A 115,343-nucleotide genomic window follows, 5' to 3' on the forward strand; every position below is an offset into this window, starting at 1 on the left:
GTTTTTCTCTTCAACCGAACCGGCTGTTTGTGTGAAGTGATTCACATCCGCCGTGTCGATGGAGGCGCATTATAGGGAGTCGACTCAGGAAGACAAGCGGAAAAATGCATTTTTGTTTCAACCGCTCACCTTTTATCCACAACGCTTACTTTTGCTGCTTTTTGATCGCCATTGGCAGGTCTGCCAGACTATTTATGACCAAATCTGCCGCATTTTCTGCTTCCGGCGTGACGGGTTTGCCTGTGCGCACCAATACCTTCGTGCCAACATTCGCAGCTGTCGCCGCCTGCATATCTTCAATTTTGTCGCCAACCATATAAGAAGCGGCCATATCGATGTGCAAGAAGTCTCGGGCGGAGATAAACATGCCAGGATGCGGTTTACGGCAGTCGCAGACCTGACGATACTCTTCTACAGTACCCTGCGGGTGATGCGGGCAGTAGTAGATACCATCCAGCTCAACGTCGCGATCGGCCAGCGACCAGTCCATCCATTCGGTCAACGTTTCAAACTGCGCCTCAGTAAATTTACCACGCGCGATACCAGACTGGTTCGTCACGATAATAAGCGCGTAACCCATCTTTTTAAGTTCACGCATGGCATCAATAACGCCGTCGATAAACTCAAACTCGTCGATCTCATGTACATAACCGTGGTCCACATTAATGGTACCGTCACGGTCGAGAAAAATTGCGGGTACAGACTTTGCCACCTTTTATAGCTCCTGAATAAGGCATGTGACTCTAGTATCGCATGTTTCAGCGGGCAAGAAAGTGCTCATCGTGCAAAGCCCGATTGATTTAGACGTCTGGATGCCTTAACATCCATCTTGTTGACGGCTTCGACCGTACCTGACAGACGAAAATGCCACGGCTAACTTAATTACGATAATAAATAACCAATGATTAAACTTTCGAATATCACCAAAGTGTTCCAGCAGGGGACTCGCACCATTCAGGCGCTAAATAATGTCAGCCTGCATGTTCCTGCCGGGCAGATTTATGGCGTTATTGGCGCCTCCGGCGCCGGTAAAAGTACGCTCATCCGCTGCGTTAACCTACTCGAACGCCCTACCGAAGGCAGCGTTCAGGTTGGCGGTCAGGAGCTGACCACGCTTTCTGAGTCGGAGTTGACTAAAGCTCGCCGTCAAATCGGCATGATTTTTCAGCACTTTAACCTGCTCTCTTCCCGTACGGTGTTCGGTAACGTCGCACTACAGCTGGAATTGGATAACACGCCAAAAGAAGAGATCAAACGCCGCGTAACAGAACTGTTGGATTTGGTTGGTCTTGGCGACAAGCACGATAGCTACCCGGCCAACCTTTCCGGTGGACAAAAACAGCGTGTGGCGATCGCCCGTGCGCTGGCAAGTAACCCCAAAGTGTTGCTGTGCGATGAAGCCACCAGCGCACTCGATCCGGCAACGACACGCTCGATTCTGGAATTATTGAAAGATATTAATCGTCGTCTGGGACTCACCATTCTGCTGATTACTCACGAGATGGACGTTGTAAAACGTATTTGTGACTGCGTGGCGGTCATCAGTAATGGTGAACTGATTGAGCAGGACACCGTTAGTGAAGTGTTCTCACACCCGAAAACGCCGCTGGCACAGAAATTTATCCAGTCCACGCTGCACCTGGATATTCCGGAAGATTATCTGGAACGTTTAAAAGCGGAGCCGGAAGCCGACAGCGTGCCGATGCTGCGTATGGAATTCACCGGCCATTCGGTCGATGCACCGCTACTTTCTGAGACGGCCCGTCGCTTTAATGTGAATAACAACATTATTAGCGCGCAGATGGATTACGCCGGCGGCGTGAAGTTCGGCATCATGCTGACTGAAATGCACGGCACACAGGAAGATACACAAGCAGCCATTAGCTGGTTGCAGGAACACCATGTAAAAGTAGAGGTACTGGGTTATGTCTGAGCCGATGATGTGGCTGCTGGTTCGCGGCGTATGGGAAACGCTGGCAATGACCTTTGTGTCCGGTTTTTTTGGCTTTGTGATTGGTCTGCCGGTCGGCGTGTTGCTGTACGTAACGCGTCCGGGGCAAATTATTGAGAACGCGAAGCTCTACCGTACGCTCTCTGCGCTGGTGAACATTTTCCGTTCCATCCCGTTCATCATCTTACTGGTGTGGATGATTCCGTTCACCCGCATGATCGTAGGCACCTCAATCGGACTGCAGGCCGCTATCGTTCCGCTGACCGTCGGTGCCGCACCGTTTATCGCCCGTATGGTGGAAAACGCGCTGCTCGAAATCCCGACCGGGCTGATAGAAGCCTCTCGTGCGATGGGCGCCACGCCGCTGCAAATTGTACGTAAGGTATTACTGCCAGAAGCGCTGCCAGGACTGGTCAATGCGGCCACCATCACCCTTATCACGCTGGTTGGTTACTCCGCGATGGGCGGTGCCGTCGGTGCCGGTGGTCTTGGACAGATTGGCTATCAGTACGGCTATATTGGTTACAACGCTACCGTAATGAATACAGTACTGGTATTGCTCGTCGTTCTGGTTTATTTAATTCAGTTATCCGGCGATCGCATCGTCCGGGCTGTCACGCACAAATAACGTTGCACACAACACTAAAAACTCATTAAGAAAAGGAAATAAGCATGGCGTTCAAATTCAAAACCTTTGCGGCAGTTGGAGCCCTGATCGGTTCTCTGGCACTTGTGGGTTGCGGTCAGGATGAAAAAGATCCTAATCACATCAAAGTGGGCGTTATTGTTGGCGCAGAGCAGCAGGTTGCAGAAGTCGCGCAGAAAGTGGCAAAAGAAAAATACGGTCTGGACGTTGAGCTGGTCACGTTTAACGATTACGTTCTGCCTAACGAAGCGCTGAGCAAAGGCGATATCGATGCTAACGCCTTCCAGCACAAACCATACCTGGACCAGCAGATCAAAGATCGTGGTTACAAGCTGGTTGCTGTAGGCAATACTTTTGTTTACCCGATTGCGGGCTACTCCAAAAAAATCAAATCACTGGATGAGCTGCAGGACGGTTCCCAGGTCGCGATTCCAAACGACCCGACTAACCTTGGCCGTTCCTTGCTGCTGCTGCAAAAAGTGGGCTTAATCAAACTGAAAGACGGTGTTGGCCTGCTGCCAACCGCGCTGGACGTGATTGAAAACCCGAAAAACCTGAAGCTGGTTGAACTGGAAGCACCGCAGCTGCCGCGTTCCCTGGACGATGCACAAATCGCACTGGCGGTCATCAACACCACCTACGCCAGCCAGATCGGCCTGACTCCGGCAAAAGACGGTATCTTTGTTGAAGATAAAGATTCCCCGTACGTAAACCTGATTGTAACTCGTGAAGACAATAAAGATGCTGAGAACGTGAAGAAATTCGTTGAAGCATACCAGTCTGACGAAGTGTACGAAGCAGCAAACAAAGTCTTCAACGGCGGTGCTGTTAAGGGCTGGTAATTTTAGGCTGTTTACAGAATCTGTAATATCATCAGGACGGGCGCTTGCCCGTCTTGTCATTTATGCAAGCACCTGATTCAATATCTGACGTTTAGATCATTCATTGAGGAAATATTATGCGTGCTTTACCGATCTGTTTAGTAGCACTCTTGCTGAGCGGCTGTTCTATGTTAAGCAGATCCCCTGTTGAACCCGTTCAAAGCACCGCAACCCCGCCGAAAGCGGAGCCGGAAAAACCGAAAGCACCGCGCGCTACGCCGGTAAGAATCATTACTAACGCTGAAGATTTAGTAGGCAAACCGTTCCGCGATCTTGGCGAAGTTAGCGGTGAATCCTGCCAGGCTTCAAACCAGGATTCCCCTCCGAGCATTCCAACCGCACGCAAACGCATGCAGATTAACGCATCAAAAATGAAAGCTAATGCGGTATTGCTGCACAGTTGCGAAGTGACCAGCGGAACGCCGGGTTGCTATCGTCAGGCGGTTTGCATCGGTTCTGCACTGAACATTTCGGCGAAATGAGCCATTTTCAGTTCGAGCAAATAGGCGTTATCCGCTCACCTTATAAAGAAAAGTTCGCCGTTCCACGTCAGCCCGGTCTGGTGAAAAGCGCCAGCGGTGAACTGCATTTGCTCGCACCTTATAACCAGGCCGATGCCGTTCGCGGCCTGGAAGCCTTCAGTCATTTGTGGGTGATTTTTGTTTTTCACCAGACAATGGAAGGTGGATGGCGTCCGACCGTGCGCCCTCCCCGCCTTGGCGGCAACGCCAGAATGGGTGTCTTTGCCACGCGTTCAACGTTTCGTCCTAACCCTGTTGGCATGTCGTTGGTTGAGCTACGGGGCATCCGCTGCCATAAAGAGCACGTGATCCTCGAACTCGGTGGGCTGGATCTTGTTGATGGCACGCCAGTCGTAGATATAAAACCGTATCTGCCGTTTGCCGAATCGTTACCCGATGCTCGCGCCAGCTATGCTCAGGATGCCCCCAAGGCCAGCATAGACGTGACGTTCAGTGAAGATCTCGCGGAGCAGCTACCGAAGCTCGAACAACGTTACCCGCATCTTCGTCAGTTTATTGCCGAAGTGCTGGCGCAGGATCCGCGTCCTGCCTATCGTAAAAACGAGGAAGAAGGCAAAACCTACGCCGTCTGGCTGCTGGACTTTAACGTCCGCTGGCGCGTCACGCCGTCAGGATTTGAGGTCTTTGCTCTGGAAGCCCGCTAATTTGCGTCGCGTACTCTTTTGACATCCCTTTCTCGCTGGTAAACTAAACCACTTTTGTTTTGTGCCAGGCTCGTTTTGAGCCTGTTCGATCGTTCAACTGGAACCGTAACAACATGCGTACTAGCCAATATCTGCTCTCCACTCTGAAGGAGACACCTGCCGACGCCGAAGTCATCAGCCACCAGCTGATGCTGCGCGCCGGGATGATCCGCAAGCTGGCCTCCGGGTTATATACCTGGCTGCCGACCGGCGTGCGCGTCCTGAAAAAAGTCGAAAACATCGTGCGTGAAGAGATGAACAACGCCGGTGCGATCGAGGTGTTGATGCCGGTCGTTCAGCCTTCTGAACTGTGGGAAGAGAGCGGCCGTTGGGAACAATACGGCCCGGAACTGCTGCGAATTGCTGACCGTGGCGATCGTTCGTTCGTCCTCGGCCCAACGCATGAAGAAGTGATCACCGACCTGATCCGTAACGAGCTGAGCTCTTACAAACAGCTGCCGCTGAACTTCTATCAGATCCAGACCAAATTCCGTGACGAAGTCCGTCCGCGCTTCGGCGTGATGCGCTCCCGCGAATTCCTGATGAAAGATGCATACTCTTTCCACACCTCTCAGGAATCCCTGCAGGAAACCTACGACGCGATGTACGCTGCGTATAGCAAAATCTTCAGCCGTATGGGGCTGGATTTCCGTGCAGTACAAGCGGATACCGGTTCTATCGGCGGCAGCGCCTCTCACGAATTCCAGGTGCTGGCGCAGAGCGGCGAAGACGATGTGATCTTCTCCGACTCCTCTGACTATGCGGCGAACATCGAATTTGCCGAAGCCGTTGCGCCGAAAGAGCCGCGCGCGGCAGCAACCCAGGAAATGACGCTGGTAGATACGCCGAACGCTAAAACCATCGCCGAACTGGTTGAGCAGTTCAACCTGCCTATCGAAAAAACCGTGAAAACCCTGCTGGTGAAAGCGGTTGAAGGCAGCAGCTACCCGCTGGTCGCCCTGCTGGTTCGTGGCGATCACGAGCTGAACGAAGTCAAAGCGGAAAAACTGCCGCAGGTTGCCAGCCCGCTGACCTTTGCCACCGAAGAAGAAATTCGTGCGCTGGTAAAAGCAGGTCCTGGCTCGCTCGGTCCGGTGAATATGCCAATTCCGGTGGTTATCGACCGTACCGTTGCAGTAATGAGCGATTTCGCTGCCGGTGCCAACATCGACGGTAAACACTATTTCGGTATCAACTGGGATCGCGACGTGGCCCCCCCGGAAGTTGCTGACATCCGTAACGTGGTCGCCGGCGACCCTAGCCCGGACGGCAAAGGTACGCTGATGATCAAACGCGGTATCGAAGTCGGCCACATCTTCCAGTTGGGTACCAAGTACTCTGAAGCGATGAAAGCCGCTGTTCAGGGCGAAGATGGCCGTAACCAGACGCTGACTATGGGCTGCTACGGTATCGGGGTCACTCGCGTAGTCGCTGCTGCTATTGAACAGAACTTTGACGATCGTGGCATCGTATGGCCAGATGCCATTGCCCCGTTCCAGGTCGCCATTCTGCCGATGAACATGCACAAATCCTACCGTGTGCAGGAGTTGGCTGAAAAGCTGTACGCTGAGCTGCGCGCGCAGGGTATCGAAGTGCTGATGGACGATCGTAAAGAGCGTCCGGGCGTGATGTTTGCCGATATGGAACTGATCGGTATCCCACACACCATCGTGCTGGGCGACCGTAACCTCGACAACGACGATATCGAATACAAATACCGTCGTAACGGCGAGAAAGAGCTGATTAAAACCGGCGACATCGTCGACTTCCTGGTCAAAGCCATTAAAGGCTAATACCAACAAAAAGGCCCTGATTATCAGGGCCTTTTTTCTATCGATTAATTACACGCTTTACCAGGGATAAATTTCGCGTCTTTATCCGCCATCAACGTTTTCACTTTCTCACCCGTATCCGGGTTTGACTCCAGCGTGAAATGCGCCTCAAGCGTCAGCAGTACGGACTGTCCGTTTTCCGCACGAGCGGCTAAATAGTCGCGTTCAAGCTGAGCGTTATTCGCCACCGGCATCCGTTTACCCGTTGCGCAGTCGGTAAAGATTGCCGCGTCAGCCATATAGAAATACATGCCTCGCATCGGCATTGGCGTCACCGGTAAGCTGGCGGAAACCGGCTGGAGCGTGTAGTTAAACTGTGACTCAATCGGGTTACCTTCACGATCGAGCATTTCCAGCGCCTCGCCTTTAGCCCGGTAGTACGATTTTTCACCTTTACTGTCGGTCAGCACCAGTTTGTCGGCTGTACGCGCCCATGTGCCATAAGAGGCAAACGAAGACGGTTCATCCCGCACGCCCTGATAGCGTTCGTTCATCACCCATGTGCCGTCTTTTTCCAGAAACAGAGAGGTTTCAATCCCTTCGCAGTCCGCGCAAGGTAAGATGCCACGCCAGCTTTGCTGCATCGGTTTTAATTCTGCCGCCCGCGTCGGCTGTAGTACTTCAACTTCAGTACGGTTATTACAGCCGATCAAGGAAAAAAGCGTGCATGCAGCGACCACGGACAATATTGCTGTTTTCACTATCAATTCCTTATTAATTTTTATTCCCGCTCGTCAGTCTTGCGTTCGACGAACTCTCCCACGCAGTGCTTTCACTGTGGATTTTTGCGCCTTCGATGACAACCTGCGCTCTTTCGAGGCGCGCGTAGGGCGAGTTGCCTGTCGGCTTTTTTGCACCGCGGTTAATTCTTTTATCACCGCCACCAGTCGGGAGATTGCCGCTTCCCGATTGAGCTCCTGGCTACGGTATTCCTGCGCCTTAATGATAATAATGCCATCGCCGCTAATCAGATGATGGCTGGCGGCCAGCAGGCGTTCCTTGTAATACTCTGGCAGGCTCGAGGCCCGAATGTCAAAGCGCAAATGGATAGCCGTCGAGGTCTTGTTAACGTGCTGACCACCCGCGCCTTGTGCCCGAATCGCCGTGATTTCCAGCTCATTATCAGGGATAGAGACGTTTCGGGAGAGAACAATCATGAACGCGGCTGCCACGCGGTCAGATGAATTTCCAGATTGTTCTGAGAGTCGGACAGCCAAATAGCGCCGTCCTGAATAGTCGCCTGCAGCGCCATTGTACGACCAGCAAAATCACTCAGTTGCGCCAGCTGTTCATCATCCAGATACCACACGGTGAGATTTTTAAACTGCGCACATTTGTTCTGGTTTTGCTGCCACCAGATCTGAGCCGCACGGCTGTTGTAGGCAAACAGAGCAACCTCACCAGACTGGGTACAGGCTTTCTTGATACGGCGCTCATCCGGCAGACCCAGCTCAATCCAAAGATCGATGCCCAGATGGTCGTTACGCAGCCATGCTTCAGGCTCGTCTTCCGCGCTCAGGCCACGCGTGAACTGCAGCCGTTCATCGGCATATTTAATCCAGGCCAGCAGGCGCAGCATCATGCGCTCCTGGGTTTCAGAGGGGTGACGCGCCAGCGTCAAGGCCGCGTCAAGAAACTGGTTGCGGTCAAGATCCGCTACGTTGACGACGGCTTTATAAATTGTCGCTTTAAGCGCCATGGGAGAACTCCTTTCGAATCAGGCGCACATTGTAGCGAAAACTGCGGCAAAAGGCTGCTAACTGCTCATCTATCAAGGCGCTGATATTGCTTGAATGAGTATGGTATAGTCACCTTGCTAAACAGAGTTTATCTTCGTAGGCTTAGACTTGCATCCACGGTTAAGTCAGAGTGCTGACAGGAGGGCATGTGGAAAAATATTGTGAGTTAATACGCAAGCGGTACGCGGAAATCGCCAGCGGAGACTTAGGGTATATCCCGGATGCGCTGGGTTGCGTATTGAAGGTGCTTAATGAAGTGGCGGCAGACAGCGCCCTTCCAGAGTCGGTCAGGGAAAAAGCGGCCTATGCTGCCGCGAACTTACTGGTGAGCGATTATGTCAATGAATGAAACGTATCAACCCATCAACTGCGATGATTACGACAATCTTGAACTCGCCTGCCAGCACCATTTGTTACTGACGCTGGCGTTAAAAGATGGCGAAGTTTTGCAGGCGAAAGCGAACGACCTGGTTTCACGCAAAAACGTGGAGTATCTGGTCGCAGATGTCGCAGGTGAAACCCGGGAGCTTCGCCTCGACAAAATTGCCAGCTTCAGCCACCCGCAGATCGGTACCGTGGTGGTCAGCGAATCCTGATTATTTTGGTGCCGGATGACGGTGCAAAGCACCTTATCCGGCCTACTTTCCACGCCAAACCAGACTCACGCCTTCTTCATCTTCCGCCGCTCCCTCACGCGTCACGAAAACACCCGCAGCCGCAATCAACGTTTCGCCGTAAAACAGCAGCGGTGTGGTATCTCGTCGCCAGGGCGGGATCCCCTGCTCCTGCCAGATTTTCTTTAATTTCCGTCCACCGTTACGCCCGACAATATGCAATAACCCTGGTGCTTTGAAACGAATGCTGACAGCTTCATCCGCTTGCGGCATGCGCAATTCACCCGCAGAAATTAACTGAACCGAACCCAATCCGGCAGGCAGCGCCAACGGTGTTTTCCACTCTAACCATGGGATAACGGTTTCGCTTTGCCCATCGACTGACTTCACCCACCACAGCTGTGACTGATAACGACGGACCTCGTACTCCCCGAGGCGAAAACAGGGTGAGGCATCTTCCCGCGCCAGCGCCACTTCCTGCCAGATACGTTCCAGTCCATCACGAGAAGGCATCGGCGCATTTAACCCCGCCAGCCAGCGACGAAGCAGCGCGGCACGACGCACGTCGCTCATCATCATTAACGGTACCAGTAGCAGTGTGCCGTGGGCTGTGATGCAATCGGCTAAATCGCTGGCCAGCAGTTCATCCAGTAAACTCTCCTGCTCAGCACACAGCGCGGCGCTGCGGGCTACGGCTTGCGCGAAGTGCGGCCAGCGCTGTTGCAGCAATGGGGTAACGCGCAATCTGAGAAAATTGCGATCGTAGGTATCATCCTGATTGCTTTCATCTTCAATCCAGCATAATTCATGCTGCCGCGCCCATGCTTCAAGCGCCTCTCGCGTTTGCGCCAGCAGCGGTCGAATCAGCTGGGTTCCGGCGAACGGTGAGTTTTCGCCCATGGCGGAAAGTCCGGCAGGGCCGCTGCCGCGCTTAAGCGCCAGCAGAAAGGTTTCACACTGGTCATCGAGATGCTGGGCGGTCATTAGCACCTCGCCCGGTAGTAAGGTCTGCGCAAATGCCTGATAGCGCGCGCGTCGTGCCTGAGCTTCGATGCCCAGACCATCATCCTCAAGGTGTACCCGCTCAACCACCAGCGGCACCTGCCACTGCATACATACTGACTCACAGTGCTGCACCCAACTGTCTGCATGTGGGCTTAATCCGTGATGAATATGGATTGCGCGTAAAGCGACCTCAGGATGCTGCGCTCGCCACTGCACCAGCTGATGCAGGAGTACGGTTGAGTCCAGCCCGCCGCTAAAGGCGACCAAAATCGATTGAGAATTCAGCAGTGAAGTGTTCAGCGTGAGTGTCGTCATGATGGTTACTTACAATGGCATTGCCCGGCACGTTACCGGGCTAACGCCACAATGACAAGCCTTACAGCTCGTACAGTTCGAGGGGCAATCCGTCCGGATCGTTGAAAAACGTAAAGCGTTTACCGGTAAATGGATCGATACGTATGGATTCACACTTCACGTGGTGTGCTTCCAGATGCGCGATCGACTTTTCCACATCCTCCACGCTGAACGCCAGATGACGCAAACCGCAGGCTTCCGGTCGGCTCGGACGGCAAGGTGGAAACGGGAAAGAAAAAAGCTCAATCACATACTGGCCGTTCAATGCCAGATCGCCTTTCCACGAGTCTCTCTCTTCCCGATAGGCTTCGCTCATCAGTGTAAAGCCAAGCACATCGCAGTAAAATGCCTTACTCGCCGCGTAGTCCGTCGCAATAATGGCAATATGGTGAACCTGTTTTAATCCCAGCATAGCGTCATCGCCTCTTTCATTTTTCTGTCAGCACGTTACTCGTACGTCTTAGGGTCAGGCAAGTCGTTATGCCATTTTTAAGACTCTCACGCGATACACGCCATCCTCGCCCAGTTTAGCGCCATGGATATCGGTTTCAAATCCCGGGTAGCGCTGCCCCACTGAACACAGCATCAGAAGAAAATCGAGGACAGCCCGGCTTTTGGCAGTGATCATTTCCCCGGGCATCAAGAGCGGCACGCCAGGAGGATAAGGCAGGATCATATTGGCGGACACGCGTCCTACCAGTTGATCAAGCGCCACGGTTTCCACCTCACCTTTGATCTGCCGCTGCCAGGCCTGGTGCGGTGTCATTTTCATTTCCGGCAAAGTATCAAATGCCCGCAGCATCAGTCCGGAGAGATCGTGCTGGCGGATCAGCTTATGGATCCCCTGTGCCAGATCCTGAATACGCATATTGCGATAGAAATCGGGATCTTCAGCATACAGATCCGGCAGCATATTTTTCACGCGTAAATTCAGATCGTACGAGCGCTTAAATTCCGTCAGGCCACGTAGTAGCCCCATCGCCCGGGTTTTATCAATGCCAATACTGAACAGGAATAACAGGTTATACGGTCCCGTTTTTTCGACGACGACGCCGCGTTCATCAAGGAATTTCGCCACCAGCGCCGCGGGGATCCCCTCTTCGCTCATATTTCCCTGTTCATCCATTCCCGGCGTCAGAATCGTGACCTTCACCGGGTCGAGGAACATGTGGTCGGCATCAGCATCAACAAATCCGTGCCAGTCTTCACCTGGCGCTACCGGCCAACATTCTGCTTCATCGACCTTTTCCGGCTGCCAGATATCAAAGAACCAGCCATCCGACTCTTCGCGCAGACGCTGCACTTCTTTACGGAAATGCAGCGCCCGTTCCACCGAACGATTGATTAACCGCTTGCCGGAATTGCCACGCAGCATTGCCGCCGCCGTTTCTATCGACGCCACAATCGGATAGCTCGGAGACGTGGAGGTGTGCATCATAAAGGCTTCGTTGAACGTGTCTTCATCATAGTCACCCTTAATGTGGATCAGCGAAGCCTGTGACAACGCCGCCAGCATCTTGTGGGTGGACTGGGTTTCAAATATCACCTTTCCCGGTACCCGTTCGCCGCTCATCCCGCTTTTCCCCTGATAGATCGGATGAAAATGGGTATACGGCACCCAGGCTGAATCAAAATGGATGGAGGACACATCCAGGGTTTGCTTGATCCAGTTGGTGTTATAAAGCAGCCCGTCATAGGTGGAGTTGGTGATCACCGCGTGTACCGGCCATTGCGCCTGAGTCGTCTCTTCTACCTTACGTTCAATACTTGCATGGGTAAATTCCCGACGGGGTATACCGCCGAGGATCCCCAACGCGTTACGCGTAGGCTTCAACCAGATAGGCACCACATCGCTCATCATCAGCAAATGCGCTAGCGACTTATGGCAGTTGCGGTCAATCAGTAGCGTACTGCCTGCAGGCGCAGCATACATGCCGACAATTTTGTTCGACGTCGAGGTGCCGTTGGTCACCATATAGCTCTGTTCGGCACCAAAAGTACGCGCGATATACTCCTCCGCTTCGAGGTGCGGACCGGTATGATCAAGCAATGAACCCAGTTCGGTTACGGAAATGGACACGTCGGCTTTCAGCGTATTGCCGCCAAAGAAATCATAGAACAGGCAGCCGACCGGGCTTTTCTGGTACGCCGTCCCCGCCATGTGCCCGGGCGTACAGAAGGTATACTTTCCTTCCTTCACATAGGTAAACAGCGCCTTGGTGAACGGAGGCGTGATGTTATCGAGGTATTCGCTGGTGTACTGGCGAATGCGGGTGGCAATGTCTTCAGACTGACCCAGCGCATACTCAAAAAACCACAGCGCCATGCGCAGGTCGTGCGCACTGACATCCATCGTCGAATGGGTATTAATAAAGGCGTAGAGCGGGAGATACTCGTTGAGCTGGTTGATGTCACTGCACAGCTCCAGGCTATATTCATCCCAGTCAAAAATGACGCCGCAAATTCGCGGGTTGTGTTCGATAAACTTCAGCAAGTCAACGCTATTCTGCGGCCAGATAATCTGAAATCCCTGCTGTTGCAGCGCACGTTCAAGTTCCTTGATGGGCTCATCTTTATAAAAGACGCCATGCGGTCCCATGATGGCAATGATATTCATGCGTTCCTCCTGGAAAAACCTTAGTTAATCATAGCCAGGCCAAACCACAGGTAAAAAAAAGGGCCACACGTTGTGGCCCTTTTCGGAATTAATGCAGTTTACGCGTAACCGTAGCTCATCAGACGCTGGTAACGACGGTTTTTCAGATCGTCTTTGCTTAACACGTCGAGATCGGCGAGATCGGCCAGCAGCTGTGCTTTCAGGGACGCAGCCATCACTTCCGGATTGCGGTGTGCGCCGCCTAACGGTTCCGGAATGATAGAGTCGATAAGCTTCAGCTCTTTCAGACGCGGGGCAACAATTCCCATCGCTTCTGCGGCCAGCGGTGCTTTGTCGGCGCTTTTCCACAGAATTGAAGCACAACCTTCCGGGGAGATAACGGAATAGGTGCTGTATTGCAGCATATTCACTTTATCGCCTACACCGATCGCCAGCGCGCCACCGGAACCACCTTCACCGATAACGGTACAGATTACCGGTACGCTCAGACGCGACATTTCACGCAGGTTGCGCGCGATCGCTTCTGACTGACCACGCTCTTCCGCGCCCACGCCCGGGTAAGCCCCTGGGGTGTCGATGAAGGTAATGATCGGCATGTTGAAACGCTCGGCCATTTCCATCAGACGCAGCGCTTTGCGATAGCCTTCCGGCGCTGGCATGCCGAAATTACGGCGAATCTTTTCTTTGGTCTCACGGCCTTTCTGATGACCAATGATCATCACCGGACGGCCATCCAGACGCGCGATACCGCCGACAATAGCTTTATCATCCGCATAGGCACGATCGCCCGCCAGCTCATCAAATTCATCAAACGCCAGGCGGACATAATCCAGGGTGTACGGACGCTGTGGATGGCGCGCCAGTTGGGCTACCTGCCATGCGCCAAGATCGGCGAAGATTTTACGCGTCAGTTCTACGCTTTTTTCACGCAGGCGATGCACTTCTTCATCGATGTTAATATCCAGTTTCTCATCCTGACGGCTAACCGCAGTCAAAGAATCGATTTTTGCTTCCAGCTCTGCAATCGGCTGTTCAAAATCAAGGAAATTCAGACTCATAGTATTCCTGTATTAGTCAAACTCCAGTTCCACCTGCTCCGAACCAATAAGGCCACGGAGATCGTTTAGCAAACGATCGCTCGGAGAAACACGCCACGTCGCGCCAAAACGCAACCGCGCACGTGCATCCGCCCTCTGATAGTAGAGATGTACTGGAATTGTCCCCGAGCGGTGGGGTTCCAGAGACTGACGGAGTCGGTTTAAAAGCTGGTCATCAATTTGCCTGTCCGTCAGCGAGATAGCAAGCCCGCGAGCATATTTTTCCCGGGCTTCGTCAATATCCATGACTTCACGGGCCATCATTTTAAGCCCGCCGCTGAAGTCATCAAAGCTGACCTGTCCGCTGACGATAAGTATGCGGTCTTTTTCCAGCAATTGCTGGTATTTATCCAGAGCATCGGTAAACAACATAACTTCCAGACGTCCGGAACGGTCATCCAGTGTACAGATGCCGATACGATTGCCGCGCTTGGTGACCATTACCCGCGCAGCAATGACGAGCCCCGCAGCCGTGGTGACTTTACCACGTTCTGTCGGATGCATGTCTTTCAGCCTGTAGCCTCCGACATAGCGCTCAATTTCTTTTAAATACTGGTTGATGGGGTGTCCCGTCAGGTAAAGCCCCAACGTTTCACGCTCACCATCTAATACCACCTGCTCCGGCCACGGTTGGCAACTGGCATAGGATTGTTCAATTTGCTCCGGTTCTTCCGCCAGCACGCCAAACATATCGGCCTGACCGATGGCTTCGGCTTTTGCATGCTGATCGGCGGCTTTTAGCGCATCGTTGAGCGAATTCATCAACGCCGCCCGATGCGGGCCAAGGCGATCAAACGCCCCGGACATGATTAGCTTTTCCAGCACCCGGCGGTTAAGTTTTTTGATATCCGTGCGCGCACAGAGATCAAACAGCTCACGGAAGTAACCGCCTTCGTTACGCGCCTCAATAATAGCTTCAATTGGTCCTTCACCCACGCCTTTTATCGCGCCGATGCCATAAACAATCTCGCCATCATCATTCACGTGAAAATGGTAAAGCCCGGAGTTGATATCCGGCGGCAGGATTTTGAGTCCCATACGCCAGCATTCATCTACCAGCCCGACCACTTTTTCAGTGTTATCCATATCGGCGGTCATTACCGCCGCCATAAACTCAGCAGGATAATGCGCCTTCAGCCACAGCGTCTGGTAAGAGACAAGCGCATAGGCTGCGGAGTGCGATTTGTTAAATCCGTAACCGGCGAATTTCTCCACCAGGTCAAAGATTTTCATCGCCAGTTCACCGTCTACGCCGCGCTTTTTCGCCCCTTCTTCAAAGGTGCCGCGCTGCTTAGCCATCTCTTCCGGCTTTTTCTTACCCATCGCACGACGCAGCATATCCGCGCCGCCAAGGGTGTACCCGGACAACTCCTGGGCAATCTGCATAACCTGTTCCTGATACAGGATAATGCCGTAGGTCGGCTCCAGTACCGGTTTCAGACACTCATGCTGCCATTGTACGTCCGGGTAGGAAATCTCTTCGCGACCATGCTTACGGTCGATAAAGTTATCTACCATCCCCGACTGTAGCGGACCTGGGCGGAACAGAGCCACCAGTGCGATCATGTCTTCGAAGCAGTCAGGCTGCAGACGTTTGATCAGGTCTTTCATACCGCGGGATTCAAGCTGGAAGACCGCCGTGGTCTCCGAGCGTTGCAGCATATCGAAGCTTTTCTTGTCATCCAGCGGGATAGCCGCAATATCCAGCGGTGGCTCACCGTTCTTTTCACGGCGCGCGTTGATCATTTCCAGCGCCCAGTTGATGATGGTGAGCGTACGCAGGCCGAGGAAGTCGAACTTCACAAGACCGGCATATTCCACGTCGTTCTTATCAAACTGAGTAACCGGGTGCAGCCCCTGCTCATCGCAGTACAGAGGCGCAAAATCAGTAATTTTTGTCGGTGCGATAACCACACCACCGGCGTGCTTACCAGCGTTACGCGTGACGCCTTCCAGCTTACGCGCCATATCGATCAGCGCTTTAACCTCTTCATCTGCCTCATAGATTTCCGGCAGTTGGGGTTCGGCTTCAAAGGCTTTTGCCAGCGTCATGCCCGGGTCGGGCGGCACCAGTTTCGAAATACGGTCAACGAAACCGTACGGATGCCCCAGCACGCGGCCCACGTCGCGGATAACCGCTTTTGCAGCCATCGTACCAAAGGTAATAATCTGCGAAACCGCATCACGACCGTACATTTCCGCCACGTGCTCGATAACCTGGTCGCGTTTCTCCATACAAAAGTCAACGTCGAAGTCGGGCATTGAGACACGTTCCGGGTTAAGGAAACGTTCGAACAGCAGGTCAAACTCCAGCGGGTCGAGATCGGTAATTTTCAGCGCATAGGCGACAAGTGAGCCAGCGCCGGAACCACGTCCCGGGCCTACCGGTACGCCGTTATCTTTCGACCACTGGATAAATTCCATAACGATCAGGAAGTAGCCTGGGAATCCCATCTGGTTGATAACTTTAAGTTCAACTTCCAGACGTTCATCGTAAGGCGGGCGCTTCTGCGCACGAACTTCAGGGTCAGGGAACAAAAATTCGAGACGTTCTTCCAGCCCTTCGCGTGATTTCGCCACGAGGAAATCCTCGGTGGTCATATCGCCGGTCGGGAACTGCGGCAGGAAGTATTCGCCCAGACGCACCGTCACGTTGCAGCGTTTGGCTATCTCGACGGTGTTTTGCAGTGCTTCCGGAATATCGGAGAACAGCTCGCACATCTCATCTTCGCTGCGCATGTACTGCTGCGGCGAATAGTTACGCGGGCGTTTCGGGTCATCAAGGGTGAACCCGTCGTGGATTGCTACGCGGATTTCATGCGCGTCGAAATCTCCGGTTTCCAGGAAGCGGACATCGTTAGTCGCCACCACCGGTAGACCACGCGTTTCGGCTAGCGCTACAGCTGCGTGCAGATAATTTTCTTCATCTTGCCTGCCGGTGCGAATCAGTTCGAGGAAATAGCAATTGGGAAAATGTTCTTCGTAAAACGCCACGCACTCGTCAACCAGTGCGCTATTGCCGCGCAGCAGGCTGCGTCCGACATCGCCCATGCGACCGCCGGAGAGCAAAATCAAACCTTCTTTTAGCTCAACCAACCAGTCCCGGTCGATAACCGGTCCTTCTGCGCCATAGCCGCGCTGATAGGCTTTCGAAATCAACAACGTCAGGTTCTGATAGCCGGTATTATTTGCGGCCAGCACGGTGAGCTGCGTGAGTTCATCGCCCAACAGCTCACTGCGGACATGAAAATCTGCGCCAACTATCGGCTTGATACCCGCGCCGTGGCCCGCTCCGTAAAACTTCACCAGACCACACAGGTTGGTAAAATCGGTGATCGCCAGCGCAGGCATGCCTAACGCGGCCGCCTTTTTCACCAGCGGCCCGGTTTTCGCCAGCCCATCGATCATGGAGTAGTCGCTGTGCACCCGTAGGTGGACGAAACGTGGTTCAGACATCTTCAGATTCCTTCGACACAAGAATCAGGACGAGAGTCCCAGTGCGCGTTTGACGGGGCCAAAGCTGCGGCGATGGTGCTCAGTCGCACCATGCAGTGCCAATTTTTCCAGATGAAATGCGGTTGGATAGCCTTTGTGCTGTGCAAAACCATACTGTGGAAAAACCGTATCCAGCGCCGCCATTTCAGCGTCACGGGTCACTTTTGCCAGAATCGATGCGGCGCTAATCTCCGCCACGCGGCTATCACCTTTGACCACCGCCATCGACGGTACCGGTAATGCCGGGCAACGATTGCCGTCAATCAGCACGTATTCAGGCGCAATATGCAGACCCGCAACCGCACGCTGCATGGCCAGCATGGTGGCCTGCAAAATGTTCAGCTCGTCGATTTCATGCGGTTCCGCCCGACCCAGGCTCCAGCTTAACGCTTTTTCTTTAATTTCATCAAACAGCGCCAGGCGACGTTTTTCTGACAGTTTTTTTGAGTCGTTAAGACCGATAATAGGGCGAGCCGGATCCAGAATGACGGCAGCAGTGACGACTGCGCCAACCAAAGGGCCGCGCCCGACTTCATCCACACCCGCCACTAAATGCGTATGCGGATACACAAATTCAATCATTGCGCTAACTCCAGGACCGCATCCGCCGCCTGCTCATCAGCATTACAACGGATCTGCTGGTGCAGTTCACGGAATGTGTCGTGCATCGCATGGCTGGTTTTACCATTTGCCAGCAATGGCAACAGCGCTTGCGACAGCGCCTGCGGTTCACACTCTTCCTGCAACAGCTCTTTAACCAGTTCTCTTCCCGCCAGCAGGTTAGGTAGCGAAACGTAATCCGTTTTCACCAGGCGCTTCGCCAGCCAAAAGGTGAAGGGTTTCATACGGTAGCCAACCACCATCGGGCATTTTGCCAGCATACATTCCAGCGCGGCGGTACCTGAAGCCAGCAGTGCGGCATCGCTGGCCACCATTGCTTCACGTCCCATCCCATTGAGCAGATGTACAGAAAGCTCCGGTGCAACTTCCGCTTTAATGCGTTCAAACTGCTCGCGACGTTTGGCATTCACCAACGGCACCACCACTTCGAGATCCGGATAATGCTGGCGTAATAGCTGCGCCGTTTTCAGAAAATCGGCGCTGAGCATCTCCACTTCTGCACCACGGCTTCCTGGCAGTAGCGCCAGGCAGTGAGCGTCATGAGGAATCCCCAGAACATCACGGGCCGCATTTTTATCCGGGTCCAACGGCATGGCATCCGCCATGGTATGACCGATAAAGCGGCACGGGACGTTAAATTTGTCATAAAACGCCTTTTCGAAAGGCAGAAAGGCCAGCACCATGTTGGTGGATCTGCCTATTTTGAAAACGCGTTTCTGTCGCCACGCCCAGACGGACGGACTGACATAATGAATGGTTTTAATGCCCTGTTTTTTCAAGTTCCCTTCGAGGGTAATATTGAAATCAGGCGCATCAATGCCGACGAAAACATCCGGCTTTAAGTCGGTGAATCGGCGAGTGAGGTCGGCACGAATATGCAGTAAACGGCGCAGGCGTCCGAGCACTTCAACAATGCCCATGACCGCCAGCTCTTCCATTTCGTACCAGGCTTCACAGCCTTCGGCCTGCATCAGCGGACCCGCCACGCCAACAAAGCGCGCATTGGGAACGCGAGCCTTGAGTGCACGGATTAACCCTGCACCAAGAATATCGCCGGAGGTTTCTCCGGCGACGAGGGCAATCGTTAAAGGACGCTGTTCAGTCATTAACGAATCAGGCCACGCGTTGAGCGCTCAAAGAAGTCGCTGAAAGCCTGAACTTCGGGGTACTGTTTCGCCAGTTCCGCGATTTCTGGTTTCACTTCTTCCAGCGTTTTACCGCTACGGTACAACGCTTTGTAGGCGTTACGAATCGCGGTAATCGCTTCGCGGGTGAATCCACGACGCTTCAGACCTTCGATATTGACGCCAAACGGCGTCGCGTGGTTGCCCTGGGCGATAACGTACGGAGGCACGTCCTGGGCTACACCAGAACAGCCGCCAACCATCACATGAGCACCGATGATGCAGAACTGATGCACCGCAGTCATGCCGCCGATGATAACAAAATCATCAAGCGAAACATGTCCGGCAAGCGTGGCGTTATTCGCCAGAATACAGCGGTTGCCTACCGTACAATCATGCGCGACGTGCGCATTAATCATCAGTAAGTTATCGCTGCCCACCTTCGTCACTCCACCGCCCTGCACTGTGCCACGATGAATGGTGACGCTTTCGCGGATGCGGTTGCGATCGCCAATTTCCACACGGGTCGGTTCGCCAGCATATTTAAGATCCTGGTTAACTTCACCGATGGAGGCAAACTGATAGATCTCGTTATCGCGACCAATTTTTGTATGGCCATTCACGACAACGTGAGACTTCAGTACGGTACCCTCACCAATTTCAACATGGGGTCCAACAATACAAAATGGGCCAATGTGAGCATTGGCACCAATGCTGGCGCCCTCTTCTACAATGGCGGTCGGGTGAATAAAGGCGGATTTATCAATCACGTATCAGGCCTCCCGGCTACGGGCACACATCATCGTTGCTTCGCACACAACTTTACCGTCGACCAGCGCAACCCCTTTAAAACGGGTCAGGCCACGGCGCGTTTTCTCGAAAGTCACTTCCATGATCATCTGATCGCCAGGCACGACAGGACGCTTAAAGCGTGCTTCATCAATACCAGCGAAATAATACAGTTCGCCTGGTTCCAGTTTTCCTACGCTTTTAAACGCGAGGATACCGGTAGCCTGTGCCATCGCTTCCAGAATCAATACGCCAGGGAAAATAGGTTTACCCGGGAAGTGGCCCTGAAAGAAAGGCTCGTTAACGGATACATTTTTCACTGCGCGCAGAAAACGACCTTCTTCAAAATCCAGCACGCGGTCAACCAGCAGAAACGGAAAACGGTGCGGCAGAAGTTCTAAAATCTCTTCAATATGCAGAGTATGAGTGTTAGTAGTCAAAATACTCTTCCTGTCAAAATATACTAAAAGGCAATAATAACACGGCCTGTCGCAATCGTATGAATGGGACAGGCCGAAAAGTCAGACATGCAAAAACGGTGCTTTAGTCTTGTTGATTAACCTTGCGCTCAATCGCTTTGAGGCGCTTGCTCATATCATCAATATTCATCACCAGTGCAGCTGTTTTACGCCATACCTTGTTGGGTTGTAGCGGAATGCCTGAGGAGTAGACGCCAGGTTCAGTGATAGGACGCATCACCATACCCATGCCAGTTACCGTAACTTTGTCGCATATTTCCATATGCCCATTGATCACGCTGGCACCGCCAATCATGCAATAACGGCCAATCTTCAGGCTACCCGCCATAATGACGCCACCGGCTACCGCCGTATTGTCGCCAATCACAACGTTATGCGCAATCTGGCACTGGTTATCAATGATAACACCATTACCGATCACAGTATCGTCCAGAGCACCACGGTCAATGGTGGTACAAGCGCCGATCTCGACGCGATCGCCGATAATCACGCGACCAAGCTGGGGGATCTTCACCCAGTTACCACGATCGTTCGCGTAACCAAATCCATCAGATCCAACGACAGTGCTGGACTGGATCAGGCAATTTTCACCGATCTGGATGTCGTGGTAAATCGTCACATTCGCCCACAAGCGTGAACCTGCACCGATTTTGGTATTTTTTCCGACGAAGCAACCTGCACCGATAACCACGTTATCGCCCAGTTCTACGCCAGACTCAATGACCGCATTTGCGCCCACAGAGACATTATTACCCAGCTTCGCCGTTGCATCGATCACTGCACTGGGTGCAATGTTCTGTGCAGGCTGAGGCGTGGTATCTAAAATTTGCGCCATACGTGCATAGGTCAGGTAGGGATTCTTCACTACCAGCGCCGCACTCTTAGCAAAAGGAAGATCGTCCTGCGTCATCACAACGGCAGACGCCTGGCATACGCCTAAATGTTCACGGTATTTAGGATTCACCATGAACGTGATATTGCCAGTTTGCGCAGATTGCATGGACGCTACGCCGGTGATGACGATATCGCCATCACCGTGTAATTCTGCATCCAACTGCTCTGCTAAATCAGCCAGTCGAATTGAAGGCATTACTTATTTAACCTGTTTCAGTACGTCAGCGGTGATGTCTTTTACATCGCTGCTGTTGTATGCAACGGTGTTTGCGTCAACGACCAGATCAATGCTCTGGCTGTTAGCAACAGATTTCACCGCTGTCTGGATACGAGTAACCAGTTTGCCACGTTCTTCGTTGGAACGACGTGCACGATCCTGCTCGAAAGCCTGAGCTTTCTGAGAGAAAGTCTGGCGCTGAGCCATAACGTCTTTTTCCAGCTTGGTACGATCGCTACCCGCTTTCATTGATTGCAGACGCTGCATTTTAGATTGCAGATCGGATTCCATACGCTGCAGTTCGCTGGCACGGCCTTTGAACTCGTTTTCCAGAGTAGCAGAAACACCCGTCTTCTGTGCAACCTGTTGGAACAGGCTACCCATATTGACGATTGCAATTTTGTCAGCAGCCTGTGCGGACGTTGCCATCGCTAAACCGAGACCTGCAGCTAATAACCACTTTTTCACAATTAACTCCTTACCATCCCATTTGCACCCGAAGGTGCAGTTCTTTGCGTGGCCAGGCGATCCCATGCAAGATCGCCTAAAGTCATCGCTACACTACCACTACATTCCTTTGCGAAGAACAGTTACCAGGTTTTACCAATGTTAAACTGGAACTGTTCCGCTTTGTCTCCATCGTACTTCTTGAACGGCTGGGCGTAGGAGAAAACCAACGGCCCCAATGGGGACATCCATTGTAACGCGATACCCGCTGACATACGGATATTGCTCGGATCACTATAGTCCGGCACATCCGACGGCGCAGATGACGGATCCCAGTTCGTATCCCAAACGGTACCCATATCCCAGAAGAAGGAGGTACGGACCGAGTTAGCATACTTATCGCTGATGAACGGCGTCGGGGTAATAAATTCCAGGCTGGCGACAGCCATGGCGTTACCACCTACCGCATCATCTGATTTACAGCCTGAAGCCTGAGTACATTCTTCGTTATCACCGTCGTCCCAGTCAGTTCTGGCACCATTTTTATAAACCGCTTTCGGACCAATGGTGTTGGACTGGAAGCCACGCACGGTACTGGAACCACCGGCGTAGAAGTTCTCGTAGAACGGCATCTCTTTGCTGCCAATGCCATCCCCATAACCTACCTTGGTACGCCCCAGAACAACCCACTTGTGATCGTCATCGATCGGCACATAGGTCGCGGTATCCATCGACAGTTTGTAGTATTCGTTGTCTGAACCCGGAATGGTGACTTTACCGTTCAGGTTGACACGCGAACCGTCTGTCGGGAAATAACCACGGTCTAACTTGTTGTATGTCCAACCGTAGTTAAAGGTGAAATCATCAGCGGCAAAACTGCTGGTATCAGCGGATTGTCCCATCGACTCAAGATAACGATCCATTGCGATCTGCGGCTGCATATTGGACAGTTTGTTATGTACATAACCCAGGCCCGCACGCAACGTGTTGTATTCGTTGACCGGGAAGCCCAGCGTCACGTCTGTACCATAACTTTTGTTGGTATAGTCGGACAGGTCTGCATCATCCGCTTCAAAGTCGTTATAGAAGACGCGGCCACCAAGGCTCACACCATCAACGGTGAAGTACGGGTTAGTGACAGACAACTCAGTATAGGTCTGGTAGTCGTTTTTGGTGCCGTTAATCCCGACAGAATAACCGGTACCTAACCAGTTATCTTGCTGAACGCCAGCCTGGAAACTCACGCCGCTCTCGGTACCGTAACCGACGCCGAAGTTAAAGCTACCGGTGTTACGCTCTTTGACCTTGTAGACTACATCAACCTGATCCGGACGGCCTGGAACACGCTGAGTATCGGTATCAACGGTTTCAAAGTAACCCAGACGGTTCAGACGCTCTTTACCCTGATCGACCAGATCGCTGCCCAACCATGCACCTTCCATCTGACGCATTTCGCGACGCAGAACGGAATCTTTAGAAGTGTCGTTACCTTCAAAACGGATCTTACGCACATAGAAACGGTTACCCGCATCCACGTTTACACGTAATTTAACGGTTTTGTCGGCGTCATTGATTTCAGGCTGCGACTGTACGCGCGGATAGGCATAGCCATAGCGACCCAGAAGCTTCTTGATATCATCTTCCATTTTGGTCACTTTGGTGCCGTTATAGAGTTCACCTGGCTCGATCTTCGTCAGGGTCTCAATTTCGGCGGAGTGCCCGGCCAGGTTACCGCTCACCTGAACCCCAGAAAGCTTGTACTGCTCGCCTTCAGTGATGTTAACGGTGATGTAGATGCCTTTTTTATCCGGCGTCAGGCTGACCTGAGTGGAATCAATGTTGAAACGAGCATAACCGCGATCCAGATAGTAGCTACGCAGGGTTTCAAGGTCGCCCGCCAGCTTCTGTTTCTGGTATTTACGATCGCCCACCACGTTCCACCACGGTACTTCGTCACGCAACTGGAAGTGAGAGATAAGTTCGTCAGTCGAGAAGGCATGGTTGCCGACGATATTGATCTGTTGGATCTTCGCCGAAACACCTTCCTGGAAGACCAGCTTGAGGTCAACGCGGTTACGCGGCAACGGCGTCACCACCGCTTTCACACTGGCGCTGTACTTACCGACGCTATAGTAGAAATCTTCCAGGCCCTTTTCGATATCGGCAAGCGTTGTGCGATCCAGAGACTCGCCAACACGCACGCCAGACGCCTCGAGGTTTTGCTTCAGCATGTCATCTTTCACCGATTTGTTACCGGAGAAAGTGATGCTGGCAATCGTCGGACGTTCTTTTACCTGAACCAGAAGGGTATCACCATCGCGCAGGACGCGGACATCCTCAAAGTTTCCGGTGGCGAACAGAGCACGAATGGTATTACTGATGTCTTCATCATTAACCGTGTCGCCTGTGCGCACCGGCATACTGAGGAGAGCCGCACCAACGGCGACTCGCTGTAGGCCTTCGAAATGAATGTCCTTCACTACGAACCCTTCAGCACCGTATACGGTGGCGCTGCTAAACAGCAGCGACGCTATGAGCAACTTTTTCATCGCCATCGTTATTATGCGTTCTTCCTAACACTCTCTTACAACCGAGAGAAATCATTGAAAAGTGCAAGCCCCATTAACAACACCAGCAAGATAGAGCCAATGCGATAACTAAAGTCTTGAACCCGCTCGGATACCGGACCGCCCTTCAGCTTTTCTATCGCCAGGAACAGCAGATGCCCCCCGTCAAGAACGGGCAACGGAAACAGGTTGATTATCCCTAAGTTCACGCTGATAAGCGCAAGGAACATCAGGTAATAAATAATCCCGAACTCCGCTGACATCCCAGCCCCCTGGGCGATAGAAATCGGCCCACTGAGGTTGTTCAGTTTTACATCACCGGTAATCAATTTTCCCAGCATACTGACCGTCAGCTTCATCAACTGCCACGTTTTATCCGAGGCTTCGAGGATGGCGCTGAATGGCCCATACTGGCGTACAGTCTTATACTCATCAGGCAGAGGAATAACTTTAGGCACCACGCCCGCAAACCCTTCTGCCTTACCGTTAACCTGTTTTGAATCTGGGGTTAACGTTAAAGACAAGGAACTTCCTTGTCTTTCAATATCTAGCGCTAACGGCGTATCCGGATTATCGCGCACCAGCGTCACGAACGTCATCCATTGCGTCAGCGACTGACCATTGACTTTAACGATCCTGTCGCCAGCTTGCAAACCTGCCTTACTTGCAGCGGAGTTAACCTGCACTTCTGACAGTACCGGTTCAATCTGCGGACCGCGCGGACGCATGCCCAAACTAGAGACAGGATCCTCTTTGTCTGGCTCAAATGCCCAATGGCGTAAATCCAGCGTTTTGTCCTGTCGCTGGTTACTGCCAAACTGCGCCACGCTGAGGGTCGTATGCTCATCGCCAATTTTGGATACCAGTTGCAATCGCACGGCATCCCAATCAGGGGTTTCGATGCCATCAACCGCTTTTAGTTCCGTACCCGGCTGAATTTGCGCCTGTGCAGCAATCGAGTTGGGTGTTATTTCACCAACAACCGGACGAACGCCAGGGACACCAATGATAAACACCAGCCAATAAGCAAAAATAGCAAAAAGGAAGTTTGCAATCGGACCCGCGGCGATAATAGCAGCACGTTGTCCAACCGTTTTATTGTTGAAGGCGTAATGGCGCAATTCCGGTGCGACCGGTTCAGCGCGCTCATCCAGCATTTTGACGTAACCGCCGAGGGGAATCATGGCGATGACGTATTCCGTACCTGATTTATCGGTACGCCGCCAAAGCGCTTTTCCAAAGCCAATGGAAAAGCGTTCGACGCGGACTCCGCAGCGCCGCGCAACCCAGAAATGACCAAATTCATGCACGGTGATAAGCACACCAAGTGCGATGATGAATGCAGCCAAATTCCAGAGAATACTCAGCATAAGACCATCCGTTAGAGCGTCCTGAACACCAGTAACAACAGGCAGGCAAAGACCGGTACCGCAGCCGTCAGGCTATCAATACGATCCAGAATACCGCCGTGTCCTGGAATTAAGTGACCACTGTCCTTAATACCTGCTTCACGCTTAAACATACTCTCGGTCAGGTCACCCAGCACGGAGGCCAGGGCTGCAACGATGGAGCAAATGAGCAAGGTGACAGGCGCAACTTCAAGATTCGCCCACATGCCATAACCCCATGAGATCACGGCCGCAGTGGCGAGTCCGCCAAAAAAACCCTGCCAGGTTTTACCAGGAGAAACCTTCGGTGCCAGCTTATGTTTGCCAAATAGCTTACCAAACATATACGCACCAGAGTCCGCTCCCCAGACGAGGATCATGACATACAGCAGCCATAGCGCGCCACTATAATGATTCTCATCATAGTGCCATGCACGCAGCGCCAGCATTCCCCAAAAGAACGGGACAATGGTTAACACGCCGAAAATTATGCGTAATGTTTTGGAATTACGCCAGACCGACGCAGACCCTGGGTAAAACAATACCAGTAACAGCGCTACGACCCACCAGCCCAGCGACGCCCACAGCGATACTTCAACCAGCGGTTGATGGATATCGCGATGGTATTCTGGCAGCAAAAATAGCATCAGTGCCAGCAATAGCCCGCACAAAACCGCCAGCCAGACTCGCTGCGTACGCGTGGTAAAACCGCTTAACTGTCCCCATTCCCAGGCGGCCAACATACAGACGACCAACGTAACAATGGCGAACCCCACCGGCGGCAGCAAAAACAGCGCCGCGATGACAACGGGTATTAAAACAAAAGCAGAAATCAGGCGATACTTCAGCAAAAGCGACCCCCATCAGGCTTTTTCATCACCGGGTTCGGTGCCGCCGAAACGACGCTCACGATTAGCAAAGGCATGCAGCGCACCTTCAAAGTCTTGTTCATCGAAATCGGGCCAGAGAACATCGGTAAAGTAAAGTTCGGCGTAGGCAATTTGCCACAACAGAAAATTACTAATTCGGTGCTCTCCCCCAGTCCTTATCACTAAATCCACAGGAGCCAGCTCATGCATACAAATTTGCTGCCCAAGCATCTCTTCATCGATTTGCTCAGGATGCAGCACACCGTCCTGCACCTGTTGTGCCAGTTGCCTGACTCCCTGGACAATATCCCACCGTCCACCGTAATTCGCTGCAATATTCAGCGTCAACCCGGTATTCTGGGCGGTAATCGCTTCTGATTTGCGAATCCGTTCTTGCAAACGTGAGTTAAATCGACTGATATCCCCGATAATACGCAGGCGTACGTTATGGCGATGCAGGTTTTTCACTTCGCTATCAAGTGCCCACACAAACAGTTCCATTAACGCGCTCACTTCCTGCGCAGGTCGGTTCCAGTTCTCACTGCTAAAGGCATACAGCGTTAACGCATCAATACCGTTATTTGCAGCAAAAGAGACAGCCCGGCGGACGGATTTTGCTCCAGCCTTATGCCCAAAGGCGCGAATCTTCCCTTGCTTTTTCGCCCAGCGGCCATTGCCATCCATGATAATTGCGACATGGCGACAACCATGTGCTGGCAAATTTTCGCTTAATGGTTTAGTTGCAGACAACATAACGCGTTATTAGTCCCTGAAAGGATTTACGGTACTCAGGAATACTGAAGCCTATCCACAAAAAAGCCGTGTCAAACCACGGCTTACCCGACCGAAAAAAAGCAAATACCCGCGATCGGGTGGCGCAGACTATATCACTGAAGCCCAACGCTAACAAATAGCACGATTCTCCGTAGAGGGATTATCATCAGCTTGAGAGTCGCATCACTTCTTTTCTGGCGACTTCCCGCGCGATGGCATCGACCTTCAACACGTCGTCAACGCTCTGCGGTTCCTGCAAATCCATCTTATCCAGTACAGATAAATTGAGATCGGCAATATCGGTAAATCGGATCTGCTGCGCCAGGAATGCGGCAACGGTAATTTCATTCGCGGCATTGAGTGCGGTCGTCGCCGCCTGACCTTGCTCAAACGCGTCCATCGCCAGTTTCAGGCACGGATAACGCTGGTAATCAGGTGCGGAAAACGTCAACGCACTGAGTTTGCAAAAGTCGACAGGCTTAACACCGGACGTCACACGTTCTGGCCATGCCATCGTATGGGCAATAGGTGTACGCATATCAGGTTCACCCAACTGCGCCAGAACACTACCATCCTGATAACGGACCATCGAATGAATAACCGACTGCGGGTGAATCAGCACTTCCATCTGGCTTGCACTGGCATTAAATAACCAACGCGCTTCAATGTATTCCAGACCTTTGTTCATCATGGTGGCGGAATCGACAGAGATTTTTCGTCCCATCGACCAATTCGGATGACGGCATGCCTGATCGGGGGTCATAGAGACCAGATCGCGCAATGGCGTTTCACGGAATGGGCCACCAGACCCGGTAAGCAGAACTGACATGACGCCGTTTTGCTCAAGGTCAGCGTATCCCAGATTGTGTTGGATAGGTTGCGGTAAACTCTGAAAAATCGCGTTATGCTCGCTATCTACCGGCAAAAGCTGCGCTTTGTGGCGTTTCACGTCGTCCATAAACAGACGACCGCAGGTCACCAGAGATTCTTTATTCGCCAGCAAAATGCTTTTGCTCGCACGAATTGCCGCCAGCGTCGGCAGCAAACCCGCTGCGCCGACAATCGCCGCCATGACCTGATCAACATCATCCAGCGCAGCCATATCACAGGCAGCCTGCTGCCCGCTCATCACCTCGGTACGGCTACCCTGTGCCAAAAGAGCAGCTTTTACCTGTGCCGCGCTTTTTTCATCATCCATTACCGCATAGCGAGGCGCAAACTCCAGGCATTGCTCTACCATACGGGCAACATTTTTACCCGCCACCAACGCAGCAACACGAAATTTTTCCGGGTTATGGCGTACTACATCCAGCGTACTGCAACCAATGGAACCGGTTGATCCCAGGATGGTTAATTGCTTCATCGGACATCCAGAAGAATTTTACTCGTCATACTTCAAGTTGCATGTACGTTGGCTTTACTCGACCTTTGGCGTCACCGCCTTCCTGCAACTTGAATTATTTAGAGTATGTAGACAGAAAAAAGCAAAACGCCGCCATCCAGCCTTATCAGGCCTTCTAAGCGGCGTTTTTAGCGTACAGGCGAATCAGAACTGCATCAGTTCTGCTTCTTTCTCTGCCAGCGCCGCATCAACTTTCTTGATTGCTGCGTCAGTCAGTTTCTGTACGTCGTCCTGAGAACGGCGATCGTCATCTTCGCTGATCTCTTTTTCTTTCAACAACGCTTTCACTTTGTCGTTTGCATCGCGGCGTACGTTACGTACCGCAACACGCGCGCCTTCAGCTTCACCACGTACGATCTTGGTCAGATCTTTACGACGTTCTTCAGTCAGCGGCGGCAGCGGAACGCGGATGTCAGAGCCCGCAGAGCTTGGATTCAGACCGAGGTCGGAAGCCATGATTGCTTTCTCAACGGCTGGACCCATAGAACGGTCAAATACGTTGATTTTCAGGGTACGGGAATCTTCAACCGTTACGCTTGCCAGCTGGCGCAGCGGAGTCGGCGTGCCGTAATATTCCACGACAATACCATCCAGCAGGCTAGGAGAAGCACGACCCGTGCGAATTTTGCTGATTTGGTTTTTGAACGCTTCGACGCATTTGTCCATGCGTACTTCAGCATCTTTTCTGATATCGTTGATCACGTTACGAATCCTTGAAAGCTTGTTTCAGTCAGACCATACCCGCCACGCAAGATGTGACAAGTATAGTCTTGATTAATTTTGAGGGACGTATCCCGCGACATTAAAGCGGAATATTACCTGCATTTAGCCGCAACGGGAATTATTCCGTGATTAACGTGCCTTCTTTTTCACCCATAACAACACGGCGCAGTGCACCTGGTTTGTTCATGTTAAAGACACGAATCGGTAATTTGTGGTCACGAGCCAGCGTGAACGCGGCAAGATCCATTACTTTCAGCTCTTTATCCAGTACTTCAGTGTAGGTCAACTGTTCGTACATAGTCGCCGTTGGATCTTTAGCCGGGTCGGCAGTAAATACGCCATCGACTTTGGTGGCTTTCAGAACCACATCCGCTTCAATTTCAATACCGCGCAGGCAGGCTGCAGAATCGGTGGTGAAGAACGGATTGCCGGTACCCGCAGACAAAATAACAACGCGGTTGTTACGCAGCAGGCTGATAGCTTCGGCCCAGCTGTAGTTATCACACACGCCGTTCAGAGGAATTGCGGACATCAAGCGAGCGTTCACATAGGCGCGGTGAAGCGCATCGCGCATCGCCAGACCGTTCATTACGGTGGCTAACATGCCCATGTGGTCGCCCACAACGCGGTTCATCCCCGCTTTCGCCAGACCAGCGCCACGGAACAGGTTACCACCACCAATCACTACGCCAACCTGAATACCCAGCTCAACCAGCTCTTTGATTTCCTGAGCCATGCGGTCGAGGATGCTTGCATCAATACCGAAGCCTTCTGAACCTTGCAGAGCTTCGCCACTTAACTTAAGCAGAATACGTTTGTAGACGGGTTTTGCATTGGTAGCCATGTTTCTTTCCTGAGACTGTCAACGAATGAGATGAGTTAATTCCGGCGACATTGTATGTCGCTTTTCAGCATGACCACTATAGCGGTTCGCTGAATTTACAAGCCAGACACAAAAAGAAGCCGCCCTCAGGCGGCTCCTTTAAAAATTAAGACTGCTTGGACATCGCAGCAACTTCTGCTGCAAAGTCAGTCTCAACTTTCTCGATGCCTTCACCCACTTCAAAGCGGATGAAACCAGTTACGTCAGCGTTATGCTCTTTCAGCAGCTGACCAACAGATTTGCTCGGTTCCATGACGAAAGGCTGACCGGTCAGAGAAACTTCGCCGGTGAATTTCTTCATGCGGCCTTCAACCATTTTCTCTGCGATTTCTTTCGGCTTGCCAGACTGCATAGCGATGTCCAGCTGAACCTGGTATTCTTTTTCTACCACTTCAGCGGAAACGTCTTCCGGTTTAACGAATTCTGGTTTGCTTGCAGCAACGTGCATTGCCAGCTGTTTAACCAGTTCTTCGTCAGCGCCAGTTGCAGCAACCAGAACACCGATACGAGCACCGTGCTGGTAGTTACCCAGAACTTCGCCTTCCAGGGAAGCAACGCGACGGATGTTGATGTTCTCACCGATTTTAGCAACCAGAGCAACACGTTCTTCTTCGAACTGTGCTTTCAGAACTTCAACGTCAGTGATTTTGCCAGCAACGGCAGCGTCCAGTACTTTGTCAGCAAATGCCTGGAAACCAGCATCTTTAGCAACGAAGTCAGTCTGGCAGTTAACTTCCAGAATGAAAGCGATGTTGCCGTCGATTTTGGTTTTGATTACGCCGTCAGCAGCAACGTTGCCTGCTTTTTTCGCCGCTTTGATTGCACCGGACTTACGCATGTTTTCGATTGCCAGCTCGATGTCGCCATTAGCTTCAGTCAGTGCTTTTTTGCAATCCATCATGCCTGCGCCAGTACGCTCACGCAGCTCTTTTACCAGGGATGCGGTAATTTCAGCCATTCTAAAATCCTCGGAAGATTTGATCTGCCCGGCATGAAACCGCACAGATTTAAAAGTGAAAAAGGGGGCCATATACAGGCCCCCTAACCAAACGTGATACTACCTGGCCTATATCCGTCATTCTTCCAGCTGCAGGTGCGTTGTTTTCCTTACTCACCCCAGTCACTTACTTATGTAAGCTCCGGGGGATTCGTTGCGTCAACGCCTTCCTGCAACTCGAATTATCTTGGATATATAAGGGGTCGCTCTAACGAGCGTGCCTTATTATTCAGCTTCTACGAAGCTTTCTTCCGCCTGGGAAGCCAGATCCTGAGAACGGCCTTCACGAACGGTAGTAGCTACAGCGCCCAGGTACAGGGTCACAGCACGGATTGCGTCGTCGTTACCCGGGATAACGAAGTCAACACCGTCCGGATCAGAGTTGGTATCAACGATAGCAAATACTGGGATACCCAGGTTGTTTGCTTCTTTGATAGCAATGTGCTCGTGGTCAGCATCGATTACGAACAGAGCGTCCGGCAGACCGCCCATGTCTTTGATACCGCCCAGGCTGTTTTCCAGTTTCTCAAGCTCACGAGTACGCATCAGCGCTTCTTTCTTGGTCAGCTTTTCGAAAGTACCGTCCTGAGACTGAGTTTCCAGATCTTTCAGACGTTTGATGGACTGACGAACGGTTTTCCAGTTAGTCAGCATACCGCCCAGCCAGCGATGGTTCACGAAGAACTGGTCGCAGCTGTTAGCAGCTTCTTTCACCGCTTCGCTTGCAGCGCGTTTAGTACCAACGAAAAGGATTTTACCTTTACGAGCAGAGATCTTGTTCAGTTCAGCCAGAGCTTCGTTGAACATCGGTACAGTTTTCTCAAGGTTGATGATGTGAACTTTGTTACGCGCACCGAAGATGAACGGCTTCATTTTCGGGTTCCAGTAACGGGTCTGGTGACCGAAGTGAACACCAGCCTTGAGCATGTCGCGCATGGAAACAGTTGCCATGATTAAAACCTCTATATATAAAAGTTGGGGTTAAGCCTCCACGCATCCCATATTACCGACCCCAAAGGGCACCCCGGAATATGTGCCGATACGTGTGTGTTGTTACACAAAGTGAGATTTGTCGCTCCCGTCCATCGTGTGTAGTCTTCGAATGGATCGGAAGTCCGGCGCGCTTTATACCACAAATACGCCACCGACACCAATAATTGTTGGCGGTCTGTGCTGAATGAACGATGAATTTCGTGTTACAGGAAGGCGGCAAATTTTTGAATCCCCGGGAGCTTACAACCAGTAAGTGACTGGGGTGAAAAAATGTAGCCAACGCATCTGTGGCACGAAAGGCGAAGTTCAGAATGATTCTCAATTTGGCAGGGTACACCCCAGACTGATACCATTGACAGCACTTACACAATTATTGTCGAAATAATCGACACTGATGGACAGAATTCATGGCTATCTCAATCAAGACCCCTGAAGAAATCGAAAAAATGCGCGTCGCTGGCCGCCTGGCCGCTGATGTACTGGAAATGATCGAACCGTTTGTTAAACCGGGCGTCAGCACCGGCGAGCTGGATCGCATCTGTAATGACTATATCGTGAATGAGCAACAGGCTATTTCCGCCTGCCTGGGCTATCACGGCTATCCGAAATCCGTATGTATCTCTATTAATGAAGTCGTGTGCCACGGGATCCCGGACGACGCTAAACTTCTGAAAGACGGCGACATCGTCAACATCGACGTAACCGTGATTAAAGACGAGTACCACGGCGATACCTCCAAGATGTTTATCGTCGGCAAACCTACTATTCTGGGCGAGCGTCTGTGCCGCGTCACACAGGAAAGCCTGTATCTGGCGCTGCGAATGGTAAAACCGGGAATTCGCCTGCGCACGCTGGGCGCTGCAATTCAGAAATATGCGGAAGGCGAAGGTTTCTCTGTTGTTCGTGAATACTGCGGTCACGGTATCGGTCGCGGCTTCCATGAAGAGCCACAGGTTCTGCACTACGATGCAGACGACGGTGGTGTGGTACTGCAGCCGGGCATGACGTTCACCATAGAACCGATGCTGAATGCCGGTGATTACCGCATCCGCACCATGAAAGACGGCTGGACGGTGAAAACCAAAGACCGGAGCTTGTCTGCACAGTACGAGCATACTATTGTAGTGACGGAAAACGGCTGTGAAATTCTGACGTTACGCAAGGATGACACCATCCCGGCGATCATCACACACGGCGAATAATGTTTTGCCTGATGGCGATGCATTCGCATCTTATCAGGCCTACAAATTGTACTACTTAGTAGGCCGGATAAGGCGTTCACGCCATCATCCGGCTTTTTAATGGGTGGCGCATAATGAATACTCTTCCTGAACAGCACGCAAATACTGCCCTCCCCACCCTGCCTGGCCAACCGCAAAACCCAGGGACATGGCCACAGCAAGATCTCAACTGCTCTGGCATTAAAGCGCATATCGACACCTTCCAGAACTGGTTAGGCGAAGCGTTTGACAGTGGAATTTCCGCAGAACAGCTCATTGAAGCCCGCACCGAATTTATTGACCAACTGCTACAGCGTTTGTGGATAGAAGCTGGGTTCGGGCAAATAGCCGATCTGGCGCTGGTTGCCGTTGGCGGCTACGGGCGAGGCGAACTGCACCCGCTTTCCGATATTGACCTGCTGATCCTGAGTCGTAAAAAGCTGCCTGATGCGCAGGCCGAGAAAGTCGGTGAGCTGTTAACGCTGCTATGGGACGTGAGGCTGGAGGTTGGGCATAGCGTGCGTACGCTGGAAGAGTGTCTGCTGGAAGGATTGTCAGATTTAACCGTCGCCACCAACCTGATTGAAACTCGCCTGCTGATCGGCGATGTGGCGCTGTTTCTGGAGCTGCAAAAGCATATTTTTAGCGAAGGTTTCTGGCCTTCCGACAAGTTTTACGCAGCCAAAGTGGAAGAGCAGAATCAGCGCCACCAGCGCTATCACGGCACCAGCTACAACCTGGAGCCGGACATCAAAAGCAGTCCCGGCGGCCTGCGCGATATCCATACCCTGCAATGGGTGGCCCGCCGCCATTTTGGTGCCACCTCACTGGACGAAATGGTCGGCTTCGGCTTTTTGACACTGGCAGAACGCGCCGAGCTGAATGAATGTTTGCATATCCTGTGGCGGATTCGCTTCGCCCTGCATCTGGTCGTTAGTCGTTACGACAACCGCCTGCTGTTTGACCGCCAGCTCAGCGTGGCGCAACGGCTAAACTACGGCGGCGAAGGCAACGAGCCTATCGAGCGGATGATGAAAGACTATTTCCGCGTCACCCGACGGGTCAGCGAACTGAATCACATGCTGTTGCAACTGTTCGACGAGGCGATCCTCGCCATGCCCGCCGATGAAAAACCGCGCCCGATTGATGACGACTTCCAACTGCGCGGCACGTTGATCGATCTGCGCAACGACGACCTGTTTATCCGCAAACCCGAAGCGATACTGCGGATGTTTTACATCATGGTGCGTAACAGCGCGATCAGCGGGATTTACTCCACCACGCTGCGCCATTTGCGTCATGCCCGCCGTCATTTAACGCAGCCGCTGTGCTACATCCCGGAAGCGCGATCGCTGTTTCTCAGTATGTTACGCCATCCGGGCGCGGTGAGCCGCGGTCTGCTGCCGATGCATCGCCACAGCGTGTTGTGGGCCTATATGCCGCAATGGTCGCATATTGTCGGCCAAATGCAGTTTGACCTGTTTCATGCCTATACGGTGGATGAACACACCATCCGCGTAATGCTCAAGCTGGAAAGTTTTGCTAACGAAGAGACCCGTCAGCGCCATCCGCTGTGTGTGGATCTATGGCCGCGTCTGCGACAGCCGGAGTTGATTCTGATTGCCGCGCTGTTCCACGATATCGCCAAAGGTCGCGGCGGCGATCACTCGGTACTCGGCGCTCAGGATGTGCTCAAGTTCGCCGAACTGCACGGCCTGAATTCCCGCGAAACGCAGCTGATCGTGTGGCTGGTGCGCCAGCATTTGCTGATGTCGGTGACCGCTCAGCGCCGCGATATTCAGGATCCCGAAGTAATTAAGCAATTCGCCGAAGAGGTACAAACGGAACACCGTCTGCGCTTTTTGGTGTGTCTGACCGTCGCGGATATTTGCGCCACCAACGAAACGCTGTGGAATAGCTGGAAGCAAAGCCTGCTACGCGAGCTGTACTTCGCAACGGAAAAACAACTCCGTCGTGGCATGCAAAATACGCCGGATATGCGTGAGCGTGTACGCCATCATCAGCTTCAGGCGCTGGCGCTACTGCGAATGGACAACATTGATGAAGAAGCGTTGCACCACATCTGGTCACGCTGTCGCGCCAACTACTTCGTGCGTCACAGCCCAAATCAGCTGGCCTGGCATGCGCGCCATCTGCTGCAACACGATCTCAGCAAGCCGCTGATCCTGCTCAGCCCACAGGCCACGCGCGGCGGGACAGAAATTTTCATCTGGAGCCCTGACCGCCCTTACCTGTTTGCCGCCGTCTGCGCCGAACTGGACAGGCGTAATCTTAGCGTCCACGATGCGCAGATTTTCACTACCCGCGATGGGATGGCGATGGATACGTTCATCGTACTGGAACCGGACGGCAGCCCGCTGTCTTCAGATCGACACGAAGCGATCCGTTTTGGACTGGAACAGGCCATCACGCAGCGCAGTTGGCAGCCACCGCAACCGCGTCGCCAGCCGGCAAAATTACGCCACTTTACCGTCGATACTGAGGTCACCTTTTTGCCGACCCATACCGACCGAAAATCATTCCTGGAGCTTATCGCTCTCGACCAGCCCGGCCTGCTGGCGCGGGTCGGGCAGATTTTTGCCGATCTGGGAATTTCGCTGCATGGCGCCCGAATTACAACCATTGGCGAGCGAGTAGAAGATTTATTCATAATCGCCACCGCCGACCGGCGCGCCCTTAATAATGAGCTGCAGCAGGAAGTGCATCAACGGTTGACAGAGGCCCTCAATCCAAACGATAAAGGGTGATGTTTTTATTTATTATGGAAAGAGTTTAACAATGCAGCAGTTACAGAACGTTATTGAGTCCGCTTTCGAGCGCCGTGCCGACATTACTCCGGCAAATGTAGATACCGTAACCCGCGAAGCGGTGAATCAGGTTATTTCTTTACTGGATTCCGGTGCACTGCGCGTCGCAGAGAAGATTGAGGGTCAGTGGGTCACACATCAGTGGCTGAAAAAGGCGGTCCTGCTCTCTTTCCGTATTAACGATAATCAGGTCATCGAAGGTGCGGAAAGCCGTTACTTCGATAAAGTACCGATGAAATTCGCCAACTACGACGAAGCGCGCTTCCAGAAGGAAGGTTTCCGCGTGGTTCCGCCTGCGGCCGTGCGTCAGGGTGCGTTTATCGCCCGTAACACCGTGCTGATGCCATCTTACGTAAACATCGGCGCTTATGTTGATGAAGGTACGATGGTTGATACCTGGGCGACAGTCGGTTCCTGTGCGCAAATCGGTAAAAACGTACACCTGTCCGGCGGCGTTGGCATCGGCGGCGTACTGGAGCCGTTGCAGGCTAACCCAACCATCATCGAAGACAACTGCTTCATCGGCGCACGCTCTGAAGTGGTTGAAGGCGTGATCGTCGAAGAAGGTTCTGTTATCTCCATGGGCGTGTACATCGGTCAGAGCACCCGTATTTACGATCGCGAAACTGGCGAAGTGCATTACGGTCGCGTTCCGGCAGGCTCCGTGGTCGTCTCCGGCAACCTGCCGTCGAAAGATGGTAAATACAGCCTGTACTGCGCGGTGATTGTGAAGAAAGTCGATGCCAAAACGCGTGGCAAAGTGGGAATCAACGAACTGTTGCGCACTATCGACTAACAGCGATTTGAAAAAGCGGGCTTAGCCCGCTTTTTTTACATCTGCGAGTGGCATAAACAAGGCTTTTCGTTAATTATTCAATGGTTATAGTGAGCTTAAGGGTACCGCTATGTATGACAATCTGAAAAGTCTGGGCATTACTAATCCTGAAGAGATCGATCGTTACAGCCTGCGGCAAGAAGCCAACAACGATATCCTGAAAATCTATTTCCAAAAGGATAAAGGCGAGTTTTTTGCCAAGAGCGTGAAGTTCAAATATCCCCGTCAGCGCAAAACGGTGGTAGCTGATGGCATCGGCCAGGGTTACAAAGAAGTGCAGGAGATCAGTCCCAACCTGCGCTATGTGATCGATGAACTGGATCAGATCTGCCAGCGCGATCGCAGCGAAGTCGATCTTAAACGCAAGATCCTTGATGATTTACGTCATCTCGAAAGCGTCGTGACCAACAAGATCAGCGAAATTGAAGCCGATCTGGAAAAACTAACGCGTAAATAACCGCACGTGAATGTATTCGTAGGCCGGGTAAGGCGAAGCCGCCACCCGGCATTTTGCCTGATAAGCGTAGCGCCATCAGGCAATTAATCAATGCTGTTCATCCAGTTGTAACGCCACATACAGCAGCAGTCGGTCGTCAAAATTCCCCAGATCCAGCCCGGTCAGTTCTGAAATACGATTCAGGCGATATTCCAGCGTATTGCGGTGAATAAACAGTGCCTTTGAGGTGGCCAGCGGCTGGACGTTATGACGAAACCATGCCGCCAATGTCCGACGCAGCAATCCGTTGTTATCCATCGCTTTCAGCCTCACCAACGGACGCGCCAGCTCATTGGCCTGCCAGCCACCGCGCAGGCTGTCCAGCAGCACTGGCAACATCAAATCCTGATAGAAATAGCTACGGCTTTCCGGCATCCGCTGTTTACCGACCATCATGGTGGTGCGCGCCGTACGATACGAACGGGCAATGCTACCAGGCCCGGTAAAATAGTTGCCCAGCGACACGCGAAAACGCAGCTGTCCGTTCTCTTTCATGCGGGCAATAAGCTGCTCAACCCGCTTACGATGATCTTCAGCGTCCCAGCGGCCAAACTGATTGAGCGCCGGTTTCAGCACCACCATCTCGGTCAGAGAGACAATCGCAATCAGATTATTACGTTCGGGCGTGGTCAACGCATTCTGCAATTGCTGTAACTCCGCCATCGCACTGTCAACGCCAAGCTGGCCACTATCGACCTCCAACACCGCCACCACGCGTGGCTGGTTCAAATCAATGCCTAAACGCTGGGCCCATTCCATCAGCGCTGGCGTATTCTCTTCCGCCTGAATCAGGTTCATCACCAGCTCTTCACGCAGACGGCTATCCTGCGCTAACAGATGCATCAAGCGCGACTGTTCCAGCATCATTTCGGCGGTCATACACACTAACTCGCCGTATTTGCGCAGATGCTCCGGCTCGCCGGTAAGGCCGATAACGCCAACGATTTCGCCTTCCAGACGCAGAGGCAGGTTTATCCCCTGTCGTACACCGTGCAAGTGACGTGCCACCGCATCGTCGATATCGACCACCCGACCCTGCGAAAGCACCAGCAGCGCGCCTTCGTGCAATTCACCAATACGTTCGCGATCGCCGCTGCCGATTATCCGCCCACGGGCATCCATTACGTTGATATTGGTATCAATGATGCGCATGGTACGCGCCACGATATCCTGCGCCATTTTGGTATCAAGATGCCAACCAGCCATAAACCCCTCCTGTGAGCAGAGCTCAAGCATAGGGAAGATAATAAGCGGCGACATTGTGCAAATGCACAAAGCGAAAGGGAGAAGTATGGAGTTGTGGGAAGTATCACAAAAAGAAACCCCTTCCTGTGCAGGAAGGGGCTGAGGGAGATTACTGCATCAACAGATAGATGGAGCTGTCACCGCGCTGAATGTTCAGCGCCAGTACAGCCGGTTTGCTGTCGAGGATTTTGCGCAGTTCAGCGATGTTTTTCACCGGCTGCTGGTTCGCGCCGATAATCACATCCCCTTTCTTCAGGCCAATCTGTGCAGCCGGAGAATTCGGTTTCACGTCGCTTACCACGACACCTTTGTCCTGGCCTTTGTTGCTCATATCGGCACCTTCGATGCCTTTAAAGATAGAGCTGGAGTCAACCTGAGTCTGGCTGCTCTGCTGCAATTCCAGGTTCACGGTGACCGGCTTACCGTCACGCAGCAGACCCAGGGTGATTTTGCTGCCAACCGGCATCGTACCGACCTGCGCACGCAGGGCGGCGAAGCTGCTGATAGGTTTGCCGTTCAGGGAGGTAATCACATCCCCGGCTTTAATCCCCGCTTTCGCTGCGGAAGAGTTCGGCATCACCTGGCTGACGAATGCGCCACGCTGGGCGTCAACTTTCATCGCTTTCGCCAGCTCAGAGCTCAGCTCGGTACCCATAATGCCCAGCTCACCGCGTTTAACCTGGCCAAACTCAACCATCTGCGAGGTCAGGTTTTTCACCATGTTGCTTGGGATCGCAAAACCGATACCGATGTTACCGCCGTCCGGCGCGAGGATCGCGGTGTTAATACCGATCAGCTCACCGTTCAGGTTGACCAGCGCACCACCGGAGTTACCCCGGTTGATCGCAGCATCCGTCTGGATAAAGTTCTCGTAGTTTTCCGCATTCAGGCCGCTACGGCCCAGTGCAGAAACGATACCGGAAGTCACCGTTTCACCGAGGCCAAACGGGTTACCAATTGCCACGGTGTAATCACCCACGCGCAGCGCATCGGAATCTGCCAGCTTAATCGCCGTCAGGTTTTTCGGATCCTGAATTTGGATCAGCGCGATATCGGAGCGCGGATCTTTACCCACGATCTTCGCGTCAAATTTACGACCATCGCTCAACTGAACTTTAATCACCGTGGCGTTATCTACCACGTGGTTATTGGTCACGACATACCCTTTCGCGGCATCAATAATTACGCCGGAACCGAGTGCCATAAATTTCTGCTGCTGGCCGCCGCCATTGTCAGCGCCCGGTGCGCCGCCCTGGCAGAACGGAGAACTCTGGAACGGAGAACCGTCCTGGCAGAACGGTGAATTATCACCGAAGAACTGCTGGAAATTACGCGGCATGCGCGGCGTATTTACCGTCGTGCTCCCCTCGACGTTAATACTTACCACCGATGGCATCACTTTTTCGAGCATTGGGGCCAGGCTTGGCATCTGTTGGGCGGTCATTGCTGAAGACGACGTCTCAGCCGCTGTAGCAGACAGGGGGGACAACGCCAAACCTAAACTCAGAGCCAGTGCACTCATTGCTAATGTGGTTTTTTTCATGTGTTTCGTTCTCGATTAACAGGTAACGCAAAATTGCTGTATACGTCAGAGTCGTTTTATAGCGCTAAGTTCCAGAATTAAGTTTAAGGAAAAAGTAAAATTTTATTGTCCGTCTTTACAAATGAGTATTTATTGTTCTACGGCCATCAAGCGACGATATTCATCCCAGGCATACAAATCTGTCATTCCGCTGATATAATCCTGAATCAGCCGGCAGCGATAATAATATTCCAGAACCGAATACTCGGCGCACCCCGTCGATATTTTACTAACCGCCTCAACATACGCAAGACGATGGCGGGTAGACAACTTCTGAAATAAACGGGACTCGATAGGAAAACGTTTTACTCTTTCATTGTCGACCAGTTCAGAAAAATCTGACTGAGACATTTTTAATAACGGCTGATAGATCTCCAGCAACCCGCTGATCACCCGATAGCCCTGTAGTTCCAGTTGTTCAACATCCGGATGGCTAAACACATGTTTTACCGCCACATTTTTATAAACACCCAGTAACTGGCTGAAGCTACTTGCATCTTCTAGCAGCGCATGATTAAAGCTGCCTTCATAAATCTGCGGCAAATTATCAATAAACCGCTGGGCCGCATATGGCACCAGTTTATTCAGCGTATTGACGCGTAAATACATAAAGAACTGATCTTCGGTACTCCGGCTTAATGTATTTGAACGTGACTTCTCCCAGGCGTTCTCAACAACCTGGCTAAACAGGGAACCTTTTTCAGGCTGCCCCCACGCCTCATACAGGTGGTGATAAAGTTGCTCGACGCTAAAGATTCTTTTCTCAACGGCATCTTCCAGATCCGCCACGCAATAAGAGATATCATCGGCAGCTTCCATAATCCAGGTTAATGGAAAGCGACTGTAAGGCGCTAATGATAATTCTTTACGCAACCGCTCAATATACGGTTCTTCAGAAAGGTAATAACCCGGCTTCTTCATTAAATAGTTGTGTGTCTCGGGCGCACTGCCGCGCCACCACGCCGGACGGGTATATTTTAAAATACCGCCAACCTGCGCCCAGGTAAGGTTCATACGCATCAACGTATGCACAAGGCGAATACCCTGCGCATTGCCTTCAAAATGGCACAGGTCCTGGCGTACCTTACGGCGAATATCATTCAGCGACTCTTCGCCTTCACGCAACCGTAATGCCGTCACCTGGCAACGGTCATCACTTAGGGGCTGACTTTCTGCGTCTGCGGGATACAGTCGCTGGCGAAACCAGTCATTAATTGCCGCCTCCCCAAAATGGCCAAACGGCGGATTACCAATGTCATGCATCAGGCAGGACATTTCGACAATACTCTCAAATGGCCCTGTCAGTTCATCCAGGCCATACTGCTCCAGCAGCTTTAGTTCTTTCAGTCGGCTGAGGATCTCTTTCGCGATATAGCGCCCAACCTGCTGAACTTCCATCGAGTGCGTCAAGCGCGTGCGTACTGCCGCATTACGCTCCAGCGGAAAGACCTGCGTTTTTTGTTGCAGTCGGCGAATGGCCGGTGAATTGATAATACGTCCGCGATCGCTTTCGAAAATACGCAGGATCTCATGCTCAGTCTTCACGCCCTGCGGCGAACGGTAACGACGATGCCAGTTTATTTTTTTTCGGAAATCGATCTGTGCCATGTCCTCTCCCGCCTGAGAAATGCGCTACCCCTTAAGCGCATGATAGACTATGCCCTCAAATCTGGCTTATCGCGAGTAAATCTATGAAAATCGGCATCATTGGTGCAATGGAAGAAGAAGTTACGCTGCTGCGTGACAAAATCGAAAACCGTCAGACCATCGCGCTCGGCGGTTGTGAAATTTACACCGGCCAACTGAACGGTACAGAGGTTGCGCTGCTGAAATCGGGTATCGGTAAAGTGGCTGCGGCACTGGGCGCTACGCTGCTGCTTGAACGCTGCAAGCCGGACGCCATCATTAATACCGGTTCTGCGGGTGGCCTGGCCTCTACGCTGAAAGTCGGAGATATCGTAGTTTCTGACGAAGCGCGCTATCACGACGCCGACGTCACTGCCTTTGGCTATGAATTTGGTCAGCTACCGGGATGCCCGGCTGGTTTTAAAGCCGATCCTGCGTTGATTGCTGCCGCAGAGTCTTGCATCGCCGAACTCAATCTGAACGCCGTTCGCGGACTTATCGTCAGCGGCGACGCATTCATTAACGGTTCCGTGGGGCTGGCTAAAATTAAGCATAACTTCCCACAGGCGATTGCCGTTGAGATGGAAGCGACCGCAATTGCGCACGTTTGCCACAACTTTAACGTGCCATTTGTCGTGGTTCGCGCTATCTCTGACGTTGCCGATCAGCAGTCCCATCTCAGCTTTGACGAATTCCTGGTGGTTGCCGCGAAGCAGTCAAGCCTGATGGTTGAAACGCTGGTACAGAAACTGGCGCATGGCTAAATTACTCTCCAGGGCGCTGGTCGCCCTGCTTTTCACTCTCCCGGCGTTCCTTTACGCCGCGCCGCGTGTTGTGACGCTTTCTCCTGCCAATACTGAACTCGCTTTTGCCGCTGGCATTACCCCCGTTGGCGTCAGCAGCTATTCAAACTACCCGCCAGAAGCCAAAAATATTGAGGAAGTCTCAACCTGGCAAGGGATGAATCTTGAACGTATTGTGGCGCTGAAACCTGATTTGGTCGTCGCCTGGCGCGGGGGAAATGCTGAGCGGCAGGTGAATCAACTGACCTCTCTGGGAATTAAGGTCATCTGGGTGGATGCCGTTACCATTGAGCAGGTTGCCGATGCGCTACGCCAATTAGCAGCATGGAGCCCCAAGCCTGAACAAGCTAAACAGGCGGCGCAAACCATGCTTGATGACTATGCTTTACTTAAATCTCAGTATGCCAACAAACCGAAAAAACGCGTGTTTCTCCAGTTTGGTGCCAATCCTCTGTTTACCAGTGGAAAAGGTTCTATTCAGCACGAAGTTCTTGAGGTATGTGGCGGAGAAAACATCTTTGCCGGTAGTCGGGTTCCCTGGCCGCAGGTTAGCCGTGAGCAGGTCCTGGCACGAGCCCCCCAGGCTATTGTTGCAACCGGCGGTCCAGGCGAAACTCTGAAAATTGAGCAATACTGGGGAAACCAGCTAAAAATACCCATTATTACACTTAATAGTGACTGGTTCGAACGCGCGAGCCCGCGTATTATCCTCGCCGCAAAACAACTCTGTAATGCGCTTTCACAGATAAATTAGCGCCTGCCCCCACCAGGTCTGTTGTGAGGATTTAAAAATGCTCGTCTATTGGCTTGATATTGTCGGCACCGCGGTATTTGCAATCTCTGGCGTATTACTGGCCGGAAAATTACGTATGGATCCGTTTGGCGTCCTGGTACTCGGCGTGGTTACCGCCGTTGGTGGTGGTACGATCCGCGATATGGCGCTGGATAATGGACCGGTTTTTTGGGTTAAGGATCCGACCGATCTGGTGGTGGCGATGATCACCAGCATGCTGACGATCCTGTTGGTACGTCAACCAAGACGCATACCGAAATGGATCCTTCCGGTGCTGGATGCCGTTGGTCTGGCTGTGTTCGTGGGTATTGGGGTCAACAAGGCATTTCTCGCAGGAACAGGGCCGCTGGTGGCGATTTGTATGGGGGTGATTACCGGCGTTGGTGGTGGGATCATTCGCGATGTGTTAGCTCGTGAAGTCCCGATGATTTTGCGCACCGAGATCTACGCCACAGCCTGTATTATCGGCGGGATCGTGCATGCGACAGCGTTTTATACCTTTGATGTTTCACTGGAAAACGCCAGTATGATGGGGATGATTGTCACGCTGCTGATTCGGCTTGCCGCCATTCGCTGGCATCTGAAATTGCCGACGTTTGCGCTGGATGATAACGGGCGTTGATATGACGATACAGAACATGTAGGCCGGATAAGGCGTTTACGCCGCCATCCGGCACATTGCCCGGTGGCGTTGCGCTTACCGGGCCTACAACATCAGACCATCAGTATTACAGACAGCAATCAGATGCTGAAAGAAGAACCACACCCGCAGGTGCTTTTCGCATTCGGGTTAGTCACAACGAAGCGGGAACCTTCCAGACCTTCGGTATAGTCAACCGCGCCGCCCACCAGATATTGCAGACTCATCGGATCAACGACCAGACCAACACCTTGTTTCTCGATGGTCATATCACCTTCATTGACCTGATCATCAAAGGTGAAACCGTACTGGAAACCGCTGCAACCACCGCCAGTGATATACACGCGTAATTTCAGATTCGGGTTATCTTCGTCAGCGATCAGGCTTTTAACTTTATTGGCTGCTGCTTCAGTAAATTGCAGTGGCAGCGCTACGTCATCACTCATATTTTGCTCCAAACGACATCGGCAATTGGGTAAATTTCAACCCAATATTTTGGGCCATTATCTAATACCCTGGTATTTCGTTCAAGTATTCTCGCCAGCGGCAGTGCCCTGGCTTTTTGCCGCCTGCTCCGCTTCCTGTTTTGCCAGCGTACGGGCCAGGATAGTCGAGTATAGCGGCTTTCCGCCCATAAATTGGGCTAATAGTGTTGCGCCAAGACAGGTAATAATCATTGGCAAAATGAGCTGATAGTTATCGGTCATCTCCAGCACCAGTACAATACCCGTTAGCGGCGCACGCACCGAAGCAGCCAACAAAGCCCCCATTCCGGCAATGGCAAAGGTTCCGGCCTCCAGGTGATACTGCGGAAAAGAGGCTGCCGCAGCCATACCGAACGCCGTACCAAGCAACGTCCCCAACGCCAGCATCGGGGCGAAGATCCCACCGGGCGCGCCGGATGAGAAGCACAGCAGCGTGGTGACGACCCGGGTGATAAATATAAACAGCAGTAGACCGACGCTAAAATTGCCTGCTGCGGCAATCGGGATCAGGTTAAAGCCACCGCCTGCCGCTTCAGGTTGAATTAATCCCAGGATACCGCACAGACCGCCGATCGCGCCGCCCATCAGCACCCATTTTTTAATTTCACCGCCGTGAAAGCGCTGGAACATATCCTGGGTGCGCAACACCATGGTGTTGAACAATGGCCCGACACAGCCAAAAATAAGCCCGAGCACGAGATACAGCCACAGCGTATTCACCGGCGCATTAGACAGTTTCCCGACTTCAATTATCGGGGCTTCACCGTTGAAAACACGAAACACAATGCTCGACATAATAACGCCGGTAAACACGGCTTTGATCGACACAAGGTTATAGCGAAACTGCGGGCGCATCTCTTCAATGATGAACAGGATCCCCGCCAGCGGAGCGTTAAACGCCGCCGAAAGGCCCGCTGCGGCACCGGTAGCCAATAAGGTATGCCGCGCTTCGGCGCTACGCATGCGGAAAATATCCAGCACCATGCGCCCGAGGTTACCGCCAATCTGCACGGTCGGACCTTCACGCCCAAGCACCATGCCAGCACCCAGCGTGCCCATGCCGCCGATAAATTTCACCGGCAGGACACGCCACCAACGCACAGGTCGCAGCTCTTCCAGCGCACCTTCAATCTCTGGGATCCCCGAACCACCGGCTTCCGGCGCAAATTTACGCACCAGGAAATAGCCGACCATCGCCAGCAACGCCGAGAGAATAAACGCCAGCGGCCACAGCAGAATGTCATGGTCCGCAACCTGAGCCAGCGTGCCAATGCGCTGATTCTGCACCCAGGTCACCGCTTTCTCAAATGCCACGCCAACAAGCCCTGTCACAGTACCCACTACTGCAGCCATCAACAGGATCGCCAACGGCGTTTTGTCTCGTTCCAGGAGACGACGAATTTGATCCCTGCGGCGTAAACGCACAATTTGCTGTGCTTCAAAAGAGGGAGTGTCTGTCTTCATCAGATGATCATTAATTGGTAATACAAATACGGAATCGGCATTCTACTCGCACATTTCGCGAAAATCCCCTGCAAATCGCATTGTTTCAAATGCGTAAAACTTTCATAACCTTCTCTGAATAACTAGAATAGCGGGCATTTACTTTTTCTACGAACCAGGACCCCATCCATGAGTAAGTCTGAAAATCTCTACAGCGCAGCACGCGAACTTATCCCAGGCGGCGTTAACTCCCCCGTTCGCGCCTTTACTGGCGTGGGTGGTACTCCGCTGTTTATCGAAAAAGCGGACGGCGCGTATCTGTACGATGTCGATGGTAAAGCCTATGTCGATTACGTCGGTTCCTGGGGACCGATGGTACTGGGTCACAACCACCCGGCAATCCGTAATGCGGTGATTGAAGCTGCGGAGCGCGGTTTAAGCTTCGGAGCACCGACCGAGATGGAAGTGAAAATGGCGGCGCTGGTCACCGAATTAGTGCCGACCATGGACATGGTGCGCATGGTGAACTCCGGTACGGAAGCGACAATGAGCGCAATCCGTCTGGCGCGCGGTTTCACCGGTCGCGATAAAATCATCAAATTTGAAGGCTGCTATCACGGCCATGCCGACTGCCTGCTGGTTAAGGCTGGTTCAGGCGCATTAACGCTGGGCCAGCCGAACTCCCCAGGCGTTCCGGCAGATTTCGCGAAACACACCCTGACCTGCGCCTACAACGATCTCGCTTCAGTACGTGCGGCATTTGAACAGTACCCGCAGGAGATCGCTTGCATCATCGTTGAGCCGGTCGCCGGCAACATGAACTGCATCCCGCCGCTGCCGGAATTCCTGCCGGGCCTGCGTGCGCTGTGCGATGAGTTTGGCGCACTGTTGATCATAGATGAAGTGATGACCGGTTTCCGCGTAGCGCTGGCCGGTGCGCAGGATTATTACGGCGTCGTGCCGGATCTGACCTGCCTCGGTAAAATCATCGGTGGCGGAATGCCCGTTGGCGCATTCGGCGGTCGCCGCGATGTGATGGACGCACTGGCGCCGACCGGTCCGGTTTACCAGGCGGGGACGCTTTCCGGTAACCCGATCGCGATGGCGGCAGGTTATGCCTGTCTGACCGAAGTCGCCCAACCGGGTATTCATGAAACGCTGAACGAACTGACGACGCGTCTGGCGGAAGGTCTGTTGGAAGCTGCCGAAGAAGCGAATATTCCGCTGGTGGTTAACCATGTGGGCGGAATGTTCGGGATTTTCTTCACCGATGCAGAAACCGTAACCTGCTATCAGGATGTGATGGCATGCGACGTCGAACGCTTCAAGCGCTTCTTCCACATGATGCTGGATGAAGGAATTTATCTGGCGCCGTCTGCTTTCGAAGCGGGCTTTATGTCCGTGGCGCACAGTGAAGACGATATCAATAACACCATCGACGCCGCGCGCCGGGTGTTTGCGAAATTGTAAACAAGAGAACGTGCAGAAATGTAGGCCGGGTAAGGCGAAGCCGCCACCCGGCTTTTTTATTGCCGGATGTCGACTAAAAGTGTCTTATCCGGCCTACATGAAAGGGTTCAGCCTCAGCGACTCTGCTTTCTCAGCAGATAGATAAAGTACGGCGCACCAATAAACGTCGACAATAATCCCGCCGGGATCTGATACGGAAACAGCACCATCCTGCCGCACCAGTCAGCAAAGACCAGCAACACGCCACCCGCCAGCGCCGAAATCAGCATATGCGGCATCGCCCGACGAAAACCCATCATACGGGCAATATGCGGAGCCATCAGCCCGACAAAGCTCAACGGTCCAATAGTCATGGTGGCTGTCGCCGTCAGCCCTGCCGCCAGCAGCAGTAACCCCACGCGTGATGGCGTGATAGCCATACCTACAGCCCGCGCCGTATCGCCGCCGAGCGGTAAAATTGTTAGCCAACGGCGGCACAGAGGCGTCATCGCCAGCAGAATCACCATCACAATCCCGGTACGCAGTACTTGCTCTCCGCTCGCGTTATAGGTTGAACCGGAAATCCAGGTCAACACGCCCGCCATGCGCGGATCGCCGCTGGCCTGCAGCATCATCAGCAGCATAGTAAAGGCCGTACTGAGCGCCATACCGGCCAACAGCATACGGTGCGGTGAAAAACCACCGCGCCCGGCAGCTATCATAATGATAAGCAGAGTAGCCGCGGCCCCGAGGCTTCCGGCGGGCAGCAGCCAGCCAAAAGCATTTCCGTGGACCAAAAACAGCATGAGTACCACGCCAAATGCTGCACCGGAGCTAATACCCAGCACTTCCGGGCTGGCCATCGGGTTGCCCGTCAGACGTTGAATAATACAGCCCGCTACCGCCAGCATCACCCCGGCAATCAGTGCCGCCAGAATGCGAGGCCAGCGCCAGGGCATCAGCTCATCCAGCATCGCGCCGCTGGCCCATGTCCAGCCATGTGCGTCGCGGCCAAACGACAGCGCCACCACGAGGGTTAGCAGCAAGATAACGCCACCTGCCAGCGCAAACATCAGCACATTCTGACGCTCAGCGGCGATGCGATTACTGGCGTTCATATCCGGGGCGCTCATACTCCTCAAGCGCGGCAACAACCACAGTAGCAACGGTGCGCCAATCAACGCCGTCACTGAACCGGTGGAGACTTCCATCCATACGCGGGTCAGCCACAGAATGATTTGGTCGGAGAGCCAGAGGATCAACGCACCAATCAGCGGGGCAAGCACCAGACGTGCCAGCAAACGACGCGCACCGAGCATTTTCGCCAGCAGCGGTGCAAACAGGCCAATAAAGCCGATAATCCCAACCGCGTTAACCAGTAAGGCGCTGATGACAATGGCCAGCGATAACGCCGCCAGACGTGCCAGCGACAGCGCCAGACCGAGGTTGCGCGCCACGCCGTCATCCAGTCCCATCAGCGTCATTGGGCGTAATAACAACAGAGTCAGCATCACACCGCCCAACAGCTGCGGCCACAGACGCTGTACGCCGCTCCAGTCGGTTTGCGTTAACGTGCCGCTGCTCCATAAAAACATGCTTTGCAGCTGATCGTGATGGAAGATAACCATCAACTGGTTAATCGCCCCGCAGTACAGGCTGACCACCAGCCCGGCAAGGATTAACGTCACCGGAGAAAGACGCTTGCCCCAGGCAACGCCAAACACCAGCGCCCCAACGACACATGCTCCCGCCAGCGCCGCAAATTGCGTGGTCAGCGCACCAGGAATAGCCCACAGCGTGGTAACCGTAATGCCCAACTGCGCACCAGTCGCAACGCCCAGCGTGGTTGGCTCCGCCAGAGGGTTACGCAACACCTGCTGAAACAACACGCCGACCAGACCCAGCCCGGCGCCGACCAGTAGCGATATCGCCAGCCTCGGCAGCAGGCTATAGTGAAAAACCATCTGCTCAATGATGTCGATATCCGGTGACCAGATAGCCTGTTGCCACTGACTGCGCGGTAGCGCAACGGAGAAGTTAACCCATGTCAGCCAGCAGGCAGCAACAAACAGCACCAACAACAGCAACGCCGGATGGCGGCTTCGCCTTATCCGGCCTACAAAGCGCCCAAACCGTAGGTCGGATAAAGCGCTTTTCGCGCCGCCATCCGGCATTTCAAGTTTCCTGCTCACGCTTTGCCTCCCAACGCATTATCCAGAATACGGGCAAAATGCATGGCCGATAGCGTTGCGCCATAGAACCAAACGGCAGGCACACGTTGAAAACGTCCGCCACGGACAAACGGCATCGCCTGCCATAATGGCGTAGACATCAGCGCAGCCATCTCTTTATCGTTGCCGTGATCAAAGCACAGCACATCGACATCCTTATAAGCAGCCAGACGGTCAATACTCACGGCAGTGCTGCCCCAGAAGTTTGTTTCTCCCTGCCAGGCGTTAGGGATCCCATATTCGTCCAGTACGTCCTGGAACAGGCTGTTTGAACCAAACACCAGCATATGCCGCGAATCAAGCAGGGATGTCAGGAGCACGGGACGCGCGCCGCGTTGCATAAAGCGCGGTTTCAGGCTGGCGATAAAATGATCGTACTCAGTCAAATGGCGTTCAGCAGAGGCTTGCAGATTGAACAATTGCGCCATTTCCTGCAGCGACTGTCGCGCAACGACCAGCGGCTTTTTGCCATCGCTAAAGTTAAATCCCCGGCCTGGTGCAATCCGCGCCAGCTTTTCAGGAGAAGGACCGTAACCTGCCGACCAGAGCAGAAACGAGGGCTTCATTTCGGTCAGCAGTTCGAGATTGGGTTCCGTACGTAGCCCGACGTCAATTACCGAGTCCGGCAGAGGAGGCTCACTGACCCACAGCTTGTAGTTAGGGATATCTGCGATGCCATACGGCGTAATACCCAGCGCCAGCAGCAGCTCTACAGGCAGCCATTCCAGCGCTACAATGCGCTGGGGATCAACCGCCGCGGCGTGCGCCGTATTCATCCGCCACAGCAGAGGCGACAGCGCCATCGCCGTAAGCAGCCGCCGACGAGTAATATGATGTAATCCGATCATTAATAGACAAAACTCACGGGTGCGGCACCGGCCGGATGCGGCAAAATGCCCATCGGGATACCGTAAATTTGTTCCAGAGTTTCACTGCGCATCAGTTCAGCAGGCGTTCCTTGAGAAATCATCTCACCACCGCGCAGCGCAACGAGGTAATCGCAGTAACGGGCCGCCATATTGATATCATGCAGCACCGCAACCACCGTCAGCCCGCGCTGCTGGCTTAAGCGGTGCACCAGCGCCAGCACGTCAACCTGATGGGCGATATCCAGCGCGGAAGTCGGTTCATCAAGCAGCAGACAGCGGCTGTCCTGTGCCACCAGCATGGCAATCCACGCGCGTTGGCGTTCCCCACCGGACAGGCTATCGACCAGACGGTGCGCCAGCGGCTTTAAACCTACCAGCGAAATTGCTTCTTCTACTTTCTCTCTGTCGGCAACGCCAAAACGCCCCAGCGCCCCGTGCCACGGATAACGACCAATCGCCACCAGTTCGCGTACCGTCATCCCTTCTGCCTGCGGCAGCTGTTGCGGCAGATAGGCGACCTTGCGGGCAAACGCTTTACTACTCCAGCTCTCCAGCGGCTGTTCGTCGAGCAGGATTTCACCTTCTGACGGCGGCTGATGACGTCCCAGCATTTTCAATAATGTCGATTTACCGGAACCGTTGTGGCCGATAAGACCAGTCACTTTCCCTACAGGAAAAGTTAATGAGAGAGGATGCAAAAGCGTGCGGCCAGGCACACGAAAGGAGACATTACGCAACGCAAAAGTGGTGTCGGGATGGGATCTGTTTTCCTGCATAGCAGCCAACTTGTAAAACGGGCACGCAAAGCGTGCCCAAAGAGAAATTAGAAACGGAAGGTTGCAGTTGCAACGACCTGACGTTCTGCGCCCCAGAAGCAGCCATAAGTATTGAAGCAGCTGGCGACGTATTCACGGTCAAACAGGTTGTTCACATGCAGCGCCACGTTGGAGCCAGCCATACCTACACGCGCCAGATCGTAACGTACTAACGCATCTACCAGCGTGTAGCTTCCCACTTTGAAGGAGTTTGCCGGATCGCCATAGCTGGAACTAGTATAACGAACACCCGTACCCAACGTCAGCCCGGAAAGCGCGCCATCATAGAGGGTGTAATCCCCCCACAGTGATGCCATATGTTTTGGCACCTGAGCAGGCGTATTGCCTTTGTAGTTGGTGTCGGTGGTGTATTCCGCATCGGTGTAGGTATAAGAACCCACCACGTTAACGCTGGCAGACAGTGCCGCTTTCGCTTCGATTTCCACACCGCGTGAACGAATTTCACCGCCTTCAACTGACCAGATCGATCCATTCGGATCGGCCATCAGGTTGTTGGTTTTGGTCAACTGGTAAACGGCACCGGTTAATACAATCGGACGGTCGCTCGGCACGTACTTCACGCCCGCTTCGTACTGCTTACCTTTAGATGGCGCAAAGATATTGCCGCTTTCCCCAACCTGAGAATTAGGTTCAAACGATTCGCTGTAGCTGAAATACGGGGTTACACCGTTATCGAACAGGTAGTTAACTCCGCCACGCCAGGTGAACTGTCGGTCATCACGGGAGTCCAGCACACCAGAAACGCGGTTCAGAGAGTCCTGCTTAGCCCAGTCGTAACGACCGCCCAGAGTGACCAGAACCTTATCCCACTGCATCTGATCCTGAGCGTACAGGCCCGTTTGTTCCTGTTTATTCAGAACGCGATAAGCTGCGCCAGGTCCAGGGTGCGAGCCAAAGTCAAAATCGCTACGGTCAAGATTATAGATATCAGACGGCGCTACCGAACCAGCCCAACCGAACCAGGAGTTGATATCGTTACGCATACGCATATAGTCAACGCCGGTCAGCAATGTGTGATCCAGGGAACCGGTGGCGAATGTGCTCTGCAACTGGGTATCAACAGAGAAATTCTGCAATTTTTCATTGTCGTCAACGTACTGACGAGTCAGCGTGTGATCCCAATCTGACTGAGGGATGCTGGCGCAAGGACTGTTAGCCGGATCCTTGGTATACAGCGGATCGGAGCACATGCCGTAGCCGTACACGCTTTTCTGCGACACTTTGTTTTGCGCATAACGCAGGTTCTGACGTACGGTAAAGGTGTCGTTAAATTCGTGGTCGAAGCTGTAGCCCACCATCTTCTCGTTACGAGAGTAGGTATTGTTGTCCGCACCTTCGTTGAAATCGGTCGGCAGACGTGAACCATTTGGCAGCTTAGACACGGTCCCCTCTTTCGGCAACCAGCCGTAATAACCGGTTTCCGGCTCGTTCTGGAAGTAGGAGAGGAAGGTGAAATTCGTCTTATCATCCGGACGCCATGTGAAAGATGGCGCTATAGCATAACGCTGTTCTTCTGCGCCCTGCTGCTGCGCATTCGCGGAACGCGCCAGGCCGGTCAGGCGGTATGAGTACACACCATCGTCATCCAGCGCATCGCTGAAGTCAAAACCGGTCTGGAACAGGCTGTCAGTGCCCATTTTGAACTGAACTTCTTTCAGCGGCTCCGTTGTCGGGCGCTTGCTGACCATGTTCAACAACCCACCCGGGTTGCTCTTTCCGTACAGAACGGAAACCGGACCGCGCATCACTTCGGCGCGCTCCAGCATATAAGGGTCGATGACCGCATCATTGTAGAAGTTGCCCTGCATCTTCAGGCCATTCAGATAGTTATTCTGACTTTGGCCGTCGGCGGCAAATCCGCGAATAATCAGGTAGTCATAGGTATTGGACGCGCCACGCGTACCCACGGCAACGCCCGGGGTGTAGCTGAGCGCCTCTTTGACCGATTTTGGCTGATGCAACGCCATCTCTTCGGCGGTGACCACTGAAATAGACTGAGGAACTTTTTGAATCGGAGTGTCGGTTTTGGTCGCCGTAGCAGACTGTCGTGCAGCGATGGTTGCCGCAGGCCCCCATGCGCTTTCCTGCGGAGCAGGTGCAGCAGTTACGGTGATGGTTTCTTCTTTCGGGTCAACCGCCGCCTGTGCATAGACAGACATGCCGCTAACCGCTGTGGCTACCACTACTGCGATTTTACGCAGTGATGAACTTGGCTGAGCAGTTTTAAGACGCGCCATTGGTATTTCTCTGATTAAAGTGAATGATAACGTAAACGAGAATTATTATTATAACGGCAGCATAATATTCGAAACTCTGGCGAGATAGCAAGCAATACGCGTCCCTACTAAAACTGAGGGGTTAAGAAATAACCAGATGAAAAGAAAGGGTTAATAAATTAGGCTGGAATGTTTAAAAGAAAAGCCTGCAAATACACAGGCTATTTTTGGCTAGCGGTAAAAAACGCTAAATGTCGCAACAGAGTCAACCTTTCCCGCTTTTACAGTGCCTGTTTGTACATATCTCGCTTTCAAAGGGATAGTGACAGACTGCCTATCGGTTGTTTGCGCTACCGCGTTGTAATCTTGATCAAATTTCAGCACATTATTGTTGCTGTCGAGGATTTGTAATCCGACCCCTTCGGCCGCGTCATTACCACTGGCGATCTCCAGGATGTCGCTATTGCCACTCACGCCAGTTGAACCGGCAGTGGTGAATTTATAATCAAGTTTGATGCCAGCAACACACTGTTCCAGCTGAATCTTGAAACTATCATCAGATACAACATCGGAATAACCGTCCACAATATCGCTAGTCATGATTCTCTTAAGCGGCACTGTGATATTTTTTTCAACCAAATTGCAGGTGTTAGCAGTAACGTTAATCGCTATTGGGGCAAAGCGAATTTGAGCAATAACCTGCGAATCATAAATCCAGTCCGCATTGAGCATGTTGACGTCAATAACCCCTGACTGCACAACACCAGTGACGACAAATTCAGCCCTCGCACGTGATTGAATACTATAGTCACTTAAATTGGATGTTTTTGCCGTCCCTAGATGCATAGGGGTAACCAGCGATCCTTCTGTTAGGTCGGAAGAGCTATCTTTAGCCCAGGCGACCCGAAAACCTATTCCTGGAACATTTGTTTGATAAACGCGGCTAAGGGGATTATCCGTGCGGGCATCGCTACTCGTGAATACGGTATAGCCTGTATAGATATCGCCATTATCTGTACAGTCCACGACTTTAATAAGATCGCCAGTCACTTCCTGGGTTGCAATGATCGTACCTGGAGCGGCGTCCGCATTTACCGTAAACGACGGCATATTGAACGTAGAGGTTGACGGCGACGCATCATTCTCAATTTTGCAGGATGCCTGAACTGATTGCTGTGCGAACAATAGACCGCAACATAGAATCAATCTAAAAATCATATAATTATTCATATTCCCACAGTCCATTTTATGTTTTCCCTTTACACTATCGACACTCAACCGCAGCCTGGTAAATAGAGGACTCGATATCGTCTGGGATCTGCGCATTTCCTTCACAGCGCTGTTCTGGAGCACTACCCCACTGTACTTTAAACGGTACATTACCTTTCAAACCGGTCAGATAAACTTCGCCACCATCTCCGACTATTGAGGAGCCCCCCTCAATTGACAGTACCGCGCCGAAAGGCACAAAACTCGATCCATGGTGAAGTGTTAATAAGGCGCGAATACCCTGGCGGGCAGAGAAATTAGCTGCGACAACTGCCCCTTTCGTAGGTACGACATCTTTGGCCGGTTTTTCGATATCCAGATCGTCGCGTTCCCCGCTGTTCACCGTGACGGTATTACGACGATAATTAGTTAGATATGGTACGACCGCATTTCCCCAGTAGTCAGTGTAAATACCTTGCATATTCTGGACTTTAACATCTGCTCCCTCGTCAATATGGACAATAGCAAAAGCATCCTGGACAGATTGCCCCAGCGTAATACCATAAGGATGTGCGACGACGGATCCTTGCGCGCTGTAGTTCCACTGTTTGCTATCTTTGGCATAGCTATAGTTCGCCCCAATTTCACCGTATGAGCCACGATAACGCCCCGTCATGCTCGCACCATATCCAGTATCGTGATCGGTATAGCTTTGCTGCAGGTTATAACTTAAGTTGTTATCTTCCAGCGCAGTCCCGCCAATCCCAACCTGATGCACGGTATTGCCATTTTTAGCGCTGTTTAGGTTGTAGGTCGCCCAACTGTTTGACAGCCAACGTGACAAAGGAATATTGACGGAAAATGCAACCTGCTGATCATTATCGCTGTTTGGTGTTTTTGTCAGGCTATAGTTCACAGACCAGGTGATGTCCTGCCAACTGGAACTGAATCCCATACTGGCACTGCGCTCATGCCCACTCATATCCCAGTAATCTTGTTGATAACCATTGATATACACAGACCCTATAGAGCCCAATGATTGCGACATACTCAACTGTAATCGGCTACGACGGTTGTTTGTTTTACGGTAATTGTAGATTCCATCATCTTCACCTCTATCGCGCTGATCGAGTGCTTCCTGGAAGGTATAAAAACCAGAAGTGGAATAACGGTAACTGGCCAGCGTCACCGTGGTATCTGTTGCAGAAAAGTCTTTGGAATATTGTGCACGCCAGGATAAACCATTGGCATTACCACGCCCATCGTCAAACTGAGTTCTGGCCGCAGTAACATCTACAGACACAGAACCAAGCTCACCGAGATCGGCCCCCGCCCCGACCAGACCGGCACGATAAATTGATGCTTCGAGCGCTCCGCCATACAGCGTAATGCCATGAGGCATGCCGTAGATTACCGTCGCCTGACCAAACCCAGGTTCCTCGCCGTTATCGCTATCGCGGTATTTTCCACCAGCAAGGCTATATTTCAGCGCACCTTCACGCTGTAAGATGGGTACCGAAGCGCTTGCCTGAATAAACGAATGCTCGCTTCCATCAGCCTCTTTAACGGTAACTTGTAAATCTGACCCTGCTGTTACCTGACTGAGATCTCTGATTTCAAAGGGGCCGCTGGAGACATAAGTCTGATATATCGTGTAGCCATTTTGCTTAATCGTTACTTTTGCATCGCTATTGGCAATTCCGCGCACAACAGGCGCAAACCCTTGTAAGCTATTGGGTAACATGCTGGTATCGGTTTCCAGCTTCACCCCTGTCATCTGTACGCTGTCAAACAGTTCGCCGTTGGTATATGTCTGGCCAATTTCAAGCTGGCTTTGCAGAAATTTAATATCCCGCTCCAGCGTGGTGCTGATCGCATCCCAGCCATCCGAATTGCTGTAGGTACTTGAATTACGAAGCCGCCAGGCGCCAAGATTTAGACCGGAATTAAGGCTTGCCCAGTTCGAGTTATCGTTCTCGCCATTTACTTGCTGGCGGTTGCCGCTAATGTAATAGCTGCTCCATGCCGCAGGAATGCCATCGTCCCAGTCTTTAATAGGGATAGCGCCAGCGACTTGCTGGTCGCGATAAATTTGCGGGATCCGCATGAAAAGAGTTTGGCTATCGAGTTGAAAATCAAACTTTGCTCCCGATATGTACTGGGCGATGTCGCCAACTGGAGCCGTATCAGCCAATGATTTCAAGCCGGGAAGGCTATCGACCTTCACCCCCAGCTCTCTGAGATCCCCTTTGCTGAACTGCGGGAGTAATTGCGTCTTATCCTGTGATAGTACGTAAGTAATATTTCGCTTATCAATGCGATCATAATCCCACATCACTTCAGTCAAATAAGTCCCTGGCTGTAACCCATTATTTTGCAAAAAGGTTTCCAGTGTTGACGTATTCTCTAACGGTGTACCGAGTTCCAGAATATGCAAATTGAATTCATCTTCAGCACTCGCTGGGTGCAAAAATGAGCATAATGCCAGCGTAATGCTGTTGAGCAAAAAGAGTCGACAAGATCGCAAAGGATAAGGCCGCATATAATAAAGTCCCTTTAATTATTACCCATACGGTCATTGCGTATTATAGTTGTTGGCGCTTTTTCACCGTTGCAGCGCCATAGTCATTCACTGCAGCCCATGACACATCACCTACTGCAGCTGCAGGTATTGAAAATATCTGTTCCCCAAAGGGAGGAACCGTCATTGACAATGACTCAGGTACAGAACTGTCTGCGAGAGGTTTTACCTGCTTTCCGCCAACAGAGAGTTCTAATAACGAAATATGAAATGGCGTTGGATTTTTTGCGGTTAATTGAGAACCCTGACGGCTAAACCGTAATTTTTCCCACGCACCGGCAGCGGCCGATTCTTTAAGACCCACTGGCCGCCAAAAAAGTTTCAGCTGTGTTTTCATCGCAAACTGCAGCGTATTTTTATCTTTTAATTCATCAGGCATAGCCGAAACAGATTTAAAGTTGGCAACAAACATCGATTCACGGTCTTGTGGTAGCGATCCTTTATCGCCAATAAAGACGATATGCAGCAGAGCCTGGCCATTAGCGTCCATTTTATAAATCGGCGGAGTGATAATAAAAGGCGCTTTTGTGTTATCTGTCTTTGTTACCCAGCTTTGTATCAGATATTTATTGGCATCTTCTTTATTCTTAATAGATATCTGTACTTCTTTTTTATTCTCCGGGTAAATGATTCTAGTTCCCCCCAGGACAATGCTGGCCTGTGCATTTATGGCAATAAGCCCAATGATGGCAAAACAAATTCGCGCATATAATTTCACCCGCAATACTCCCTGGTCAGGCAGCCCTGAAGGGCTGCCTGTCATACTTAACGATAGAATACGGTAAAATTCGCGGAGGCGTGATATTTACCTGCAGTCGGTTTTTCATCACCAATCTGAATCACTTTCGCGGTATAGTTGAAAATAGAAGGCGTTGCTTCATCGCCAGTATTCGCCACATCCGTGGTTGATACCGGAACGGAGTCATCAAACACAACGTCAGTGTTACCACCATTATTATTGGTAACGGTAATACCCACATTTGTTGCAGCACTCGCATCACTAAGGTCGTTCTTCAGGCGTAATTTCTCGCCGTCAGTAGTGTCACCACTGAACCTCAGGTTTAAACTTGCTATAGCAGGGTCACATTTAGCCAGAGAAATCTGGAAATCTTTTGTCGGGCCAATTGCCCCATCAGAACCAAAATTATCCGGGTAAGCATCAGCAAAAGTAACCACGGTATTTGCTCCTGCGCCATCGACATCAATAACGCAAGTGTCGGCAACAATACGGCCAGAAAACTCTACCTTACCCGTATCTTCTGCAAATGCAGAAGTATTTACAGCGGCAATCAGGCTTCCGGCCATCAGCACAGTAAGAAGCTTTTTATTCATTAGAATCCCTTAATCAGAACGATTGAATGACAAAGTCCCATTGCCAATAATAAATTACTGGCGAGAAATATTGAGGGTGAGCACGGAGAGAAAAGAATAAAGATATGCAAAAAACATGATCTTCTGAAATCCCTTCATCAAATCAATACAATGAATCGTGTATAGTGTTCACTCGCGGATTAAATCAAACCACCGGAGAGACTGTCTATAGCCTGCGATTTTTCACACACCATAAAAGAAGTTAACTATTTAATTTCCAATGTCTTTTGCAAACATTTGTTTTACTTAATTTGTTCTTAATTAAAATTAAATCAATACAATTGCATCATGAAAAAATAAAAATCATTTTACCCAGAAATAAAAACACCCGCTAATAGCGGGTGTTTAGGTCTAATTTATTACTGAATTAATTACTACCAAACATCTCTTTAATCCAACCGGCTACGCCATCGCCGTCCTTCTTCTCTTGCTGCGGCGGTTGCTGCTGTTGAGGCTGCTGTTGCTGCGGCTGCTGAGAAGATTGATCGAACGGATTACCCGACTGCTGCAGCATCTCACCTTGCTGACACAGTGAATCCGGATCGGTGGTCCATACAGGAAGCGTGCGCATCCCGCCGCTACAAACGAAGTTACCGTCGTAGTCTACGCCCATATCCACCACATCCTCCGGCGGCGTCAACACCAGCGGTGTTGGCGTCTGGTTGGCCAGATAACGCTGATAAATCGACATCGCGCCGCTGGCACCGTACAGCTTGGTTGGCTGGTTATTATCGCGGCCCACCCAGGTAATGGTCACCTGGCTGCCGTCGATCCCGGCAAACCAGGTATCCACGTTGTTGTTGGTGGTCCCGGTTTTCCCTGCCAGATGCAGACCCGGATACTTCGCGCCAAGCTGGCGACCTGTACCACGCTGAACCACCTGCTGCATAGTCCACAGCGTCATATACGCTGCTTGCGCCGGAACGGCACGCTCGGCCTGTGGGAAACTCTGGTACAGTACGGTTCCATCTTCGGCAATCACCGAACGCAGCGCCGACAGCGGCGCGCGGTTCCCGCCGCTGGCGATAGTCTGGAATGCCTGCGCCACTTCAATTGGCGTCAGGTTCAACGCCCCCAGCAGCATGGCCGGAACCGGGTTAAGCTGATCTTTCGGCGCCCCCAGCTTCAACCAGGTATCGGTTACAGCAGGCAGGCCCAGCGCCATCCCCAGATTTACCGTTGGCACGTTCATTGAACGCGTTAACGCATCCACCAGCATCACTCTACCGCTTTCGCTATAGCGACGGTCATCGTTCTGCGGTGACCACACCTGGCCGTTCGGCTGACGCAGTGCAATCGGCGCGTCGGCAATCCAGGTATTCAGGCGGTACAACTTCGGCTGGCTGAGCGCGGTCAGATAGGTCGCAGGCTTGGCCAGAGAACCAATCGAACGACGCGCCTGCATCGCACGGTTATAGCCCGCAAACTGCGGTTCTGCTCCGCCGACCATGGCGCGAACTTCGCCGCTAAAGCGGTCAACAACCACAATCGCGGTTTCCAGATCGCTCAGCTTACGCTGTTTCTTCAGTACCGGAATGCCTTCCACCGCCGCTTTTTCTGCGGCGTCCTGCGCCACGGAATCAAAGGTGGTGAAAATCTTCACGCCGGAGAGATCTTTAACTTTATCGCCCAGCTTCGCCTGGAGCTCCTGACGCACCATCTGCATAAAGGCAGGCTGCGGGGAGATCACCCCACCACGCGGCTGTACGCCTAACGGACGCGCACTCAGCATGTCATACAGATCCTGGTCGATAATCTGCTGCTGTTGCAGCAAACGCAGAACCAGGTTACGACGCTCCAGCGCCAGTTTCGGGTTACGCCACGGGTTGTAGATCGACGCCCCTTTAACCATCCCCACCAGCAGCGCCTGCTGGTCGAGGCTCAGCTCTTCTACCGGACGACCGAAATAATAGAGGCTCGCCAGCGGGAAGCCGCGAATCTCGTTATCACCGCTTTGGCCGAGATAGACTTCGTTCATGTACAGCTCAAGAATGCGGTCTTTGCTGTAACGCGCATCCATGATCAGCGCCATATAGGCTTCGTTGGCCTTACGCCAGTAGGAACGTTCGCTGGACAGGAACAGGTTTTTCACCAGCTGCTGAGTCAGCGTACTGGCCCCCTGTACCGTACGACCCGCCGTCAGGTTCGCCAGCACCGCACGGCCAATGGAATAAAGGCTGATACCGTCATGCTCATAGAAGTGACGGTCTTCGGTCGCCAGCAGTGTGTCCACCAGCAGATCCGGGAAGCCGCTACGCGGAACAAACAGGCGCTGCTCACCGTTAGGTGAAGAGAGCATGGTGATCAGACGCGGATCGAGACGGAAGAAACCGAACTGGCGGTTGTTATCCATATTCTCGATGGTGTCCAGATGATCGCCGTCAAAGGTCAGACGCGCACGCACCTGCCCTTCTTTACTGTCCGGGAAGTCAAACGGACGACGAATCATCTCGATGCTCTTCGCCTGCACGGTAAATTCGCCCGGACGCGTCATCTTCGTCACCTGACGATACTGCGTGGCCTCCAGCAGCTTCACCATCTCGTTTTTGCCGATAGGCATTTCTGGCTCAAGGTTAACCATACGGCCATAAACTGCCGCAGGAAGCTGCCAGACTTTGCCATCAATACGGCTACGGATTTTTTGGTCCAGATACACGCCGTAAATGGCGATCAGCACCAAAAAGACAATCGACAGTTTTACCAGCAGCCAGAACCAGCCGCGCTTACCACGAGGCTTACGCCCTTTGCCTTTACCCTTACGCGGCATCGGTTCTTCATCCTCATAGTCATCATCATCATAATCGTCGTCATACTCTTCATCTCTGAGTTGACGACGGCTCACCTTTTGTTTCACCGGACGCGAGGGTTTCCCTTTACGTCCAATTGGCTCGCGGTCATTCCCCGCCATGCTTTTTCTCCGCAACATTCAGGCGCAAGGGCCCGATTCTCTGTTCTTCCGTCCTGCGACAGAAGAAGAAATCTCTCAATTATTACCGCTCTTTCGCCGGATGCGGCATAACGCCTTATCCGGCCTACAGTTACATTACGAATACTTTTTGGTGCGCCGCGTTGGCGCGGTATTCGCCGGATCGTCCGGCCAGACATGTTTGGGATAACGCCCTTTCATCTCTTTTTGCACCTCACGGTACGATCCCTGCCAGAACGCGCTCAGATCGCTCGTCACCTGTAGCGGTCTTTGGGCCGGAGACAGCAGCTCCAGCACCAGCGGCACGCGCCCCTGGGCAATGGTTGGAGTCTTTGCTTCACCAAACATTTCCTGCATCCGAACCGCCAATACTGGAGGATTATCCTCATGATAGCGAATGGCAATCCGGCTTCCCGTCGGCACAGTGTAATGCGCAGGCAGCTCACTATCCAGACGTTGCAACATTGACCAGTCCAGTAAACCGCGCAACGCCTGTCCCACATTGAGTGCTTTTAATGCGCGTAACGAGTGCACACCGCTCATGTGCGGCAGCAGCCAGGTCTCCAGCGACGCCAACAGAGAATCCTCATCTACCGCGGGCCAGTCGTATTCTGGCAACCAGTTTGCCGCACATTGCAGACGCAGTCGAAACTGCTCGGCTTCCGGCGTCCAGTTGAGCACACTTAGCCCTTTATCGCGAATGCCATTCAACATCGCCTGATGCAACTCCTCTTCCGAGGGTTTGGCCAATGGCTGTACTTTTACCGTGAGCTGACCAATGCGCGACCGACGCAATGCCTTTAACGTTCCCTGGGTTTCATCCCATTCGATGGTGTCGGACTGTTGCAGCAGCTCAGGACATGCCTGCATCAGCGACTCGATATCCAGCGGCAGAGCCAGCAAAATACGCGCGTCTGGCGAAGCGCTGCCCTGCAACAAAAGTGGCGCTATCAGCCATTCATGGCGTCCTGAAGCATCATCGGCATCCAGCATGGCACCCATGCCATTCGCCAGTTGATAGCGCCCTTCCTGCCCGCGTCGACGCGCTATCCGATCGGCAAACGCCCGCGCCAGCAATGAGGGGAGCAGCGTGCTGTCGGGCTGCCCGCTGCTAACGTTAAGCCGTTTCAGCAACTGTTGACTGCGCTGCTGCCAGGCGGGCTGATTTCGTGCAAACGCCACGGTCAGATCGGTACTTCCACCGCGCGGCGGCTCTTCCAGAATCGCGGCCAGTTTTGCCGCCGTAGCCGCTTCGGTATTATTTTTGGCACCGACCAGCATCGCCGCTAAACGAGGATCGTTACCCAATGCCGCCATTTTCTGCCCGCGGGCACTGAGCCTGTCGCCCTCAAGCGCGCCCAGCATCTGCAACAGCCGTTTTGCCGCCTGCAGGTTGATGGCGGGCGGCATATCCAGCCAGTTCAGTTGTTCAGGTTCGGTACATCCCCATTGCAGCAACTCCATCAGTAGCCCGGACAGATCGCTCTGCAATATCTCCGCTTCCCCCTGCGCTGCCGCTCTTTCTGCCTGCTCTTTGGCAAGCAGATGCAGGCAAATACCGGGCTCCAGACGACCCGCACGTCCCGCGCGCTGAGTCATCGAAGCCTGGCTAATGCGCTGGGTAATCAGTCGCGTCAGACCGGTACGCACGTCATAGCGCGCCACGCGTTCCTGGGCGCAGTCCACCACCAGTCGGATGCCTTCGATCGTCAAGCTGGTTTCAGCAATATTGGTGGCCAGCACCACTTTGCGTTTGCCTTGCGGCGCGGGCACAATCGCCTGACGCTGCTCGGAAAGCGTTAACGCGCCGTACAGTGGACACAGCACAACATCGCTGCCTACACGCGTAGCCAGCTGCTCCTGTACACGCAGGATTTCGCCCACACCCGGTAAAAATAGCAGCAGTGACCCGCTTTCATGACACAATAGCTCCGCCGTCGCTATCGCCACCGCTTCATCAAAACGCAAATGCGCCGCCAACGGCTGATACCGCCGCTCAACGGGAAATGCGCGGCCTTCAGAAACGATCGTCGGCGCATCGGGCAACATCTGCTGCAAACGCCCGTTATCCAGAGTGGCGGACATAATCAACAGTTTCAGATCGTCCCGCAGCCCTTGCTGCACATCCAGCAATAGCGCCAGTGCCAGATCAGCCTGTAAACTCCGTTCGTGAAATTCGTCGAGGATCACCAGCCCGACGCCTGTCAGTTCAGGATCGCGTTGGATCATCCGCGTCAGGACGCCCTCAGTTACCACTTCCAGCCGGGTCTGCGGCCCTACGCAACTTTGCGCGCGCATGCGATAGCCCACGGTTTCACCAGGCTTTTCGTTCAGCAATTCCGCTAATCGTTGCGCCACATTGCGCGCTGCCAGGCGGCGCGGCTCCAGCAAAATAATCCGCCCCGTGATACCGCGATGCTCAAGAAGTCGCAACGGCAGCCAGGTCGATTTCCCTGCACCAGTCGGCGCCGTCAGCAGAACCTGCGGCGAGGCATCAAGGGCGGTAAGCAGTTCAGGCACTACGGCGGCAACGGGCAACGACGTCACAAATGGCTCCAGAGGGTTAACATTCTTCGCGCTGCATTGTAGCATCGCGTTAATTCATAACCGAGTATCCATCATGTCTGAGCCAAAAAGGCTGTTCTTTGCGATTGAATTGCCAGCCGGGGTTCGGGAGCAGCTAATCCACTGGCGGGCCGCGCAGTTCCCCCCTGAAGCGGGTCGCCCCGTCGCGGCTGATAATCTGCATCTGACGCTGGCCTTTTTAGGCGACGTCAGCGCTGAGAAGCAACAGGCGCTGTCGCAGCTCGCGGGGCGTATTCGCCAGCCAGGTTTCACGCTCAAATTCGATGATGCCGGGCAATGGCTGCGCTCCAGGGTCGTGTGGCTGGGTATGCGTCAGCCGCCGCGCGGGTTGCTGCAACTGGCGAATATGCTACGGGCGCAGGCAGCGCGTAGCGGGTGCTATCAAAGCCCGCAGCCGTTTCACCCGCATATCACGCTGCTGCGCGATGCCGGTCACGCGGTTCCAATCCCTCCACCGGGCTTTGGCTGGTCATTTCCGGTAACGGAGTTCGCACTTTATTCCTCCTCATTTGCGCGAGGACGCACGCGTTACACGCAGTTGCAACGCTGGACGCTGACTGAATAATCAAAGGGACTGTTTATGCAATTTTCTCCACCTTTACAACCTGCAACGCTCATCCAGCGCTATAAGCGCTTTTTAGCGGATGTGATCACACCAGATGGCACAGCGTTAACGCTACACTGCCCAAATACCGGTGCGATGACCGGATGCGCAATGCCAGGTGACACCGTTTGGTATTCGACATCAGAAAATACTAAACGCAAATATCCACATACCTGGGAATTAACGCAAACCCAATCCGGTGAATTTATTTGTGTTAACACGCTGTGGGCCAACAGATTAACGAAAGAGGCGATTCAGCAGGCGTTAATTTCGGAAGTTTCAGGCTACAGTACTTTGAAAAGTGAAGTAAAATACGGCGCCGAAGGGAGCCGCATCGACTTTTTGTTACAGGCAGATTCCCGACCTGACTGCTATATTGAAGTGAAATCAGTCACGTTGGCGGAAAAAGAGCAGGGTTATTTTCCCGATGCCATCACTGAACGAGGTCAGAAGCATCTTCGGGAATTGATGAGCGTAGCGGCTGAAGGCAAGCGGGCAGTGATATTTTTCGCCGTGCTACATTCAGCCATTACACGGTTTTCACCCGCGCGCCATATCGATGCAAAATATGCGCAATTATTAGTTGAAGCACAGCTTAAGGGGGTTGAAATTCTGGTTTATAAAGCGGAACTTTCTGCCCACGGTATGACTCTTAAAGAGCCGTTGCCCATTACCTTGTAATGGTGTAAATATCTGGTCAATTAGTATTCTGGGCGCGTGGGCAAATACGCTTTTCCTCACAGGGTTGTCAAGTGTTACGTTTAGATAATTGCTATCCGGAAAAGCATCTGCTATTTATAGCGACCTGATTTTTCCCCCGAACATGGGGATCGATAGTGCGTGTTAAGGAGAAGCAACATGCAAGAAGGGCAAAACCGTAAAACATCGTCCCTGAGTATTCTCGCCATCGCTGGGGTGGAGCCGTACCAGGAGAAACCGGGCGAAGAGTATATGAACGAAGCCCAGCTGTCGCACTTCAGGCGTATTCTTGAGGCATGGCGCAATCAACTTAGGGATGAAGTCGATCGCACCGTAACTCATATGCAAGACGAAGCGGCTAACTTCCCTGATCCGGTGGACCGCGCCGCACAGGAAGAAGAATTCAGCCTTGAGCTGCGTAACCGTGACCGTGAGCGCAAACTGATCAAAAAGATCGAGAAGACGCTGAAGAAAGTAGAAGACGAAGATTTCGGCTACTGCGAATCATGCGGCGTAGAAATTGGTATTCGCCGTCTGGAAGCGCGTCCGACAGCCGATCTGTGCATCGACTGTAAAACGCTGGCAGAAATCCGCGAAAAACAAATGGCAGGTTAATTCCGGTCATTTTTACCACGTTTACTACAGGCGGGAGCTTCTCCCGCCTTATTATTTGTTAGTCCGCAAAATGAGCGATTCACACTATATAGGCCGCTTCGCCCCTTCCCCTTCTGGCGAACTGCATTTCGGTTCACTAATTGCCGCCCTCGGGAGTTACCTGCAGGCCCGCGCACAGCGCGGAATCTGGCGAGTGCGCATTGAAGATATTGACCCCCCTCGTGAAGTTCCCGGTGCTGCAGATACGATTCTGCGTCAGCTGGAACATTACGGACTGCACTGGGATGGCGATATTTTATGGCAATCCCAACGTCATGATGCCTACCGCGAGGCGCTCGCCTGGTTACATCAACAGGATCTGAGCTATTACTGCACCTGTACACGGGCGCGTATTCAAAGCGTCGGTGGTATTTATGACGGCCATTGCCGTGAGTTACGCCTCGGACCAGAGCAGGCGGCAGTCCGCATAAAGCAACGTCACCCGGTGATGCAGTTTACTGACCAACTGCGCGGTGAAATTCAGGCAGATCCACAGCTTGCAGGCGAAGATTTTATCATTCACCGTCGCGACGGGCTGTTTGCCTATAACCTCGCCGTGGTGGTTGATGACCACTTTCAGGGCGTAACAGAGATTGTACGCGGCGCCGATCTTATCGAACCCACGGTGCGGCAAATCTCTTTGTATCAGCAGTTTGGCTGGCAAGCGCCTGACTATATTCATCTTCCGCTGGCGCTCAACGAACAAGGCGCTAAACTTTCAAAACAAAATCATGCACCTGCGCTGCCGCAAGGCGATCCGCGTCCGGTGATTATTGCCGCGCTGCGCTTTCTCGGCCAGCGTGCCGATATCCCGTGGCAGGATATGCAGGTTGATCAGATCCTGGAGTTTGCCGTTGAGAATTGGCGTCTGACAACGGTGCCTGAATCGGCGATCTTAAATCCGGCATTCTCAAATGCATCATGCTGAGCTATGATTAGCCGCTATTTTTACACAGCAACACTTGTTCTGATTGAAGTTTGACACTACCGAGGTGCACTATTTTTACCCGAGTCGCTAATTTTTGCCGCAAGGTGCTAAGCCGCGAGGAGCGCGAGGCTGAGCTCGCCGTCGCCCGTCCACATATGACGGTAATTCCGCGTGAGCAGCACTCTATCTCCCGCAAAGATATCAGTGAAAATGCCCTGAAGGTAATGTACAGGCTCAATAAGGCCGGATACGAGGCATGGCTGGTTGGCGGTGGTGTACGCGATCTTTTGCTGGGCAAAAAACCGAAAGATTTTGATGTCACCACTAACGCAACGCCGGATCAGGTGCGCAAACTGTTTCGTAACTGTCGCCTGGTCGGTCGCCGTTTCCGTCTGGCCCATGTCATGTTCGGCCCTGAAATTATCGAAGTGGCGACGTTCCGCGGCCATCATGAAGGCAGCGAATCCGATCGCACAACATCGCAGCGCGGGCAAAACGGTATGCTGCTGCGTGACAACATCTTCGGCTCCATCGAAGAAGATGCACAGCGTCGCGATTTCACGATTAACAGCCTGTATTACAGCGTGGCCGATTTCACCGTACGTGATTACGTTGGGGGAATGCAGGATCTCGAAGAGGGCATCATTCGCCTGATCGGTAATCCGGAAACGCGCTATCGCGAAGATCCCGTGCGTATGCTGCGCGCCGTACGCTTTGCCGCCAAGCTCGACATGCGTATCAGCCCGGAAACCGCAGAGCCGATCCCACGTCTGGCTACCTTGCTTAACGATATTCCTCCTGCACGCCTGTTTGAAGAAGCGCTCAAGCTGTTACAGGCGGGCTATGGGTACGAAACCTATAAAAAACTGCGTGAGTACAGCCTGTTCCAACCGCTGTTCCCAACCATTACGCGCTACTTCACCGAAGACGGTGACAGCCCAATGGAACGCATCATTGCCCAGGTACTGAAGAATACCGATAACCGCATTCACAATGATATGCGCGTTAACCCGGCGTTCTTGTTTGCTGCCATGTTCTGGTATCCGTTACTGGAAGCCGCACAGAAAATTGCGCAAGAAAGCGGTCTGGCCTATTACGATGCTTTCGCGCTGGCAATGAACGACGTGCTGGACGAAGCCTGCCGCTCGCTGGCGATCCCGAAACGTCTGACCTCACTGACCCGCGATATCTGGCAGTTGCAGTTACGTATGTCCCGTCGCCAGGGCAAACGCGCCTGGAAGCTGATGGAGCATCCAAAGTTCCGCGCAGCTTACGACCTGTTAGCGCTGCGTGCTGAAGTCGAACACAACGCGGAATTGCAGCGACTGGCGAAATGGTGGGGTGAATTCCAGGTTTCTGCGCCGCCAGAACAAAAAGGCATGCTGAACGAACTGGATGAAGAGCCAGACGCACGTCGTCGCCATCGTCGCCCGCGTAAACGCGCACCACGCCGTGAAGGCTCCGCATGACCTATCACGTATACCCAACAAATTTCGAGTCGCATCAAGGTGGTGACACAGATGCAGCTTGAAAAACGACGGGTATATATCGCCCTCGGCAGTAATTTAGCCTCCCCTCTGGAGCAGGTTAATGCTGCCGTGAAAGCGATCGGGGAAATCCCTGACAGCCGAATCGTGGCTGTCTCCTCATTTTACCGTACGCCACCATTAGGCCCACAGGATCAACCCGATTACCTGAACGCCGCCGTCGCACTGGAAACCACCCTCGCGCCGGAAGAATTACTCAATCACACCCAACGCATTGAGTTACAGCAGGGGCGGGTGCGCAAAGCCGAACGCTGGGGACCACGAACGCTGGACCTCGACATTATGCTGTTTGGCGATGAAGTGATTAACACCGAACGTTTGACCGTACCGCACTACGACATGAAAAACCGTGGTTTTATGCTGTGGCCGCTCGCTGAAATCGCGCCGGATCTTATCTTTCCAGACGATAAACAACCCCTTGCGTTTTTCATCCAGCAAACCACTCCTCGTCCGGCGCAATGGTAACCGCGTTATATAATAAATTAATTATGAAAAGTCTCACTCAAATTAATTAAACTACATTTTCCTTTCAGTAAATCTAATTAACACATACTACTCAGACATCATCCATGCAAAACAATTATTATTAAAGACCAGTAGTTGTTTGTTCCTTGCGCTTTATCACACAAACCTATATCCCATAAAAATATATTTCAAAAAACAAAGAAAGCCCTCCTACAATAATTTTAAAATAAAATGATTTTATAAAACCCATAGACCCAAGTTATTTTACAAAACATTACTAACCGCTAGAATATGCCCCTGCTATTTAATATAGCAAAGTAGTAATTATCTAATATTTCAAATCCTGTAAGGATACAGTAATGAAAAAAGCAATTTTGGCAGCAGCTATGGTTATGGCAATGGGCTCAACTTCAGCAATGGCAGCGGATGCAGAAGGCGGTCAGCTTAATTTTCACGGTTTAGTCAGTGCTACAACCTGTTCTAAAGTCGTTTCCACCAGCCGTGGTGATGAATCCACTGATGGCAACATCTATCTGGAAACCGCAACCCCGGCGGATATCACCACTGAAGTCGCTGATGCTACTTACGGCGCAAAAGCAGAACCTTTCTCCATCGTTCTGAACTGTAAAGATGCATCCGAAGTGACCACCGGAACTAAGGCCAGTCTGTCAATGGTCTCTTCTTTTGGCAATACCAAAGGCACGCTGGATAACGACACCAACCTGACTGCCGCCGGTATGGCTGCTGCGAAGAACGTAAACATCGCGATTCACGATGCAGACACCAAAACGCTGATGAAAGTTGACGGTGCAGATGTTCACGAAGCCACCTTCGATGCCAGCAAAATCGCTACCTACCACTTTGTAGCTTCCTATGTGAAAGCAGTACTGAGTGATGACGTAACCCCAGGTCACGTTACCACTAACGCAATGTATACCTTTACTTATCAGTAAGCATTAACGCTTTACTGATGAAATAAGTATACAAAAAAGCGCGTTAATAGCATTAACCGGAATTATTACACCGTTTGTCATTAACACAGCTTGTAATAACGAGGTGAGAATTACGATTACTATCGCACCTCGTTTCTTAAATTAAGAACACCAAATCATCCACTGGCAAGGAATGCTCATGTTGAATTTTAAGAAAACGCTTACCACATTGGTACTAGCAGGAAGCTTATTGAGTAATACCAGTCATGCCGATATTATCATTTCCGGCACGCGCATCATTTATGATGAAAATAAAAAAGATGTCAGTATCCGCCTGGAAAATAAAGGTACCCGACCGCTGCTGGTGCAAAACTGGATTGATCTCGGGAATGATAATGCCGATCCAGGCAGTATTAAGGCCCCATTCGTCTCCACTCCTCCCGTTTCACGTATAGAACCAAAGCACGGTCAATCCGTGAAAGTAATGTTTACCCAAACCACAGCATTGCCAAAAGACCGTGAAAGCGTGTTCTGGTTTAACGTGCTGGAAGTACCGCCAAAAGCAGACGCCAACAAAGAAGAAAACAAAAGTTTGCTGCAGTTAGCTTTCCGCACTCGTATCAAACTGTTTTACCGCCCTGCCGGTTTACAGGGTTCGCCTGCAGAAGCCACCAAACAGTTGAAGTGGCAGATGGGGAATGAACAAGGTCATACGACGCTAAAGGTTAATAACCCAACACCTTACTACGTTTCATTTAATGATGCTGTCGTTACGGTTGGCGGGAAGCGCTATACCGTTGATGCCACCATGGTTGCGCCTTTGAGCAATGCCTCTTTTAACGTCAAAGGTCTACAAAATACCGTATCAGGCAAACTGGACTACCACGCCATTAACGATTATGGCGGCATGATCGAAGGCTCTGTTTCACTGTAATCGATTAATCAAAACGCAGGATGCAAAAGACGGTGCAAAACTTTCCTTATACCGAATCGATGCCGAAAAAAACGCTACTGGCGATGTGCTGTGCACTGCTTTACAGCCAGCCCGGTTTTGCCGCAGAAAGCGTCGAGTACGACAGCTCATTTTTAATGGGAAGTAGCGCGGCTAGTATCGATATCAGTAAATATTCCGACGGCAACCCTACGCCAGCGGGAACCTACAGTGTGAAAGTTTTCGTCAACGAGAAATCAGTAGCAAGCCTGACCCTTCCCTTTGTTGATGTCGGTAAAAATAGCGCGCAAGCCTGCCTGACGTCGAAGAATCTGGCACAGCTGCACATTAAGCAGCCTGAGATCGGCAACGAACACGCTATTCTGAAAAAAGGTGATGAAGATGGGGATGACTGCTTAAACCTACCTGCACTTATCGAGCAGTCAAATGTAAGCTTTGATATGGGTGAACAGCGCCTGGATATCTCCGTTCCTCAGGCGTGGCTCATTAAAGGTTATTCTGGCTATGTCGAACCCTCCTTGTGGGAAAGCGGCATCCCGGCAGCCCTGTTTTCCTATACCCTTAACGGCTACCACAGCACCAACCACGATACTGACAGCGATAGCTTGTATGCTGCATTTAATACGGGCATCAATCTCGGTGCATGGCGTCTTCGTGCCAGTGGTAACTACAACTGGGCGAAGGACGGCGGCAGCAATTTCGAATACCAGAACCGTTATCTGCAGCGCGACCTCCCGGCACTACGCTCACAGCTGATTGTCGGCGAAGCCTATACCACTGGCGAAACTTTTGACTCGGTGAACATCCGCGGGGCACGTCTGTATAGCGACACGCGTATGCTGCCTTCACAGTTGGCTAACTATGCGCCTATTATCCGCGGCGTCGCCAACACTAACGCCAAAGTGACCGTGACTCAGGGCAGTTATAAGATTTATGAAGCGACCGTTCCGCCGGGACCTTTCGAGATCAACGATATCAGCCCTTCCGGCTACGGTAGCGACCTGATCGTCACCATCGAAGAAGCTGATGGCAGTAAACGTACTTTCTCCCAGCCGTTTTCTTCGGTCATGCAGATGCAGCGCCCGGGCGTCGGACGCTGGGACGTGAGCGTCGGGGAAGTCAATAACGACGAACTTCATGACAAACCAAACCTGGCGCAGGGCTCATACTACTACGGTCTGAACAACTTTCTGACGGCCTACACCGGTATTCAGGCAACGGACAACGACTATTTCGCTGGACTCCTCGGTCTGGGTCTGAATACGCCCTTTGGCGCACTGGCGGTTGACGTTACCCATTCACGCGCAGATATCCCTGACGACAATACCTATCAAGGCCAAAGCTATCGCTTGACCTGGAACAAACTGATTGAGGCGACCGATACGTCGTTCAACGTCGCGGCCTATCGCTACTCGACGCGAGACTACCTGGGCCTGAATGACGCGCTAGAGCTAATCGACGATGCCAAATTCAAAGGTACTGACGCTGAACGCAATACCATGAATAACTTCTCGCGTATGAAGAATCAGGTCACCGTCAGCATGAACCAACCTTTGCAGTCCGCTGAGGTTGATTACGGTTCATTTTATCTGTCAGCCACCTGGACCGACTACTGGGCAAGCAACGAGAGCCGCAGCGATTACAGCCTGGGTTATGGCAAAGGATTTTCCTGGGGCAGCATGAGTATCAACCTGCAGCGCACCTGGGATGAAGAAGGCGATAAGGATGATTCGCTTTATATCAACTTCAATATTCCACTGGAGAACCTGCTGGGTGGTGAACGTCGCCGCTCAGGATTCAGCAACTTGAGCACCCAGATGCGTACCGATTTTAACGGTGGGCACCAGCTCAGCATGAACAGTAGCGGCAGCAGCGAAGACAATAAGCTGAACTACAGCGTGAATACAGGCTACACCATGCAAAAAGAGGGGAAAAACATCTCCGATATTGGTGGATATACCAGCTATCAGTCCCCATGGGGAGATCTTTCAGCATCCGCCTCGGCGAATAACGACAGTAATCGTCAGTATTCGCTCTCCACTGACGGCGGTTTTGTGTTGCACAGCGGTGGTTTAACGTTTACCAACGACAACTTTGGCAACAGCGATGCCATTGTGCTGGTGAAAGCGCCTGGCGCTAAAGGCGCTCGGATTAACGGTGGAAGCAGCACAATTGATCGCTGGGGTTATGGCGCAACGAACTCATTGACGGCCTACCGGGAAAACCAGGTCAATCTCGACATCGACACGATGGATAACGACGTCGAGCTGAAGAGCACCAGTACCACACTGGTACCACGCGATGGTGCGGTCGTTTTCGCTAGTTTCGAAACCGATGAAGGACGTTCAGCCATTCTCAACATGACGCGCAGCGATCACCAGACGATCCCATTCGGCGCCGAAGTTTATGAGAACAATATACAGATCGGCAATATGGGCCAGGGCGGCCAGGCTTTTGTCCGCGGTATTAGCGATAACGGCGAACTCACGGTGCGCTGGTTTGAAAAGAACCAGCCCGCAACCTGTACGGCAACCTTCCAGTTGCCAGCAACGCAACAAACGGTCGGCACCAGCCAGACCCTACTGTTAGACAACATTACGTGTCGTGTCATTAACCACAATACAAATGGAATCCCCAATGAAAAGGAATAAGCGCTTTTTAGCTGCCTCCGTACTCGCGGTACTCTTTCCGCTGACCAGTCAGGCGGAAACACTTAACGTCGACTTCACCGCTACCGTGTTGGCCACTACCTGCAGCATGACCATTGCCGCCCTGGATGGCTCATCGGTTTCTGGCGATGCCACCAACGGCTATAAGTTAACGGTGGGCGATGTTGGTCTGGATAAGATCATTAAGAAATCAGCGGAATCGCAGAAAAACTTTAAGTTCGTCGCCAGCGATTGTGCCGGTTCATTGACCAGTATTACCACAGCACTGGCAACCTCGACCTCCGCCAGCGGTGACTTCATTAAAAATGAATCCGCTGATTCAGGCGCCGCCACCAATATCGGTATGGGCTTTAAACGTAAAAACGTCAGTGATGAAACCTATATGAAGCCAGGTTCTGGTTCCTTCACCTGGACCCCTGAAGAACGTACTAACAACGCCGTCGAAATGACAGTTGCGCTGCGCGAACTGACGGATGGCGCGGGCACTACCGGCGCATTCAGCTCTAAAGCGACCTTCACCTTCACTTATCAATAACAGGGACGATGATAATGAAAAAACAACTTTTGCGCGGGTTAATGATTGGCGCACTTGCAACGATGGGGGCAGGCGTTTCCACCATGGCGCAGGCTGATGGTACTGCACAGTTGGACTTAACCGTAGAGGCTAATATCACCGCCGGTACCTGTGCGGCATCGGTGCTTGACGGTGAGACCGCCACCGCTACGATTGGTCTTGGCGACGTGTATGTCTCGGAAGTTTTTGCAAAAAGCAAATCGAAATCCTTTAGCCTGCGCTTTAGCGACTGCGCAGGGTTAAAAGATAAAACGGCAAAACTGCGAATTGCTCCGTCAAACAACTTGTGCACCGGCTCAAATTCCAAGAATCCTGAGTTTGCCAACAACTCAACGTCAGCAACAAAAGCGGGTAAAACCGGTATGGAGATATGGTCAACAGCAACACCTGCTGGCACAGATAGCGTCCAGTTCAACTGTGGCGACCCTACATCAAGCGAGCAAACTATCGACCTCTCAACCGCGACATCTACCACGCCTGTCGATTATCCGTTAAGTGCGCGTCTGGTGCCGGTATCCAGCCCAGTAACAACCCTTTCTCAGATAACTGCGGGTGATTTTCTGAGCAATACTGTTTTCACCATTACTTACCAGTAACGGTAATCACCATGATGCGTTTGCGTAGATTAACACTCTCCGCGTTAATTCCGGGGCTGGCAACAGCCCTGGTTGTCGCGCCGCTGTATGCCGACACCAACGTGGATTTCACCGCCACCGTGCAGAAGGATACCTGCCAGTTAGAGATTAACGGCAGTGGAACGGTAAATTTCGCAACCGTAGGTCCCGCCTATTTTGCCGACGGCATTACTGCGGAAACTGATTATGAAGGCGGTCAAGAGTTTTCAATTAAGCTTCTGAATTGTCCAATCAGTGACGGAGCCATCACTAATGTTACCTTTAACTTTACCCCCCAAAGTGGCCAGTTTGCGAATGGGAACCAGCAGGTATTTGCGAATGATCTAACTCAGACCTCGGGCGGTGTGGCAAATGTAGGAGTAGTGATTTTCACCACAGATTCACCACGCCAAAATGTGTTGAATACTGACGGCTCGTCAAGGGCGATATTTTCCGCTACAGATTATAGCGATACAACATGGACCTTTTATTCGCGGATGCAGAAAATCCTGAGTACCGAAACGGTTACCCTCGGCGAATTAAGTAGCCATGTACTTGTCAATGTCACCTACCAATAAAATTCGGAACGACCATTAATAGGGAAATTAGCCATGAAAAAAAACATACTCCTTTTAATATCATCTCTATTTTTATGGTTAGGAGCCAGCAACGCTTATGCATGGTCTGTCTATATTGGGCAAGCGACCTCGTATCAAGGAGGTGCAGAATATGCAGATGTACAAGACTACTCAGTTCCATTCTCATGGAACCTGCTCCCTTCAGTTGCCGCCCATACAGAATCAGGATTACGCGAACTTGCTGTTTCTAATGCGACAGAATTTGATCCCAAGCATGGACTTAATTGTAACTATAACCACGATGTTCATAGTGTAAATCTTTATCATGGTTTTCAGAGTGCGGGTATTAAAAATAATAGCGGCAATCCATTATGGAAAACAAATACTACGGGTTTGTATCTTGGTATGGAAATTACCAAAATTAACTTTGGCACCGCCTATTATCCAGGGAGTTCATTTTGGGTTGACTGGAACGGCGGTGGTACGGATTATAAGTCCTTTGATCTGAATTTCATTAGTACCTCTTATGCAGATTTCTCCACTTTCTGCGATTCAATCGCATGGAAGAAAGGTTATTTTGAAATGGGGGGAATTGTTCTGTGGATTAAATTCCATCTTTATGCTGATGATACATTTAAGCCAACCACATCAGCAGTTAACGTTACCTTTCCAACAAGTACCGGATACAACTTCCGATTTAAGCTTTCAGACACCAGTATCGGTGGTGGCAACCACTACCTTGATTACGTCATCAGTCCAGGTTCAATAACGATTCACTACCCAACATGTACTGCCACTGCCGTCACAGGTGAAGGTGTTTCAGGATCTACCGTGCCTTTTGGCAGTCGCAACGCAGAAGAACTGAAAGGCGACGGTGTGACAAAAGACTTTTCAATAAAATTAAGTAACTGTACCTACATTAAGAATGTCGAAGTGAAGTTAGGATCAACAATAACAGGCAGCAGTGACAACGCATTATTGGGTAATACTTTAACATCTGGTGCCGCCAGCGGTATTGGCGTGACGGTTGCCGGCGAGAAGAATCCAGCAAGCATCAGCGACTGGATGACGATCATGCCAAACAACTCCAGCTCCGTTTATAAGTTTACGAATATGGAAGACTATACTTATAGCAATATCGGTAACCCCGATCAGATTCTGAATTTCAGAGCAACGCTGAAACAAGACGGTAGCAACACCATCAAACCCGGCGAGTTCAAAGCGACAGGCAGCTTCACTATCGACTACCCCTAAGCGCGTTAATCCGGTGGCTCTCGCTGCCGGGAATACACACAAAGGGCTAACGCTTTTCTGCTTCATTCCCCTACAATGCGGCCATTATATTCATCAATATTATGGCCGGAGAGGTTATGAGCAAACCCACCACTATCGCTGTGTTGCAGAAATGCAAACAAGAGAAAAAGCGCTTCGCGACTATCACCGCCTACGACTACAGCTTCGCTAAGCTGTTTGCCGATGAAGGCATCAACGTGATGCTGGTCGGTGATTCGCTGGGCATGACGGTACAGGGGCACGACTCCACCCTGCCCGTTACCGTTGAAGACATTGCTTACCACACCCGAGCCGTGCGTCGCGGTGCACCGAATTGTCTGCTGCTCTCCGACCTACCGTTTATGGCTTATGCCACTCCGGAGCAGGCGTTTGAAAACGCTGCGGTAGTCATGCGCGCGGGTGCTAATATGGTCAAAATCGAAGGCGGCGCCTGGCTTACGGATACGGTGAAAATGCTCACCGAACGCGCGGTGCCGGTTTGCGGCCATCTGGGATTAACGCCCCAGTCGGTGAATATCTTCGGCGGCTATAAAATTCAGGGCCGCGGCGACGCCGGGCAGGTACTGCTGGATGATGCGCTGGCCTTAGAAGCCGCTGGCGCTCAGTTGCTGGTGCTGGAGTGCGTGCCGGTTGAACTGGCGAAGCGCGTTACTGAAGCGCTGTCGATTCCGGTAATTGGTATCGGCGCCGGTAACGTCACCGACGGTCAAATCCTCGTCATGCATGATGCCTTTGGCATTACCGGTGGCCATATCCCGAAATTTGCGAAGAATTTCCTCAATGAAGCAGGCGACATGCGCGCCGCAGTGCGGCAGTATATGGCTGAAGTAGAGTCCGGCGTTTATCCGGGTGAAGAGCACAGCTTCCACTAATTTTCTGACCGTGCCGGATGACGACGCTACGCGTCTTATCCGGCCTACGGTACCTCAGGCAACTCAAGGAGTCTTGTCGTGTTAATCATTGAAACCCTGCCGCTGCTGCGCCAGCATATTCGTCGTCTGCGTCAGGAAGGCAAACGCGTCGCACTGGTTCCCACCATGGGCAACCTGCACGACGGCCATATGAAACTGGTCGATGAAGCAAAAGCGCGGGCTGATGTGGTGTTCGTCAGCATTTTCGTTAACCCGATGCAGTTTGACCGACCGGATGATCTGGTGCGCTATCCGCGCACCCTGCAGGAAGATTGCGAAAAGCTGAACAAGCGTAAAGTCGATTATGTCTTTGCTCCGGCCGTTGAAGAGATCTACCCGCAGGGTCTGGAAGGCCAGACTTTCGTTGATGTTCCCGGCCTCTCTACCATGCTGGAAGGCGCCAGCCGCCCAGGCCACTTCCGTGGTGTTTCCACTATCGTCAGCAAGTTGTTTAACCTGATCCAACCCGATATCGCCTGCTTTGGTGAAAAAGATTTCCAACAGCTGGCGCTGATCCGCAAAATGGTAGCGGACATGGGTTATGACATTGAGATCGTTGGCGTACCGATTATTCGCGCCAAAGACGGTCTGGCCCTCAGCTCACGTAACGGTTATCTAACGGCAGAACAGCGTAAAATTGCGCCAGGCCTGCACAACGTGATGAACGGTATCGCTGAAAAGCTGATTGCGGGTAATCGTGAGCTGCAAGAAATTATTACCATTGCCGAACAAGAACTGAATGAAAAAGGCTTCCGCGCCGACGATATTCAAATTCGTGATGCCGACACGCTGCTGGAGTTGACTGAAACCAGTAAACGCGCGGTGATTCTGGCCGCAGCATGGCTGGGTCAGGCTCGTCTGATCGATAATCAAAGCGTTACATTAGCCCAGTAGACAGGGGTTAAAAATCGGGCAATACTGCCTGAAGATTTCTCAAAGCAGGCCAGTCGCGCCTGCTTAGCCAAGGTAAACGACAGGGTATAGAAGTTATGATTCGCACCATGCTGCAAGGCAAGCTCCACCGCGTAAAAGTCACGCAGGCGGACCTGCATTACGAAGGCTCCTGCGCCATCGACCAGGATTTCCTTGATGCCTCAGGTATTCTGGAAAACGAAGCTATTGATATCTGGAACGTGACCAATGGTAAACGTTTCTCAACCTATGCCATTGCGGCTGAACGCGGCTCCAGAATCATCTCGGTGAACGGTGCAGCGGCGCACTGTGCTGAAGTTGGCGACATTGTGATTATCGCCAGCTTCGTCACTATGTCTGACGAAGAAGCCCGTACATGGCGTCCGAAAGTGGCCTATTTCGAAGGCGACAACGAAATGAAACGTACTGCAAAAGCCATTCCGGTACAGGTCGCCTGACAGCCCTTACCCCTGCGGCTGATTGACTATCAGCCGCGACATTGTTTCCAGCGAATCCGTCCGCAGGATATACAGCCGCTTTAGCAACATCGGGTTATCGCCAGGCTTCACCTTCCCTTTCACCGTCGTCACCGCCAAATGAAAACCGGCATCATGCGCCGCTTTCACCGCCGTCGCGTTATAGCCGCCAAACGGATAGGAAAGATAGAGCACATGCGGATTAAACTGCCCGAGCGCCCGACGGGAGTGTTCAAAATCAAACAGAATATTGTGATAGTTACGGCTGAGTAAAATAGGTCGTCGCTGGCCATCCACCCGATGCAAGAAATGGGTGTGCGACTGGAAGTCGAACACGTCTTTGATCCCTTCCAGCTCGGAAATACTCATAAACTGCAGCGATTTCGGATCCCACTTCTGTGGGTGGCGCTTGATACGTGAGCTAATGATAAACGCCGTCGCCTTAAAGCCATACTGCTTGAGGACGGGATGCGCATAGCGGCTAACGGACTTCAGGCCATCATCGAACGTAATAACGACCGAACGCGCCGGAAGGTTTGCGCGATTATTGAGGTAGTCTTCTAACTGATACATCGTCAGCGTGGTATAGCCCATATCTCGCAGCCAGGTCATCTGATTACTGAACGCGCGCACTGATGTGGTGGTGGAGGTATGACGAAAACGCGTGTTCTCTTCATCGCGCAGAATATGATGGTAAGTCAGAATCGGGATACCGTTATCCTGCTGAGCATCCAGCGCGCTGATATAGGCCAGCCGCTCGCCGATGCGAATCTGATACCAGGTCTGATTCAGTCTGTCTTTCAGCCGACTGAGCACCGGGTAACGTAGATTCTCAGCCAGCGTACCAAACGGCGCACTGCCTACGTCCGGCGCGTTATAGACCGGAGTATCTTTCCAGGTAATCAGGTTCTGGTTACTCAACGGTTTATTTAAGTCACCCAGGCCGTCTTCCACACGCTGACGCCCCTGCACAGGTTCCAGGTGCCCTTTGTCGATGTAGCCTTTGCCAAAACCGAAGTTGAAGGTGTAGTAATCCTTTGCATCCGGTTCAACGGCAATAATCTGTCCCGCGCGTAAATTACCGACAGTCTCCGTCTTATTGCCAATATGCGCCCAGATCACCGCATCTTCCGTGGTTTGCATATAGCGAGCGGGCAAGGCCGCACCTACGCCACCAGAAAACAGGAGCAACAGAACAAACAGAACGCGCATAACCATATGATTTAACCGAGGCGAGAAACCTCGGTTATTGTAGCAAAAGCATCATCAATACCAATGATTAATACTCATACAAATCATGCTTCAACACGAAGGGGGGATTTTTTTGTTGTTGATGCCATAGGCTGGAGACGTCGGGGCCGCCAAGCGCGACGATGCAATCGCGAAACGCAGAACTGCTCAGTAATTCCCGCGACGAAAGCATTCGCTCAAGCAATGGATAGGTGATACCTGAAATCACTTCACACTGGGGATGTTTATGACTCATTAACGAGGCTACACGGTATGGCGCAGCCCCGGCCATATCCGTCAGGAATACTACCCCTTCACCAGAGTCTGTGGCATGCAGGGCATGGCACATCATGCGGCTTAACATATTCGAGCTGAGCCCACGCCAGAAACTTACCGCCTGACATTGCTCCAACGGACCGTACTTTTTCTCCAGACGATGCAGCATATCCTGTGCCTTATCGTCATGACAGGTAATTACCCAACCTAACATTGCCTACCTCCTTAGCAGGCAAGTAGTTTATCAGGGTGATAAATCGGTAATGGTGATAAGCATCAAAAGTCTTCCTCTCCCGAGTCAGGAGAGGAAGAAAGAATTAGCTACGCAGGCCGCGTCCGCGCTGAATCAGGTACCAGCACAGCAAGTAAAACGCCGCAATGAACACCACCAGCACGCCAAACGTGGTGACCAGCGGAACATCATGAATACCCAGGAAGCCGTAGCGGAAGCCGCTAATCATGTAGACAATTGGGTTCAGATGCGACAGTCCCTGCCAGAACGGCGGCAGCAGCGTTAACGAATAGAACACGCCACCCAGATAGGTCAGCGGTGTCAGCACGAAGGTGGGGATCAGGCTGATATCGTCAAAGGTTTTTGCAAAGACTGCGTTCAGCAAACCGGCCAGCGAGAACAGTACCGCCGTTAACACCAGCGTGAGCGCCACAAAGACCCAGGAATGCACCTGGAACGGCACGAAGAACAGTGAAATAGCCGTCACCAGAATGCCTACGCACAGGCCACGCGCCACGCCGCCGCCGACAAAACCGGCGATAATCACGTGCGTCGGCACCGGGGCGACCAGCAGCTCTTCGATATTGCGTTGAAACTTGGCGCTAAAGAACGACGAGGCCACGTTGGCATACGAGTTGGTGATCACTGCCATCATAATCAGCCCCGGTACAATAAACTGCATGTAGCTAAAGCCATGCATTTCGCCGATACGCGAGCCGATCAGGTTACCAAAGATAATAAAATAGAGCGTCATGGTGATGACGGGAGGCACCAAAGTCTGGACCCAGATACGCATAAAGCGGTGGATCTCTTTCGCCCAGATGCTTTTCAGCGCAACCCAGTAAAGCTGCATCATGCGCGATCTCCTTGTTTTTCATGCACCAGAGAAACAAACAGTTCTTCCAGTCGGTTCGCTTTGTTACGCATACTCAATACCTGAATGCCCTGTGCGCTCAGCTGAGAGAAGACGCTGTTGACCCCTTGTTCACGCAGAACCTCCACTTCCAGCGTGGAAGTGTCGACCAGTCGGTACTGATAACCTTCCAGTTTCGGCAGCGGACTTTTTGGTGCCAGATCGAGGATAAAGGTCTCGGATTTCAGCTTGGAGAGCAGACTCTTCATCGAGGTGTTTTCCACCAGCTCGCCGTGCTGAATAATGCCGATATTACGACACAGCATTTCCGCTTCTTCGAGATAGTGAGTGGTCAGAATAATGGTGGTGCCTTTGTCGTTTAAATCCTTTAAAAAGCCCCACATTGAACGACGCAGCTCAATGTCGACGCCCGCCGTTGGTTCATCCAGAATGAGTAATTTCGGCTCGTGCATCAGCGCACGGGCAATCATCAGACGACGTTTCATCCCACCAGACAGCATGCGCGCGCGCTCGTTACGTTTTTCCCATAAATCGAGCTGCTTTAAATATAGTTCGCTGCGTTTGACCGCTTCTTTATGCTCAACACCGTAGTAACCCGCCTGGTTGACCACGATCTGCTGCACGGTTTCAAACGGGTTAAAGTTAAACTCCTGTGGTACCAGGCCAAGCTGGCGTTTAGCATTAACCGTATCTTTTTCAAGATCGTATCCGAAGACACTCACCCGCCCGGAGGTTTTATTCACCAGCGAGCTGATTATTCCAATGGTGGTGGATTTTCCTGCGCCATTCGGTCCCAAAAGCGCATAAAAATCACCCGCTTCGACTTGCAAATCTATCCCGCGTAACGCCTGAACGCCACCGGGGTAAGTTTTTTTAAGTTGTTGAAGTTCCAGAGCAATGGTCATGTTTTTATACTTACCTTACGTTCTGACATTTTATATATAGTTTAAATAATGATGGAGTTACCCTATATTAGCCCATCGAATTTATCTGGCTTCGGGTCGTGCTACTCCATGAAAGACATAGATACACTCATCAGCAACAATGCACTATGGTCAAAGATGCTGATAGAAGAAGATCCCGGATTTTTTGAAACGCTGACACATGCCCAGAATCCGCGTTTTCTATGGATTGGATGTTCCGATAGCCGCGTTCCCGCTGAACGATTAACCGGTCTTGAACCGGGCGAATTATTTGTTCACCGCAATGTTGCCAATCTGGTTATTCACACCGACCTGAACTGTCTCTCAGTGGTTCAGTATGCGGTGGATGTGCTGGAAGTGGAACATATTATTATATGCGGCCACTATGGATGCGGCGGCGTCCAGGCGGCGATTGAAAATAAAGAACAGGGGCTGATTGATAACTGGTTACTGCACATCCGCGATATCTGGTTCAAACACAGCTCACTGCTGGGCGAAATGCCGCAGGAACGTCGTATGGACACCCTGTGCGAACTGAATGTCATGGAACAGGTCTATAACCTGGGCCACTCAACCATTATGCGTTCAGCCTGGAAGCGCGGTCAGAAAGTGACCATTCACGGCTGGGCTTACGGTATTCATGATGGCCTGCTGCGCGATCTCGACGTCACCGCCACCAGCCGCGAAACGCTGGAACAGCGCTATCGCCAGGGGTTGTCTAACCTGAGTCAGAAACACAGTAACCATAAATAATGTGACATTGCCGGGAGGCGGCGACGCCTTACCCGGCTTACAAACCTGCGCCATCAGGCGCTCCAGCCAGTTACTCGTCCAGCAGCACCACTTTGCCAACATACGGCAGATGGCGATAACGCTGGGCATAGTCAATGCCGTAACCGACCACAAACTCATCAGGAATTGAGAAGCCGATAAACTCGACCGGAACATTCACTTCACGACGAGAAGGTTTGTCCAGCAGCGTACAAATAGCCAGGGATTTCGGCTCGCGCAGGCTCAGAATTTCACGCACTTTGGACAGCGTATTGCCGGAGTCGATGATGTCTTCGACAATCAGCACGTCCTTGCCACGAATGTCTTCATCCAGGTCTTTCAGAATTTTAACATCACGCGTGGTAGACATTCCGCTGCCATAGCTGGATGCCGTCATGAAATCGACTTCGTGAGAGACATGCACTTCACGGCACAGATCCGCCATAAACATAAATGAGCCACGTAACAGACCAACCAGCACCATATCGCTGCCGCTGTCCTTGTAACGTTCGTTAATCTGACGCCCCAGTTCAGCAATACGCGCTTTGATCTCCGCTTCCGGGATCATGACTTCAACAGTATGTTTCATATATCTAACCATATGATTTAAAAACAAATCACTTAATGCTTACTTTAAATAAGCCAGCATCTAAGCGCAAGGCACGCAGTATACCAGCAAAAGCATTCATACGCGGCATCTGTTGATAAAGTTCATAATGTGACAATGGTCACGCGTTTTAGCTCCTATAATTAACTGCTATTAAAGAAATAACACATGTGATGGTATTTTTTATGGCAAATAACAACGTACGTTCTCAACGGCTTATCGTGACCCTGAGCGCCGTATTCGCGGCACTTTGTGGACTGTATCTCCTGATTGGCGGAGGTTGGCTCGTCGCCATTGGCGGCTCTTGGTATTACCCGATCGCGGGCCTCGCCATGCTCGGTGTGGCGCTTCTTTTATGGCGCAGTAAACGCTCTGCCCTTTGGCTGTATGCCGCCCTGCTTCTCGCCACCATGCTTTGGGGCGTATGGGAGGTCGGATTTGATTTCTGGGCGCTGACGCCGCGTAGCGACATCCTGGTTTTCTTTGGTATCTGGCTTATCCTGCCTTTCGTCTGGCGTCGCCTTATTATCCCTTCCAGTGGCGCAGTAGCGGGGCTGGTGGTGGCCCTGCTGATTAGCGGCGGTATCCTGACCTGGGCTGGCTTCAACGACCCACAAGAGGTTCACGGAATGTTGAGTGCTGATGCCACCGTGGCCGAGGCTATCTCTCCGGTTGCCGATGAAGACTGGCCTGCTTACGGCCGCAATCAGGAAGGTCAACGCTACTCTCCGTTGAAACAAATCAACGCAGACAACGTTCATCAGTTGAAAGAAGCCTGGGTATTTCGTACCGGGGATTTAAAACAACCCAACGATCCCGGTGAAATCACCAATGAAGTCACGCCCATAAAAGTAGGCGATACCCTTTATCTGTGTACCGCCCACCAGCGACTTTTTGCCCTGGACGCAGCCAGCGGTAAAGAGAAGTGGCATTTCGATCCTCAACTTAATACCAATACCAGCTTCCAGCACGTAACTTGTCGCGGCGTTTCCTATCATGAAGCCAGACCGGATACGGCTTCAGCAGAGGTGATGGCCGACTGTCCGCGCCGTATCCTTTTGCCGGTCAATGATGGACGACTGTTTGCATTGAATGCCGAGACCGGCAAGCCATGTGAAACCTTCGCCAATAAAGGCATTTTGAATCTGCAGACCAATATGCCGGATACCACGCCGGGTCTGTATGAGCCGACATCACCGCCCATCATCACTGATAAAACCATTGTGATTGCCGGATCGGTGACTGATAACTTCTCCACCCGCGAAACCTCCGGCGTTATCCGTGGCTTCGATGTGAATACCGGTAAGCTGCTGTGGGCGTTCGACCCAGGCGCCAAAGATCCTAATTTCATTCCTTCAGATGAACATACCTTCACCTTTAACTCGCCGAACTCCTGGGCGCCTGCGGCCTACGACGCGAAGCTGGATCTGGTATATCTGCCCATGGGTGTCACCACGCCGGATATTTGGGGCGGTAACCGCACACCGGAGCAGGAACGTTATGCCAGCTCCATCCTGGCGTTAAATGCCACTACCGGGAAATTGGCCTGGAGCTATCAGACCGTTCACCACGATCTGTGGGATATGGACTTACCGGCGCAGCCAACTCTGGCGGATATCAACGTCAACGGAGAGAAAGTTCCGGTCATTTACGCCCCGGCAAAAACCGGTAATATCTTTGTGCTCGACCGCCGTAATGGTGAACTGGTGGTGCCAGCCCCGGAAAAACCGGTGCCGCAAGGTGCAGCCAAAGGTGATTATGTCAGCAAAACCCAGCCGTTCTCCGACCTCAGCTTCCGTCCGCATAAAGATCTCAGTGGCGCGGATATGTGGGGCGCAACCATGTTTGACCAGTTGGTGTGCCGCGTAATGTTTCATCAGTTGCGCTATGAGGGCATTTTTACCCCACCTTCAGAGCAGGGCACACTGGTGTTCCCGGGTAATCTCGGCATGTTCGAATGGGGCGGCATCTCTGTTGATCCTAACCGTCAGGTCGCCATTGCCAACCCAATGGCGCTGCCGTTTGTTTCGAAGCTGATCCCACGCGGTCCCGGCAACCCAATGGAACCGCCAAAAGACGCCAAAGGTACAGGCACGGAGTCCGGTATTCAGCCGCAATACGGCGTACCGTTCGGCGTAACGCTTAATCCGTTCCTTTCACCATTTGGCCTACCGTGTAAGCAGCCAGCATGGGGTTATATCTCCGCGGTGGACCTGAAAACCAATCACGTGGTGTGGAAAAAACGTATAGGTACACCGCAGGACAGCATGCCGTTCCCAATGCCGGTTCCGGTGCCGTTCAATATGGGGATGCCGATGCTGGGCGGACCTATCTCAACCGCGGGGAACGTGCTGTTTATCGCCGCGACTGCAGATAACTATCTGCGTGCGTACAACATGAGTAACGGTGAAAAACTGTGGCAGGGCCGTCTGCCGGCCGGTGGTCAGGCAACGCCGATGACCTATGAAGTGAACGGTAAGCAGTATGTGGTGATTTCCGCTGGGGGCCACGGCTCATTTGGTACGAAGATGGGCGATTATATCGTGGCATACGCGTTGCCGGACGACGCGAAGTAAAATGGTTAACGCCCGCGATTCAGCGGGCGTTTTTTTATTCAAACTTCAGTGACAGTAGCGACGCTTTTGCGGCTTCCTGATACTGAGCCACCAGATCTTTGGTCATATTGAAGGAGACCTGCACCGCTTTCTCATTTTGCGAGGTAATCAGCAGCATATTGAGAATTTCAGTATCCGGCGCTTGAGAACGGAAGGTAATCAGCCACGCTTTATGCCCATCAACCGTGACAGGTTCGGCCTGCGGATTGAAGTTGGTCAGCATCTTCAGCGTCGCATCCTTTGCCATATCCAACTGAGCGGCAGGCAATGCGTTGCGCCCGGCGGTAATACCTAAAGACGCTTTACCGCGTTCGTCACCGTAAATCACCTGTGGACGGTTTTCAGAAGGGTATTTGATTTTTGCCATTTCGTCCGGCATCGGCGTGAGCGTCTGAGGAATTTCAAGGCTTAAATTCAGTTTTGAAATCTGTTGGCGTTCCATCTTCATCGCAGCTTGTGCCGAAACCGCCAGAAGCATAATAAAAGATGCCGTCAGTACTTTACGCAAAAGGGTCATGCATACCTCGTGATAAGTGATTAACCTCATCAGTATATGCATGCTTCTACTGGACGATAGGGTAATAATCCGTTTTTGGAATAAACATTTAGCGGATAGCGCCACCGCTATCCGCCGCTGTTTATACGGTGAAGCCGAGCATCATCCCGGTATCTTCATGCTCTAACAGATGGCAATGCGCCATATAGGCATGCTCTTTTGGCGCGTCGTGGTCAAACTTCACTAACACCTCGCTCACGCCGCCTTCTACCCGCACAGTGTCCTTCCATCCCGCGCGGTGTGCGGCAGGTGCTTTGCCATTCTCAGACAGAATGCGGAACTGCGTACCATGAATGTGGAACGGATGCAGCATCATGTCGCCCTGACCGGAAATCACCCAGCGTTCGTGCTGACCTTTCGCCGCGGCAAACATCGGTTTATTCATATCAAATGCCTGGCCATTAATCCGGTTGGCATTATGGAAGTCGAATGATCCATGCTTCATGTTGCCCATGTCGCCATGCTGCATATTCCCCATCTTACCGTGGTTCATATTGCCATGATTCATATTGCCGTGGCCCATATTGTCATTATTCATATGGCCCATCATCTTCCCATGATCCATACCCGCCATGGCCTGACCGCCGTATTTCTTCATCAGCATTTGCATGCCCATCATATCGAGCATCGGATCCATCGACAGCTGCAGCTTGCGCACCGTCAGCCCTTCCAGTGACGGCAGCGATGGCATGGATGTCAGCGAATCTGGCAGCGTGCCGGAAGCGGTAATCAGCAACGGTTGAACGCGCATCACCGGGTGCGGCTTATCAAATGGCGCAATCGCCATCCCCATCTGGCTGACTGGCAGAGTGACCAGATCAAAAGCTTTGCCGTCACTGACATCCACCAGCACTTCAAAGCGCTCGCCCATCAGCATAGGAAGCTCGGTCACTTTTACCGGTTCAGCCAACAGTCCGCCGTCGCTGGCAATGACGTACAAAGGACGATTGTCGCTGGCCGCAATGTTCAGTGAGCGTGCGTTACAACCATTCAACAGGCGTAGACGCAACCAGCCACGCGGTGCGGCATGCTGAGGATAAATCGCCCCGTTGGTCAGCAGCGTATCGCCAAACCAGCCGACTGCGGCGGTCATGATGTCCAGTTGATAATCAACCTGCCCATCAGCAGAGAACTGTTTGTCCTGAATAATCACCGGCACATCATCAATGCCCCACTGCTTAGGCAGCATCAGCTTGCGAATCTCTTCATCTTCAATCAGCACCAGTCCGGCCAGTCCCATAGCTACCTGACGGCCGGTCTTTCCATGCTGATGCGGGTGGAACCAGCAGGTCGCCGCCCGCTGATCCGGCGTGAAGGTCACTGAACGTTTCCCGCCCGCCGGGATAATGCCTTGCGGCCCACCGTCGACTTCACCGGGGATTTCCAGACCGTGCCAGTGCAACGTCGTCTCTTCGGCAAGCTGGTTATGGATATCCACGGTCACCGACTGCCCTTTGTTCAGCTTGACCGCAGGTCCGAGTAAATTGCCGTTATATCCCCAGGTCGTCGCTGTTTTACCAGCAAAGCTCGATTTTCCGGCTTGCACCACCAATTGCATACGGTTTGAGGCATCCGCGGTTAACAGGTCAGGAATGGGCAATGCAGGGCGGTCTGCGGCAAATACGCTCCGGCTCCACAGAGGTAACGCTGACGCGACGCCCAGCGCCACGGAGTACTTTAAAAAGTCACGACGTTGCATAATCACTTCCTTATATTCAGCAGCTTAAGCAGGCTATCTTTTAAGCATAAGCCTTCCCCTTACGGGAAGGTCAAGTGAACGGCTAATAATAAAGGTCGTCGCTTCGCTCGCAGTATGCTAACGTTTAAATTCCGTGATGCAGTGGTAGAAGCAATGAAGACGTTTTTCAGAACAGTTTTGTTCGGCACCCTGATGGCCGTATGCGCAAATAGCTACGCGCTCAGCGAGTCCGAAGCCGAAGATATGGCCGATTTAACGGCAGTTTTTGTTTTTCTGAAAAATGACTGTGGATACCAGAATTTGCCTAATGGGCAGATTCGTCGCGCACTGGTCTTTTTTGCCCAGCAAAACCAGTGGGACCTGAGTAATTACGACACCTTCAATATGAAAGCGTTGGGTGAAGACAGCTACCGCGATCTCAGCGGTATCGGCATCCCAACAGCAAAGAAATGCAAAGCGCTGGCGCGTGACTCTCTGAGCCTGCTGGCCTACGTTAAATAATCTCCGGCGCAATCAGGGTTGAGAGTGCAGTTACTCTGGCTGTACCAGCGTCAGGGCAACGGATTGCGCTTTTAATTCAGCCTGCGCGTTTGGCGGTAGATTCACATCGGTAACAACATCGGTAAAGCAACTAAGCGGCGCGACGTTAAATAACGAATGTGCGCCGTACTTACTGCTATCCGCCAGCAATACCTTCCGCTGGGCATTCGCAATAATTTCCTGCTTTAATCCCGCTTTGTCTTCCGTTGGCGTGGTTACACCCTTTTCCATACTCCAGGTGTTACAGCTCATAAAAGCAATATCAGGATAGACGCTGCGCAACATTTTCCGGCCAAACTCACCAATACAGGACTGGCTGCTGTCATCGATGCGTCCACCGACGATCGTCACCTCTATCTGACGGAATTCTGACAAAAACAGGGCAATATGCAGATCAACGGTAATCACTCGCAGCGGCAAATGCGTCAGACATTTTGCCAGCTCCAGCATTGTGGTACCGGCATCAAGCACCACGGCATCGCCCGCACGCACCATTGAGGCGGCAAAACGCGCAATCGCCCGTTTCTCAGCAGGCGATCGCAGTTGCTTTTCGTTTGTGGTTGGCTGCGCCGCTTCAAAGCGTCGTAACGCAACACCGCCGTGGCTGCGGCTGATCACACCCTGTTCATCCAGCTTGATGAGATCGCGCCTGATCGTTGCTGGAGAGGCGTCAACCGCGTCAACCAACTGTTCCACGGTAACCAGCGTATGATTTTTCAAATACGCCACAATCTTATCCAGACGGTGTTGCCCTTTCATAACAGTAAATTACGCCAGTTGCATTGCCAGTTTGATCGATACGGCCATGCTCTCAGATTTTGCTTTTCCCGTCCAGGCGATATCAAATGCCGTACCGTGATCGGCAGAGGTACGAATAAACGGTAAACCTGCTGTGATATTTACACCATCATAGAAACCCAGCAATTTCAGCGGGATATGCCCCTGATCGTGGTACATCGCCACCACCATGTCATACTGACCTTCATAAGCCTGTAAAAACACGGTATCCGGCGGGCACGGACCGTAAACATCCATCCCCTTCGCTTTCATATTCTCAATCGCGGGTCCGACAATACGAATTTCCTCATCGCCAAACAGGCCATTCTCTCCGGCATGTGGATTTACCCCCGCAACGGCAATACGCGGGTGTGCAAAGCCTACGCGCTTCAGGAAGGTATCCGCGATACCAATCACCGTTTCGACTCGTTGCCCATTGAGCGTATCAAGGAATTTGCGCAGAGCGATATGCGTCGAAACATGGATAACTTTCAGCTTATCGGTGTACAGCACCATCGCATAGTCGCGGCTTTCGGTTAGCGTTGCCAGCAGTTCGGTATGCCCAGGATAATTGTGTCCGCCGAGATGCAGCGCTTCTTTGTTCAACGGCGCGGTCGCGATGGCATGTACATCCCCCTTCATCGCCAGTTCAGTCGCCCGCTTCACACAGCGATAGGCCAGATCGCCCGCCTGCGCCTGCACTGTACCAGGGACCAGTTCGTCAGGTTTCGCCAGCGGTTCATCAATCACATGAATCGTATCTGGCGTGAATCTGGCATCGGCGACCTGTTCAATAGCGCGAAATGTTACTCCGTCAGCCAGCCCCTGAGCCTGTAACCGCTGCAGCGTTTTTAGGCACCCAACCACCACCAGCGGCGCACCATTAAGTTCATCTTCGCGTAGCGCTTTAACAATAATTTCCGGACCAATCCCCGCCGGGTCTCCCATCGTAATCGCAATTGTTTTAGTTACCACGGTACATCTCCTCAATAAAATACAGCGCATCGCAAAGGGTCGTATCAGAACCGAATCCACCCGCTTTGGTAATAACCGGCAAGTCGTCAATCTCGCTATTCACAAACGTTCCGCACGGAATACACGGGGCGACCTCACTGTGGATGCGATACCCTTCTGCACCCAACGCACTGGCGACCGCCGTGGCAATATCGCCTCCGGTCAGGAACAATCCGCCGATACGTGCTTGTTCAATAATGCGCAGCGTTATCTCCCCTAGACGCTGACTCAGCAGTTCTCCCAACTGCTGGCGACTCATCCCCACGTTGAAACACAGCGTGTCGATCATGTCCCGGTCTTCTGCACATCGACTGGTGCGTAAGATCGTGTGCTGCTGCTGGCTCAGTTGCGCGCAAGCCTGTTCAATAACAGAGTCCATTTCCGGTGCAAATGACGATGCAACCAACCGCGCGGCATCGATATCAACGACTTTTGCCCGACCCTGACACACTGCTTTTTCCACCTGACGTCGCGTTGCCTCACTCATTGAGCCAGCCACAACCAACACCGGTAATTCCTGCTTTTCTTGCATAAACGTTGCGGCCGGTAGCGCATTGGCAAGCCCTGCCGCCCCTACGAGCAGCGGCATCTGTTTTTGCTCACAAACCGCCTGCGCAATGAGCGCGAGATCTCGCTCTTCCACAGCATCCACCACCACCATACATTCGCCGGCTTTTGCAAAAGCGCTCAGCAGCGCACTCAAACTTCCCCGACGCACATCCACCAGCGACACCTCATGTACAGGGACATCGCTTTGCAGCGCGACCAGTTCAGCAATACGCGAAGAGTGAATAGGCGTTTTTGGATCGCTGGCGAATTCCGTTTCCAGCAGCGGCACACCATGGACCAGGCACAAGCCATCCTGCGTGGTGCGCCCGGCAGCAGGAATTGCCGCCGCAATCACGGCCAGCGTCCGACCGGCTGTACGCATGGCTGCAGTGACTTCAGCCCCCACATTGCCACGAAATGTCGAGTCTATTTTTTTGTATACCAGCGGTATTGCTTCGCCCTCACACCATGGCGCTAACGCTTGTTGTACAGCCGCGGCGGCCTGCGTTGCCGGCATCGCCCGGCTTTCCGTATTGATGACCAGAACATCGGCGCGGCGCGACGGTTTCTGCGCTGGGGTCAGCATTACTTCGGTACGCGCCCCTTTTTTCGCCAACTGTACGCCGGTATCGTTAGAGCCCGTAAAGTCATCGGCGATAACGATCATTTTCATGCTTTCTTCTCCTGCACGGTCTGACGAGACTGCCTTTTCGCGACCCACGACGTAAGAATTGGTGTCAGAATGGCGGTTGTAATGACCGACGCAGCGATCAACGGCGCTGCCGCAGCAGCAACCTCTGCCAGCGAGGGATCGGCCTGTGCTATGGCCAGTGGCGTCGCGACAGCGTTCCCCGCCGTACTGGATGCCGCAGCACCAGCAATACCACTCCCGCCTACCAGACGATCGGCACGAATGTTAAAGAAGCCGCCCACAAAGGTGGTCAGTACGCCCAGCAGAATGCCCGCCAGACCGCCTTGCAGCAGCATTTCCAGGTTAATACCGGCTCCAAGTGCAAATGCAAAGAAAGGAATGAGCAGTGGACCGCCTTTGGTCAGGAAGTCACGCATATTGGCGTCGAGGTTACCGAGGATCATGCCAACCACCAGCGGAACAAGAACCGCCACCAGCGCCATGATAGGAATATTTGCCATACCCGCCGCGCCCAGCGCGATCATGGTAAAGAAAGGCCCGTCATTCAGAGACAAAATGGAGATCGCACCGACATCACGTTCATTGCCAAACTCGCCAACCAGCGCCGCGTAAAGCCCGCCATTGGAGTTACTCATTGCCGCAATAATGGCAACACCGCTTAAGCCAAAGATGCCCTCCGCGCCAAACAGGTGTTCAACCCCGAGACCAATTGCAATCGCGACCAATAACTTGGTCAGCGTAATCGTGCCGCCTTGTAGCAAAGCTTGCGGCGCCGCCTTTACGCTAATTCCCGCGCCCATACAGAGCAGGAACGCGCCAATCAAGGGAGCCGCGCCATTTTTAAATAAAGCAGTGGTGAATCCACCGATCTGCAACGCCTGCGGGGCAAAAGTGTTGATAATGGCACCGATAACCAACGGCACAACCATCATGCCGCCGGGTACGCGTTCTATTGCCTTCTTGATGTTCATGGTCTTCCCGCCTGTTGTTATGTTGTGATTAAATAAAATCACAACGATTATATTCAATCAAAATCAGATCACAAACGCGGCAGATCACAGTTTTTGAATGATTAATAAAAATCAAATAATCATTCGGATGAAAAAAAAGCCGGGTTTGTCTCACCCGGCTTCATTGATATCTGAAATATCTCAGGATTGATGCACAAATTCGCGGTATGCCGCCACAACCTGAAGAAAGTCCTCTACACCACAGAGCGAAAAACTTTCTTCGTCGTAGTAGCTCATCCCCTCTTCCATCTCATCGCCAGAGAACTCCAGCTGATTAGCGCGAACCATCACTTCTTCGCCATCCAGCCAGAGCGTGTATTCATGCCCTGCTCGCTGCCAGGAGCGCTCACTGCCCTTAACCGCACGCGCTGCCTGTTCCACTTCATCAAGTAAGGCCAGGTTTTCTTTCACTTCCTCATTAAACCAGTGCCCCACCACCTCGTGGCCCATGGACATACGCACTTTTACCACCCCGGTAATATCGCGCAGAAATTCGTAATCCATAATGTCTTCCTCTACTCCCGGCAATGCGCCAATACCGCATTGCGCCTTGCTGTAATTATCGCAGCAGCGCGGCAGAAAAAAAGCGTAGTGGGTATAAGGAATAGAAATAAAAATGCCCGGAGAAGCAGACTTCTCCGGGCATTGATGCGTTTTTACACAAAATGCTTTAGGGCATTACACCGCAGTCTGGAAAATCACACCATCGGCTTTCTCGGTATACTGAGACAGCTGGTCGAAGTTCAGATAACGGTAAGTATCTACGGCCGTTTTATCTACCTGCGCCACATAGGTCTGGTACTCTTCCGCCGTCGGCAGTTTACCAATCAGCGCCGCAACCGCCGCCAGCTCCGCAGAAGCCAGGTAGACGTTCGCTCCGGTACCTAAACGGTTCGGGAAGTTACGGGTAGAGGTCGACACCACCGTTGCGCCGTCGGCTACACGCGCCTGGTTACCCATGCACAGAGAGCAGCCTGGAATTTCGATACGCGCACCGCTCTTACCGAACACGCTGTAATAACCTTCTTCGGTCAACTGTGCCGCATCCATACGGGTTGGCGGAGCCACCCACAGACGCGTTGGCAGTTGGCCTTTGTGCGCATCCAGCAGCTTACCAGCGGCACGGAAGTGGCCGATGTTAGTCATGCAGGAGCCGATGAACACTTCGTCGATCTTCTCGCCCTGTACGTCAGACAGCAGACGCGCATCGTCCGGATCGTTCGGTGCACACAGGATTGGCTCTTTGATATCCGCCAGATCGATGTCGATCACTGCCGCGTATTCTGCGTCAGCGTCGGCTTCCAGCAACTGCGGATCCGCCAGCCATTTTTCCATGCCCTGCACACGACGTTCCAGCGTACGGCGATCGCCGTAACCTTCTGCGATCATCCACTTCAGCAGAACGATGTTAGAGCTCAGATACTCAACGATCGGCTCTTTGTTCAGCTTGATGGTACAACCAGCAGCAGAACGTTCAGCGGAGGCGTCGGTCAATTCGAACGCCTGCTCTACTTTGAGATCCGGCAGACCTTCGATTTCAAGAATGCGGCCAGAGAAGATGTTCTTCTTACCTTTCTTCTCAACGGTCAGCAGACCCTGTTTGATCGCGTACAGCGGGATGGCGTGTACCAGATCGCGCAGGGTGATACCAGGCTGCATTTTGCCTTTGAAACGCACCAGAACGGATTCCGGCATATCCAGCGGCATCACGCCGGTCGCAGCAGCAAACGCCACCAGACCAGAACCTGCCGGGAAGGAAATCCCGATAGGGAAACGGGTATGGGAGTCACCACCGGTACCTACGGTATCCGGCAGCAGCATGCGGTTCAGCCAGGAGTGAATAACGCCGTCGCCCGGACGCAGCGACACACCGCCGCGGTTCATGATGAAGTCTGGCAGCGTGTGATGCGTGTTCACGTCAACCGGCTTCGGATACGCCGCAGTGTGGCAGAAGGACTGCATCACCAGGTCAGACGAGAAGCCCAGGCACGCCAGGTCTTTCAGTTCGTCACGGGTCATAGGGCCAGTAGTATCCTGAGAACCGACGGAGGTCATCTTCGGTTCGCAGTATGCGCCCGGACGGATGCCTTTCACGCCGCAGGCGCGGCCAACCATTTTCTGTGCCAGGGAGAAGCCACGACTGCTTTCCGCCACGTCTTTCGCCTGACGGAATACGTCGCTGTGCGGCAGGCCCAGCGCTTCGCGCGCCTTGGTGGTCAGGCCACGACCGATGATCAGCGGGATACGGCCACCGGCGCGTACTTCGTCGATCAGGACTTCGGTTTTCAGCTCAAAGCTTGCCAGCAGTTCGCCGGTTTCGTGGTTGCGTACTTCGCCTTTGAACGGGTAAACGTCAATCACGTCGCCCATGTTCATGTTCGACACGTCCACTTCAATCGGCAGTGCGCCCGCATCTTCCATGGTGTTGAAGAAGATAGGTGCAATTTTGCCGCCGAGGCACAGGCCGCCGCCACGCTTGTTCGGCACATGAGGAATGTCGTCACCCATGAACCACAGCACGGAGTTGGTTGCGGATTTACGCGAAGAACCGGTACCGACAACATCACCCACATAAGCCAGCGGGTAACCTTTTTTCTGCAATTCTTCGATCTGTTTGATCGGGCCAACCACACCCGGCTGATCCGGTTCGATACCTTCACGGGCGTTTTTCAGCATCGCCAGCGCGTGCAGAGGGATATCCGGGCGAGACCATGCATCCGGTGCCGGAGAAAGGTCATCGGTGTTGGTTTCACCCGTCACTTTAAAGACAGTAACGGTGATTTTTTCAGCCAGAGCTGGACGGTTCAGGAACCATTCGGCATCAGCCCAGGATTGCATTACCTGCTTCGCATATTCGTTGCCCGCTTTGGCTTTTTCTTCTACATCGTAGAAGTTATCGAACATCAGCAGCGTTGAAGAGAGCGCTTTGGCGGCAATCGGCGCCAGTTTTGCATCGTCCAGCGCGTCGATCAGCGGATGAATGTTGTAGCCACCCTGCATGGTGCCCAGCAGTTCAATGGCTTTTTCTGGGGTAACCAGCGGGGAGGTAGTGTCGCCTTTTGCGACAGCGGCGAGAAAACCAGCTTTAACATAAGCGGCTTCATCTACGCCAGGAGGAACACGGTTGATCAACAGGTCTAACAGGAATTCTTCTTCGCCCACAGGCGGGGTCTTCAGCAGCTCGACAAGTGCAGCCATTTGGGTTGCGTCTAAAGGTTTTGGCACAATCCCCTGGGCAGCACGCTCAGCTACGTGCTTACGGTATTCTTCTAGCACGACGATATCTCCTCGCTCTCATTGTCATAATGCGGCGCTTTTGTAGATGGGCGATTCTCTTCACGCTCCTGTGAGACAGTAGTTAGTAGGGTAAATGCCCGGTACCGCATAAGGCACAATAACAGGATTTTCATTAAGTGTTAATCCGTTTACAAAAAAGCAACATAAAAAATTGGCTGAATCGTTAAGAATGGTATAGCGACAAGGTGAGGCGAAATTAAGTCAGCTTAAAACCGCCCATAAACGGTTAATTTTCAAGCGCGATCGGCTGAATATTCCAGCGATTTTTCCGCCATCACATATAATTGTGTAATAAATACTCACACTCTTTTTCCGGACGTATCTGGTGAATCAACCATAAAAGTCAAAACTGTCTAACACGGGTGAATAATACTCGCGGCAACAGGAACGCCTCACGGCACAGCGCTCGTCTCGTTGGAGTCATTTTATGAAGTTGCCCCTTAAGCCACATCTGCTTGTCCTTTTGTGCAGTGCCGGGCTGTTTGCCGCCTCTGGCGTGATGTTTGTTAAAAGTCGCACAACGGAGCCTGCTGCTCCGGCCCCCGTTGCGCAGCAACCGTCAACACCGGCCCCAGCTCCCGTAGCGGCCCCCGCCCCGGTAGAGCAAACTGCACCCGCCGTGGCACCAACCTACTCAGCAGCACAAATCGATCAGTGGGTTGCACCTATCGCGCTCTATCCAGACTCGCTGTTGTCGCAAATTTTGATGGCCTCAACCTATCCGGCTAACGTCATCCAGGCCGCACAGTGGTCAAAAGACAATCCCAAAATGCAGGGCGATGCCGCCATTCAGGCCGTTGCCAGCCAGCCCTGGGATCCCAGCGTGAAATCGCTGGTCGCTTTTCCTCAGTTGATGTCACTGATGGGTGAAAATCCGCCGTGGGTACAAAGCCTGGGCGATGCTTTCCTCGCACAGCCGAAGGACGTCATGGATTCCGTTCAACGTCTGCGTGTACTGGCGCAACAAACCGGCGCGCTGCAATCAACACCGCAACAGACCGTCACCACCGTGACCAAAGCGGCACCGGCGAAAACCGCCACCAGCACGTCGACGACCAGCACTACCACCACGACAAGCCCTACTGTCATCAAGATTGAATCCGCCGATCCGCAGGTGGTGTACGTTCCAACCTATAACCCGAACACGGTTTACGGTACCTGGCCGAATACCGCCTATCCGCCAACCTATCTGCCACCAACGCCCGGTGAGCAATTTGGTAACAGCTTCGTCAATGGTTTAGGCTTCAGCCTTGGTGTCGCCACAACCTATGCCATCTTCAGCAACATCGACTGGGATGACGACGACGACCACCATCATAATGATGACTGGGATAACCATGGCGGCTATAACCGCAACGGTGATAACAACATCAACATTAACGTTGATAACTTCAATAAAATCAGTGGGCAGCGCCTGACAGATGCCAACCGTACCTGGCAGCATAACCCGGCCTACCGTGAGGGTGTGCCTTACCCAAATAGCCAGCTCAATAACCGCTTCCACTCCACTAACACGGCAACCGGGTTAAGTTCGACCCAGCAAAGACCGGTCAACCGTGATAGCCAGCGTCAGGCAGCCCTGAGCCAGATGGAGAAATCGACGGGGAAAACATTCCCGCAAACGGCGCGTACGGGCACGAGAGACGCCCAGCGCCAGGCATCGAATCAACAACTGAAGCAAATTTCCCAACGTAATAACTACCGCGGTTACGATACCAAACCGCAAACCGCGAAGCGGACGAGCACTCAGCAGCGGGAGAATCGCCAGGCAGTCGCCCAGCGACAGGAGAAACGGGTCACGCAACCGGCGCAGCAACGCAATGTACAACAGCGCAATCTTCAACAGCGAACCAGCCAGCCACGCGCCAATGCGCTGAGCGGTAACGACAGTCGCTCCGCCAACTGGCAGGCACAGCAACAGCGAGGTGCCCAGAGCCGGCAGGTCGCCCGTAATCAGCCATCGCGCCAGCCTTCTGGCGGGCGTGTTGAACACCGTGAATTCCGTCATCGTTAAGGGAACCGACATGAAAAATAAACTACTCAGTGGAATGGTGTTGTTTATGGTTTCGGCCACCGCGATGGCACAACAATCCTTCAGCACACCAGACCAGGCAACAGATGCGCTGGCAAACGCTATCAGTGAGCAAAATGAAAGTGCAATGAGCAACCTGCTCGGGGAAAACTGGCGTGATTTTCTACCGCCAGAAGGCGTCGATCCTGATGCAGTTGATCGCTTCCTGCGTGACTGGAAGGTACGCCATAGCACTGTCATCGACGGCAATACGGCGCATCTTGTGGTTGGGGACAGCGACTGGCAACTGCCAATCCCGGTCGTCAAAAACGCTTCAGGCTGGCAATTTGATATCAAGGAAGCGGCCGAAGAGATCCTGACCCGTGAGATTGGACGCAACGAACTTGCTGCCATTGAGGCGTTGCACGCCTATGTGGATGCCCAGCAGAGCTATTTTTCGATGAACCAGAAATACGCGCAAAAGATTGTCAGTTCTGAAGGGAAAAAGGATGGTCTGTACTGGCCTGTTTCGCCGGGCGAAGCGCCAAGCCCGCTTGGCCCAGCCTTCAGTCCACAGGAGCCGGGCATGGGCTATCACGGCTATCGCTTCCGGATCCTTCCCGATAAAACCAGCGGTTTTGCCATGGTAGCCTGGCCCGTTAGCTACGATCACACCGGCGTGATGAGTTTTATGATTAACGGTGAAGACAAAGTCTACCAGGCCGATCTCGGTGTTGAATCACAGCAGAAAGCACAAGCGTTAACCACATTCTATCCGGATAAAAACTGGCAACCTGTAGCGCCCTGATACCGAGTCGGAAGGTTAGTAGGCCGGGTAAGGCATAGCCGCCCCCCGGCAACCCCAACAAATTAAATGCAGCAACTTTATCCGTTGTCACTTTAGCTTTGCTGCACATAAAGATTTGCAGGTCAGTAACCATGGTGTAGTTCACCTCTTCCACCATCGCATCCGCAGCCATGCCGATCAGCCCACACGCTCACGTCAGCGTGGATTTGTCTGACGTGAGCTCGGAGAGTTAATTCTGATGCGGCATTAATTCAGGATAACCTTTAAACGCCGGCTTAGTGCTGATAAGTGCTATTTCGTCAGCTCGAATGCTGCCAGAGTTTGTTGCCCATACACCTTCCTGTGTCTGGTTAATCTGCTGATGCTGCGCATTCAAATTTTGTCCCATTGCCGCAATATGTGTGCTTTCGGTACCACCGCTGTTGGTAGCCCATGGAATGACGGCATCCTGCGCCAGCGCCATGCCGGAAATAAACACGGTAGTTATTACTGCTGCTTTTAAAAAACGTTTCATCATTTCCCCTCCCAATTTATTATCACGCTATTAGTTTATAGTGTTATTAATTTCATCTAATGACAAGATAAGGTGATTTATTTCTTGTGAAACAGTATGTTGATTTGGAATGCTGATTTCATGCGGTTCGGGAGTTTGATGCAGTACGGTAAAAAACATTTTCTGGCAATTCGGCTAGTTACCTTAATCTTTGCCAGATCTTGACACTATTATGTAACAAATACATAAAAAAAGCGGCCATTCAGCCGCTTTTTATCATTTCGGAAAAATTACTTTTTCTTCGCTTTCGGGTTTGGCAGGTCGGTAATGCTACCTTCAAAGATTTCTGCCGCCAGGCCCACGGACTCGTGCAGAGTCGGGTGCGCGTGGATGGTCAGCGCGATATCTTCTGCGTCACAACCCATTTCGATCGCCAGACCGATTTCGCCCAGCAGCTCGCCGCCGTTGGTACCGACAATCGCACCACCGATAACACGGTGAGATTCTTTGTCGAAAATCAGTTTGGTCATACCGTCTGCGCAATCGGAAGCGATAGCACGGCCAGAAGCAGCCCACGGGAAGGTGGCGGTTTCGTAGCTGATACCTTTTTCTTTCGCTTCTTTCTCGGTCAGACCAACCCATGCAACTTCTGGTTCAGTGTATGCAATGGATGGGATTACTTTCGGATCGAAGTAGTGTTTCTTACCGGCGATAACTTCAGCGGCAACGTGACCTTCATGAACACCTTTGTGTGCCAGCATCGGCTGACCGACGATATCGCCGATAGCAAAGATGTGCGGCACGTTGGTGCGCAGCTGTTTGTCAACGCGGATGAAGCCACGGTCGTCAACTTCCACGCCAGCTTTGCCCGCGTCGAGGTTTTTACCGTTCGGTACACGACCGATAGCTACCAGCACAGCATCGTAACGCTGAGCTTCGGCAGGGGCTTTTTTGCCTTCCATGGAAACGTAGATACCGTCTTCTTTCGCTTCAACGGCGGTCACTTTGGTTTCCAGCATCAGGTTGAATTTCTTGCTGATACGCTTGGTGAAGACTTTAACCACGTCTTTGTCGGCAGCCGGGATAACCTGGTCGAACATTTCAACCACGTCGATCTCTGAACCCAGCGCATGGTACACGGTACCCATTTCCAGACCGATGATACCGCCGCCCATTACCAGCAGGCGCTTAGGAACAGTTTTCAGTTCCAGTGCATCGGTGGAATCCCACACGCGCGGATCTTCATGCGGAATAAACGGCAGTTCGATCGGACGGGAACCCGCCGCGATGATTGCGTTGTCGAAGTTGATCACGGTTTTGCCGTTTTCGCCTTCAACTTCCAGGGTGTTTGCCCCGGTAAATTTACCCAGACCGTTAACCACTTTCACTTTACGGCCTTTGGCCATACCCGCCAGACCGCCGGTCAGCTGAGTGATAACTTTTTCTTTCCAGGTACGAATCTTGTCGATATCGGTTTTCGGCTCGCCAAAAACGATACCGTGTTCAGCCAGCGCTTTGGCTTCTTCGATAACTTTTGCTACGTGCAGCAGCGCTTTAGAAGGGATACAGCCGACGTTCAGACAAACACCGCCAAGGGTGCTGTAACGTTCTACGATGACGGTCTCCAGACCTAAATCTGCGCAACGGAAGGCAGCAGAGTAACCTGCAGGGCCTGCCCCAAGTACCACGACCTGAGTTTTGATTTCAGTGCTCATCATGACCTCTTAATTTATACCCGTCGTCCAGCGGGTCGTTCTATCCGCCCGTATTTTACAAAATTGTTAACAATTTTGAAACAACAAACGGCAACCGATTTGTCTTTCGCACAATAACCTCACTGACTTCATGAGATTACCAGAAAAAAGCCGGCCGTCGGGCCGGCTTTTTCGCTTACATCACCAGGCGGCGAATGTCAGACAGCATGTTGTTGATGATGGTGATAAAGCGCGCACCATCCGCACCGTCAATTACACGGTGGTCGAAGGAGAGCGAAATCGGCATCATCAGACGCGGCATAAACTCTTTACCGTTCCACACTGGCTCCATAGAGGACTTGGAGACACCGAGGATAGCCACTTCCGGCGCGTTCACAATCGGCGCGAAGTGGGTAGTACCCAGGCCACCGATGCTGGAGATGGTGAAGCAACCGCCCTGCATTTCGCCAGCGGTCAGCTTGCCATCACGCGCTTTCTTGGAGATCACGGTCAGTTCACGAGACAGCTCGGTAATGCTCTTCTTGTTCACGTCTTTGAAGACCGGAACAACCAGACCATTCGGAGTATCAACCGCTACACCGATGTTGATGTATTTCTTCAGGGTCAGGCGCTGACCGTCTTCAGACAGGGAGCTGTTGAAGCGCGGCATCTGTTCCAGAGCTGCGGCAACGGCTTTCATGATGAAGACTACTGGGGTGAATTTCACGTCCAGTTTACGTTTTTCAGCTTCGGCGTTCTGCTGTTTACGGAACGCTTCAAGATCGGTGATATCGGTCTTATCGAAGTGAGTAACGTGCGGGATCATCACCCAGTTACGGCTCAGGTTAGCACCAGAGATTTTCTGGATACGGCCCAGTTCCACTTCTTCGATTTCACCAAACTTGCTGAAGTCCACTTTCGGCCAAGGCAGCATGCCCGGGATACCGCCACCTGCTGCTGCAGCCGGAGCCGCTTCAGCACGCTTGATAGCGTCTTTCACGTAAGCCTGAACGTCTTCACGCAGGATACGACCTTTACGGCCAGAACCTTTCACTTTCGCCAGGTTCACACCGAATTCGCGCGCCAGGCGACGAATCAGCGGCGTTGCATGAACGTAAGCGTCGTTTTCAGCAAACTCAGATTTGCCTTCCGCTTTTGCGGCCGGAGCTGCGGCTTGCGCAGGCGCTGGTGCAGCGGCCGGAGCCGGAGCAGCTGCTTGTGCAGGAGCTGCTGCAGGTGCTGCGCCTTCGACTTCGAAGACCATAATCAGAGAACCGGTTTTAACTTTGTCGCCGGTGCTGATTTTGATTTCTTTCACGGTACCCGCGAACGGTGCCGGAACTTCCATCGACGCTTTATCGCCTTCAACGGTGATCAGTGACTGCTCAGCGGCAATTTTATCGCCCACTTTAACCATCACTTCAGTGACTTCAACTTCGTCACCACCGATATCCGGTACGTTAACTTCTTTCGAGCCGGAAGCAGCAGGAGCCGCCGCTGCTGCTGGAGCAGCCGCCTGAGCCGGTGCAGCAGCAGGCGCTGCGCCCGCCACTTCGAAGACCATAATCAGGGAACCGGTAGACACTTTGTCACCCGTGTTGATTTTGATCTCTTTAACGGTACCTGCGAACGGCGCCGGAACTTCCATAGAGGCTTTGTCACCTTCAACGGTGATCAGAGACTGTTCAGCCGCAACGGTGTCGCCCACTTTAACCATGATCTCGGTAACTTCTACTTCGTCGCCGCCGATGTCAGGTACGTGTACGTCTTTCGCTGCAGAGGCAGCAGGTGCTGCTGCCGGAGCTGCTTCTTTCTTCTCTTCTGCCTGAGCAGGTGCAGCTGCTGCTGCACCGTCGGCGGAATCGAAAATCATGATCAGTTTGCCGGTCTCAGTTTTGTCGCCAACAGAGACTTTGATCTCTTTAACGATACCCGCCTGAGGAGACGGAACTTCCATAGAAGCTTTGTCGCCTTCTACGGTGATCAGCGACTGTTCAGCTTCAACTTTGTCGCCTACTTTGACCAGGATCTCGGTGATTTCAACTTCATCAGCCCCGATGTCCGGTACATTGATTTCGATAGCCATTATTCTTTTACCTCTTACGCCAGACGCGGGTTAACTTTATCTGCATCGATGTTGAATTTGATGATTGCGTCTGCAACCACTTTCTTATCGATTTCGCCACGTTTAGCCAGTTCGCCCAGGGCCGCTACAACCACGTAGGAAGCATCAACTTCGAAGTGGTGACGCAGGTTTTCACGGCTGTCAGAGCGACCGAAACCGTCAGTACCCAGTACGCGATAATCATCAGCCGGTACATAAGTACGAACCTGTTCGGCAAACAGTTTCATATAGTCAGTAGATGCCACTGCCGGAGCGTCGTTCATCACCTGAGCGATGTACGGAACGCGCGGAGTTTCCAGCGGGTGCAGCATGTTCCAGCGCTCACAATCCTGGCCATCACGCGCCAGTTCAGTGAAGGAGGTTACGCTGTAAACGTCAGATCCTACACCGTAGTCGTTCGCCAGGATCTGTGCTGCTTCACGCACGTGACGCAGGATAGAACCGGAGCCCAGCAGCTGAACTTTACCTTTCTTACCTTCGAGGGTTTCGAGTTTGTAGATACCTTTACGGATACCTTCCTCGGCACCTGCTGGCATTGCCGGCATGTGGTAGTTTTCGTTCAGCGTGGTGATGTAGTAGTAAACGTTCTCTTGTTTCTCACCGTACATACGCTCCAGACCATCGTGCATGATGACCGCAACTTCGTACGCGTAAGACGGATCGTAAGAGATACAGTTCGGGATAGTCAGAGACTGAATATGGCTGTGACCATCTTCGTGCTGCAGACCTTCGCCGTTCAGCGTAGTACGACCAGAAGTACCCCCTACCAGGAAGCCGCGAGCCTGTTGGTCGCCTGCCTGCCAGCACAGGTCACCAATACGCTGGAACCCGAACATGGAGTAGTAGATGTAGAACGGGATCATCGGCAGATCGTTGGTGCTGTAAGACGTCGCAGCAGCCAGCCAGGATGCGCCTGCACCCAGTTCGTTGATACCTTCCTGCAGGATCTGACCTTTCTCGTCTTCTTTGTAGTAAGCAACCTGCTCACGGTCCTGCGGGGTGTACTGCTGACCGTTCGGGCTGTAGATACCAATCTGACGGAACAGACCTTCCATACCGAAAGTACGCGCTTCGTCAGCGATGATCGGAACCAGACGATCTTTGATCGACTTGTTCTTCAGCATCACGTTCAGGGCACGAACGAAAGCGATAGTGGTGGAGATTTCTTTGTTCTGCTCTTCCAGCAGCGCACCGAAGTCTTCCAGAGCTGGCAGTTCCAGCTTCTCGGTGAAGTTCGGCTGACGAGCAGGCAGGTAGCCGTGCAGTTTCTGACGCTGAGCGTGCAGATAAGTGTGCTCTTCAGAACCTTCCGGGAAGGTGATGTAAGACAGGTTTTCAACCTGCTCGTCGGTCACAGGAACGTTGAAACGGTCGCGGATATAACGCACGCCGTCCATGTTCATTTTCTTAACCTGGTGAGCGATGTTTTTACCTTCAGCAGTGTCACCCATGCCGTAACCTTTGATGGTATGGGCCAGGATTACAGTTGCTCTGCCTTTGGTTTCCTGCGCTTTTTTCAGTGCAGCGTAGACTTTCTTCGGATCGTGACCACCACGGTTCAGAGCCCAAATCTGCTCGTCAGTCCAGTCAGCAACCAGTGCTGCGGTTTCCGGGTATTTACCGAAGAAGTGCTCACGTACGTATGCGCCATCTTTGGATTTGAAGGTCTGGTAGTCGCCGTCAACGGTTTCGTTCATCAGCTGGATCAGTTTACCGCTGGTGTCTTTACGCAGCAGCTCATCCCAACGACCGCCCCACATGACTTTGATAACGTTCCAGCCAGCGCCCGCGAAGATGCCTTCCAGTTCATTAACAATCTTGCCGTTACCGGTTACCGGGCCGTCAAGACGCTGCAGGTTACAGTTGATAACAAAGACCAGGTTGTCCAGTTTTTCACGGGTCGCGATGGTGATCGCACCTTTAGATTCTGGCTCATCCATCTCGCCGTCGCCCAGGAAGGCGTAAACGGTTTGTTTAGAGGTATCTTTCAGGCCACGGTGTTCCAGATATTTCAGGAATTTAGCTTGGTAGATAGCACCGATTGGGCCCAGACCCATAGATACGGTCGGGAACTGCCAGAATTCTGGCATCAGTTTCGGGTGCGGGTAGGAAGACAGACCTTTGCCATGTACTTCCTGACGGAAGTTGTTCATCTGCTCTTCAGTCAGACGACCTTCCAGGAATGCGCGTGCGTAGATGCCCGGAGAGATGTGACCCTGGAAGTACACCAGATCGCCGCCATCTTGCTCGTTGCGTGCGCGGAAGAAGTGGTTGAAGCAAACATCATATACCGTTGCGGAGGACTGGAAGGATGCCATGTGGCCACCCAGCTCGAGGTCCTTTTTAGACGCGCGCAGTACGGTCATGATGGCGTTCCAGCGGATAGCAGAACGAATACGACGTTCCAGCTCCAGATTGCCCGGGTATTCCGGTTCATCTTCAACGGCAATAGTGTTTACATAATTGCTGGCCCCTGCACCTGCCGCTACTTTCACGCCGCCTTTGCGAGCTTCTGAAAGCAGTTGGTCGATCAGATACTGAGCACGCTCAACACCTTCTTCACGGATGACCGATTCGATCGCCTGTAGCCAGTCGCGAGTTTCGATCGGATCCACGTCATTTGGGAAACGTTCTGACATGGGGGTATTCCTTATCTATCTAATACGTTGAGTTATCTGGAACCTGTCCCATTACGTTCTCGTCAGAGAGCGTAATAAGACAGGTTCTGCGTTTAGTTGCCGCGCACTTTATATGGCGCTTGATTTACAACATCTTCTGGTTAACGTTCTGCCAGAAAAATCACTAATTCTTTCGTTGCTCCAGACGGCGTAAGGCGCGTTCACGACGACTTTCCTCACGGCTTCTGTCCAGCAGAATCTCTTCGATAAAGGCCAGGTGACGATGAGACGCTTCACGCGCTTCTTCAGGCTTCCCGGCGATAATTGCTTCAAAGATACGGGTACGATGACTGCTTACCAGCGGCAGCATCTCGCGACGCGCATACAGCAATTCGAAGTTTTGCCGAACGTTCTGGGCCAACATCGGCTCCATACACCTTAGCAAATGGAGCAGCACTACATTGTGTGCCGCTTCGGTGACAGCAATTTGATACTGAAGTACCGCATCAGATTCGCCGTCAAGATCGCCGGACTGTTGCGCAAGCTCGATTGCATGGTGGAGTTCACGGATACGCGTTTTGTCTTCATCCGTGCTGCGCAGTGCAGCGTAATAAGCTGCAATACCTTCCAACGCATGGCGCGTTTCAAGCAGGTCAAACTGGGATTCAGGATGGTCGGAGAGCAGCTCTACCAGTGGGTCGCTAAAGCTCTGCCACAGGCTGCTCTGAACAAAAGTGCCACCGCCCTGACGACGAAGCAGTAAGCCCTTCGCTTCAAGGCGTTGGATCGCCTCGCGTAAGGAGGGGCGGGAGACGTCGAACTGTTTTGCCAGCTCGCGTTCCGGTGGGAGTTTTTCTCCGGGGCGAAGTGTCCCCTCAAGAATTAAAAACTCCAGCTGCTGCTCAATCACATCGGAGAGTTTTGGTTGGCGGATTTTGCTGTAGGCCATGATTTCCTGTCTTAAGCCATTTGCCCGGAGTCAATTGGTCTTACCAATTTCATGTTCTTGACGCTAAAGTAACAAAGTATTCACCTTCTGTCCATACAGGTTTTGATTGAAATCAGTAAAGGAGGCATATTTTAACAACATTACAGAAATAACGTTTCAAACATGTAACTATGCACAAATGTTAAATTTACCCACCTCGGGGTAGTTTTAACGGAATTGAAACGAAAAATTATCTCATCTGAACCGATTCACCTGCTTATTTATCGATATATCAACCACTATTAATGAATAGAAATTCAAAATGGAAATTTTGTGGTAGATAAACTCGCATTTACAAATGGTTTCTTTTTATTCAACTCGTCATCTTCCCCGCATAAAGCAGGTGCATTCGCGCTCGCATATCATTATTCTGATCAAGACAAAAGTATTAAGGCAACATTTTATCAAAAGCATCTGTAAACAAATTAATACAACAAACGGAATTGCAAACTTACACACGCATTGCTGCGTAGTTCAAAAAATAAGCACTCGAAATATGAAGAGTAAAACCACACACGAGGTTTCATGATGGAAAGTCAACAGCATGGCGATCAGCTCAAGCGCGGCCTTAAGAACCGCCATATACAGCTAATCGCACTGGGTGGCGCGATTGGTACCGGGTTATTCCTCGGTAGCGCATCCGTTATCCAGTCTGCAGGACCGGGTATTATTCTGGGTTACGCTATTGCCGGCTTTATCGCCTTTTTGATTATGCGTCAGTTAGGTGAAATGGTGGTTGAAGAGCCCGTTGCAGGCTCATTTAGTCACTTTGCTTATAAATACTGGGGCGGTTTCGCGGGGTTCTCTTCCGGCTGGAACTATTGGGTGCTGTACGTGCTGGTTGCCATGGCTGAGCTAACTGCCGTGGGTAAATACATCCAGTTCTGGTACCCGGAGATCCCAACATGGGTGTCTGCGGCTGCCTTCTTTGTGCTGATCAACGCCATCAACCTGACCAACGTGAAAGTGTTTGGTGAGATGGAGTTCTGGTTCGCCATTATTAAAGTCATTGCCGTCGTAGCGATGATCCTGTTCGGCGGCTGGTTACTGTTTAGCGGTAACGGCGGCCCGCAGGCCAGCGTCAGCAACCTGTGGGACCAGGGAGGCTTCCTGCCGCATGGCTTCACCGGTCTGGTGATGATGATGGCTATTATCATGTTCTCTTTCGGTGGGCTGGAGCTGGTCGGGATCACCGCAGCAGAAGCGGATAACCCGGAGCAAAGCATTCCCAAAGCGACTAACCAGGTTATCTACCGTATCCTGATTTTCTATGTGGGTTCGCTGGCGGTTCTGCTTTCCCTGATGCCGTGGACGCGTGTCACGGCGGATACCAGCCCGTTTGTCCTTATTTTCCACGAGCTGGGCGACACCTTTGTTGCTAATGCCCTGAACATCGTAGTGCTGACTGCCGCCCTTTCTGTCTATAACAGCTGCGTATACTGCAACAGCCGTATGCTGTTCGGTCTGGCACAGCAGGGCAATGCGCCGAAAGCGCTGATGAACGTCGACAAACGCGGTGTACCGGTGAACACCATTCTGGTTTCCGCACTGGTGACGGCTCTGTGTGTGCTGATCAACTACCTGGCACCGGAATCCGCCTTTGGCCTGCTGATGGCGCTGGTGGTTTCCGCACTGGTGATCAACTGGGCAATGATTAGCCTGGCACACATGAAGTTCCGCAAAGCCAAACAGCAGCAGGGTGTTACCACCCGCTTCCCGGCGCTGCTCTATCCGCTGGGTAACTGGGTGTGCCTGATTTTCATGGCTGCAGTACTGGTGATTATGCTGATGACGCCGGGCATGGCGATCTCGGTGTACTTAATCCCTGTATGGATTGCCATTCTTGGCATCGGCTACCTGTGTAAACAGAAAACGGCCGGCGCGGTTAAAGCGCATTAATCCCCCCTCCCCCCACCTGCGTCAGGTGGGGGTTGTTACCTGTCTCACACTTTCCCACTCACGACTGTTTAGTCCATATCAGCGGCGTTATCCTGCAACGCAAAAACACCGGTGCCGGACAATAATTCTCTCCATATCTCATTAATGGAGTGCAGTTGATGGAAACCAGTAAGCTCACGGTGAAAGAAAAGATCGGCTATGGAATGGGCGACGCCGGATGCAACATCATCTTTGGCGCCATCATGTTGTTTGTTAACTATTTTTACACCGACATTTTTGGTCTGGCACCTGCACTGGTCGGCGTATTACTGCTCTCAGTACGCGTTATCGACGCCGTTACCGACCCTATAATGGGCGCGATGGCCGACCGTACCCGTAGTAAATATGGTCGATTTCGTCCATGGCTTTTATGGATGGCTTTCCCGTACGCGTTATTCAGCGTACTGATGTTTACCACTCCAGAGTGGACCTATAACAGCAAAGTTATCTATGCGTTCGTTACCTACTTCCTGCTATCTATCACTTATACAGCGATCAACATTCCCTACTGCTCGCTCGGCAGCGTCATCACCAACGATCCGAAGGAACGCGTCGCCTGCCAGTCATATCGCTTTGTGTTGGTAGGCATTGCAACCCTGCTGCTGTCCCTCACCTTGCTGCCAATGGCCGACTGGTTCGGCGGGGAAGACAAAGCCAAAGGGTATCAGATGGCGATGGCGGTTCTGGCTTTCATCGGCATGTGTATGTTCCTGTTTTGCTTCGCTACGGTCCGTGAACGCGTGCGCCCTGCTGTCCAGACCAATGACGATTTAAAAGCCGATCTGAAAGACGTGTGGAAGAACGATCAGTGGGTAAAAATTCTGCTGTTAACACTGTGCAACGTCTGTCCGGGCTTTATTCGCATGGCTGCCACCATGTACTACGTGACATGGGTTATGCAGCAAAGCACGCAGTTCGCAACGCTGTTTATCAGTCTTGGTGTGGTCGGCATGATGATCGGCAGTATGTTGGCGAAGGTATTAACCGATCGCTGGTGCAAACTGAAAGTCTTCTTCTGGACCAATATTATCCTGGCGATTTTCTCTGCCGCGTTTTACTTCTTCGATCCGAAAGCCACCATGATGATTATGGTGCTCTACTTCCTGCTCAACATCCTGCACCAAATTCCTTCTCCGCTGCACTGGTCGCTGATGGCGGATGTCGATGACTATGGCGAGTGGAAAACCGGTAAACGCATCACCGGAATCAGCTTCTCCGGTAACCTGTTCTTCCTGAAACTGGGCCTGGCGATTGCCGGAGCGATGGTCGGCTTCCTGCTCTCCTGGTACGGTTACGACGCTGGGGCTAAAGCGCAAAGCGACTCTGCCATTAACGGTATTATGCTGCTGTTTACCATCATACCGGGCGTAGGCTACCTGATTACCGCAGGCGTGGTTCGTCTGCTTAAAGTTGACCGCGAGTTTATGCAGCAAATCCAGACAGATTTAGAAAAGCGCCGCGCCAACTACCGTGAACTGAATGAATACCACGATATAAAAACGACTGAAACCGTAAGGAAAGCCTAATGAATCAGTGGCCAAATCCCTTTATTGAACAGCGTGCCGATCCGTTTATCTTACGTGACGGTAGCCACTATTATTTCATTGCTTCAGTACCCGAATATGACCGACTGGAGATACGCCGGGCCGACTCGCTGGAGGGGTTGCGCACCGCCGCCCCGGTTGTCGTCTGGCACAAACCAGAAAGCGGCCCCATGAGCCAACTCATCTGGGCACCCGAAATCCATCATCTGGCAGGCAAGTGGTACATCTATTTTGCTGCCACTCACACACAGTCGCTCGACAAGCTGGGGATGTTCCAGCATCGCATGTTTGCGCTCGAATGTGCCGACGCCGATCCGCTGACCGGGCAGTGGACGGAGAAAGGTCAGATTAAAACGCAGTTTGATACCTTTGCGCTTGATGCCACCACCTTTAACCATCAGGGAAAACAGTGGTACCTCTGGGCGCAGAAGTCGCCCGATATCGCCGGAAACTCCAATATCTATCTCGCTGAGCTGGAAAATCCATGGACGATTAAAGGCGAGCCGGTCATGCTAAGTCACCCTGAGTATGACTGGGAATGCCGGGGTTTTTGGGTCAATGAAGGTCCTGCCGTCATGGTTCACGGCGATAAGCTGTTTATCAGCTATTCCGCCAGCGCCACCGATGAGAACTACTGTATGGGATTATTGTGGATTGACCTCAACGCCGATCCGCTCAACCCGCAGAACTGGCACAAATCACCGCGCCCGGTCTTTACCACCAGTTATGAAAACCGCCAGTTTGGGCCAGGACACAACAGCTTTACACAAACGCCGGAAGGTGAAGATGTGCTGGTGTATCACGCGAGAAACTACACCGAAATCGAGGGCGATCCGCTGTACGACCCAAACCGCCACACTCGTCTGAAGCTCGTGCGTTGGGACGAAAACGGCATGCCAGATTTTGGCGTGCCGCCTGCTGATACGAACTAAACCGTTGCACTGCCCGGTGGCGCTAGCGCTTACCGGGCCTACACGTTTTTTCATTGTAGGCCGGATAAGCATTAGCGCCATCCGGCACAACGCTATACTAATGCCCCATAAATGGTGAGCACCGCAATAACCACCACCACCACAAACGAGGTTTTCTTCGCCAGCGAAACGGCGGCTTTTGGCGTTTCGACTTTATCGGTGTGCGGTTCACGCGCCAGCGAGAACTGCGCCAGACGCGTAAGCACCTGATATTGCGACGTGTGCAGATCCGCAAGCGAGGCAAACCAGGCCGGCAGCGCTTTCTCACCATGTCCCAACAGCGCATAGACCACGCCCGCCAGACGCACCGGGATCCAATCCAGCACATGCAGGATCGCATCAATGCCTGATTGCAGACGCTGGTGCGGTGTCTGATAGCGCGCCAGCCAGGACTGCCAGGCGCGTAAAAAAGCATAACCAACCAGCGTCACAGGTCCCCACGGACCACCGACAATCAGCCAAAATAACGGCGCCAGATAAAAGCGGAAGTTGTTCCATAACAGCGCGTTCTGCAGTTCGCGCAAGAATTCACGCTCATCGCAGTCCGGCGGAACCCCATGGATAAGCGTCAGCTCGCTGGCCATCGCATCACGGGCGTGAGCATCATCGCGAGCAGCCGCGTTCAGGTAAGCATGATAGTGAAGGCGCGCCTTGCCAGCACCGATGCACAGCAAGCCAATTAAGATCCACGCCACCAGCAACGGAACATTAAACAACAGCCCATGAAGTGCGCGCAGTAGCAGAAATGTCACTCCCATCGCAATCAGAGTCATGCCTACCGTACGCATCATCGAAAAATGCTTAATCCGGCGGAAAAAAGCTTCAATCCGGTGATCAAGCTGCCAGTGCTCACCCAGCTTAAACAGGCGTTCAACAATCAACACCAATAATGTTGTAAACAGCGTCATGTCATCTCCTTGTGCGACGAGGGGGTGACCAGGGCGCGGAACCTTGCCCAGTCAAAGGACGGCCCGGGATCGGTCTTACGCTCGGGCGCAATATTGCAATGTCCTGTCATGTTGTTAGCAATGGCCGGATAACGCGTAATCAGAGTATTCGTCACGGCAGCCAGTTGCTGATACTGCGCATCGGTATAGGCCAGCGTATCCGTCCCTTCCAACTCAATACCAATTGAAAAATCATTACAGCGTTCTCGCCCTTGATAGCTCGACACACCCGCATGCCAGGCGCGTTTATCAAAAGGCACATATTGCACGATTTCACCGTCACGGCGAATCAAACAATGGGCTGAAACACGCAGATGGGCGATCCCGGCAAAATAAGGATGGGCGTTGGGATCAATCGTGCCTGTAAACAGCGCGTCTATCCACGGGCCGCCAAACTCGCCGGGTGGCAGGCTGATATTATGCACCACCAGCAGAGAAGGGTTTTCGTCATCCGGGCGGCAATCGTAATGCGGAGAGGGGACGCGTCGCGCCTCTGCCAGCCAGCCCTCGTCTAACAACATGCAGAATCTCCTTATTGGTGGTGCTCATATCAGGTTCAGGGTAGCATGTTTCCACCTTATGATTCGTTAGCAATTTGGAGTTTTATCATGCCGCCTCGCCGCTATAACCCTGACTACCGACGTGACGCGCTGTTGGAACGCATAAATCTGGATATCCCTGCCGCTGTAGCTCAGGCGCTGCGTGAAGATTTAGGCGGAGAAGTTGATGCCAATAACGATATCACCGCACAGCTTTTACCCGAAGACATGCGCTCCCATGCCACCGTAATCACCCGCGAAGATGGCGTTTTTTGTGGAAAACGTTGGGTGGAAGAGGTCTTTATTCAGCTGGCTGGCGATGATGTCAACATCACCTGGCATGTTGAAGATGGCGACAGCATAAAGGCCAATCAGCCGCTGTTTGAACTGAACGGCCCTTCCCGCGTTTTACTGACCGGTGAACGTACTGCGCTGAATTTTGTGCAGACGCTTTCAGGTGTAGCGAGCGAAGTGCGTAAATACGTCGACCTGTTAGCGGGAACCAAGACCCAACTGCTGGATACGCGTAAAACCCTGCCGGGACTGCGTACCGCGCTAAAATACGCCGTATTGTGCGGCGGCGGCGCGAATCATCGTTTGGGGCTGTCCGACGCCTTCCTGATTAAAGAAAACCACATTATTGCTTCCGGCTCGGTACGTCAGGCCGTCGAAAAAGCCTTCTGGTTGCACCCGGATGTGCCGGTTGAAGTCGAAGTAGAAAGCCTGGATGAGCTGGACGACGCGCTGAAAGCCGGGGCCGACATCATCATGCTCGATAACTTCGAAACTGACCAAATGCGCGAAGCGGTAAAACGCACCAACGGCCAGGCGCGTCTGGAAGTATCGGGCAACGTCACCCATGAAACGCTGCGCGAATTTGCCGAAACCGGTGTGGACTTTATCTCCGTTGGCGCGCTGACCAAACATGTTCGCGCACTCGATCTCTCCATGCGATTTCGCTAATTGCTGATTGTATTGCCCGATGACGCTTCGCTTATCGGGCCTACTACACAGGTTTATTCTGTAATCCTGATACGGCATTTACACCACCATCCGGCAGTTTCTTCGAGTCTCTTCGCAAATACATTGTCTGACTCTGTAATTTCGTAAAAATCCTCTGAACCCACTTTCCCGTTTTGTTTTTTGTCCCTCGCCGTCCTCCCGTGGGTTTGCCAAAGTAGCGCCAGCAAACTCAAGGAGCGAACGATGAACAAGCAACGAGGATTTACGCTTATCGAACTCATGGTGGTGATTGGCATTATTGCCATCCTTAGCGCCATCGGCATTCCGGCATATCAAAACTATCTGCGCAAAGCCGCGCTGACGGACATGCTGCAAACCTTT

At 52.3% G+C, this 115,343-nt stretch carries 102 protein-coding genes and 1 pseudogene (1 of these 103 running past the window's edge); 42 read left to right on the forward strand and 61 right to left on the reverse strand.

The annotated features are described in order from the left end of the window. Nucleotides 1-145: 145 nt before the first annotated feature. A complete protein-coding gene (gene gmhB, locus OGY17_RS00810; RefSeq protein ID WP_008786280.1) occupies nucleotides 146-712 on the reverse strand; it encodes a D-glycero-beta-D-manno-heptose 1,7-bisphosphate 7-phosphatase in 567 nt (188 codons plus the stop codon). 189 nt (nucleotides 713-901) lie between these two features. Between gmhB and metN the strand changes: the two genes are divergently transcribed. The 6 genes from metN (at nucleotide 902) to proS (ending at nucleotide 6,496) form a co-directional block, all read left to right on the forward strand. Then, nucleotides 902-1,933, forward strand: a complete 1,032-nt coding sequence (gene metN / locus OGY17_RS00815; protein WP_286606243.1) for a methionine ABC transporter ATP-binding protein MetN — start codon at nucleotides 902-904, stop codon at nucleotides 1,931-1,933. Further along, nucleotides 1,926-2,579: a methionine ABC transporter permease MetI gene (locus tag OGY17_RS00820; protein WP_003018471.1), complete on the forward strand. Its 654-nt coding sequence runs from the start codon at nucleotides 1,926-1,928 to the stop codon at nucleotides 2,577-2,579. The genes metN and OGY17_RS00820 overlap by 8 nt, the downstream gene beginning before the upstream one ends. Nucleotides 2,580-2,623: 44 nt before the next feature. Further along, on the forward strand, nucleotides 2,624-3,439 hold the full coding sequence (metQ, locus tag OGY17_RS00825) for a methionine ABC transporter substrate-binding lipoprotein MetQ (protein WP_003829145.1): 816 nt from the start codon (nucleotides 2,624-2,626) through the stop codon (nucleotides 3,437-3,439). 116 nt (nucleotides 3,440-3,555) lie between these two features. Continuing rightward, a complete protein-coding gene (gene rcsF / locus OGY17_RS00830) occupies nucleotides 3,556-3,960 on the forward strand; it encodes an envelope stress sensor lipoprotein RcsF (RefSeq protein WP_003018477.1) in 405 nt (134 codons plus the stop codon). Then, nucleotides 3,957-4,664 (forward strand): tRNA (N6-threonylcarbamoyladenosine(37)-N6)-methyltransferase TrmO, encoded by a 708-nt coding sequence (gene tsaA, locus OGY17_RS00835; RefSeq protein ID WP_008786279.1) that lies wholly within the window; start codon nucleotides 3,957-3,959, stop codon nucleotides 4,662-4,664. The genes rcsF and tsaA overlap by 4 nt, the downstream gene beginning before the upstream one ends. 113 nt (nucleotides 4,665-4,777) lie before the next feature. After that, complete coding sequence (gene proS, locus OGY17_RS00840; RefSeq protein WP_286606246.1) at nucleotides 4,778-6,496, forward strand: proline--tRNA ligase; 1,719 nt, start codon at nucleotides 4,778-4,780, stop codon at nucleotides 6,494-6,496. A 44-nt stretch (nucleotides 6,497-6,540) separates the two neighbouring features. Here the strand turns inward: proS and nlpE are convergent, their stop codons facing one another. From nlpE to OGY17_RS00855, 3 genes are read right to left on the reverse strand one after another with little or no spacing between them, the layout of a single operon-like run. Continuing rightward, on the reverse strand, nucleotides 6,541-7,239 hold the full coding sequence (gene nlpE, locus OGY17_RS00845; protein ID WP_085951559.1) for an envelope stress response activation lipoprotein NlpE: 699 nt from the start codon (nucleotides 7,237-7,239) through the stop codon (nucleotides 6,541-6,543). A 30-nt stretch (nucleotides 7,240-7,269) separates the two neighbouring features. Then, a complete protein-coding gene (arfB, locus tag OGY17_RS00850; RefSeq protein WP_032942412.1) occupies nucleotides 7,270-7,692 on the reverse strand; it encodes an alternative ribosome rescue aminoacyl-tRNA hydrolase ArfB in 423 nt (140 codons plus the stop codon). Continuing rightward, the gene (locus OGY17_RS00855) at nucleotides 7,689-8,234 is read right to left on the reverse strand and encodes a YaeQ family protein (RefSeq protein WP_003018497.1); all 546 of its coding nucleotides are present in this window, start codon (nucleotides 8,232-8,234) and stop codon (nucleotides 7,689-7,691) included. The genes arfB and OGY17_RS00855 overlap by 4 nt, the downstream gene beginning before the upstream one ends. A 188-nt stretch (nucleotides 8,235-8,422) precedes the next feature. On the opposite strand from OGY17_RS00855, the gene OGY17_RS00860 reads away from it, so the two are divergent. Continuing rightward, nucleotides 8,423-8,623 (forward strand): YaeP family protein, encoded by a 201-nt coding sequence (locus OGY17_RS00860; protein WP_003018499.1) that lies wholly within the window; start codon nucleotides 8,423-8,425, stop codon nucleotides 8,621-8,623. After that, the gene (gene rof, locus OGY17_RS00865) at nucleotides 8,610-8,870 is read left to right on the forward strand and encodes a Rho-binding antiterminator (RefSeq protein ID WP_003018503.1); all 261 of its coding nucleotides are present in this window, start codon (nucleotides 8,610-8,612) and stop codon (nucleotides 8,868-8,870) included. Before OGY17_RS00860 ends, rof begins: the two co-directional genes overlap by 14 nt. A gap of 42 nt (nucleotides 8,871-8,912) precedes the next feature. On the opposite strand, the gene tilS is transcribed toward rof, so the two are convergent. The 20 genes from tilS to rpsB form a co-directional block, all read right to left on the reverse strand. Further along, nucleotides 8,913-10,208 carry a tRNA lysidine(34) synthetase TilS gene (tilS, locus tag OGY17_RS00870; protein WP_048227058.1) on the reverse strand — a complete coding sequence of 432 codons (1,296 nt, stop codon included), beginning with the start codon at nucleotides 10,206-10,208 and terminating at the stop codon, nucleotides 8,913-8,915. Nucleotides 10,209-10,269: 61 nt separating this feature from the next. Further along, entirely contained in the window at nucleotides 10,270-10,659 is a 390-nt protein-coding gene (locus tag OGY17_RS00875; protein WP_003829160.1) for a VOC family protein, read from the reverse strand. A 66-nt stretch (nucleotides 10,660-10,725) separates the two neighbouring features. Then, nucleotides 10,726-12,864: a lysine decarboxylase LdcC gene (ldcC, locus tag OGY17_RS00880; RefSeq protein ID WP_234096490.1), complete on the reverse strand. Its 2,139-nt coding sequence runs from the start codon at nucleotides 12,862-12,864 to the stop codon at nucleotides 10,726-10,728. 98 nt (nucleotides 12,865-12,962) lie between these two features. Continuing rightward, nucleotides 12,963-13,922 (reverse strand): acetyl-CoA carboxylase carboxyl transferase subunit alpha, encoded by a 960-nt coding sequence (accA, locus tag OGY17_RS00885; protein ID WP_003829164.1) that lies wholly within the window; start codon nucleotides 13,920-13,922, stop codon nucleotides 12,963-12,965. Nucleotides 13,923-13,934: 12 nt separating this feature from the next. Then, nucleotides 13,935-17,417, reverse strand: a complete 3,483-nt coding sequence (dnaE, locus tag OGY17_RS00890; RefSeq protein WP_008786271.1) for a DNA polymerase III subunit alpha — start codon at nucleotides 17,415-17,417, stop codon at nucleotides 13,935-13,937. Between the two features lie 24 nt (nucleotides 17,418-17,441). Next, nucleotides 17,442-18,038 carry a ribonuclease HII gene (gene rnhB / locus OGY17_RS00895; RefSeq protein ID WP_008786270.1) on the reverse strand — a complete coding sequence of 199 codons (597 nt, stop codon included), beginning with the start codon at nucleotides 18,036-18,038 and terminating at the stop codon, nucleotides 17,442-17,444. After that, nucleotides 18,035-19,183, reverse strand: a complete 1,149-nt coding sequence (gene lpxB / locus OGY17_RS00900; protein ID WP_003829168.1) for a lipid-A-disaccharide synthase — start codon at nucleotides 19,181-19,183, stop codon at nucleotides 18,035-18,037. The genes rnhB and lpxB overlap by 4 nt, the downstream gene beginning before the upstream one ends. Beyond that, nucleotides 19,183-19,971, reverse strand: a complete 789-nt coding sequence (gene lpxA, locus OGY17_RS00905; protein ID WP_003018525.1) for an acyl-ACP--UDP-N-acetylglucosamine O-acyltransferase — start codon at nucleotides 19,969-19,971, stop codon at nucleotides 19,183-19,185. Before lpxA ends, lpxB begins: the two co-directional genes overlap by 1 nt. 3 nt (nucleotides 19,972-19,974) lie before the next feature. Further along, entirely contained in the window at nucleotides 19,975-20,430 is a 456-nt protein-coding gene (fabZ, locus tag OGY17_RS00910) for a 3-hydroxyacyl-ACP dehydratase FabZ (RefSeq protein WP_003018528.1), read from the reverse strand. Between the two features lie 103 nt (nucleotides 20,431-20,533). Continuing rightward, nucleotides 20,534-21,559: a UDP-3-O-(3-hydroxymyristoyl)glucosamine N-acyltransferase gene (lpxD, locus tag OGY17_RS00915; RefSeq protein WP_003018531.1), complete on the reverse strand. Its 1,026-nt coding sequence runs from the start codon at nucleotides 21,557-21,559 to the stop codon at nucleotides 20,534-20,536. Between the two features lie 3 nt (nucleotides 21,560-21,562). Continuing rightward, on the reverse strand, nucleotides 21,563-22,048 hold the full coding sequence (gene skp, locus OGY17_RS00920; protein ID WP_016151765.1) for a molecular chaperone Skp: 486 nt from the start codon (nucleotides 22,046-22,048) through the stop codon (nucleotides 21,563-21,565). A 122-nt stretch (nucleotides 22,049-22,170) separates the two neighbouring features. After that, nucleotides 22,171-24,582: an outer membrane protein assembly factor BamA gene (gene bamA, locus OGY17_RS00925; RefSeq protein WP_032942405.1), complete on the reverse strand. Its 2,412-nt coding sequence runs from the start codon at nucleotides 24,580-24,582 to the stop codon at nucleotides 22,171-22,173. A 29-nt stretch (nucleotides 24,583-24,611) separates the two neighbouring features. Beyond that, the gene (gene rseP / locus OGY17_RS00930) at nucleotides 24,612-25,964 is read right to left on the reverse strand and encodes a sigma E protease regulator RseP (protein ID WP_003829173.1); all 1,353 of its coding nucleotides are present in this window, start codon (nucleotides 25,962-25,964) and stop codon (nucleotides 24,612-24,614) included. Between the two features lie 11 nt (nucleotides 25,965-25,975). Beyond that, the gene (gene cdsA / locus OGY17_RS00935; protein WP_008786267.1) at nucleotides 25,976-26,833 is read right to left on the reverse strand and encodes a phosphatidate cytidylyltransferase; all 858 of its coding nucleotides are present in this window, start codon (nucleotides 26,831-26,833) and stop codon (nucleotides 25,976-25,978) included. A 12-nt stretch (nucleotides 26,834-26,845) separates the two neighbouring features. Then, nucleotides 26,846-27,604, reverse strand: coding sequence for a (2E,6E)-farnesyl-diphosphate-specific ditrans,polycis-undecaprenyl-diphosphate synthase (ispU, locus tag OGY17_RS00940; RefSeq protein WP_008786266.1), 759 nt, complete (start codon nucleotides 27,602-27,604; stop codon nucleotides 26,846-26,848). Between the two features lie 187 nt (nucleotides 27,605-27,791). Then, a complete protein-coding gene (ispC, locus tag OGY17_RS00945) occupies nucleotides 27,792-28,988 on the reverse strand; it encodes a 1-deoxy-D-xylulose-5-phosphate reductoisomerase (protein WP_003829176.1) in 1,197 nt (398 codons plus the stop codon). Nucleotides 28,989-29,171: 183 nt separating this feature from the next. Beyond that, nucleotides 29,172-29,729, reverse strand: coding sequence for a ribosome recycling factor (gene frr, locus OGY17_RS00950; protein ID WP_003018547.1), 558 nt, complete (start codon nucleotides 29,727-29,729; stop codon nucleotides 29,172-29,174). A 139-nt stretch (nucleotides 29,730-29,868) separates the two neighbouring features. Then, nucleotides 29,869-30,594 (reverse strand): UMP kinase, encoded by a 726-nt coding sequence (gene pyrH, locus OGY17_RS00955; RefSeq protein WP_003018549.1) that lies wholly within the window; start codon nucleotides 30,592-30,594, stop codon nucleotides 29,869-29,871. A gap of 145 nt (nucleotides 30,595-30,739) precedes the next feature. Continuing rightward, on the reverse strand, nucleotides 30,740-31,591 hold the full coding sequence (tsf, locus tag OGY17_RS00960) for a translation elongation factor Ts (protein WP_003018551.1): 852 nt from the start codon (nucleotides 31,589-31,591) through the stop codon (nucleotides 30,740-30,742). 264 nt (nucleotides 31,592-31,855) lie between these two features. After that, nucleotides 31,856-32,581, reverse strand: a complete 726-nt coding sequence (gene rpsB / locus OGY17_RS00965) for a 30S ribosomal protein S2 (RefSeq protein WP_003018553.1) — start codon at nucleotides 32,579-32,581, stop codon at nucleotides 31,856-31,858. 449 nt (nucleotides 32,582-33,030) lie between these two features. Here rpsB and map point away from each other — a divergent pair, with 449 nt between their 5' ends. The 4 genes from map to OGY17_RS00985 all read left to right on the forward strand — a co-directional run bounded on the left by map (nucleotide 33,031) and on the right by OGY17_RS00985 (nucleotide 37,963). After that, nucleotides 33,031-33,825 carry a type I methionyl aminopeptidase gene (map, locus tag OGY17_RS00970; protein ID WP_008786263.1) on the forward strand — a complete coding sequence of 265 codons (795 nt, stop codon included), beginning with the start codon at nucleotides 33,031-33,033 and terminating at the stop codon, nucleotides 33,823-33,825. 113 nt (nucleotides 33,826-33,938) lie between these two features. Next, nucleotides 33,939-36,611, forward strand: a complete 2,673-nt coding sequence (glnD, locus tag OGY17_RS00975; RefSeq protein ID WP_003829184.1) for a bifunctional uridylyltransferase/uridylyl-removing protein GlnD — start codon at nucleotides 33,939-33,941, stop codon at nucleotides 36,609-36,611. A gap of 31 nt (nucleotides 36,612-36,642) precedes the next feature. Further along, nucleotides 36,643-37,467: a 2,3,4,5-tetrahydropyridine-2,6-dicarboxylate N-succinyltransferase gene (dapD, locus tag OGY17_RS00980; RefSeq protein ID WP_003829186.1), complete on the forward strand. Its 825-nt coding sequence runs from the start codon at nucleotides 36,643-36,645 to the stop codon at nucleotides 37,465-37,467. A gap of 109 nt (nucleotides 37,468-37,576) precedes the next feature. Continuing rightward, nucleotides 37,577-37,963, forward strand: a complete 387-nt coding sequence (locus OGY17_RS00985; protein ID WP_005132126.1) for a DUF3461 family protein — start codon at nucleotides 37,577-37,579, stop codon at nucleotides 37,961-37,963. Between the two features lie 87 nt (nucleotides 37,964-38,050). Here OGY17_RS00985 and cdaR read toward each other — a convergent pair whose 3' ends face one another. The 3 genes from cdaR to dgt form a co-directional block, all read right to left on the reverse strand. Beyond that, nucleotides 38,051-39,208, reverse strand: a complete 1,158-nt coding sequence (gene cdaR, locus OGY17_RS00990) for a DNA-binding transcriptional regulator CdaR (RefSeq protein ID WP_003829189.1) — start codon at nucleotides 39,206-39,208, stop codon at nucleotides 38,051-38,053. A gap of 148 nt (nucleotides 39,209-39,356) precedes the next feature. Then, entirely contained in the window at nucleotides 39,357-40,790 is a 1,434-nt protein-coding gene (gene degP, locus OGY17_RS00995) for a serine endoprotease DegP (RefSeq protein WP_003829191.1), read from the reverse strand. A 129-nt stretch (nucleotides 40,791-40,919) separates the two neighbouring features. Further along, nucleotides 40,920-42,437 (reverse strand): dGTPase, encoded by a 1,518-nt coding sequence (gene dgt / locus OGY17_RS01000; protein WP_286606250.1) that lies wholly within the window; start codon nucleotides 42,435-42,437, stop codon nucleotides 40,920-40,922. Between the two features lie 83 nt (nucleotides 42,438-42,520). On the opposite strand from dgt, the gene mtnN reads away from it, so the two are divergent. The 3 genes from mtnN to OGY17_RS01015 are packed head-to-tail and all read left to right on the forward strand — an operon-like array spanning nucleotide 42,521 to nucleotide 44,673. After that, on the forward strand, nucleotides 42,521-43,219 hold the full coding sequence (gene mtnN / locus OGY17_RS01005) for a 5'-methylthioadenosine/S-adenosylhomocysteine nucleosidase (protein WP_003829195.1): 699 nt from the start codon (nucleotides 42,521-42,523) through the stop codon (nucleotides 43,217-43,219). Beyond that, the gene (btuF, locus tag OGY17_RS01010) at nucleotides 43,212-44,012 is read left to right on the forward strand and encodes a vitamin B12 ABC transporter substrate-binding protein BtuF (RefSeq protein WP_003829197.1); all 801 of its coding nucleotides are present in this window, start codon (nucleotides 43,212-43,214) and stop codon (nucleotides 44,010-44,012) included. Before mtnN ends, btuF begins: the two co-directional genes overlap by 8 nt. A 37-nt stretch (nucleotides 44,013-44,049) precedes the next feature. Then, nucleotides 44,050-44,673 (forward strand): TRIC cation channel family protein, encoded by a 624-nt coding sequence (locus tag OGY17_RS01015; protein ID WP_003829199.1) that lies wholly within the window; start codon nucleotides 44,050-44,052, stop codon nucleotides 44,671-44,673. A gap of 119 nt (nucleotides 44,674-44,792) precedes the next feature. Here the strand turns inward: OGY17_RS01015 and erpA are convergent, their stop codons facing one another. The 3 genes from erpA to clcA are packed head-to-tail and all read right to left on the reverse strand — an operon-like array spanning nucleotide 44,793 to nucleotide 46,640. Next, on the reverse strand, nucleotides 44,793-45,137 hold the full coding sequence (gene erpA, locus OGY17_RS01020; RefSeq protein WP_008786260.1) for an iron-sulfur cluster insertion protein ErpA: 345 nt from the start codon (nucleotides 45,135-45,137) through the stop codon (nucleotides 44,793-44,795). After that, complete coding sequence (gene yadW, locus OGY17_RS01025; protein ID WP_122973801.1) at nucleotides 45,130-45,195, reverse strand: small protein YadW; 66 nt, start codon at nucleotides 45,193-45,195, stop codon at nucleotides 45,130-45,132. The genes erpA and yadW overlap by 8 nt, the downstream gene beginning before the upstream one ends. Before the next feature lie 23 nt (nucleotides 45,196-45,218). Further along, nucleotides 45,219-46,640, reverse strand: coding sequence for a H(+)/Cl(-) exchange transporter ClcA (gene clcA / locus OGY17_RS01030; RefSeq protein WP_008786259.1), 1,422 nt, complete (start codon nucleotides 46,638-46,640; stop codon nucleotides 45,219-45,221). 168 nt (nucleotides 46,641-46,808) lie between these two features. Here clcA and hemL point away from each other — a divergent pair, with 168 nt between their 5' ends. After that, entirely contained in the window at nucleotides 46,809-48,089 is a 1,281-nt protein-coding gene (gene hemL / locus OGY17_RS01035) for a glutamate-1-semialdehyde 2,1-aminomutase (RefSeq protein ID WP_286606253.1), read from the forward strand. Nucleotides 48,090-48,202: 113 nt separating this feature from the next. Here hemL and fhuB read toward each other — a convergent pair whose 3' ends face one another. From fhuB to hrpB, 10 genes are all read right to left on the reverse strand, one after another. After that, nucleotides 48,203-50,242: a Fe(3+)-hydroxamate ABC transporter permease FhuB gene (gene fhuB / locus OGY17_RS01040; RefSeq protein ID WP_286606305.1), complete on the reverse strand. Its 2,040-nt coding sequence runs from the start codon at nucleotides 50,240-50,242 to the stop codon at nucleotides 48,203-48,205. 14 nt (nucleotides 50,243-50,256) lie between these two features. Next, nucleotides 50,257-51,147 carry a Fe(3+)-hydroxamate ABC transporter substrate-binding protein FhuD gene (fhuD, locus tag OGY17_RS01045; RefSeq protein WP_286606255.1) on the reverse strand — a complete coding sequence of 297 codons (891 nt, stop codon included), beginning with the start codon at nucleotides 51,145-51,147 and terminating at the stop codon, nucleotides 50,257-50,259. After that, nucleotides 51,147-51,944 carry a Fe3+-hydroxamate ABC transporter ATP-binding protein FhuC gene (fhuC, locus tag OGY17_RS01050; RefSeq protein WP_003829206.1) on the reverse strand — a complete coding sequence of 266 codons (798 nt, stop codon included), beginning with the start codon at nucleotides 51,942-51,944 and terminating at the stop codon, nucleotides 51,147-51,149. Before fhuC ends, fhuD begins: the two co-directional genes overlap by 1 nt. Nucleotides 51,945-51,991: 47 nt before the next feature. Further along, nucleotides 51,992-54,241, reverse strand: a complete 2,250-nt coding sequence (gene fhuA, locus OGY17_RS01055) for a ferrichrome porin FhuA (protein ID WP_048227070.1) — start codon at nucleotides 54,239-54,241, stop codon at nucleotides 51,992-51,994. 210 nt (nucleotides 54,242-54,451) lie between these two features. Further along, nucleotides 54,452-55,450 carry a fimbrial protein gene (locus tag OGY17_RS01060; RefSeq protein WP_286606257.1) on the reverse strand — a complete coding sequence of 333 codons (999 nt, stop codon included), beginning with the start codon at nucleotides 55,448-55,450 and terminating at the stop codon, nucleotides 54,452-54,454. A 34-nt stretch (nucleotides 55,451-55,484) separates the two neighbouring features. Then, nucleotides 55,485-57,971, reverse strand: a complete 2,487-nt coding sequence (locus OGY17_RS01065) for a fimbria/pilus outer membrane usher protein (RefSeq protein ID WP_252430280.1) — start codon at nucleotides 57,969-57,971, stop codon at nucleotides 55,485-55,487. Between the two features lie 43 nt (nucleotides 57,972-58,014). After that, nucleotides 58,015-58,728 (reverse strand): fimbrial biogenesis chaperone, encoded by a 714-nt coding sequence (locus OGY17_RS01070; RefSeq protein ID WP_060682732.1) that lies wholly within the window; start codon nucleotides 58,726-58,728, stop codon nucleotides 58,015-58,017. A 47-nt stretch (nucleotides 58,729-58,775) separates the two neighbouring features. Beyond that, complete coding sequence (locus OGY17_RS01075) at nucleotides 58,776-59,342, reverse strand: fimbrial protein (protein WP_060682733.1); 567 nt, start codon at nucleotides 59,340-59,342, stop codon at nucleotides 58,776-58,778. Nucleotides 59,343-59,748: 406 nt separating this feature from the next. Further along, nucleotides 59,749-62,289, reverse strand: coding sequence for a bifunctional glycosyl transferase/transpeptidase (mrcB, locus tag OGY17_RS01080; RefSeq protein ID WP_032942392.1), 2,541 nt, complete (start codon nucleotides 62,287-62,289; stop codon nucleotides 59,749-59,751). Between the two features lie 135 nt (nucleotides 62,290-62,424). Next, nucleotides 62,425-64,854: an ATP-dependent helicase HrpB gene (gene hrpB / locus OGY17_RS01085; protein WP_286606260.1), complete on the reverse strand. Its 2,430-nt coding sequence runs from the start codon at nucleotides 64,852-64,854 to the stop codon at nucleotides 62,425-62,427. A 73-nt stretch (nucleotides 64,855-64,927) separates the two neighbouring features. Here hrpB and thpR point away from each other — a divergent pair, with 73 nt between their 5' ends. The 16 genes from thpR (at nucleotide 64,928) to panD (ending at nucleotide 79,683) form a co-directional block, all read left to right on the forward strand. Continuing rightward, nucleotides 64,928-65,458: an RNA 2',3'-cyclic phosphodiesterase gene (gene thpR, locus OGY17_RS01090; RefSeq protein WP_284884651.1), complete on the forward strand. Its 531-nt coding sequence runs from the start codon at nucleotides 64,928-64,930 to the stop codon at nucleotides 65,456-65,458. 15 nt (nucleotides 65,459-65,473) lie between these two features. Continuing rightward, nucleotides 65,474-66,178: a DNA/RNA nuclease SfsA gene (gene sfsA, locus OGY17_RS01095; RefSeq protein WP_008786246.1), complete on the forward strand. Its 705-nt coding sequence runs from the start codon at nucleotides 65,474-65,476 to the stop codon at nucleotides 66,176-66,178. A gap of 177 nt (nucleotides 66,179-66,355) precedes the next feature. Continuing rightward, entirely contained in the window at nucleotides 66,356-66,811 is a 456-nt protein-coding gene (gene dksA, locus OGY17_RS01100; protein ID WP_003829221.1) for an RNA polymerase-binding protein DksA, read from the forward strand. Nucleotides 66,812-66,881: 70 nt separating this feature from the next. Next, on the forward strand, nucleotides 66,882-67,778 hold the full coding sequence (gene gluQRS, locus OGY17_RS01105) for a tRNA glutamyl-Q(34) synthetase GluQRS (protein ID WP_103285752.1): 897 nt from the start codon (nucleotides 66,882-66,884) through the stop codon (nucleotides 67,776-67,778). Between the two features lie 71 nt (nucleotides 67,779-67,849). Next, nucleotides 67,850-69,247 carry a polynucleotide adenylyltransferase PcnB gene (gene pcnB, locus OGY17_RS01110; protein WP_204192014.1) on the forward strand — a complete coding sequence of 466 codons (1,398 nt, stop codon included), beginning with the start codon at nucleotides 67,850-67,852 and terminating at the stop codon, nucleotides 69,245-69,247. A gap of 51 nt (nucleotides 69,248-69,298) precedes the next feature. Continuing rightward, on the forward strand, nucleotides 69,299-69,790 hold the full coding sequence (gene folK, locus OGY17_RS01115; protein WP_008786242.1) for a 2-amino-4-hydroxy-6-hydroxymethyldihydropteridine diphosphokinase: 492 nt from the start codon (nucleotides 69,299-69,301) through the stop codon (nucleotides 69,788-69,790). A 359-nt stretch (nucleotides 69,791-70,149) separates the two neighbouring features. Further along, complete coding sequence (locus OGY17_RS01120) at nucleotides 70,150-70,743, forward strand: fimbrial protein (RefSeq protein ID WP_071446612.1); 594 nt, start codon at nucleotides 70,150-70,152, stop codon at nucleotides 70,741-70,743. 178 nt (nucleotides 70,744-70,921) lie between these two features. Next, nucleotides 70,922-71,656, forward strand: a complete 735-nt coding sequence (locus OGY17_RS01125; protein ID WP_008786240.1) for a fimbrial chaperone — start codon at nucleotides 70,922-70,924, stop codon at nucleotides 71,654-71,656. Nucleotides 71,657-71,715: 59 nt separating this feature from the next. After that, the gene (locus OGY17_RS01130; RefSeq protein ID WP_286606307.1) at nucleotides 71,716-74,325 is read left to right on the forward strand and encodes an outer membrane usher protein; all 2,610 of its coding nucleotides are present in this window, start codon (nucleotides 71,716-71,718) and stop codon (nucleotides 74,323-74,325) included. Continuing rightward, complete coding sequence (locus OGY17_RS01135; protein ID WP_100271492.1) at nucleotides 74,312-74,878, forward strand: fimbrial protein; 567 nt, start codon at nucleotides 74,312-74,314, stop codon at nucleotides 74,876-74,878. Before OGY17_RS01130 ends, OGY17_RS01135 begins: the two co-directional genes overlap by 14 nt. Before the next feature lie 14 nt (nucleotides 74,879-74,892). Further along, the gene (locus OGY17_RS01140; protein ID WP_252430288.1) at nucleotides 74,893-75,513 is read left to right on the forward strand and encodes a fimbrial protein; all 621 of its coding nucleotides are present in this window, start codon (nucleotides 74,893-74,895) and stop codon (nucleotides 75,511-75,513) included. A gap of 11 nt (nucleotides 75,514-75,524) precedes the next feature. Continuing rightward, a complete protein-coding gene (locus OGY17_RS01145; protein ID WP_252430290.1) occupies nucleotides 75,525-76,109 on the forward strand; it encodes a fimbrial-like protein in 585 nt (194 codons plus the stop codon). A gap of 33 nt (nucleotides 76,110-76,142) precedes the next feature. Further along, nucleotides 76,143-77,363, forward strand: coding sequence for a fimbrial protein (locus OGY17_RS01150; protein ID WP_081364724.1), 1,221 nt, complete (start codon nucleotides 76,143-76,145; stop codon nucleotides 77,361-77,363). A gap of 116 nt (nucleotides 77,364-77,479) precedes the next feature. Further along, entirely contained in the window at nucleotides 77,480-78,274 is a 795-nt protein-coding gene (gene panB, locus OGY17_RS01155) for a 3-methyl-2-oxobutanoate hydroxymethyltransferase (protein WP_008786234.1), read from the forward strand. Between the two features lie 78 nt (nucleotides 78,275-78,352). Continuing rightward, on the forward strand, nucleotides 78,353-79,207 hold the full coding sequence (gene panC, locus OGY17_RS01160) for a pantoate--beta-alanine ligase (protein WP_008786233.1): 855 nt from the start codon (nucleotides 78,353-78,355) through the stop codon (nucleotides 79,205-79,207). Nucleotides 79,208-79,302: 95 nt separating this feature from the next. Continuing rightward, on the forward strand, nucleotides 79,303-79,683 hold the full coding sequence (gene panD, locus OGY17_RS01165; RefSeq protein ID WP_000621526.1) for an aspartate 1-decarboxylase: 381 nt from the start codon (nucleotides 79,303-79,305) through the stop codon (nucleotides 79,681-79,683). 6 nt (nucleotides 79,684-79,689) lie between these two features. Here panD and OGY17_RS01170 read toward each other — a convergent pair whose 3' ends face one another. The 4 genes from OGY17_RS01170 to OGY17_RS01185 form a co-directional block, all read right to left on the reverse strand. Continuing rightward, on the reverse strand, nucleotides 79,690-80,919 hold the full coding sequence (locus tag OGY17_RS01170; RefSeq protein ID WP_020996224.1) for a polysaccharide deacetylase family protein: 1,230 nt from the start codon (nucleotides 80,917-80,919) through the stop codon (nucleotides 79,690-79,692). Nucleotides 80,920-80,980: 61 nt separating this feature from the next. Then, nucleotides 80,981-81,421: a PTS sugar transporter subunit IIA gene (locus OGY17_RS01175; RefSeq protein WP_008786230.1), complete on the reverse strand. Its 441-nt coding sequence runs from the start codon at nucleotides 81,419-81,421 to the stop codon at nucleotides 80,981-80,983. A gap of 103 nt (nucleotides 81,422-81,524) precedes the next feature. After that, nucleotides 81,525-82,295 carry an ABC transporter permease gene (locus OGY17_RS01180; RefSeq protein ID WP_003829467.1) on the reverse strand — a complete coding sequence of 257 codons (771 nt, stop codon included), beginning with the start codon at nucleotides 82,293-82,295 and terminating at the stop codon, nucleotides 81,525-81,527. After that, nucleotides 82,292-83,218: an ABC transporter ATP-binding protein gene (locus OGY17_RS01185; RefSeq protein WP_003829469.1), complete on the reverse strand. Its 927-nt coding sequence runs from the start codon at nucleotides 83,216-83,218 to the stop codon at nucleotides 82,292-82,294. The genes OGY17_RS01180 and OGY17_RS01185 overlap by 4 nt, the downstream gene beginning before the upstream one ends. A 108-nt stretch (nucleotides 83,219-83,326) precedes the next feature. Here OGY17_RS01185 and can point away from each other — a divergent pair, with 108 nt between their 5' ends. Then, complete coding sequence (gene can, locus OGY17_RS01190) at nucleotides 83,327-83,989, forward strand: carbonate dehydratase (RefSeq protein ID WP_008786227.1); 663 nt, start codon at nucleotides 83,327-83,329, stop codon at nucleotides 83,987-83,989. A 70-nt stretch (nucleotides 83,990-84,059) separates the two neighbouring features. Here can and hpt read toward each other — a convergent pair whose 3' ends face one another. Further along, complete coding sequence (hpt, locus tag OGY17_RS01195) at nucleotides 84,060-84,596, reverse strand: hypoxanthine phosphoribosyltransferase (protein WP_003018658.1); 537 nt, start codon at nucleotides 84,594-84,596, stop codon at nucleotides 84,060-84,062. Nucleotides 84,597-84,799: 203 nt separating this feature from the next. Between hpt and OGY17_RS01200 the strand changes: the two genes are divergently transcribed. Then, nucleotides 84,800-87,190, forward strand: coding sequence for a glucose/quinate/shikimate family membrane-bound PQQ-dependent dehydrogenase (locus OGY17_RS01200; protein WP_032941710.1), 2,391 nt, complete (start codon nucleotides 84,800-84,802; stop codon nucleotides 87,188-87,190). Between the two features lie 34 nt (nucleotides 87,191-87,224). On the opposite strand, the gene OGY17_RS01205 is transcribed toward OGY17_RS01200, so the two are convergent. Then, a complete protein-coding gene (locus tag OGY17_RS01205; protein WP_032942383.1) occupies nucleotides 87,225-87,746 on the reverse strand; it encodes a hypothetical protein in 522 nt (173 codons plus the stop codon). A 121-nt stretch (nucleotides 87,747-87,867) separates the two neighbouring features. After that, entirely contained in the window at nucleotides 87,868-89,484 is a 1,617-nt protein-coding gene (gene cueO / locus OGY17_RS01210) for a multicopper oxidase CueO (protein WP_286606264.1), read from the reverse strand. 153 nt (nucleotides 89,485-89,637) lie between these two features. On the opposite strand from cueO, the gene OGY17_RS01215 reads away from it, so the two are divergent. Beyond that, a complete protein-coding gene (locus tag OGY17_RS01215; RefSeq protein ID WP_032941691.1) occupies nucleotides 89,638-89,985 on the forward strand; it encodes a YacC family pilotin-like protein in 348 nt (115 codons plus the stop codon). A 30-nt stretch (nucleotides 89,986-90,015) separates the two neighbouring features. Here OGY17_RS01215 and OGY17_RS01220 read toward each other — a convergent pair whose 3' ends face one another. The 6 genes from OGY17_RS01220 to acnB form a co-directional block, all read right to left on the reverse strand. After that, nucleotides 90,016-90,783, reverse strand: a complete 768-nt coding sequence (locus OGY17_RS01220; RefSeq protein WP_032942381.1) for a DeoR/GlpR family DNA-binding transcription regulator — start codon at nucleotides 90,781-90,783, stop codon at nucleotides 90,016-90,018. A gap of 9 nt (nucleotides 90,784-90,792) precedes the next feature. Continuing rightward, nucleotides 90,793-91,776: a D-threonate 4-phosphate dehydrogenase gene (locus OGY17_RS01225; protein ID WP_008786220.1), complete on the reverse strand. Its 984-nt coding sequence runs from the start codon at nucleotides 91,774-91,776 to the stop codon at nucleotides 90,793-90,795. Next, nucleotides 91,766-93,037, reverse strand: a complete 1,272-nt coding sequence (gene dtnK / locus OGY17_RS01230; RefSeq protein ID WP_079934989.1) for a D-threonate kinase — start codon at nucleotides 93,035-93,037, stop codon at nucleotides 91,766-91,768. The genes OGY17_RS01225 and dtnK overlap by 11 nt, the downstream gene beginning before the upstream one ends. Continuing rightward, on the reverse strand, nucleotides 93,034-93,987 hold the full coding sequence (locus OGY17_RS01235) for a 2-keto-3-deoxygluconate permease 1 (RefSeq protein WP_048214928.1): 954 nt from the start codon (nucleotides 93,985-93,987) through the stop codon (nucleotides 93,034-93,036). Before OGY17_RS01235 ends, dtnK begins: the two co-directional genes overlap by 4 nt. Nucleotides 93,988-94,167: 180 nt before the next feature. Continuing rightward, nucleotides 94,168-94,530 (reverse strand): protein YacL, encoded by a 363-nt coding sequence (gene yacL / locus OGY17_RS01240; RefSeq protein WP_020996227.1) that lies wholly within the window; start codon nucleotides 94,528-94,530, stop codon nucleotides 94,168-94,170. A 174-nt stretch (nucleotides 94,531-94,704) separates the two neighbouring features. Next, nucleotides 94,705-97,302, reverse strand: coding sequence for a bifunctional aconitate hydratase 2/2-methylisocitrate dehydratase (gene acnB / locus OGY17_RS01245; protein WP_008786215.1), 2,598 nt, complete (start codon nucleotides 97,300-97,302; stop codon nucleotides 94,705-94,707). A 448-nt stretch (nucleotides 97,303-97,750) separates the two neighbouring features. Here acnB and OGY17_RS01250 point away from each other — a divergent pair, with 448 nt between their 5' ends. Together OGY17_RS01250 and OGY17_RS01255 are read left to right on the forward strand one after the other, a co-directional pair. Continuing rightward, nucleotides 97,751-99,337, forward strand: coding sequence for a DUF3300 domain-containing protein (locus OGY17_RS01250; RefSeq protein WP_286606265.1), 1,587 nt, complete (start codon nucleotides 97,751-97,753; stop codon nucleotides 99,335-99,337). A gap of 10 nt (nucleotides 99,338-99,347) precedes the next feature. Continuing rightward, nucleotides 99,348-100,142, forward strand: a complete 795-nt coding sequence (locus tag OGY17_RS01255; RefSeq protein ID WP_286606267.1) for a DUF2950 family protein — start codon at nucleotides 99,348-99,350, stop codon at nucleotides 100,140-100,142. Nucleotides 100,143-100,209: 67 nt separating this feature from the next. On the opposite strand, the pseudogene OGY17_RS01260 reads toward OGY17_RS01255, so the two are convergent. The 6 genes and pseudogenes from OGY17_RS01260 to pdhR all read right to left on the reverse strand — a co-directional run. Continuing rightward, nucleotides 100,210-100,332 (reverse strand): annotated as a pseudogene (locus tag OGY17_RS01260) (complement resistance protein TraT); the annotation flags it as partial. 39 nt (nucleotides 100,333-100,371) lie between these two features. Then, nucleotides 100,372-100,656, reverse strand: coding sequence for a hypothetical protein (locus tag OGY17_RS01265; protein ID WP_032942376.1), 285 nt, complete (start codon nucleotides 100,654-100,656; stop codon nucleotides 100,372-100,374). A gap of 269 nt (nucleotides 100,657-100,925) precedes the next feature. Beyond that, a complete protein-coding gene (gene lpdA, locus OGY17_RS01270; RefSeq protein ID WP_003829486.1) occupies nucleotides 100,926-102,350 on the reverse strand; it encodes a dihydrolipoyl dehydrogenase in 1,425 nt (474 codons plus the stop codon). 175 nt (nucleotides 102,351-102,525) lie between these two features. Further along, nucleotides 102,526-104,415, reverse strand: a complete 1,890-nt coding sequence (aceF, locus tag OGY17_RS01275; protein WP_003829487.1) for a pyruvate dehydrogenase complex dihydrolipoyllysine-residue acetyltransferase — start codon at nucleotides 104,413-104,415, stop codon at nucleotides 102,526-102,528. A 14-nt stretch (nucleotides 104,416-104,429) separates the two neighbouring features. Next, complete coding sequence (aceE, locus tag OGY17_RS01280) at nucleotides 104,430-107,093, reverse strand: pyruvate dehydrogenase (acetyl-transferring), homodimeric type (RefSeq protein WP_136391520.1); 2,664 nt, start codon at nucleotides 107,091-107,093, stop codon at nucleotides 104,430-104,432. Between the two features lie 163 nt (nucleotides 107,094-107,256). After that, nucleotides 107,257-108,021, reverse strand: coding sequence for a pyruvate dehydrogenase complex transcriptional repressor PdhR (gene pdhR / locus OGY17_RS01285; protein WP_003018699.1), 765 nt, complete (start codon nucleotides 108,019-108,021; stop codon nucleotides 107,257-107,259). Between the two features lie 564 nt (nucleotides 108,022-108,585). On the opposite strand from pdhR, the gene aroP reads away from it, so the two are divergent. From aroP to OGY17_RS01300, 3 genes are all read left to right on the forward strand, one after another. Next, nucleotides 108,586-109,959, forward strand: coding sequence for an aromatic amino acid transporter AroP (gene aroP / locus OGY17_RS01290; RefSeq protein ID WP_008786209.1), 1,374 nt, complete (start codon nucleotides 108,586-108,588; stop codon nucleotides 109,957-109,959). A gap of 158 nt (nucleotides 109,960-110,117) precedes the next feature. After that, nucleotides 110,118-111,524, forward strand: a complete 1,407-nt coding sequence (locus OGY17_RS01295) for a glycoside-pentoside-hexuronide (GPH):cation symporter (RefSeq protein WP_003829494.1) — start codon at nucleotides 110,118-110,120, stop codon at nucleotides 111,522-111,524. Next, entirely contained in the window at nucleotides 111,524-112,474 is a 951-nt protein-coding gene (locus OGY17_RS01300) for a glycoside hydrolase family 43 protein (protein ID WP_100271503.1), read from the forward strand. Before OGY17_RS01295 ends, OGY17_RS01300 begins: the two co-directional genes overlap by 1 nt. A gap of 92 nt (nucleotides 112,475-112,566) precedes the next feature. On the opposite strand, the gene ampE is transcribed toward OGY17_RS01300, so the two are convergent. Further along, nucleotides 112,567-113,421: a beta-lactamase regulator AmpE gene (gene ampE / locus OGY17_RS01305; protein ID WP_003829498.1), complete on the reverse strand. Its 855-nt coding sequence runs from the start codon at nucleotides 113,419-113,421 to the stop codon at nucleotides 112,567-112,569. Continuing rightward, complete coding sequence (gene ampD, locus OGY17_RS01310) at nucleotides 113,418-113,981, reverse strand: 1,6-anhydro-N-acetylmuramyl-L-alanine amidase AmpD (RefSeq protein WP_008786207.1); 564 nt, start codon at nucleotides 113,979-113,981, stop codon at nucleotides 113,418-113,420. Before ampD ends, ampE begins: the two co-directional genes overlap by 4 nt. Nucleotides 113,982-114,068: 87 nt before the next feature. On the opposite strand from ampD, the gene nadC reads away from it, so the two are divergent. Together nadC and ppdD are read left to right on the forward strand one after the other, a co-directional pair. Further along, complete coding sequence (nadC, locus tag OGY17_RS01315) at nucleotides 114,069-114,962, forward strand: carboxylating nicotinate-nucleotide diphosphorylase (RefSeq protein WP_100272863.1); 894 nt, start codon at nucleotides 114,069-114,071, stop codon at nucleotides 114,960-114,962. A gap of 243 nt (nucleotides 114,963-115,205) precedes the next feature. Beyond that, on the forward strand, nucleotides 115,206-115,343 hold the 5' end (the start) of the coding sequence (gene ppdD, locus OGY17_RS01320; protein ID WP_048214935.1) for a prepilin peptidase-dependent pilin. Its footprint extends 300 nt past the window's final position; 138 of the gene's 438 nt are visible here — the first part of the coding sequence; it begins with the start codon at nucleotides 115,206-115,208; the stop codon falls past the right edge of the window.

Source organism: Citrobacter sp. Cpo126 (assembly GCF_030332445.1).
GTDB lineage: Bacteria > Pseudomonadota > Gammaproteobacteria > Enterobacterales > Enterobacteriaceae > Citrobacter > Citrobacter portucalensis.

Bases quoted from the DNA above. Each gene is read 5' to 3' on its own strand.
- metN (WP_286606243.1), top strand. From the start codon at position 902: ATGATTAAACTTTCGAATATCACCAAAGTGTTCCAGCAGGGGACTCGC.
- OGY17_RS00820 (WP_003018471.1), top strand. From the start codon at position 1,926: ATGTCTGAGCCGATGATGTGGCTGCTGGTTCGCGGCGTATGGGAAACG.
- metQ (WP_003829145.1), top strand. From the start codon at position 2,624: ATGGCGTTCAAATTCAAAACCTTTGCGGCAGTTGGAGCCCTGATCGGT.
- rcsF (WP_003018477.1), top strand. From the start codon at position 3,556: ATGCGTGCTTTACCGATCTGTTTAGTAGCACTCTTGCTGAGCGGCTGT.
- tsaA (WP_008786279.1), top strand. From the start codon at position 3,957: ATGAGCCATTTTCAGTTCGAGCAAATAGGCGTTATCCGCTCACCTTAT.
- proS (WP_286606246.1), top strand. From the start codon at position 4,778: ATGCGTACTAGCCAATATCTGCTCTCCACTCTGAAGGAGACACCTGCC.
- arfB (WP_032942412.1), bottom strand. From the start codon at position 7,692: ATGATTGTTCTCTCCCGAAACGTCTCTATCCCTGATAATGAGCTGGAA.
- OGY17_RS00855 (WP_003018497.1), bottom strand. From the start codon at position 8,234: ATGGCGCTTAAAGCGACAATTTATAAAGCCGTCGTCAACGTAGCGGAT.
- rof (WP_003018503.1), top strand. From the start codon at position 8,610: ATGTCAATGAATGAAACGTATCAACCCATCAACTGCGATGATTACGAC.
- tilS (WP_048227058.1), bottom strand. From the start codon at position 10,208: ATGACGACACTCACGCTGAACACTTCACTGCTGAATTCTCAATCGATT.
- OGY17_RS00875 (WP_003829160.1), bottom strand. From the start codon at position 10,659: ATGCTGGGATTAAAACAGGTTCACCATATTGCCATTATTGCGACGGAC.
- ldcC (WP_234096490.1), bottom strand. From the start codon at position 12,864: ATGAATATCATTGCCATCATGGGACCGCATGGCGTCTTTTATAAAGAT.
- accA (WP_003829164.1), bottom strand. From the start codon at position 13,922: ATGAGTCTGAATTTCCTTGATTTTGAACAGCCGATTGCAGAGCTGGAA.
- dnaE (WP_008786271.1), bottom strand. From the start codon at position 17,417: ATGTCTGAACCACGTTTCGTCCACCTACGGGTGCACAGCGACTACTCC.
- rnhB (WP_008786270.1), bottom strand. From the start codon at position 18,038: ATGATTGAATTTGTGTATCCGCATACGCATTTAGTGGCGGGTGTGGAT.
- lpxB (WP_003829168.1), bottom strand. From the start codon at position 19,183: ATGACTGAACAGCGTCCTTTAACGATTGCCCTCGTCGCCGGAGAAACC.
- lpxD (WP_003018531.1), bottom strand. From the start codon at position 21,559: ATGCCTTCAATTCGACTGGCTGATTTAGCAGAGCAGTTGGATGCAGAA.
- bamA (WP_032942405.1), bottom strand. From the start codon at position 24,582: ATGGCGATGAAAAAGTTGCTCATAGCGTCGCTGCTGTTTAGCAGCGCC.
- rseP (WP_003829173.1), bottom strand. From the start codon at position 25,964: ATGCTGAGTATTCTCTGGAATTTGGCTGCATTCATCATCGCACTTGGT.
- ispU (WP_008786266.1), bottom strand. From the start codon at position 27,604: ATGTTGTCTGCAACTAAACCATTAAGCGAAAATTTGCCAGCACATGGT.
- ispC (WP_003829176.1), bottom strand. From the start codon at position 28,988: ATGAAGCAATTAACCATCCTGGGATCAACCGGTTCCATTGGTTGCAGT.
- pyrH (WP_003018549.1), bottom strand. From the start codon at position 30,594: ATGGCTACCAATGCAAAACCCGTCTACAAACGTATTCTGCTTAAGTTA.
- tsf (WP_003018551.1), bottom strand. From the start codon at position 31,591: ATGGCTGAAATTACCGCATCCCTGGTAAAAGAGCTGCGTGAGCGTACT.
- rpsB (WP_003018553.1), bottom strand. From the start codon at position 32,581: ATGGCAACTGTTTCCATGCGCGACATGCTCAAGGCTGGTGTTCACTTC.
- map (WP_008786263.1), top strand. From the start codon at position 33,031: ATGGCTATCTCAATCAAGACCCCTGAAGAAATCGAAAAAATGCGCGTC.
- glnD (WP_003829184.1), top strand. From the start codon at position 33,939: ATGAATACTCTTCCTGAACAGCACGCAAATACTGCCCTCCCCACCCTG.
- dapD (WP_003829186.1), top strand. From the start codon at position 36,643: ATGCAGCAGTTACAGAACGTTATTGAGTCCGCTTTCGAGCGCCGTGCC.
- OGY17_RS00985 (WP_005132126.1), top strand. From the start codon at position 37,577: ATGTATGACAATCTGAAAAGTCTGGGCATTACTAATCCTGAAGAGATC.
- cdaR (WP_003829189.1), bottom strand. From the start codon at position 39,208: ATGGCTGGTTGGCATCTTGATACCAAAATGGCGCAGGATATCGTGGCG.
- degP (WP_003829191.1), bottom strand. From the start codon at position 40,790: ATGAAAAAAACCACATTAGCAATGAGTGCACTGGCTCTGAGTTTAGGT.
- dgt (WP_286606250.1), bottom strand. From the start codon at position 42,437: ATGGCACAGATCGATTTCCGAAAAAAAATAAACTGGCATCGTCGTTAC.
- mtnN (WP_003829195.1), top strand. From the start codon at position 42,521: ATGAAAATCGGCATCATTGGTGCAATGGAAGAAGAAGTTACGCTGCTG.
- btuF (WP_003829197.1), top strand. From the start codon at position 43,212: ATGGCTAAATTACTCTCCAGGGCGCTGGTCGCCCTGCTTTTCACTCTC.
- OGY17_RS01015 (WP_003829199.1), top strand. From the start codon at position 44,050: ATGCTCGTCTATTGGCTTGATATTGTCGGCACCGCGGTATTTGCAATC.
- erpA (WP_008786260.1), bottom strand. From the start codon at position 45,137: ATGAGTGATGACGTAGCGCTGCCACTGCAATTTACTGAAGCAGCAGCC.
- clcA (WP_008786259.1), bottom strand. From the start codon at position 46,640: ATGAAGACAGACACTCCCTCTTTTGAAGCACAGCAAATTGTGCGTTTA.
- hemL (WP_286606253.1), top strand. From the start codon at position 46,809: ATGAGTAAGTCTGAAAATCTCTACAGCGCAGCACGCGAACTTATCCCA.
- fhuB (WP_286606305.1), bottom strand. From the start codon at position 50,242: ATGCCGGATGGCGGCGCGAAAAGCGCTTTATCCGACCTACGGTTTGGG.
- fhuD (WP_286606255.1), bottom strand. From the start codon at position 51,147: ATGATCGGATTACATCATATTACTCGTCGGCGGCTGCTTACGGCGATG.
- fhuC (WP_003829206.1), bottom strand. From the start codon at position 51,944: ATGCAGGAAAACAGATCCCATCCCGACACCACTTTTGCGTTGCGTAAT.
- fhuA (WP_048227070.1), bottom strand. From the start codon at position 54,241: ATGGCGCGTCTTAAAACTGCTCAGCCAAGTTCATCACTGCGTAAAATC.
- OGY17_RS01060 (WP_286606257.1), bottom strand. From the start codon at position 55,450: ATGAATAATTATATGATTTTTAGATTGATTCTATGTTGCGGTCTATTG.
- OGY17_RS01065 (WP_252430280.1), bottom strand. From the start codon at position 57,971: ATGCGGCCTTATCCTTTGCGATCTTGTCGACTCTTTTTGCTCAACAGC.
- OGY17_RS01075 (WP_060682733.1), bottom strand. From the start codon at position 59,342: ATGAATAAAAAGCTTCTTACTGTGCTGATGGCCGGAAGCCTGATTGCC.
- mrcB (WP_032942392.1), bottom strand. From the start codon at position 62,289: ATGGCGGGGAATGACCGCGAGCCAATTGGACGTAAAGGGAAACCCTCG.
- thpR (WP_284884651.1), top strand. From the start codon at position 64,928: ATGTCTGAGCCAAAAAGGCTGTTCTTTGCGATTGAATTGCCAGCCGGG.
- sfsA (WP_008786246.1), top strand. From the start codon at position 65,474: ATGCAATTTTCTCCACCTTTACAACCTGCAACGCTCATCCAGCGCTAT.
- dksA (WP_003829221.1), top strand. From the start codon at position 66,356: ATGCAAGAAGGGCAAAACCGTAAAACATCGTCCCTGAGTATTCTCGCC.
- gluQRS (WP_103285752.1), top strand. From the start codon at position 66,882: ATGAGCGATTCACACTATATAGGCCGCTTCGCCCCTTCCCCTTCTGGC.
- folK (WP_008786242.1), top strand. From the start codon at position 69,299: ATGCAGCTTGAAAAACGACGGGTATATATCGCCCTCGGCAGTAATTTA.
- OGY17_RS01120 (WP_071446612.1), top strand. From the start codon at position 70,150: ATGAAAAAAGCAATTTTGGCAGCAGCTATGGTTATGGCAATGGGCTCA.
- OGY17_RS01125 (WP_008786240.1), top strand. From the start codon at position 70,922: ATGTTGAATTTTAAGAAAACGCTTACCACATTGGTACTAGCAGGAAGC.
- OGY17_RS01130 (WP_286606307.1), top strand. From the start codon at position 71,716: ATGCCGAAAAAAACGCTACTGGCGATGTGCTGTGCACTGCTTTACAGC.
- OGY17_RS01135 (WP_100271492.1), top strand. From the start codon at position 74,312: ATGAAAAGGAATAAGCGCTTTTTAGCTGCCTCCGTACTCGCGGTACTC.
- OGY17_RS01140 (WP_252430288.1), top strand. From the start codon at position 74,893: ATGAAAAAACAACTTTTGCGCGGGTTAATGATTGGCGCACTTGCAACG.
- OGY17_RS01145 (WP_252430290.1), top strand. From the start codon at position 75,525: ATGATGCGTTTGCGTAGATTAACACTCTCCGCGTTAATTCCGGGGCTG.
- OGY17_RS01150 (WP_081364724.1), top strand. From the start codon at position 76,143: ATGAAAAAAAACATACTCCTTTTAATATCATCTCTATTTTTATGGTTA.
- panB (WP_008786234.1), top strand. From the start codon at position 77,480: ATGAGCAAACCCACCACTATCGCTGTGTTGCAGAAATGCAAACAAGAG.
- panD (WP_000621526.1), top strand. From the start codon at position 79,303: ATGATTCGCACCATGCTGCAAGGCAAGCTCCACCGCGTAAAAGTCACG.
- OGY17_RS01170 (WP_020996224.1), bottom strand. From the start codon at position 80,919: ATGGTTATGCGCGTTCTGTTTGTTCTGTTGCTCCTGTTTTCTGGTGGC.
- OGY17_RS01175 (WP_008786230.1), bottom strand. From the start codon at position 81,421: ATGTTAGGTTGGGTAATTACCTGTCATGACGATAAGGCACAGGATATG.
- OGY17_RS01180 (WP_003829467.1), bottom strand. From the start codon at position 82,295: ATGATGCAGCTTTACTGGGTTGCGCTGAAAAGCATCTGGGCGAAAGAG.
- OGY17_RS01185 (WP_003829469.1), bottom strand. From the start codon at position 83,218: ATGACCATTGCTCTGGAACTTCAACAACTTAAAAAAACTTACCCCGGT.
- can (WP_008786227.1), top strand. From the start codon at position 83,327: ATGAAAGACATAGATACACTCATCAGCAACAATGCACTATGGTCAAAG.
- hpt (WP_003018658.1), bottom strand. From the start codon at position 84,596: ATGAAACATACTGTTGAAGTCATGATCCCGGAAGCGGAGATCAAAGCG.
- OGY17_RS01200 (WP_032941710.1), top strand. From the start codon at position 84,800: ATGGCAAATAACAACGTACGTTCTCAACGGCTTATCGTGACCCTGAGC.
- OGY17_RS01205 (WP_032942383.1), bottom strand. From the start codon at position 87,746: ATGACCCTTTTGCGTAAAGTACTGACGGCATCTTTTATTATGCTTCTG.
- cueO (WP_286606264.1), bottom strand. From the start codon at position 89,484: ATGCAACGTCGTGACTTTTTAAAGTACTCCGTGGCGCTGGGCGTCGCG.
- OGY17_RS01215 (WP_032941691.1), top strand. From the start codon at position 89,638: ATGAAGACGTTTTTCAGAACAGTTTTGTTCGGCACCCTGATGGCCGTA.
- OGY17_RS01220 (WP_032942381.1), bottom strand. From the start codon at position 90,783: ATGAAAGGGCAACACCGTCTGGATAAGATTGTGGCGTATTTGAAAAAT.
- dtnK (WP_079934989.1), bottom strand. From the start codon at position 93,037: ATGAAAATGATCGTTATCGCCGATGACTTTACGGGCTCTAACGATACC.
- OGY17_RS01235 (WP_048214928.1), bottom strand. From the start codon at position 93,987: ATGAACATCAAGAAGGCAATAGAACGCGTACCCGGCGGCATGATGGTT.
- yacL (WP_020996227.1), bottom strand. From the start codon at position 94,530: ATGGATTACGAATTTCTGCGCGATATTACCGGGGTGGTAAAAGTGCGT.
- OGY17_RS01250 (WP_286606265.1), top strand. From the start codon at position 97,751: ATGAAGTTGCCCCTTAAGCCACATCTGCTTGTCCTTTTGTGCAGTGCC.
- OGY17_RS01255 (WP_286606267.1), top strand. From the start codon at position 99,348: ATGAAAAATAAACTACTCAGTGGAATGGTGTTGTTTATGGTTTCGGCC.
- OGY17_RS01265 (WP_032942376.1), bottom strand. From the start codon at position 100,656: ATGAAACGTTTTTTAAAAGCAGCAGTAATAACTACCGTGTTTATTTCC.
- lpdA (WP_003829486.1), bottom strand. From the start codon at position 102,350: ATGAGCACTGAAATCAAAACTCAGGTCGTGGTACTTGGGGCAGGCCCT.
- aceF (WP_003829487.1), bottom strand. From the start codon at position 104,415: ATGGCTATCGAAATCAATGTACCGGACATCGGGGCTGATGAAGTTGAA.
- aceE (WP_136391520.1), bottom strand. From the start codon at position 107,093: ATGTCAGAACGTTTCCCAAATGACGTGGATCCGATCGAAACTCGCGAC.
- pdhR (WP_003018699.1), bottom strand. From the start codon at position 108,021: ATGGCCTACAGCAAAATCCGCCAACCAAAACTCTCCGATGTGATTGAG.
- aroP (WP_008786209.1), top strand. From the start codon at position 108,586: ATGATGGAAAGTCAACAGCATGGCGATCAGCTCAAGCGCGGCCTTAAG.
- OGY17_RS01295 (WP_003829494.1), top strand. From the start codon at position 110,118: ATGGAAACCAGTAAGCTCACGGTGAAAGAAAAGATCGGCTATGGAATG.
- OGY17_RS01300 (WP_100271503.1), top strand. From the start codon at position 111,524: ATGAATCAGTGGCCAAATCCCTTTATTGAACAGCGTGCCGATCCGTTT.
- ampE (WP_003829498.1), bottom strand. From the start codon at position 113,421: ATGACGCTGTTTACAACATTATTGGTGTTGATTGTTGAACGCCTGTTT.
- ampD (WP_008786207.1), bottom strand. From the start codon at position 113,981: ATGTTGTTAGACGAGGGCTGGCTGGCAGAGGCGCGACGCGTCCCCTCT.
- nadC (WP_100272863.1), top strand. From the start codon at position 114,069: ATGCCGCCTCGCCGCTATAACCCTGACTACCGACGTGACGCGCTGTTG.